96 protein-coding genes and 3 tRNA genes (1 of these 99 running past the window's edge) are annotated in these 115,343 nt (G+C 62.1%); 34 read left to right on the top strand and 65 right to left on the bottom strand.

Annotated features, from left to right (window positions below; all coding sequences use genetic code 11):
- Window positions 1–368, bottom strand: partial view of a restriction endonuclease gene (locus BLR25_RS12870; protein ID WP_091938329.1) — the 5' portion only. 208 nt of this gene lie to the left of the window's left edge; the window shows 368 of its 576 coding nt (coding positions 1–368); the start codon lies at window positions 366–368; its stop codon lies beyond the left edge, outside the window.
- A gap of 70 nt (window positions 369–438) precedes the next feature.
- Window positions 439–1,410 (bottom strand): Bug family tripartite tricarboxylate transporter substrate binding protein, encoded by a 972-nt coding sequence (locus BLR25_RS12865; RefSeq protein ID WP_176785876.1) that lies wholly within the window; start codon window positions 1,408–1,410, stop codon window positions 439–441.
- 245 nt (window positions 1,411–1,655) lie between these two features.
- Here BLR25_RS12865 and fdnG point away from each other — a divergent pair, with 245 nt between their 5' ends.
- From fdnG to selB, 6 genes are all read left to right on the top strand, one after another.
- The gene (gene fdnG, locus BLR25_RS12855; protein WP_143009847.1) at window positions 1,656–4,721 is read left to right on the top strand and encodes a formate dehydrogenase-N subunit alpha; all 3,066 of its coding nucleotides are present in this window, start codon (window positions 1,656–1,658) and stop codon (window positions 4,719–4,721) included.
- A gap of 12 nt (window positions 4,722–4,733) precedes the next feature.
- Window positions 4,734–5,621, top strand: coding sequence for a formate dehydrogenase subunit beta (gene fdxH, locus BLR25_RS12850; RefSeq protein WP_091938247.1), 888 nt, complete (start codon window positions 4,734–4,736; stop codon window positions 5,619–5,621).
- Window positions 5,618–6,238: a formate dehydrogenase subunit gamma gene (locus tag BLR25_RS12845; protein WP_091938245.1), complete on the top strand. Its 621-nt coding sequence runs from the start codon at window positions 5,618–5,620 to the stop codon at window positions 6,236–6,238. The genes fdxH and BLR25_RS12845 overlap by 4 nt, the downstream gene beginning before the upstream one ends.
- A 70-nt stretch (window positions 6,239–6,308) precedes the next feature.
- The gene (fdhE, locus tag BLR25_RS12840) at window positions 6,309–7,220 is read left to right on the top strand and encodes a formate dehydrogenase accessory protein FdhE (RefSeq protein ID WP_091938243.1); all 912 of its coding nucleotides are present in this window, start codon (window positions 6,309–6,311) and stop codon (window positions 7,218–7,220) included.
- A 47-nt stretch (window positions 7,221–7,267) separates the two neighbouring features.
- Entirely contained in the window at window positions 7,268–8,674 is a 1,407-nt protein-coding gene (gene selA / locus BLR25_RS12835) for an L-seryl-tRNA(Sec) selenium transferase (RefSeq protein ID WP_091938241.1), read from the top strand.
- On the top strand, window positions 8,671–10,593 hold the full coding sequence (selB, locus tag BLR25_RS12830; protein WP_091938239.1) for a selenocysteine-specific translation elongation factor: 1,923 nt from the start codon (window positions 8,671–8,673) through the stop codon (window positions 10,591–10,593). The genes selA and selB overlap by 4 nt, the downstream gene beginning before the upstream one ends.
- A gap of 155 nt (window positions 10,594–10,748) precedes the next feature.
- Here selB and BLR25_RS12825 read toward each other — a convergent pair whose 3' ends face one another.
- Window positions 10,749–11,606 carry an outer envelope protein gene (locus BLR25_RS12825; protein ID WP_091938237.1) on the bottom strand — a complete coding sequence of 286 codons (858 nt, stop codon included), beginning with the start codon at window positions 11,604–11,606 and terminating at the stop codon, window positions 10,749–10,751.
- Between the two features lie 420 nt (window positions 11,607–12,026).
- On the opposite strand from BLR25_RS12825, the gene BLR25_RS12820 reads away from it, so the two are divergent.
- Window positions 12,027–12,122: transfer RNA gene (locus BLR25_RS12820), tRNA-Sec, on the top strand.
- A 17-nt stretch (window positions 12,123–12,139) separates the two neighbouring features.
- On the opposite strand, the gene BLR25_RS12815 is transcribed toward BLR25_RS12820, so the two are convergent.
- Window positions 12,140–12,703 (bottom strand): transglutaminase-like domain-containing protein, encoded by a 564-nt coding sequence (locus BLR25_RS12815; RefSeq protein ID WP_091938235.1) that lies wholly within the window; start codon window positions 12,701–12,703, stop codon window positions 12,140–12,142.
- A gap of 472 nt (window positions 12,704–13,175) precedes the next feature.
- On the opposite strand from BLR25_RS12815, the gene BLR25_RS12810 reads away from it, so the two are divergent.
- Window positions 13,176–13,382, top strand: coding sequence for a hypothetical protein (locus BLR25_RS12810; RefSeq protein ID WP_091938233.1), 207 nt, complete (start codon window positions 13,176–13,178; stop codon window positions 13,380–13,382).
- An 85-nt stretch (window positions 13,383–13,467) separates the two neighbouring features.
- Here the strand turns inward: BLR25_RS12810 and BLR25_RS12805 are convergent, their stop codons facing one another.
- A complete protein-coding gene (locus tag BLR25_RS12805; RefSeq protein WP_091938231.1) occupies window positions 13,468–14,262 on the bottom strand; it encodes a sulfite exporter TauE/SafE family protein in 795 nt (264 codons plus the stop codon).
- A gap of 223 nt (window positions 14,263–14,485) precedes the next feature.
- Here BLR25_RS12805 and BLR25_RS12800 point away from each other — a divergent pair, with 223 nt between their 5' ends.
- On the top strand, window positions 14,486–15,022 hold the full coding sequence (locus BLR25_RS12800; RefSeq protein WP_091938229.1) for a ferredoxin domain-containing protein: 537 nt from the start codon (window positions 14,486–14,488) through the stop codon (window positions 15,020–15,022).
- An 87-nt stretch (window positions 15,023–15,109) separates the two neighbouring features.
- Here the strand turns inward: BLR25_RS12800 and BLR25_RS12795 are convergent, their stop codons facing one another.
- The 3 genes from BLR25_RS12795 to BLR25_RS12785 all read right to left on the bottom strand — a co-directional run bounded on the left by BLR25_RS12795 (window position 15,110) and on the right by BLR25_RS12785 (window position 17,989).
- Window positions 15,110–15,397 carry a hypothetical protein gene (locus tag BLR25_RS12795; RefSeq protein ID WP_091938227.1) on the bottom strand — a complete coding sequence of 96 codons (288 nt, stop codon included), beginning with the start codon at window positions 15,395–15,397 and terminating at the stop codon, window positions 15,110–15,112.
- Window positions 15,398–15,532: 135 nt separating this feature from the next.
- Window positions 15,533–17,446 carry an ATP-binding cassette domain-containing protein gene (locus tag BLR25_RS12790; protein ID WP_091938225.1) on the bottom strand — a complete coding sequence of 638 codons (1,914 nt, stop codon included), beginning with the start codon at window positions 17,444–17,446 and terminating at the stop codon, window positions 15,533–15,535.
- A gap of 9 nt (window positions 17,447–17,455) precedes the next feature.
- Window positions 17,456–17,989, bottom strand: coding sequence for a peroxiredoxin (locus BLR25_RS12785; protein ID WP_091938223.1), 534 nt, complete (start codon window positions 17,987–17,989; stop codon window positions 17,456–17,458).
- A gap of 61 nt (window positions 17,990–18,050) precedes the next feature.
- On the opposite strand from BLR25_RS12785, the gene BLR25_RS12780 reads away from it, so the two are divergent.
- The 3 genes from BLR25_RS12780 to BLR25_RS12770 all read left to right on the top strand — a co-directional run bounded on the left by BLR25_RS12780 (window position 18,051) and on the right by BLR25_RS12770 (window position 22,122).
- Window positions 18,051–18,125, top strand: a tRNA-Arg gene (locus tag BLR25_RS12780).
- Between the two features lie 99 nt (window positions 18,126–18,224).
- Window positions 18,225–19,625 (top strand): asparagine--tRNA ligase, encoded by a 1,401-nt coding sequence (gene asnS / locus BLR25_RS12775; RefSeq protein ID WP_091938221.1) that lies wholly within the window; start codon window positions 18,225–18,227, stop codon window positions 19,623–19,625.
- A 211-nt stretch (window positions 19,626–19,836) separates the two neighbouring features.
- Window positions 19,837–22,122, top strand: coding sequence for a CHAT domain-containing protein (locus tag BLR25_RS12770; RefSeq protein WP_176785875.1), 2,286 nt, complete (start codon window positions 19,837–19,839; stop codon window positions 22,120–22,122).
- Window positions 22,123–22,184: 62 nt separating this feature from the next.
- On the opposite strand, the gene BLR25_RS12765 is transcribed toward BLR25_RS12770, so the two are convergent.
- The 3 genes from BLR25_RS12765 to BLR25_RS12755 form a co-directional block, all read right to left on the bottom strand.
- Complete coding sequence (locus BLR25_RS12765) at window positions 22,185–22,439, bottom strand: hypothetical protein (protein ID WP_091938217.1); 255 nt, start codon at window positions 22,437–22,439, stop codon at window positions 22,185–22,187.
- Window positions 22,440–22,549: 110 nt separating this feature from the next.
- Window positions 22,550–24,055, bottom strand: coding sequence for an HlyD family type I secretion periplasmic adaptor subunit (locus tag BLR25_RS12760; RefSeq protein ID WP_245715552.1), 1,506 nt, complete (start codon window positions 24,053–24,055; stop codon window positions 22,550–22,552).
- The gene (locus BLR25_RS12755) at window positions 24,052–26,226 is read right to left on the bottom strand and encodes a type I secretion system permease/ATPase (RefSeq protein WP_091938215.1); all 2,175 of its coding nucleotides are present in this window, start codon (window positions 26,224–26,226) and stop codon (window positions 24,052–24,054) included. Before BLR25_RS12755 ends, BLR25_RS12760 begins: the two co-directional genes overlap by 4 nt.
- Window positions 26,227–26,512: 286 nt before the next feature.
- Between BLR25_RS12755 and BLR25_RS12750 the strand changes: the two genes are divergently transcribed.
- On the top strand, window positions 26,513–27,259 hold the full coding sequence (locus BLR25_RS12750) for a fused MFS/spermidine synthase (RefSeq protein WP_091938213.1): 747 nt from the start codon (window positions 26,513–26,515) through the stop codon (window positions 27,257–27,259).
- A gap of 57 nt (window positions 27,260–27,316) precedes the next feature.
- On the opposite strand, the gene BLR25_RS12745 is transcribed toward BLR25_RS12750, so the two are convergent.
- Complete coding sequence (locus BLR25_RS12745; protein ID WP_091938211.1) at window positions 27,317–27,688, bottom strand: sirohydrochlorin chelatase; 372 nt, start codon at window positions 27,686–27,688, stop codon at window positions 27,317–27,319.
- A 269-nt stretch (window positions 27,689–27,957) separates the two neighbouring features.
- On the opposite strand from BLR25_RS12745, the gene BLR25_RS12740 reads away from it, so the two are divergent.
- The 6 genes from BLR25_RS12740 to BLR25_RS12715 are packed head-to-tail and all read left to right on the top strand — an operon-like array spanning window position 27,958 to window position 35,098.
- Entirely contained in the window at window positions 27,958–29,118 is a 1,161-nt protein-coding gene (locus BLR25_RS12740; RefSeq protein ID WP_218122734.1) for an efflux RND transporter periplasmic adaptor subunit, read from the top strand.
- 30 nt (window positions 29,119–29,148) lie between these two features.
- Window positions 29,149–32,280, top strand: coding sequence for an efflux RND transporter permease subunit (locus BLR25_RS12735; protein WP_091938207.1), 3,132 nt, complete (start codon window positions 29,149–29,151; stop codon window positions 32,278–32,280).
- Entirely contained in the window at window positions 32,277–33,755 is a 1,479-nt protein-coding gene (locus BLR25_RS12730) for an efflux transporter outer membrane subunit (RefSeq protein WP_245715551.1), read from the top strand. Before BLR25_RS12735 ends, BLR25_RS12730 begins: the two co-directional genes overlap by 4 nt.
- A gap of 11 nt (window positions 33,756–33,766) precedes the next feature.
- Entirely contained in the window at window positions 33,767–34,267 is a 501-nt protein-coding gene (locus BLR25_RS12725; protein WP_091938203.1) for a YbaK/prolyl-tRNA synthetase associated domain-containing protein, read from the top strand.
- 25 nt (window positions 34,268–34,292) lie between these two features.
- Window positions 34,293–34,622, top strand: coding sequence for a DHCW motif cupin fold protein (locus BLR25_RS12720; protein ID WP_091938201.1), 330 nt, complete (start codon window positions 34,293–34,295; stop codon window positions 34,620–34,622).
- A gap of 17 nt (window positions 34,623–34,639) precedes the next feature.
- A complete protein-coding gene (locus BLR25_RS12715) occupies window positions 34,640–35,098 on the top strand; it encodes a methyltransferase family protein (RefSeq protein ID WP_218122733.1) in 459 nt (152 codons plus the stop codon).
- Here BLR25_RS12715 and BLR25_RS12710 read toward each other — a convergent pair.
- Both BLR25_RS12710 and cysB read right to left on the bottom strand, forming a co-directional pair.
- Complete coding sequence (locus tag BLR25_RS12710; protein ID WP_091938199.1) at window positions 35,095–35,421, bottom strand: hypothetical protein; 327 nt, start codon at window positions 35,419–35,421, stop codon at window positions 35,095–35,097. The two genes, BLR25_RS12715 and BLR25_RS12710, sit on opposite strands and share 4 nt — an antisense overlap.
- Window positions 35,405–36,352 carry an HTH-type transcriptional regulator CysB gene (gene cysB, locus BLR25_RS12705; protein WP_091938198.1) on the bottom strand — a complete coding sequence of 316 codons (948 nt, stop codon included), beginning with the start codon at window positions 36,350–36,352 and terminating at the stop codon, window positions 35,405–35,407. The genes BLR25_RS12710 and cysB overlap by 17 nt, the downstream gene beginning before the upstream one ends.
- Before the next feature lie 109 nt (window positions 36,353–36,461).
- Here cysB and BLR25_RS12700 point away from each other — a divergent pair, with 109 nt between their 5' ends.
- Genes BLR25_RS12700 through BLR25_RS12680 form a run of 5 tightly spaced genes read left to right on the top strand, consistent with a single transcriptional unit; the run spans window position 36,462 to window position 41,584 of the window.
- Window positions 36,462–38,141, top strand: coding sequence for a nitrite/sulfite reductase (locus BLR25_RS12700; RefSeq protein WP_091938196.1), 1,680 nt, complete (start codon window positions 36,462–36,464; stop codon window positions 38,139–38,141).
- Window positions 38,134–38,661, top strand: coding sequence for a DUF934 domain-containing protein (locus BLR25_RS12695; protein WP_091938194.1), 528 nt, complete (start codon window positions 38,134–38,136; stop codon window positions 38,659–38,661). Before BLR25_RS12700 ends, BLR25_RS12695 begins: the two co-directional genes overlap by 8 nt.
- Window positions 38,654–39,352, top strand: a complete 699-nt coding sequence (locus tag BLR25_RS12690; RefSeq protein ID WP_245715550.1) for a phosphoadenylyl-sulfate reductase — start codon at window positions 38,654–38,656, stop codon at window positions 39,350–39,352. The genes BLR25_RS12695 and BLR25_RS12690 overlap by 8 nt, the downstream gene beginning before the upstream one ends.
- A gap of 10 nt (window positions 39,353–39,362) precedes the next feature.
- Window positions 39,363–40,292: a sulfate adenylyltransferase subunit CysD gene (cysD, locus tag BLR25_RS12685; RefSeq protein WP_091938190.1), complete on the top strand. Its 930-nt coding sequence runs from the start codon at window positions 39,363–39,365 to the stop codon at window positions 40,290–40,292.
- Complete coding sequence (locus BLR25_RS12680) at window positions 40,292–41,584, top strand: sulfate adenylyltransferase subunit 1 (RefSeq protein WP_091938188.1); 1,293 nt, start codon at window positions 40,292–40,294, stop codon at window positions 41,582–41,584. The genes cysD and BLR25_RS12680 overlap by 1 nt, the downstream gene beginning before the upstream one ends.
- 201 nt (window positions 41,585–41,785) lie before the next feature.
- Here BLR25_RS12680 and cuyB read toward each other — a convergent pair whose 3' ends face one another.
- The gene (gene cuyB, locus BLR25_RS12675) at window positions 41,786–42,892 is read right to left on the bottom strand and encodes a cysteate racemase (protein ID WP_091938186.1); all 1,107 of its coding nucleotides are present in this window, start codon (window positions 42,890–42,892) and stop codon (window positions 41,786–41,788) included.
- Between the two features lie 30 nt (window positions 42,893–42,922).
- Window positions 42,923–44,341, bottom strand: coding sequence for an aspartate ammonia-lyase (locus tag BLR25_RS12670; RefSeq protein WP_091938325.1), 1,419 nt, complete (start codon window positions 44,339–44,341; stop codon window positions 42,923–42,925).
- A 127-nt stretch (window positions 44,342–44,468) separates the two neighbouring features.
- Between BLR25_RS12670 and BLR25_RS12665 the strand changes: the two genes are divergently transcribed.
- On the top strand, window positions 44,469–45,413 hold the full coding sequence (locus BLR25_RS12665; protein ID WP_091938184.1) for a LysR family transcriptional regulator: 945 nt from the start codon (window positions 44,469–44,471) through the stop codon (window positions 45,411–45,413).
- Window positions 45,414–45,465: 52 nt separating this feature from the next.
- On the opposite strand, the gene BLR25_RS12660 is transcribed toward BLR25_RS12665, so the two are convergent.
- From BLR25_RS12660 to nirC, 6 genes are all read right to left on the bottom strand, one after another.
- Window positions 45,466–47,343 (bottom strand): methyl-accepting chemotaxis protein, encoded by a 1,878-nt coding sequence (locus BLR25_RS12660; protein WP_176785874.1) that lies wholly within the window; start codon window positions 47,341–47,343, stop codon window positions 45,466–45,468.
- A gap of 169 nt (window positions 47,344–47,512) precedes the next feature.
- On the bottom strand, window positions 47,513–48,235 hold the full coding sequence (locus tag BLR25_RS12655; RefSeq protein ID WP_091938182.1) for a TerC family protein: 723 nt from the start codon (window positions 48,233–48,235) through the stop codon (window positions 47,513–47,515).
- 261 nt (window positions 48,236–48,496) lie between these two features.
- The gene (gene tyrS / locus BLR25_RS12650; protein WP_091938180.1) at window positions 48,497–49,771 is read right to left on the bottom strand and encodes a tyrosine--tRNA ligase; all 1,275 of its coding nucleotides are present in this window, start codon (window positions 49,769–49,771) and stop codon (window positions 48,497–48,499) included.
- Window positions 49,772–49,850: 79 nt separating this feature from the next.
- Window positions 49,851–50,612 carry a pyruvate formate-lyase-activating protein gene (pflA, locus tag BLR25_RS12645; protein ID WP_091938178.1) on the bottom strand — a complete coding sequence of 254 codons (762 nt, stop codon included), beginning with the start codon at window positions 50,610–50,612 and terminating at the stop codon, window positions 49,851–49,853.
- Between the two features lie 75 nt (window positions 50,613–50,687).
- Window positions 50,688–53,015 carry a formate C-acetyltransferase gene (pflB, locus tag BLR25_RS12640; protein ID WP_091938176.1) on the bottom strand — a complete coding sequence of 776 codons (2,328 nt, stop codon included), beginning with the start codon at window positions 53,013–53,015 and terminating at the stop codon, window positions 50,688–50,690.
- Between the two features lie 75 nt (window positions 53,016–53,090).
- On the bottom strand, window positions 53,091–53,945 hold the full coding sequence (nirC, locus tag BLR25_RS12635; RefSeq protein WP_091938174.1) for a nitrite transporter NirC: 855 nt from the start codon (window positions 53,943–53,945) through the stop codon (window positions 53,091–53,093).
- Between the two features lie 405 nt (window positions 53,946–54,350).
- On the opposite strand from nirC, the gene BLR25_RS12630 reads away from it, so the two are divergent.
- The 3 genes from BLR25_RS12630 to BLR25_RS12620 are packed head-to-tail and all read left to right on the top strand — an operon-like array spanning window position 54,351 to window position 58,815.
- The gene (locus BLR25_RS12630; protein ID WP_176785873.1) at window positions 54,351–56,336 is read left to right on the top strand and encodes a TonB-dependent receptor plug domain-containing protein; all 1,986 of its coding nucleotides are present in this window, start codon (window positions 54,351–54,353) and stop codon (window positions 56,334–56,336) included.
- A gap of 15 nt (window positions 56,337–56,351) precedes the next feature.
- Window positions 56,352–56,909: a YfiR family protein gene (locus BLR25_RS12625; protein ID WP_176785872.1), complete on the top strand. Its 558-nt coding sequence runs from the start codon at window positions 56,352–56,354 to the stop codon at window positions 56,907–56,909.
- A 1-nt stretch (window position 56,910) separates the two neighbouring features.
- Window positions 56,911–58,815, top strand: a complete 1,905-nt coding sequence (locus tag BLR25_RS12620) for a putative bifunctional diguanylate cyclase/phosphodiesterase (protein WP_091938168.1) — start codon at window positions 56,911–56,913, stop codon at window positions 58,813–58,815.
- On the opposite strand, the gene BLR25_RS12615 is transcribed toward BLR25_RS12620, so the two are convergent.
- The 19 genes from BLR25_RS12615 to glmM form a co-directional block, all read right to left on the bottom strand.
- Window positions 58,804–59,376, bottom strand: a complete 573-nt coding sequence (locus tag BLR25_RS12615) for an NUDIX domain-containing protein (protein ID WP_091938166.1) — start codon at window positions 59,374–59,376, stop codon at window positions 58,804–58,806. The genes BLR25_RS12620 and BLR25_RS12615 overlap by 12 nt on opposite strands.
- Before the next feature lie 67 nt (window positions 59,377–59,443).
- The gene (gene nuoN / locus BLR25_RS12610) at window positions 59,444–60,916 is read right to left on the bottom strand and encodes an NADH-quinone oxidoreductase subunit NuoN (protein WP_091938321.1); all 1,473 of its coding nucleotides are present in this window, start codon (window positions 60,914–60,916) and stop codon (window positions 59,444–59,446) included.
- 27 nt (window positions 60,917–60,943) lie between these two features.
- Window positions 60,944–62,428 carry an NADH-quinone oxidoreductase subunit M gene (locus BLR25_RS12605; protein ID WP_091938164.1) on the bottom strand — a complete coding sequence of 495 codons (1,485 nt, stop codon included), beginning with the start codon at window positions 62,426–62,428 and terminating at the stop codon, window positions 60,944–60,946.
- Between the two features lie 24 nt (window positions 62,429–62,452).
- On the bottom strand, window positions 62,453–64,525 hold the full coding sequence (gene nuoL, locus BLR25_RS12600) for an NADH-quinone oxidoreductase subunit L (protein WP_091938161.1): 2,073 nt from the start codon (window positions 64,523–64,525) through the stop codon (window positions 62,453–62,455).
- 2 nt (window positions 64,526–64,527) lie between these two features.
- The gene (nuoK, locus tag BLR25_RS12595; RefSeq protein WP_091938159.1) at window positions 64,528–64,833 is read right to left on the bottom strand and encodes an NADH-quinone oxidoreductase subunit NuoK; all 306 of its coding nucleotides are present in this window, start codon (window positions 64,831–64,833) and stop codon (window positions 64,528–64,530) included.
- Window positions 64,834–64,895: 62 nt separating this feature from the next.
- Window positions 64,896–65,522, bottom strand: a complete 627-nt coding sequence (locus BLR25_RS12590) for an NADH-quinone oxidoreductase subunit J (RefSeq protein WP_091938157.1) — start codon at window positions 65,520–65,522, stop codon at window positions 64,896–64,898.
- Window positions 65,523–65,536: 14 nt separating this feature from the next.
- On the bottom strand, window positions 65,537–66,025 hold the full coding sequence (gene nuoI / locus BLR25_RS12585) for an NADH-quinone oxidoreductase subunit NuoI (RefSeq protein WP_091938156.1): 489 nt from the start codon (window positions 66,023–66,025) through the stop codon (window positions 65,537–65,539).
- Between the two features lie 10 nt (window positions 66,026–66,035).
- The gene (gene nuoH, locus BLR25_RS12580) at window positions 66,036–67,145 is read right to left on the bottom strand and encodes an NADH-quinone oxidoreductase subunit NuoH (RefSeq protein ID WP_091938319.1); all 1,110 of its coding nucleotides are present in this window, start codon (window positions 67,143–67,145) and stop codon (window positions 66,036–66,038) included.
- The gene (nuoG, locus tag BLR25_RS12575; RefSeq protein ID WP_091938154.1) at window positions 67,145–69,478 is read right to left on the bottom strand and encodes an NADH-quinone oxidoreductase subunit NuoG; all 2,334 of its coding nucleotides are present in this window, start codon (window positions 69,476–69,478) and stop codon (window positions 67,145–67,147) included. The genes nuoH and nuoG overlap by 1 nt, the downstream gene beginning before the upstream one ends.
- Window positions 69,479–69,487: 9 nt before the next feature.
- Entirely contained in the window at window positions 69,488–70,795 is a 1,308-nt protein-coding gene (gene nuoF, locus BLR25_RS12570; RefSeq protein WP_091938317.1) for an NADH-quinone oxidoreductase subunit NuoF, read from the bottom strand.
- 26 nt (window positions 70,796–70,821) lie between these two features.
- Window positions 70,822–71,295 (bottom strand): NADH-quinone oxidoreductase subunit NuoE, encoded by a 474-nt coding sequence (gene nuoE, locus BLR25_RS12565; RefSeq protein ID WP_091938152.1) that lies wholly within the window; start codon window positions 71,293–71,295, stop codon window positions 70,822–70,824.
- Window positions 71,295–72,548: an NADH-quinone oxidoreductase subunit D gene (locus BLR25_RS12560; protein WP_091938150.1), complete on the bottom strand. Its 1,254-nt coding sequence runs from the start codon at window positions 72,546–72,548 to the stop codon at window positions 71,295–71,297. The genes nuoE and BLR25_RS12560 overlap by 1 nt, the downstream gene beginning before the upstream one ends.
- Complete coding sequence (locus BLR25_RS12555) at window positions 72,541–73,155, bottom strand: NADH-quinone oxidoreductase subunit C (protein WP_091938148.1); 615 nt, start codon at window positions 73,153–73,155, stop codon at window positions 72,541–72,543. Before BLR25_RS12555 ends, BLR25_RS12560 begins: the two co-directional genes overlap by 8 nt.
- 18 nt (window positions 73,156–73,173) lie before the next feature.
- Window positions 73,174–73,656 (bottom strand): NuoB/complex I 20 kDa subunit family protein, encoded by a 483-nt coding sequence (locus tag BLR25_RS12550; protein ID WP_091938146.1) that lies wholly within the window; start codon window positions 73,654–73,656, stop codon window positions 73,174–73,176.
- Between the two features lie 3 nt (window positions 73,657–73,659).
- Window positions 73,660–74,034, bottom strand: coding sequence for an NADH-quinone oxidoreductase subunit A (locus BLR25_RS12545; protein WP_091938144.1), 375 nt, complete (start codon window positions 74,032–74,034; stop codon window positions 73,660–73,662).
- 401 nt (window positions 74,035–74,435) lie between these two features.
- Window positions 74,436–74,520 (bottom strand) — tRNA-Leu (locus BLR25_RS12540).
- Window positions 74,521–74,581: 61 nt separating this feature from the next.
- Entirely contained in the window at window positions 74,582–74,950 is a 369-nt protein-coding gene (secG, locus tag BLR25_RS12535; RefSeq protein ID WP_091938142.1) for a preprotein translocase subunit SecG, read from the bottom strand.
- Window positions 74,951–74,963: 13 nt separating this feature from the next.
- Entirely contained in the window at window positions 74,964–75,719 is a 756-nt protein-coding gene (gene tpiA / locus BLR25_RS12530) for a triose-phosphate isomerase (RefSeq protein ID WP_091938140.1), read from the bottom strand.
- 87 nt (window positions 75,720–75,806) lie between these two features.
- A complete protein-coding gene (gene glmM / locus BLR25_RS12525) occupies window positions 75,807–77,177 on the bottom strand; it encodes a phosphoglucosamine mutase (RefSeq protein WP_091938138.1) in 1,371 nt (456 codons plus the stop codon).
- A 101-nt stretch (window positions 77,178–77,278) separates the two neighbouring features.
- Here glmM and BLR25_RS12520 point away from each other — a divergent pair, with 101 nt between their 5' ends.
- Window positions 77,279–79,138 carry a GGDEF domain-containing protein gene (locus BLR25_RS12520; protein ID WP_091938136.1) on the top strand — a complete coding sequence of 620 codons (1,860 nt, stop codon included), beginning with the start codon at window positions 77,279–77,281 and terminating at the stop codon, window positions 79,136–79,138.
- Here the strand turns inward: BLR25_RS12520 and BLR25_RS12515 are convergent.
- From BLR25_RS12515 to BLR25_RS12485, 7 genes are all read right to left on the bottom strand, one after another.
- Window positions 79,133–80,416: a TRAP transporter large permease gene (locus BLR25_RS12515; RefSeq protein WP_218122732.1), complete on the bottom strand. Its 1,284-nt coding sequence runs from the start codon at window positions 80,414–80,416 to the stop codon at window positions 79,133–79,135. The genes BLR25_RS12520 and BLR25_RS12515 overlap by 6 nt on opposite strands.
- Entirely contained in the window at window positions 80,413–80,904 is a 492-nt protein-coding gene (locus BLR25_RS12510) for a TRAP transporter small permease (RefSeq protein ID WP_091938132.1), read from the bottom strand. Before BLR25_RS12510 ends, BLR25_RS12515 begins: the two co-directional genes overlap by 4 nt.
- Window position 80,905: 1 nt before the next feature.
- Window positions 80,906–81,925 (bottom strand): DctP family TRAP transporter solute-binding subunit, encoded by a 1,020-nt coding sequence (locus BLR25_RS12505; protein ID WP_091938130.1) that lies wholly within the window; start codon window positions 81,923–81,925, stop codon window positions 80,906–80,908.
- Window positions 81,926–82,025: 100 nt separating this feature from the next.
- Window positions 82,026–83,552 (bottom strand): CYTH and CHAD domain-containing protein, encoded by a 1,527-nt coding sequence (locus BLR25_RS12500; RefSeq protein ID WP_091938128.1) that lies wholly within the window; start codon window positions 83,550–83,552, stop codon window positions 82,026–82,028.
- A 111-nt stretch (window positions 83,553–83,663) separates the two neighbouring features.
- Window positions 83,664–84,485 carry a dihydropteroate synthase gene (gene folP, locus BLR25_RS12495; RefSeq protein ID WP_091938126.1) on the bottom strand — a complete coding sequence of 274 codons (822 nt, stop codon included), beginning with the start codon at window positions 84,483–84,485 and terminating at the stop codon, window positions 83,664–83,666.
- Between the two features lie 81 nt (window positions 84,486–84,566).
- Window positions 84,567–86,450 carry an ATP-dependent zinc metalloprotease FtsH gene (gene ftsH / locus BLR25_RS12490; RefSeq protein ID WP_091938124.1) on the bottom strand — a complete coding sequence of 628 codons (1,884 nt, stop codon included), beginning with the start codon at window positions 86,448–86,450 and terminating at the stop codon, window positions 84,567–84,569.
- 184 nt (window positions 86,451–86,634) lie between these two features.
- Window positions 86,635–87,231 carry an RlmE family RNA methyltransferase gene (locus tag BLR25_RS12485; RefSeq protein WP_245715549.1) on the bottom strand — a complete coding sequence of 199 codons (597 nt, stop codon included), beginning with the start codon at window positions 87,229–87,231 and terminating at the stop codon, window positions 86,635–86,637.
- On the opposite strand from BLR25_RS12485, the gene BLR25_RS12480 reads away from it, so the two are divergent.
- Window positions 87,130–87,663: a YhbY family RNA-binding protein gene (locus tag BLR25_RS12480; protein ID WP_245715548.1), complete on the top strand. Its 534-nt coding sequence runs from the start codon at window positions 87,130–87,132 to the stop codon at window positions 87,661–87,663. The two genes, BLR25_RS12485 and BLR25_RS12480, sit on opposite strands and share 102 nt — an antisense overlap.
- Before the next feature lie 70 nt (window positions 87,664–87,733).
- Here BLR25_RS12480 and greA read toward each other — a convergent pair whose 3' ends face one another.
- The 6 genes from greA to BLR25_RS12450 all read right to left on the bottom strand — a co-directional run bounded on the left by greA (window position 87,734) and on the right by BLR25_RS12450 (window position 94,836).
- Window positions 87,734–88,210: a transcription elongation factor GreA gene (gene greA / locus BLR25_RS12475; RefSeq protein WP_091938117.1), complete on the bottom strand. Its 477-nt coding sequence runs from the start codon at window positions 88,208–88,210 to the stop codon at window positions 87,734–87,736.
- A 65-nt stretch (window positions 88,211–88,275) separates the two neighbouring features.
- Window positions 88,276–91,482, bottom strand: a complete 3,207-nt coding sequence (carB, locus tag BLR25_RS12470; protein WP_091938115.1) for a carbamoyl-phosphate synthase large subunit — start codon at window positions 91,480–91,482, stop codon at window positions 88,276–88,278.
- Window positions 91,483–91,485: 3 nt separating this feature from the next.
- Window positions 91,486–92,646, bottom strand: a complete 1,161-nt coding sequence (gene carA / locus BLR25_RS12465) for a glutamine-hydrolyzing carbamoyl-phosphate synthase small subunit (RefSeq protein WP_218122730.1) — start codon at window positions 92,644–92,646, stop codon at window positions 91,486–91,488.
- Window positions 92,647–92,813: 167 nt separating this feature from the next.
- Entirely contained in the window at window positions 92,814–93,620 is an 807-nt protein-coding gene (gene dapB, locus BLR25_RS12460) for a 4-hydroxy-tetrahydrodipicolinate reductase (protein ID WP_091938113.1), read from the bottom strand.
- 1 nt (window position 93,621) lies between these two features.
- Window positions 93,622–94,098, bottom strand: a complete 477-nt coding sequence (locus BLR25_RS12455) for an outer membrane protein assembly factor BamE (RefSeq protein ID WP_091938111.1) — start codon at window positions 94,096–94,098, stop codon at window positions 93,622–93,624.
- Window positions 94,099–94,194: 96 nt separating this feature from the next.
- Window positions 94,195–94,836 carry a putative metalloprotease CJM1_0395 family protein gene (locus tag BLR25_RS12450; RefSeq protein WP_091938109.1) on the bottom strand — a complete coding sequence of 214 codons (642 nt, stop codon included), beginning with the start codon at window positions 94,834–94,836 and terminating at the stop codon, window positions 94,195–94,197.
- A 293-nt stretch (window positions 94,837–95,129) separates the two neighbouring features.
- Here BLR25_RS12450 and BLR25_RS12445 point away from each other — a divergent pair, with 293 nt between their 5' ends.
- Both BLR25_RS12445 and BLR25_RS12440 read left to right on the top strand, forming a co-directional pair.
- Window positions 95,130–96,728, top strand: coding sequence for a transglycosylase SLT domain-containing protein (locus BLR25_RS12445; protein ID WP_091938107.1), 1,599 nt, complete (start codon window positions 95,130–95,132; stop codon window positions 96,726–96,728).
- A gap of 92 nt (window positions 96,729–96,820) precedes the next feature.
- Window positions 96,821–97,924 carry a S1C family serine protease gene (locus BLR25_RS12440; RefSeq protein ID WP_091938106.1) on the top strand — a complete coding sequence of 368 codons (1,104 nt, stop codon included), beginning with the start codon at window positions 96,821–96,823 and terminating at the stop codon, window positions 97,922–97,924.
- Window positions 97,925–97,969: 45 nt separating this feature from the next.
- Here the strand turns inward: BLR25_RS12440 and BLR25_RS12435 are convergent, their stop codons facing one another.
- The 7 genes from BLR25_RS12435 to BLR25_RS12410 all read right to left on the bottom strand — a co-directional run bounded on the left by BLR25_RS12435 (window position 97,970) and on the right by BLR25_RS12410 (window position 107,848).
- A complete protein-coding gene (locus BLR25_RS12435; RefSeq protein WP_143009846.1) occupies window positions 97,970–100,036 on the bottom strand; it encodes a bacteriohemerythrin in 2,067 nt (688 codons plus the stop codon).
- Window positions 100,037–100,118: 82 nt separating this feature from the next.
- Window positions 100,119–101,030: a malate dehydrogenase gene (locus BLR25_RS12430; protein WP_091938102.1), complete on the bottom strand. Its 912-nt coding sequence runs from the start codon at window positions 101,028–101,030 to the stop codon at window positions 100,119–100,121.
- A gap of 63 nt (window positions 101,031–101,093) precedes the next feature.
- Window positions 101,094–103,091 (bottom strand): ABC transporter ATP-binding protein, encoded by a 1,998-nt coding sequence (locus BLR25_RS12425; protein ID WP_176785871.1) that lies wholly within the window; start codon window positions 103,089–103,091, stop codon window positions 101,094–101,096.
- Between the two features lie 8 nt (window positions 103,092–103,099).
- On the bottom strand, window positions 103,100–104,524 hold the full coding sequence (locus BLR25_RS12420) for an ABC transporter permease (RefSeq protein ID WP_091938098.1): 1,425 nt from the start codon (window positions 104,522–104,524) through the stop codon (window positions 103,100–103,102).
- Entirely contained in the window at window positions 104,521–105,501 is a 981-nt protein-coding gene (locus BLR25_RS12415) for an ABC transporter permease (protein ID WP_091938096.1), read from the bottom strand. The genes BLR25_RS12420 and BLR25_RS12415 overlap by 4 nt, the downstream gene beginning before the upstream one ends.
- Window positions 105,502–105,510: 9 nt before the next feature.
- Window positions 105,511–105,681, bottom strand: a complete 171-nt coding sequence (locus BLR25_RS21285) for a hypothetical protein (RefSeq protein WP_176785870.1) — start codon at window positions 105,679–105,681, stop codon at window positions 105,511–105,513.
- Window positions 105,671–107,848, bottom strand: coding sequence for an ABC transporter substrate-binding protein (locus BLR25_RS12410; RefSeq protein ID WP_091938094.1), 2,178 nt, complete (start codon window positions 107,846–107,848; stop codon window positions 105,671–105,673). The genes BLR25_RS21285 and BLR25_RS12410 overlap by 11 nt, the downstream gene beginning before the upstream one ends.
- A 191-nt stretch (window positions 107,849–108,039) precedes the next feature.
- Between BLR25_RS12410 and fabI the strand changes: the two genes are divergently transcribed.
- Window positions 108,040–108,840, top strand: coding sequence for an enoyl-ACP reductase FabI (gene fabI / locus BLR25_RS12405; RefSeq protein ID WP_091938092.1), 801 nt, complete (start codon window positions 108,040–108,042; stop codon window positions 108,838–108,840).
- A 112-nt stretch (window positions 108,841–108,952) separates the two neighbouring features.
- Here fabI and BLR25_RS12400 read toward each other — a convergent pair whose 3' ends face one another.
- From BLR25_RS12400 to BLR25_RS12385, 4 genes are all read right to left on the bottom strand, one after another.
- Window positions 108,953–110,857: a SurA N-terminal domain-containing protein gene (locus BLR25_RS12400; RefSeq protein ID WP_091938090.1), complete on the bottom strand. Its 1,905-nt coding sequence runs from the start codon at window positions 110,855–110,857 to the stop codon at window positions 108,953–108,955.
- Between the two features lie 167 nt (window positions 110,858–111,024).
- Window positions 111,025–111,915 carry a sugar phosphate isomerase/epimerase family protein gene (locus BLR25_RS12395; protein WP_091938088.1) on the bottom strand — a complete coding sequence of 297 codons (891 nt, stop codon included), beginning with the start codon at window positions 111,913–111,915 and terminating at the stop codon, window positions 111,025–111,027.
- Window positions 111,912–112,811, bottom strand: a complete 900-nt coding sequence (locus BLR25_RS12390; protein ID WP_091938086.1) for a VOC family protein — start codon at window positions 112,809–112,811, stop codon at window positions 111,912–111,914. The genes BLR25_RS12395 and BLR25_RS12390 overlap by 4 nt, the downstream gene beginning before the upstream one ends.
- A 116-nt stretch (window positions 112,812–112,927) precedes the next feature.
- Window positions 112,928–113,698 (bottom strand): IclR family transcriptional regulator domain-containing protein, encoded by a 771-nt coding sequence (locus tag BLR25_RS12385; protein ID WP_091938084.1) that lies wholly within the window; start codon window positions 113,696–113,698, stop codon window positions 112,928–112,930.
- A 167-nt stretch (window positions 113,699–113,865) separates the two neighbouring features.
- On the opposite strand from BLR25_RS12385, the gene BLR25_RS12380 reads away from it, so the two are divergent.
- Window positions 113,866–115,343, top strand: a 1,478-nt coding sequence (locus BLR25_RS12380) for an aldehyde dehydrogenase family protein (RefSeq protein ID WP_218122729.1), incomplete at its 3' end; no start/stop codon positions are given.

The raw sequence follows: 115,343 nt of genomic DNA, 5'->3' as shown, positions 1-115,343 counted from the left end.
CAACGCTTGCAGCAGACCACCGACGTACGCCCCTGCTTTTCGAGCAGGAAGTCGGCGGCGCCATCGATACGCTTGACGGTAAAGCCATCGCGTTCGAAGGCTTTTTCCATCAGGCCGGAAAACTCACGCCATGACATCGCCGAAACCGCTTCGATCGTGTCTTCGACGCGTGCGGCACTCGGCTCGTTACGTTGCTTCCATGCGGAAATCGACCCGACAACGATGAACGGCAGCGTAAACGCGACGCCGTAGGAAAAGTACTCGCCGGACGCAATGATCTTGCCGAGCAGCGCAATGACGGCAGCAACGGCAAAACTGATCCACCACGGTGAGCGCATCAGGATGGCGAACAGCGAATTTTCAGACATTTTCAGTTGCACGACTTCTCTATCTCCATTGCGTAAAAAACAACCCGTCGATTCTCACGACACAAAAAAACTATTCGAGTTTGATGCCCGAGCGTTCGATCACCTTGGTCCAGGCGGCCGTTTCATGCTTGAGCAGTGCGCCGAACTGCTCGGGCGTTCCGCCATGCACGACTTCGGCGCCGGCCGTCGCCAGGCGCTGTTGCACATCCGGCATTTGCACGATCTGGACAATCAGTTTGTTGAGCCGCGCCACCGTCTCGGCCGGCATGCTCGCCGGGGCCAGGAAGCCATTCCAGGTCGTTGCATCGAAACCGGGGAAGCCCGATTCGGCGACCGTCGGCAAATCCGGCACCGCCGCCGAACGCTTCGCATTCGATACCGCCAGCAACTTGACCTTGCCTGCCTTGACGAGCGGCTGCACATTCGAGAGCGCGGCAAACATCACGTGCACGTCGCCGCGACTCAGCGCCAGGGCCGCCGGAGGACCGCCGTTGAACGGAATGTGCACAAGATAGGAACCGCTCTGCATCTTCAAGAGTTCCATCGACAGGTTCGACAAGGAACCGAGTCCGACGGAGGCGTAATCGAGCGTGCCCGGCTTGCTTTTCGCCAACGCGATCAACTCCTTGAGCGAATTGACCTTGAGATCGGCACGCACCGCCAGCACGTTCGGCTGCGTCACCACCAACGCGATCGGCGCCAGATCGCGCTGGACGTTGTACGGCGGCTTCGGCGTCAGCGACGGCGACACGGTGAGCGGGCCGTTGTAGCCGAGCAACAGCGTATGCCCATCGCGTGAATTGACGACGGCATCGACGCCGATGGTGCCGTTGGCCCCCGGCTTGTTCTCGACGATGACGGTCTGGCCGAGCATCGGGCCGAGCTTCTCGCCGACCAGGCGTGCAACGATATCGACCGAACTGCCCGGCGCCGTCGGCACGACGATGCGGATCATGCGGCTGGGCCAGGTTTCGGCCACGACGGTGGCGGAAGCGCAGAGCAGGGCCGCAGCAAGGAACGCGCGCCAGTTCTTTCGAATCATTTCAGGACACCTTTGCACACAAACAAGGGGACGGTTGGCCGAAGCGACCAGCGAAGACCTGAAAGTATCCCCGACGCGGCGCGCCCGGTCAATCCATCCAGGGGAACTCTCGATATGCTCGACGACTCGAATGCGCCGGAGCGAAAACTCGATTTTCATATAGAATGGTTCAGTGGGTTGGCATTCCCTCTGTAATACCTGTTTCAGGCGTGGTTCGAAGTCGTAACCGAAAAGGAGAAGACTCAATGAACGTGACACGGCGGCAGTTTTTCAGAATATGCACCGCAGGACTCGGGGGGTCGTCCATCGCGATGATGGGCTTCTCACCGAATGCCGCGCTGGCGGAGGTGAGAACCTTCAAGCTGACGCGAGCCACCGAAACGCGCAATACCTGTCCGTATTGCTCGGTTTCCTGCGGCGTACTCATCTACTCGAGCGGCGACAAATCGAAGAACGCGCACGCCGAAATCATCCACATCGAAGGCGACCCGGACAATCCGGTCAATCGCGGCACCCTCTGCCCGAAAGGCGCCGGACTGCGCGACATGGTGCAGAGCGCCAACCGCCTGAAGTGGCCGGAAGTGCGTGAGGCGGGTGCGAGCGAATGGAAGAAGATCTCGTGGAACGAGGCCTTCGACCGCATCGCCAAGCACATGAAGGCCGATCGTGATGCCAATTTCATGGTACAGAACAAGGACGGGCTGACGGTCAATCGCTGGACGTCGACCGCTTTCCTCGCTTCATCCGCGGCACCTAACGAGGCTGGCTACCTGACCGTGAAGACGATTCGCGCGTTGGGGATGACCTCGATCGACACCCAGGCACGTATTTGACACGCCCCCACGGTGGCCAGTCTGGCTCCGAGTTTTGGGCGTGGTTCGATGACCAACCACTGGGTCGACATCAAGAATGCCGATCTGATTCTCGTCATGGGCGGCAACCCCGCCGAAGCCCACCCCTGCGGCTTCAAGTGGGCGATTGAAGCCAAGAAGACGCGCAAGGCGAAGCTCGTCGTCGTCGACCCGCGTTTCAACCGCACGGCCTCCGTTGCCGATTTCTATGCCCCCTTGCGTTCCGGGTCCGACATCGCTTTCCTCGGCGGCGTCATCAACTACCTGATCGCCAACGACAAGATCCACAAGGATTACGTCAAGGCCTACACCAACGCCTCCTTCCTCGTCGATCCGGGCTTCAAGTTCAGCGACGGGCTCTTCAGCGGCTACAACGAAGAGAAGCGCAGCTACGACAAGGGCAGCTGGTCCTATCAGCTCGACAAGGACGGTTACGCCAAGATCGACGAAAGCTGGCAGGATCCGAACTGTGTCTGGCAACTGATGAAGGCGCACTACGCGCGCTACACGCCGGAAATGGTGGCGAAGGTCTGCGGCACGCCGAAGGAATCCTTCCTCAAGGTCTGCGAGTACATCGCCGAGACGGCGGCGCCGAACAAGACCATGACAAGCTTGTACGCGCTCGGCTGGACCGAGCACTCGGTCGGATCGCAAAATATCCGCTGCATGGCGATGATCCAGTTGCTGCTCGGCAACATGGGCATGGCTGGCGGCGGCATCAATGCGCTGCGCGGACACTCGAACGTCCAGGGCATCACCGACTTCGCGCTCTATGCCCAGCAACTGCCGGGCTATCTGGCCGCACCGACCGACGCCGACAAGGACATCAAGAGCTTCCTCGAGAAGAAGACCACCAAGGCGCTGCGTCCGGGACAGATGAACTTCTACCAGAACTTCCCGAAGTGGTACGTCAGCCTGCAGAAGGCCTGGTGGGGCGACGCGGCGACCAAGGACAACGGCTTCGCCTTCGACTACATGCCGAAGCTTGCCGGCGCCTCCGACGTCCTGTCGATCTTCGACCAGATGTACCAGGGCAAGATCAACGGCTTCCTCTGCCAGGGCTTCAACCCATTGGCATCGGTCGCCAACAAGAAGAAGGTCAGCGATGCGCTCGCCAAGCTGAAATACATGGTCGTTATGGACCCGCTGGCCACCGACACCTCGGAATTCTGGAAGCCCTACGGAGAATTCAACGAAGTCGACCCGGCCAAGATCCCGACCGAAGTCTTCCGGCTTCCGACCTCGCTGTTCGCCGAGACCGCCGGCAGCTTTACCAATTCCGGCCGCGTCATCCTGTGGCGCTGGAAGGCTGCAGAGCCTCCCGGGGACGCCAAGGACGACACCGAGATCATGGCGACCCTGTTCCTCAAGCTCAAGGAAATGTACGCCAAGGATGGCGGCGCCTTCGCCGAGCCGATCCAGAAGCTGACCTGGGCGTATCGCATCCCGAACAAGCCTTCGCCGGAAGAGCTGATGATGGAGTACAACGGCAAGGCGCTGGCCGACGTCGTCGACCCGAAGGACGCGACCAAGGTGCTGGTCAAGGCCGGCGATCAGTTGCCGAGTTTCGCGATGCTGCGTGACGACGGCACGACCACGTGCGGCAACTGGATCTACTGTGGCGTATGGTCGCAGGCCGGCAACAACTCGGCGCGCCGCGACAATAGCGATCCGTCCGGACTCGGCCAGACCCTCAACTGGGGATTTGCCTGGCCGGTCAACCGGCGCATCCTGTACAACCGCGCCTCGGCCGACCCGAGCGGTAAACCCTGGGATCCGAAACGCACGGTGTTGCGCTGGACCGGCAAGGTCTGGGGCGGCAACGACATTCCCGACATGCGCCCGGATGCTGCGCCGGAAGAGAATGTCATGCCGTTCATCATGAACCCGGAAGGCGTGGCCCGTCTGTTCGCCCGCGACCTGATGGCGGAAGGCCCGTTCCCCGAGCATTACGAGCCCTTCGAAACGCCGCTCGAAGCCAACCCGATGCACCCGCAGAACCCGAAGGCCAAGAGCAATCCGGCGGCACGCGTGTACAAGGGCGACATGGAAGCCTTCGGCAACGCCAAGGACTTCCCCTACGTCGCCACGACCTATCGCCTGACCGAGCACTTCCACTTCTGGACGAAGCAGTCGCTCGTCAACGCCATCATGCAACCGGAGCATTTCGTCGAAATCGGCGAGGAACTGGCGAAGGAGAAAGGCATCGCCGCCGGCGACCGCGTCAAGGTCCGCTCCAACCGGGGCTTCATCAAGGCGGTGGCAGTCGTCACCAAACGCATCAAGGCATTCGATATCGACGGCAAGAAAGTTCATACCGTCGGCATTCCGATCCACTTCGGTTTCAAGGGAGCGACGAAGCCTGGCTTCATCACCAACACCCTGACGCCGTTCGTCGGAGATGCCAACACGCAGACGCCTGAATACAAGGCGTTCCTCGTCAACATCGAGAAAGCCTAAAGGAGAGCTGATATGGCACTGCAATCGCTAGATATCAAACAGCGCTCCGCCACGACGACGCCGGCACCGCAGGCGCGTCAGACGATGGAAATCGCCAAGCTCATCGATGTTTCGGCCTGCATCGGCTGCAAGGCTTGTCAGGTGGCGTGCATGGAATGGAACGACGTCCGCGAGGAAGTCGGCCATAACGTCGGCGTCTACGACAATCCGACCGACCTGACCGAGAACGCCTGGACGGTGATGCGCTTTACCGAAGTGGAAGAAAACAACAAGCTGGAATGGCTGATCCGCAAGGACGGCTGCATGCACTGCAGCGACCCGGGCTGCCTGAAATCCTGCCCGGCGCCCGGCGCGATCATCCAGTACAGCAACGGTGTCGTCGACTTCCACCAGGAAAATTGCATCGGCTGCGGCTACTGCGTCACCGGTTGCCCGTTCAACGTTCCGCGCATCTCGAAGAAGGACAACAAGGCCTACAAGTGCACGCTGTGCTCGGACCGTCTAGCCGTCAACCAGGCGCCGGCCTGCGTCAAAGCCTGTCCGACCGGCGCCATCGAGTTCGGCAGCAAGGAGGACATGAAGGACTATGCCGGCAAGCGCATCGCCGACCTCAAGGAACGCGGCTACGACAAGGCGGGGCTGTACGACCCGCCCGGCGTCGGCGGCACGCACGTGATGTATGTGCTGCATCACGCCGACCGTCCGGGGCTGTACGCCGGCCTGCCGGAAAATCCGTCGATCAGTCCGCTCGTGTCGCTCTGGAAGGGCGCGACCAAGCCGCTGGCGACCTTCGCGCTCGGACTCGCCGCACTCGGCAGCCTGTTCCATTACGTCATCAAGGGCCCGAACGAAGTCGCCCGGGAAATTGAGGAAGAGATCGAGAAGGAGGACGCATCATGATCCGCGACCCCAAAGACCTCCCGCGCTACAACGCAGCCGAACGCGCCAATCACTGGGTAACCGGCATCTGCTTCATCCTGCTGGCGCTCTCGGGACTCGCGTTCTTCCACCCGGCTTTCTATCCGCTCGTGCAACTGTTCGGCGGCGGCGCCTGGGCGCGGATCATCCATCCGTATCTTGGCGTCATTCTCGGAATCGCCTTCGTCGTCATGTTCTTCCGCTTCTGGCAACTGAACCTGATCAACGATGCCGACCGCGAATGGCTGACCCGGGTTGGTGAAATGATCGAAGGCAACGACCACAACATGCCCGAACAAGGCAAGTACAACGCCGGCCAGAAAATGGTCTTCTGGAGCATGGCCGTATGCGTCAGTGCCCTCGTCATTTCGGGCCTCCTGATGTGGCGTGCCTACTTCAACTTCCCTGTCGGAATCGTCCGCCTTGCCGCGGTCGTCCATGCCGCGGCGGCAACGATCATGATCCTCGTTGCCATCGTGCATGTGTATGCGGCGATCTGGACGAAGGGGACGATCCGGGCCATGTGGTACGGCACGGTCACGCGCGCCTGGGCAAAACAGCACCACCGGGCGTGGTACCGCCAAATGACGGGGAAATAAACGGTTCTCTCTGGGAAACCCCGCAGTGAAGCCGGGCTGCGGGGTCTTTTTGGATTCACTCTGGAATTGCATGACACCCACGCAGACAATAGAAATCCATCCTTCGACCGAAGTGCCGCCGGTGATCCAACTGCCGCAACCGGGGCGGATCTTTGCCGACCGGCACGCACGCTTCGCTGCTCTCTCGCAGCAACACAGCCTGAGCGATTGGCTCGCCTACCTCGGTCGCCTCACCCAGGCGCAACACGACATTGCCCTGACACTCGATACGCTGGCACCACCGCCGCCCGACGCCGTCGAGCGTGCCCGCCAGCACGGCATGCCGCCGCTCGCCGCCCTCAGCTATCCGCGCCCGGCGAACTGGACCGACATCGCCAGACGCCTGGCGGAAAAGATGGCCAAGGGCGCGCCCGAAGCGATGCATGCGCCGCTGGCGGCGCTTGGCGCGATGACCGTGACGGAACTCGACGCCATCGCCGACGCACTGCTCGATGGGCGCATCGACCCTGACGCCCTGCCCGAGACGACGATCGTCGCGGCCGCGCTGCAGACGATCTGGACCGCCCTCGCCGCCCGCCTCGACGTAAAGACGCTCGCCATCCCCGATCCGTCGGAACTGTGCCCCTGTTGCGGCAGTTTGCCGGTTGCCAGCATTCTCAAGACCTCGGCACAAATCAACAACCTGCGCTACCTGCACTGCTCGCTCTGCAACACCGAATGGAATGTGCCGCGCGCCACCTGCACTGCCTGCAACACCGACCGCGACGTAAACTACCGACAGATCGACGGCGATGACGGTAGCGTACGCGCCGAATGCTGCGATCATTGCAAGAGCTACCTCAAGATCATGGCGCAGGAAAAGAACCCCGGCGTCGACCCGGTGGCCGACGATCTCGCCACGCTGGCGCTCGATCTCCTCGTGGACGAAGCCGGCTATTCGCGCAGTGGCCCCAACCTGCTCTTGCTCGGAGGTGCCGGCTAGGCACACAATGACATAAACATCACTTTCTGCCCGGTCCGGGTGAATGCATGAAACCAACGATATCGCTCCCCTCGGTTGATCGACTGTTGCAGCGCGTTGCGCCGTTGATCGAAGACCATGGCCACACGCTTGTCACCGCCTGCATCCGCGCCGAACTGGCCGCGGCTCGAGCCGGTATCCGCGGCGGTCTGCCGACGCCCGACGAGGCCGAACTGCTCGACGCCATCGCCGGCCGCATCGACCGCCTCGCCCGTCCGCGCCTGCGCCCCGTCTTCAATCTCAGCGGCACCGTCCTGCACACCAACCTCGGACGCGCCCAACTCGCCGAAAACGCCATCGCCAGCATGTGCGATGCCGCCCGCTCGCCCTGCGCGCTTGAGTACAACCTCGACGCCGGCACGCGCGGCGACCGCGACGACCTGATCACCCCGTTGCTCCAGGAAATTCTCGGCACCAAGTTCCCGGATCTCGCCGCCACCGTCGTCAACAACAACGCCGCTGCCGTACTCCTGGCGCTCAATGCCCTGGCCCAAGGCAAGGAAGCGATCGTTTCGCGCGGCGAACTCGTCGAGATCGGCGGCGCTTTCCGCATCCCGGATGTCATGCGTCGGGCGCAGGTACGATTGGTCGAGGTCGGCACCACCAATCGCACGCACGCCGGCGACTATGCCGATGCCATTGGCGCCAAGACGGCGCTGCTGATGAAAGTGCACACCAGCAATTACGCCATTACCGGCTTCACCCACTCAGTGCCCGACGCGGAGGTCGCTGACATCGCCCATGCCAACGGCCTGCCGCTGCTCGTGGACCTCGGCAGCGGCACACTCGCCGACTTCAGCGCCTACGGCCTGCCGGCGGAACCGACGCCGCAGCGTGCGCTGGCAGCGGGCGCCGATCTCGTCACTTTCTCCGGCGACAAACTGCTCGGCGGCCCGCAGGCCGGTATCATCGTCGGCCGCGCGGCACTCATCGCGAAGATCAAGAAAAATCCGCTCAAACGGGCTTTGCGCGTCGGCAAGACGACGCTGGCAGCGCTGGAAGCGACACTCAGGCTCTACCGCGACCCGGATCGACTGGCGCAACGCCTGCCGACCTTGCGACTGCTGACGCGTCCCACGAGCGACATCGAGGCGACCGCAAGACGCCTCGCACCACGCCTGCAAGACGTCGTCGGTACGCTCGCCCAGGTCGTGTGCGAGCCCTGCCGCAGCCAGATCGGCAGCGGCGCGCTGCCGGAAGAACGTCTGCCTTCGATGGCGATCGTCCTGCGCCCACCGGGAAAACATCCCGGCAAAACGCTGCAACGACTCGAAAGCACGCTGCGTGCGTTACCGACACCGGTCATCGGCCACCTGCGCGACGATGCGCTCTGGCTCGACATGCGCTGTCTCGAAGTCCCCGACGAAGCGCGCTTTGCGCAACAACTCGACGCCATGAAAAAGGCATTGGCATGATTATCGGCACGGCCGGCCACATCGACCACGGCAAGACAACGCTGGTCAAGGCGCTGACCGGTACCGACTGCGACCGCCTGCGTGAGGAAAAGGAACGCGGCATCACCCTCGACCTCGGCTACGCTTTCCGCCGTCTGCCCGCCCCCGGCGCCGCCGACCCGGTACTCGGTTTCATCGACGTCCCCGGACACGAAAAGCTCATCCACAACATGCTGGCGGGCGCTACCGGCATCGATTTCGCGCTGCTCGTCATCGCCGCCGACGACGGCCCGATGCCGCAAACGCGCGAACATCTCGACATCATCGAACTGCTGGGCATCCGCCAGGGGGCCGTCGCGCTGACCAAGATCGACCTCGCCGATGCTGGGCGTCAGGCGGATGTCATCATGGAAATCGAGGCACTGCTGGAAGGCACATCGCTCCGGAACGCGCCCATTTTTGCCGTCGATGCCCGCAACGACATCGGCATCGACGCCCTGAACCGGCACCTCGAAACCTGCGCTGCAAGTCTTGCGGCGCGTACGGCACAAGGCCGATTCCGTCTTGCCGTCGATCGCGTCTTCACGCTTGCCGGGACCGGCACCGTCGTCACCGGCACGGCATTTTCGGGCAGCGTCAAGGTCGGCGACACGCTCGTCCTCTCGCCTGGCGGGAGAAGCGTTCGCGTCCGCAGTCTGCGCGCACAGGGCGAAGCAACCGAGAGCGGCCATGCCGGACAGCGTATTGCGCTTGCGCTCGCCGGCATCGAAAAGAGCGATATCGAACGCGGCATGTGGGTCATCGACCCGACCCTTCTTCACCCACAGCGCTGTCTCGCCGTCGCACTGCGCGTCCTGCCTTCGCAGCCACCGCTGCAACATTGGACACATGTCCATGTTCACCTTGGCAGCGACGACATCCCCGCTCGCGTCGCTCTGTTGTCATCGGAATCCGTGCAAGCTGGCGACACGGGGCTCGCCGAACTTGTCCTCGAACGCGAGACCAACGCCCTTGCCGGCGACCGTCTCATCCTTCGCGACGCCGCCGCCCGGGTGACGCTGGCGGGTGGCAAAGTGCTCGACGTCTTCCCGCCGGCACGCAAGAAGCGCGCGCCCGAGCGTCTGGCCTTGTTGGCGGCCCTGGCTGCCGACGATAGCGCCGGCGCGTTGGCGATGATGGCTGACCGGCAAGCAGGCGGCGCCGACCTCGCCAGTTTCTCGCTCAACCATAATCTCGACGCGACGGGACTGGCGGCGCTGTGTTCATCGCTCGCGCTGCGGGTTGTCGGCAACGCCGCCTATTCGACACGGCAGTGGGCCACGCTTCAGGACCGCGTCACCGAAGCGCTGAGCACGGAGCACAGCCGCCACCCCGACATGGCCGGCATCGAAAACGACCGTCTGCGCCGGCTGACGCATCCATCATTGTCACGACGTGCCTTCGACGCGCTGATCGGCGAACTTCTCGATGCCGGACGCATTACCAGGACCGGCGCGTGGCTGCACCTGCCGGGACACCGCGTTCAACTTAGCGACCACGACCGACGTCGATGGGAAACGCTGCAACCGCTGCTCTTGGCCGAGCCTTACAACCCGCCGCGCGTGCGCGACATCGCGCGATCGACCGGCCATGGGGAAAACGACGTGCGCATGTTGCTCAAGCGCGTCGCCCGTCTCGGCGAAGTCTATCCGGTCGCGCTCGACCATTATTTCGCCGCCAGCAAAATCGCCGACCTGGCGGAAATGGTCGCGCAACTGTGCGACCAGAACGGCGCCGCCCGCGCCGCCGATCTGCGCGACAAAATCGGAGGGGGACGCAAGGTCGCCATTCAGATTCTCGAGTTCTTCGATCGCATCGGTTACACCCGGCGTGTCCGGGATACACATCTCTTGCGCGACACGCCCGGCGAAAACCGGATGAAATTGTTCACGCCCGACTAGGGTGCGTATCTCCGTTTCGCCCGACGCTATCTCGCATTACCCTTTCAACGCAGCGGCCGCCAGTACGAAAAAAATCCCCCTCTTTTTGCGAAGAGGGGGGATTTCAGTAATCTATCCCTGGCCTGCCGAGCGATCCAGAGACGATGACACTTGAATCAGAAATGGTACTCGGCGCGAATCATCGGGGTGCGTGCAAACGCACCGGTTCCGGCGGCTCCGTTGCGGTTGTTGCCAAACTTGTTCATCCAGTATTGGTATTCGGCACCGACCTTGAACGTATTCTTGCGAACGCCGACGATACCGCTGGCATCGTACATCAGCTTCGCGTCCACATTGGTCTCGCTTGCGGTATCGACGCCAAATTCGTCCTTACCCTTCGACGCGATGAACAACGCGTAGCCTTCGAAGCTCAGCGGCAGGGAACCGACCGTGAACGGGATGCCCCAAGTCGTTTCCAGCATCGGATGCGCCTTGTAGTGATAACGCGGCGTACTGGTTGCGCTGAAGCCATTGTAGGGAGCATTGCTTTCCCAAAGTTCGAGCACGCTGACATTGAGATAGCCGGGAACGTCGAACATTACCGTCGGACCGGCCACCAGCATGCGCTTTTTCGAGTTATAGCCTGCATCGCGCTTGGTATTCCAGTCGAAACCGCCTGACACACCGAAGCCGCGCACCGGGCCGACCTTGAAATCCTTGCCGTACACTTTGCCAAGATCGAGCGTGTGGCGATAGACCACATAAGCTTCCTGCGCTCCGTTGTTGGATCCGACATCAACCGGATCCTTCTTGTTCGAGAACAGGAAATCGGCGTTGAGGAAGTTCGAGCCGTACTTGTAACCGCTCACATGCGTGAAGTTCACGATGTTCTTGGCCACGATATCGTTGTTGAACGGTTCCGCAAAATGCGTTCCGTAACGATAACCGATCGAATTATCCTGCCAATCAAGCGCCTGAGCGGAACATGCCGCGCCAACGATGAAGGCTGCGAATGCGCAATGTTTCAATGCCATGACATCCTCTTAAGAAATAAAATACAGTCGCGCCATGGCACGCGCCAACCACCGGTTGCATTGGCCGCCTAACGCATGAAGTGCTTGAAAAATCAAGGCGCGCGATTCTATCACCAGTACTAACAACTGTAAAAAGCCGTAAAGGGACGCCCCTTGTATATCGCCCGGATGGAGTAATCCGTGGTCCAGTCGCTGTCCATGTATCTTCGCCAACTCGCATCTGACACACGAAAGTTCGCCCCATTTCCATGCACGCCTCAAGGTCGAAGACAATTTCGCGACAAGCGACGATTCATCCATCTGATAACGGTTGCCACCGTTCCGAATTGTTGCCATGATTGCCTCGAAGAAGGCGCAGGCAGAACAAGGGCTGCTTTTATGCTTGATGGATTCTGCCGTAGCCCTTGCACTTCAAGTTACGGAAGAGATCGTTCCCCGGTGGGGCGGCCGGACTTCAAAACCGGTAGGGCCCGTTAAACGGGCCCGGGTAGGTTCGACTCCTGCTCTCTTCCGCCAACTGGCTTTCGGCCAAGTCAGTCTTGTTGGCCGGGAAATACGCCGCGCCATTCAACCGACTCGGCGGCGAATCTCGCAATGCGAAGTGAATTGATGAAGTCCGCATATTGGTCGAGCGAATCATAGGGGCCGTGGACGCCGTTCATGCCGCCCCACTCGGCTGAAGCACCATAGTCAATGACCATGATCTTTCCGTCGACCATGAAGCCTGCAACCCAATGATGCGGCTGTCCAAATCGATTCTTGACGAAGATGTACTTGGCTGCGTACTCCGGCCTGAGTTGATTCAGGGATTGGATGGCAAAAGCGGCGGCATCGGTGCAATAACCCGATTTTTGTTTGAACGTCCCCTCCGCAGTGCGAGCAAGCAACCCGGAAGGACCGTTTTGCCGAGTACGTTGCAGTATGCTGTTCAACCTGCCGTGATCGAACTTGAAGTTGCTGCGCAACCAGTCGGCGACATCCGTGTATGAATTCCACTGCGCCACCGCGGAAGCATAGCTTGAGTCGTCAGCGGCTGTCGCCACGCCGGTTTGAAACATCCATGCAACAACCATCAGCAGTTTTACAAGCGTTCTCATGCGGTCTCCTCGCAAACGTCGTTGCACAACAACGGCATTCGACAGTAAATGACGCTTACTTGCCGATGCCTGTCGTTGACTATGGGATCGGTATTGAGTTCAAAGCCGGACGGAGCCGGACCGCAGTCACCCGAACAGGTGCTTCCGGGACATTCCTGCGCGTCAGCGCGCTGGCAAAGCCTGGGCCTTGCGTATCGGGAGAGCGAACCGAAATACGCCGCCCAAAGTCCGGGCAGCATCGACAAAACGGGGGCATAATTGGGCGCACGACGCAAAACAGACCTGACGGCTCCTTTGCCCCACAATACCTTGCAGCACGCAACTGGACACCAGCCCTCTGTCAAATGTATGCGGGCCGGGTATGTGAAGGAACTCTGTCACGCACTGATGGCAACATGAACGACGACACACTGGATTGACTTAACCGATACCTGACGGATTCAGGCTAACGCGGCAACGGAGGTGACGGCAAATGGTGATCAAGAACGCAAGTGCAGCAGCCAAGGAGCTTAAAGCCAAGAACAAGCGATGCAGGGAACTGATGCGCATCATCAAGGCGAAGAAAGCCACCGACGCCGACGTCAAGGAATTCCTGGCATTCCCGCGCGATATCGGTCCCTCGAGAGGACGAGTCTTTGACATCCTGCTGGCGGCAAGAAAGGCCGCCAACAACAGCTGACGAACTCCCGCAGATCAGGCTGGCGAAGCGCACCGACGCGACGCCAGCCCCAGGAATCAAAAGGCCTTCAGGCCGGGCGCGACGATCAGGCGCCGAAAGTCTTGGCGAAATAGATCACCGTCAGCACGCTGCCGACGGTAATGATCAGCCGCTTCAGCCAGAGCGACGGCAGTCGCCGCGCCAGCATCGCACCAGCATATCCACCGACCAGCGCCGTCACCAGCATCACAAGCGTATGCGGCCAACTCACCGCACCGGCCACGATGAACGTTACCGCCGCCGTCGAATAGTTGATCGCCGACGCAAGGTTTTTGAGCGCGTTCAGTTCCTGCGTATCGTCGATCCCCTGAATCGCCAGCGCCGCCAGCGTCAGAATGCCAAGTCCGGCGCCAAAGAAACCGCCATACACGGCGACCGTCAATTGCAAGACCGTTCCGCCGATGCTGCCAGGATGGTCGTGATCACTGCCGAGGCCAAAGCGGGATTTCACGGCACTCACCAGTCGCGAAATCTGCGCCGAGAAGGCAAACAGCGTCGTCGCCAGCAGCAGCAACCAGGGAATCAGGACCGAGAAGGTTTCGTTCGAGGTCGCAAGCAAGATCAGCCCCCCACCCAGTCCCCCCAGCAGGGAAACAACGGCCAGTAGCATCGAGAAGCGTCCATGCCTTCTGATTTCACGCCGATACGCCCAAGCGCTGGAAAAACTGGCCGGCCAGAGAGCGACGGTATTACTGGCATTGGCGATGATCGGCGGCACGCCCGCGGCGAGCAAGGCAGGAAACGAGAAGAAGGTTCCGCCGCCGGCCATGGCGTTCATGCCACCCGCAATAAAAGCCCCGGCGGCGATGATCAGATAGGGAGAAAGTGCGTTGAAATCCATAGGGTGCGGGTTCTGCCGAAAACAAAGAGAAAGCCGGGCGCAAAGACCAAACCCCGGACATAAACGGATCGATCAGACGCGCATTCTATCGTCAACACCGCCTTTGCCCGCGTCGAGCGCAAAGCACAAGCATCGCGCCACCCTTGCCCCCACTTCCCAATTTTCGCCGGCAAGCGGCGTAAGATAGGCGCTTGTCCTGAAACGCAACGCCGGAGCGCATGCCATGCCGATTTATCGTGAAGAACAGGAACGCAAGAGACTCGTCAGGGAAATCTGCGAAAAAATGATGATTGCCGCACGGACGGCGCCCAAGGCCAAAGGCATCGACAATCTCTCGATCCTGACGATCGACGGCATTGAACTGCAAACGATCGCCGAAAAAATGAAGGAGATGGCCGTCGCCAACCGTGCCCCCGCCGGATTCAGCCGCGACGCCGACAACCTGCTCAATGCCGACTGTCTGTTCCTGATCGCCACCCGGATCGTCGCCTGCCGGATCCAGCACTGCGGCCAATGCGGCTTCGACAATTGCCAGGAAAAGGACAAACACCCGAAGGTGCCCTGCCACTACAACTCTTGCGACCTCGGTATCGCGATGGGTTCGGCGGCCAGCGTCGCCGCCGACAATCGAGTGGACAACCGGATCATGCGCTCGATCGGCAAAGCCGCCATCGAACTCGGCCTATTCGGCAAGGGAGAGTTTCTGGCCTACGGCATCCCGCTGGCCGCGAGCGGGAAGAACCCGTTCTTCGATCGCTGAGCCGCCTTGCGCCGCTGTCGTCCGGCCATCTGAAATGGCCGTACTGAAGGAACCGCGCCACTCAAACGAAAGATGACAAGCGCCTCCTCAGGCCACATGCGCCTGGAGTGCGCCAACGAGGAAATCGACGGAAACGGGATCGACACCGCCTAACCAGTTGCCCGACAACAGCAATCCGCTTGTCAGCGAATCGAGCACAGCGGCGATTTGCGTGCTGAGTCCCATGCCAGCGCACAGGGCCAGCACGGCCGCGATCCGCCGCCGCTGCCGCCACAGTGCGGCGACGCCGCGTTCGCTGGCGACCAGGCTGGAGCGAACGATCGCATAAGCGGCCGGAGCAGTGGCACTACCAAAACGGATTGTCGAAAGGCGCATGTCGGTTCTCGCTGAAAGGGCTTTTTGATGAGCGCATTCTCCGGCATGAATGTTTCATGCAGATGTCGGCGCCGCGCCAATTCATTGCAAGATGTTTCCCGCCCGCGCCCAACGCCGGGCAACGATCGTCCAAGCTCAGGATTCGAGGGCTTCCCAGCGCTCGAGCAAGGCCATCAATTCGTCATCAATCTCGCCAAGCCGCGTTGACAGTTGCTGCGCCTCCTGCGGCTGCGACTGGTACAGTGCCGGGTCTTCGAGCCGCTGTGTGATCGTCGCCTGCTCGGCCTCGAGCGCGGCGATCTGCCCCGGCAAGGCTTCGAGCTCGCGCGTTTCCTTGTAGCTCAGTTTGCGTTTTCCGTCGGCGCGGACTTTCGGCTCTGCCGGCACGTCCTGTCGCGGTGTCTGCACGCGTTTGTCGGTCTCCTGCGCCGCCTTTTCGTTGCGCCGGAACGCCTGGTAGTCGGCCCAATCCTGATAGCCGCCGGCATATTCATGCCACCGCCCCTCGCCCTCTGGTGCGATCGTCTGGGTGACGACATTGTCAAGGAAGGCCCGGTCATGACTCACCAGGAAGAGCGTGCCCGAATAGTCCTGCAACAGCTGTTCGAGCAGTTCGAGTGTATCGATGTCAAGATCGTTGGTCGGTTCGTCGAGCACCAGCACGTTGGCTGGCCGCGCAAACAAACGGGCCAGCAAGAGACGGTTGCGCTCGCCGCCCGAGAGCGACTTGACCGGAGAACGCGCCCTTTCCGGAGCAAAGAGGAAATCGCCGAGATAACTGATCACATGCTTGCGTTCATTACCGATCTCGACGAAATCGGATCCCGGCGAGATGACATCCACGAGCGCCGCCTCATCGTCGAGTTGTGTCCGGAACTGATCGAAATAGGCGACCTGCAGCTTGGTACCGAGTCGCACCGAACCGCTATCCGGCGCCAGCTCGCCAAGAATCAGCCGTAACAGCGTCGTCTTGCCAGCACCGTTGGACCCAATCACGCCGATACGGTCGCCGCGCTGCAGCCGACAGGAAAAATCGCGCACGACGGTTTTGTCGCCGAACGCCTTCGACACGCCAAGCAACTCGGCCACCAGCTTGCCGCTCTTGTCGCCGGCATCGATCGCCAACTCGACTTTGCCCTGACGATCGCGCCGTGCGGCACGGTCCCGGCGCAATTGCTCGAGGCGGCGGACACGACCTTCGTTGCGGGTGCGCCGTGCTTCGATGCCCTTGCGGATCCAGACCTCTTCCTGCGCCAGGAACTTGTCGAACTTGGCGTTCTGCACCGATTCGTCGTGCAGCATCTGCTCCTTGCGCGCCACGTAGTCGGTAAAGTTTCCTGGAAACGACTGCAAACAACCGCGATCGAGTTCGACGATGCGCGTGGCAACACGATCGAGAAAGCGCCGGTCGTGGGTGACGAAGACCATGGCCACACCTGACGCCAGCAGCATGTCCTCGAGCCACTCGATGGCGCCGATATCGAGATGATTGGTCGGCTCGTCGAGCAGCAGGATATCGGGCGTCACCGCCAATGCCTGCGCCAACGCAAGGCGCTTTTTCTGGCCGCCCGAAAGCGTGCCGATGCGTGCATCGGGATCGAGCGAAAAACGTTGGATAACCCGCTCCGCCTGAGCCTCGAACGACCAGGCATTGTGCGTTTCGAGTTCTGCCTGCAGGTGATGCAACCGGTCGAGCAGCGCCTCGTGGTTGTCGTTCGAGATCGCCATGGCATGAGACACCTCGTGATACTCGGCCAGCAGCGCCGAAACTTCGCCCATCCCGGCAACGACGGCTTCGAAAACGCTACGCTCGGGATCGAACGGCGGCTCCTGCGGCACATAAGCGAGGCGCAATCCCGGCTGACGCCAGACGCTCCCGTCATCGAGCGCCCCCTGGCCCGCCAGCGCGCGCAAGAGGGAGGATTTTCCGCAACCGTTACGGCCGATCAGCGCGACACGTTCGCCCGCTTCGAGTTGAAATTCGGCATGATCGAGCAAGGGGACATGGCCGAAGGCCAGCGAGGCATCGGCGAGAATCAGGTGCGGCATGAGATCGTATTAGGGTTTTCTGACAGGATTGAGGGTCTTCAGGTCGGCGATGATCTCGGCGGAGTGCTTGGAGGTATCGACCTTCAGATAGGTTTTCGCAATTTTACCCTGCGGATCGATCAGAAAGGTATAACGCTTGGCAAAACCGACGACCATCCAGTCGGCATAGGCGCCGTAACGCTTGGCCACGGCACCGTCGCGATCCGCCAACAAAGAAAACGGTAAATGGTACTTGGCCGCGAATTGTGCATTGGACGCGGTCTCGGCAATGCTGACGCCCAGGACCGTAGCCCCCTGCGCCATTAACTGCGCGATGTCGTCGCGGAAATTGCAGGCCTCCTCGGTGCACCCCGGCGTGTCGTTCTTGGGATAGAAATACAGCACCACCCACTGCCCGCGCAGCCCCTCCAAGGTTATTTCGCGCCCGTTCTGGTCGAACAGCGCGAATGCCGGCGCGATACTACCCGGCTCGGGAATCGGCTCGGCAATCGCCGCGGACGTTGAACACAGCAACAAGAGGGAAACCCAAAGACGCTTGAACATCGCAATTCTCCTCGAAAACTGGCAGTCGAGGCGCCGGTCGCGCTAGAATACGCGCCCTGACCTCCTCGTAGCATAATGGATAGTGCACACGCCTCCTAAGCGTGCGATACAGGTTCGATTCCTGTCGAGGAGGCCACCCGCCGATATTCCGGCCCAATGGTCCCCGACCCAACGCCAGCGTTAGATGCCGTATTGCGCGCGAGGTTTCCGCGCCTCTCCGAAAGGTCTCGATTTCATGTCCACGTTCAGCGTCAAGCAAATCCTCGCGGGCCAGGCGCCCGCGGATCAACCGGTCACCGTCAAGGGTTGGGTCCGCACCCGGCGCGACTCCAAGGCCGGCATTTCTTTCGTCAATCTCTCCGACGGCTCCTGCTTCAACCCGGTGCAGATCGTCGCGCCGGCCACGCTCGGCAATTATGCCGATGAAGTTGTCCGTTTGACGGCAGGCTGCTCGGTCGAAGCCACTGGACTGATCGTACCCTCGCCAGCCAAGGGACAGCCCTTTGAACTTCAGGCGAGCGAACTCAAGGTCGTCGGGTGGGTAGACGACCCCGACACCTACCCGATCCAACCCAAGCCGCATACGATGGAATACCTGCGCGAAGTCGCCCACTTGCGCGCCCGCACCAACGTCATCGGCGCGGCGACACGCGTCCGCCACACCATCGCCCAGGCTATTCATCGATTCTTCGACGAACAGGGATTCTTCTGGGTCAATACGCCGATCATCACAGCCTCCGACGCCGAAGGCGCTGGCGAACTGTTCCGCGTGTCGACGCTCGACATGATGAATCTGCCGCGCACACCGGACGGCAAGATCGATTTCTCCAAGGATTTCTTCGGCCGCGAAGCCTTTCTCACCGTTTCCGGTCAGCTCAACGTCGAAACCTATTGCATGGCGATGTCCAAGGTCTATACCTTTGGACCGACCTTCCGCGCCGAAAACTCGAACACCAGTCGCCACCTTGCCGAATTCTGGATGATCGAACCGGAAATCGCCTTCGCCAATCTCGCTGACGACGCGACCCTCGCCGAAGCAATGCTGAAGTACGTCTTCCAGGCCGTACTCAACGAACGCGCCGATGACATGGAATTTTTCGAGGAGCGTATCGAGAAAGGCGTCATCGCCAGGCTTCGGCAAATGATCGACACGCCTTTCGTGCGCATGGATTACAGCGAAGCGATCGGCATATTGCAGGCGGCCAAGGAAAAATTCGACTATCCGGTCCAGTGGGGAACCGACCTGCAGAGCGAGCACGAACGCTATCTCGCCGAACGCCACGTCAAGGGTCCGCTGGTACTGATGAATTATCCGAAAGAGATCAAGGCCTTCTACATGCGGCTCAACGACGACGGCAAGACCGTCGCCGCCATGGACGTCCTGGCCCCCGGCATCGGCGAGATCATCGGCGGCTCGCAGCGTGAAGAGCGACTCGACGTGCTGGATGCGCGCATGGCCGAGGTCGGCCTCGATCCTGCGCATTACGGCTGGTACCGCGACCTCCGCCGCTACGGCACCGTCCCCCACGCCGGTTTCGGCCTCGGCTTCGAACGCACGATTTCCTATATCACCGGACTCGCCAACGTCCGCGACGTCATCCCCTTCCCGCGCACGCCGGGAACCGCACGCTACTGAACCCAGCCACCGAGAAAAGCCCGTTCCGCCCACGTGCGCAACGGGCTTTTTGTTTTTCGGGCATCCTTGCCTATAACATAACAATAAGCCGATCACATCAGGGATGGATGCCATGTCAATCTACATGCGCTGGATAGCCGGAGTACTTACCGTGTTACTTGTGGCCGGATGCGCAACAGAAAATCTTCTGGGACGAAAAACAGAGGCGTTGATGGCGGCACGCTACGGTGATCTCGAGAAACACGCGAGCCAGGATGTGCAGGATCTTTCCAACGCCCGAACGTACAAGCTTGCTCCTCTCTGTATCGCTTACGCCAAACAAAAGAAATATGACAAGGCGTTTCCCTGCTTCGATCAACTGGAGAAAAATCTGAAGCGCGGCGATACCAATTACACCGATATCGAACAGCAGGAAAAAGACAGTCCGCTCATCATGAGCCTGGCCAGGATGGGCTCGAGAATGAGTAACACCAGTCTCGAAATGGATTTCACACCTTATTTTTATGTCATGCGTGCGGAAACCTACATGGACATCGGCGAGTTCGACAAGGCAATCGCCGATGCTCGGAGTGCAATCGCGGCAAAGCCACGCGAACCTCGTCGCCTGCGCTCACACGAGATCACGACGCTAGGCGTGCTTGCGCTCGCCGAAGCCTTGAGTGGCAAACGCGACGCGGCACTTGCCGACGCGCGCAAACTCGAAGCAATCGGCACTGAATCGCCATATCATTTATTTGCAATCGACAAACACTTCTGGCTGGCCAAGACGTACATGGCGCTTGGCGACTACCCACGCGCGTTGCACTTTATGGAAATCAAGGAAACAGCCGATGCCCGGCGCTCCCGCGAGAGTGCCAATCAACTCCTTGGCGGGAATGCCCGCGGCGAAAGCATCTGGGAATTCCAGATGCTGCCGACTGCCTTCATGCGCCACAAGAGCCAGCTCGAGGTCGGCCGCACGGCCGAGGCGAAACAAGGCTATGACGAACTGCTGGCCAAACCGAAAATCCGGGAAAACGGCGAGATCTACTGGCGTATCCTGTTCGACAGGGGCCGCATCGCCGCAGGCGAAGGCGACCTCCCGTCGGCGATCGACTTCTATCGGCGGGCCGTCGACATCATCGAGCAGCAGCGCTCAACCATCAACACGGAAACCAGCAAGATCGGCTTCGTTGGCGACAAACAGGACGTCTATCGCCAGTTGGTATCCGCCTTGATTGACGCCGGAGACATCGCCGGGGCGTTCGAATACGTCGAGCGTTCCAAATCGCGAGCGCTCGTCGACCTGCTCGCCGGCAAGCAGGACTTCGTCATTCATGGCAACAGTCCGGAAAAAGTCGAGGCGCTGCTGGCCAAGGTTGAGCTTGCCGATACGGCCCAGTTGATTCAGGAAGGCGGCGAGAGCAAGCAGAAAACACGCAGCTCGGCGCTCGAAGCGCGGGAGCGACTGCGCCAGGAATCGCCACAACTCGCCTCGCTCGTCAGCGTATCGTCATTGAAGGCCCCGGAAATTCAGTCGCTGCTGGCGCCCGACGAAATGCTGATCGAGTACTACGCAAACGGCCCCGACCTGATCGCCTTTGTGGCAACGAAGGCGACGCTGAATGCCGTCAAACTCGACGGCAAGGCACTGACGGAAAACGTCCGTCGCTTCCGCAAAGCAGCTGAGACGCCCGACAGCCCAGAAGCAGCGCCGCTATCGCGGCAGCTGTACCAACAACTCGTCGCGCCGCTGTCGCCACAACTGACGAAAGCCAAACTGACGCTGATCGCCCACGGCCCCTTGCATTACATGCCGTTCGCAGCCCTCCACGACGGCCAGGCCTATCTCGTCGAGCGCTTCGCCCTGCGTCTGCTGCCGAGCGCCAGCATCCTTCCCTTCCTGCGCCAGTCACCGCCCTCGACACCGGGCGATTTGCTGGCCTTCGGCAACCCCGACCTTGGCAACCCACACTATGATCTTGAATTCGCACAGAAAGAAGCGATCACGATTACCCAAGGACGTCCCCAATCGCGCACGCTGTTGCGCAAGGACGCCAACGAAACGGCTTTCCGTCGGTATGCCGGCAACTTCCGCTATCTCCATTTCGCCACCCACGGCCAATTCAACGCTGACGCGCCATTGCAATCGGCACTGATGCTGACGGGTGACTCCCAATCGGACGGCCGTCTAACCGTCGACAAGCTCTACTCGATGCGGCTCAACGCCGATCTCGTGACACTCAGCGCCTGCGAAACTGGCCTTGGAAAAGTTGCCAGCGGTGACGATGTTGTCGGACTGACCCGCGGCTTTCTCTATGCCGGCGCGTCGACGATCGTCGCCAGTCTGTGGCAGGTGGATGATCAGTCGACAGCCTTCCTGATGATGCGCTTCTACGAGAACCTGAAACACACCGACAAACGCGAGGCACTACGCCTCGCGCAACTGGAAACCCGCCGAAAATATGCACATCCCTTTTACTGGGCCGCATTCCAGCTGACTGGCGCCGCGCGCTGAATCACCCGCCAGCGCTCCTGCACGCAGGCCTCACGCGTGATCCGGGCCGTATCCGCTTGATGTCAGCCCAGAGCCCATACTGCGCCGAATTCATCGACCCCAACCAATCCAAAACCAGGATTAGGCCGAAGAACTTTTCCGGATTTCACGTCGAAGAAGCCGGAGGACGAGGTCAGCCGAACCAGGGCCGCGATCGACCGCAGCCCAAGACGCTCGATGTTGCTGATCCGGCATATCTCGCCATTCTCCATGGCTTCACCGATGATCGGCAACACTGTCTCGATGCAATCATCATCGTGAAGTACGACATCCTTCATACAGGCTCCCAACACCTCTTACTAGGCCATGACGCCCCCGGGCGCATTCACCAGCCAGCGGCGCACAAGGTCAGGCCCCTTCCCGCGAGCCTGCGCTTACGCTTATTGATTTATCGCTCCCGCAGGCTTTCTCGTTTGTATTGAAGCAACGGACTCAAGAAATACTCGATGACACGGCGCATGCCGGTCTTGATCTCGACAACCACCGACATCCCCGGCGTAAACCCGACCTGAACCCCATCGACATCGATGAAGGAACGATCCAGGCGGATACGCGACGAAAACAGCAAGCCTTTCTTCTCATCGGCAATCGCGTCACGCGACACCGACACCACATGCGCAGGAACCGTGCCGTACTTGGTGTACAAGAAGGTATCGAACTTGACCTCGGCCAATTGATCGACACGGACAAAACCGATATCCCGATTCTCGACCATTGCCTCGACCTCTATTTCCCGATCGGGCGGCACGATATTCATCAGAACCTGAGCGGGGGTAACGACGCCGCCGACCGTATGCACGGCCAGTTGTTGGACTTGACCATCGACCGGCGCTACCAGGCGCATCAGATGATTCTTGTTATCCGCCTTCAGGTACTCCTGTTCCAGCGCTGCGATCTTCTGTATTTGTTCGGTCGCGCTATCCAGGACAGTACGCCGGAATTCGGCGATGATATTGGCCCGCTGCCATCGCGTCTCGCTCAAGGATGCTTGCGTTTCCCGAAGGCGGCTGCGCTGGCTTTCAAGATCCCCCTCAAGCTCTATCCTCGACTGCTCTTTCTCCAGAAAGGAATGCTGCGATACGAAACCTTGCTGGACAAGCTGCCCAAAATCCGATGCACGTTTGTTGACCAAGGGCGAGGTCTGCTCAAGCTTATTGATGATTGCCGCTGTCGTGATCAACTCCGCCTCACGGCGCGCGATCTCAGACTCCGAGCGCGTTAACTTGGCCTTGAACTCCGCAAACTGTCCTTCGGTCTGCAGCGTCACTTCATTCAATCGCTCATGCGGAACCGCGCCTTTGATCGACAAAGGCGGCAGCACACCTTTGGCAATCGCCTTTTGCAAGGCTTCAGCTTTAGCCAGTTGCAATCGGGCACTGAGCAAATCGCTGGCAGTACGGGCCAGATCCGCACCGGTTGACGTAGTATCGAGTTCAACCAGGACTTGCCCGCGCTGGACCTTTGCGCCCTCGAGCACATGGATGGCACGAACCACCGACGTCTCGATGGGCTGAATCGCCTTGGTCCCCTCCCTGAGTAAGATCTTTCCCTGCGCCGTCGCGACGATCTCAAGCTTGCCAACTACGGACCAAACGATCGCCAGCAACCCGAACGCAATGATGAGGCGCATCGCAATCCGGGGCGCCGGGGATGGCGGCGTCTCCTGCAAGGACAGCGCGGCAGGCAAGAACTGGGCCTCGAACGGAGTGAACCTTTCGCCGCCAAGCGAGTCCCGGACGCGCCATGTCTCCTTGAAAATCGCGGAATATCGCGCGAGCAAATCGCCGAAGGCAGACAGGAATACGCGCACTCGACCGCCGTGGAGGAAAGGCGAAACACCTCGCTTCAACAAACCCGTAATCATGCTTAATGCATTGGCTGTCAGCTCGCTCATGTGCTGTCTCCATGCTGCAATCCGTACAGATAGGCATACAGGCCATCGGGCGTCGACATGAGATCACGATGAGAGCCTTGCTCGACGATCGCGCCTTGATCCATGACGAGAATCCGATGCGCATCTCGAATCGCCGAGAGTCGGTGGGCAATGACGATGACGGTTCGACCTTGGCACATGAGCCGCATGTTTTGCTGCACGATGCGTTCGGACTCATAATCGAGCGCACTCGTCGCTTCGTCGAAAATCAGAATTTTCGGATCGCGCATCAGCGCCCGTGCAATCGCTATGCGCTGACGCTGCCCTCCGGACAGCCCAGTACCATGCTCACCAACAATCGTGTCATACCCGTCGGGAAACTCCGAGACAAACTCATGCGCCCCGGCAAGCTTGGCCGCCCGAATCACCTCATCAATAGGCGCACCGGGACTGACAAGCGCAATGTTTTCGCGGATCGAACCGTTAAACAGCACGTTCTCCTGAAGCACGACACCCACCTGCCGGCGCAACGATGACGGATCTGTCACGGAAAGATCGACATCATCGATAAATACGCGCCCGCGATCGGGGATGTACATCCGCTGAACGAGGCGTGTCAGAGTGCTCTTCCCCGATCCGGATCGCCCGACAATGCCGATGATCTCGCCGGGATGAATGACAATCGAGATATTGCGCAAGACATCCTGTCCGTCGGGGCGATAGCGAAAATAGACTTCGGAAAACTCAATTTTCCCGTCGAGTTCGGGCAAGGTCGCTTTTTGCCCGACAATTTCGCCGCGCGTATTGAGGATATCGCCAAGACGCTGCATCGACACCCCAACCTGCTGGAAATCCGTCCACATTTGAGCCAGACGCATGATCGGTCCGGACACTTGTCCGGACAACATATTGAACGCGACCAACTGGCCGACCGAAAGCTCACCGCCGATGACAAGGCGCGCACCGAACCACATCGTCGCCACGGTCACCAGCTTGCCGATCAGAGAAACGCCGCTGTTGGCGAAAATACCCAGCGACGCAGTACGAAATCCCGCAGCGACATAGGCCGCCAGTTGCTTGTCCCACTTCCGTGTCCAGTGTGGCTCCACCGCCATCGACTTGACCGTATCAACCCCGCTGACCGTCTCAACCAGAAAGGCTTGATTTTCTGCGCCTCGCGCAAACTTTTCGTCGAGCCGTCTCCGCAGGATCGGCGTCACAACCACGGAAATAATGACATAGCATGGAATCGACAAGACGACGATCAACGTCAGAACGCCGCTATAAAAAAGCATGACGGCAATAAAGATGATCGAGAACGCGATATCCAGCACCAGCGTGATGGCATTGCCGGTCAGGAACGAACGAATGTTTTCGAGTTCGCGGACGCGGGCCACCGAATCGCCGACGCGTCGCGCCTGGAAATAGGCAATGGGCAAACCAAGCAGATGGCGAAAGAGACGGGCGCCAAGCTCAACGTCAATGCGACTGCTGGTGTGGGCGAACACATAGCTGCGCAGTCCGGTCAAACTGACTTCGAATATCACGACGACGAGAAACGCTATAGCAATGACATCGAGCGTCGCAAATCCACGGTGCACGAGCACCTTGTCCATGACCACCTGAAAGAACAAGGGCGTGACCAGCGCGAACAATTGAATCGCCAGCGAAACGAGCAGAACTTCGCCAAGCAGGCGACGGTACTTGACGATGGCCGGAATAAACCAGCTGAAATCAAACCGGGCGAACTCGCCCGCCAACGAAGCGCGCGAGGTAAACAAGAATGCATCGCCAAACCAGATTTCGCGCAGAGCCTCAGCACTGAGAAATTCCGGTCTCGGCATCGCCGGATGTTGTATCAGTACACGCATCTGGCTACCGACCGTCTCGACACGCGCCAAAATGAAATAGCGGCCATCGTTGGCCAACCCGATGGCGGGCATCGGCGTCGATTGGAGACGCGTCATATCGACCTGCGTACGTTTGGCGATCAGACCGAGCTTTTTTGCTGCGAGCAGCAACTGCTCTGGACCCAGGTCAACGCCACTGGCCGAAAATTCGTGCCGGATCTGTTCGATATCGGCGGCGATGCCGTGCAGCCTTGCCATGATCACCAAGCATTGCAGGCACGACTGGTCTTCCTCTTCCAGGACTTCCGCCACCCCCTCTATCGCAGCGTCGTTGATTGCCATCGCTCCCCCGTTCGCGGAACAGACCTTTTTGCCCCAGCGGCAACAATGCACCAGCTGTTATCGTTTTTATTTCATGAACAACATGACACCGTATGACAATGCCCTTATACGCCGCAAACGGAAAAAGGGCTGTGACATAAATCACGGTTCTACACGTTCATTCTCTCTGCGACAGGATTCGGCCGTCTTCAGCGACGATGATGCAGACGACAAGAGCCGTCGGACTCCCCGTTTGCGGATCGATGCGTTATCATGCCGGCCCATCGGCAATCCATCTGCAAGCCCCATGTCCATCGAGGTCAGTGAAAAATCCGGCGTTCGTTACCTGCACTTCAGTGCCGACTGGATACAGGGGGCGATGCGCATCCGAAAGCCGAACGCGCTGGAGCTTTCCTACAGCCGCGACATGATGGCCTGCCTGCTGCTGCGTGACGCGCCCTGGCCGCGCAATGCCCTGCTGGTGGGACTCGGCGCTGGCTCGCTCGTCAAGTTCATTTACCACCAACTACCGGACACGCACATCACGGTGGTCGAGATCGACCCGCAGGTCGAGATCGTCGCGCGCCTGCATTTCAATCTTCCCGACGATCCGGAACGCATCCATATCGTCATCGGCGACGGCGCCGACTTCATGCGCCAGTCCGGGAAAAAATTCGACGCCATTTTTGTCGACGGTTTCGACAAGAACGGGCGTGCCGGAATCCTCGACACGCTGCCGTTTTACCAAGCCTGTCGCGCGCGGCTCAGTAGTTCAGGCCTGATGTCGGTCAACCTGCTGGGACGCAGTCGCGGGTTTGCCGCCAGTGCCGAGCGGATCGCGACGGCATTCGAACAGCGTGCGTTGATTTTCCCTTCGTGCGACAGCGGCAACACGATCGCCTTCGGCGCCGGCGACGACCTCGTCGAGGTCCCCGCCGCCGAACTCGCCGAACGTGCAGAACACATCAAGAGCACGATGGGCCTCGATCTGCTTCAGGTTGTTCCGCGCCTCAAGGCCGCCGGAAAGCTCTCTGGCGACCGACTGGTCTTTTAGGCGCAGGCCCGACCTTTAAACTGCCGCATCCGGCGGCGTCAGTCGATCGTCAAGAATTCAATCAGCCAGCGTCACCACATGCGCAGCCATCGCCTGGACGACGGCTTCGGCCTCGCCGATCGGACCGGTCAATTCGAAACCAACCTGCGGATGCGCCTCACGCAGAGCGGCCAGGATTTTTGGCAAGTCTTCCTTGAGGTGCCCCCCTTGGGCCAGGAACATCGGAATCACGACGATGCGCCGAAAGCCCTCGGCAATCAACCCGGCGGCACAGTCTTCCAGGCTCGGTGCCATAAATTCGAGATAGGCCGGTTCGACGCGCGCATCGGACAAACGCGCGCGCACCGCCCGACAGAGCCGATTCAGCGTTTCAGCCCATTCGGGGTGACGGGCGCCGTGAGCAAACAGGATCAGAGCAGTCGTGGTCATGGGATTCGAAAGTACCTTGGCAATGGGTCAGAAGAAGCCGGATGATACGCCAGTTAGGCTTTCTGGGCGGAACCTGGCGCCCTCTTTGTCAGTCTGTACGACTTGACTGCCTGATCCTAAGTTCCGCCCCGGTGCAATTGCGACGGACACCCATCCCGTAACAATTTGCAATATTTACATACATCAATGTATGTATAATAGCGCCATTCACGTTCGGAGAACTCCCAATGCCGCGCTCACTCTCTTCCGGCCCTGCCCGTCAGCGCCTCATGCTTGCTACCCTTGCCATCGTTTCGGTGCTGACGGCCGCCTGTTCGCGCGACAACGCACCGAAGCAAGCGGCCGCGATGCCGCCCTTGCCGGTCACCGTCCAGGAGGTGCAACCGACGAGCCTGCCGACCACGATCGAGCTGATGGCCCAAACCGAAGGTGCCAAGGAGACTGAAGTGCGTGCCCGTGTCGGCGGCATTCTGGTCAAGCGTCTCTATGAAGAAGGTACCGTCGTCAAAGCCGGGCAACCCCTGTTCCAGATCGACCGCGCGCCCTACGAGAATTCGCTCGCCGAAGCCAAGGCGCGTGCCGACCAGACCGCGCGTGAAGAGGCGCGTCTCAAGGGGCTGTGGACCAAGCAGGCGATCAGCCAAAAAGAATACGACGACGCCGTCTCGGCCAACGCGATCGCCCAGGCGACGCTGCAACAGGCACAACTCAACCTGTCCTGGACAACCGTCACCGCCCCGGTCTCGGGCGTTTCCGGGCGCGCCAACAAATCCGACGGCAACCTGATCTCGACGGCTGACGCGGTGGCATTGACCTCGGTGTACCAGACGAATCCGATGTGGGTACGTTTCGGCCTCTCCGACTCAGATACTGCCGACATTCCCGGCGGACAACTCAAACCCGGCATGGTCAAGAGCGTCGAGCTCGTGCTCCCGAACGAAAAGGTGTATGAGAAGCCCGGCAAGATCAACTTCCTCGCCTCGACGATCGATACGACACTTGGCACGCAGCAACTGCGCGCTGAATTCGACAACAAGGATGGCCAGTTGCTGCCCGGCCAATTCGTGCGTGTCCGCCTCAATATCGGTGAACGCAACTCGGTCTATCTGGTGCCGCAGGCAGCGGTACTGCAAACCGAACAGGCGCGGCTGGTAATGGTCGCCGGCCCCGACAACAAGGTCATGCCAAAACCCGTGCAGACGGCCGAATGGCGCGGCAAGGACTGGGTGGTCACGCAGGGCTTGCAGCCGGGCGACAAGATCATTGTCGATAACCTGATGAAGCTGCGCCCCGGCGCCACCGTCGCTCCGCACGGTCCGCAAGAGGGCCAGGGCCCCGGCGCGGCAGGCCAGCCGCCGGCTGCCGGCGGAGACGGCAAGTCGCAAGCGCCGGAAGCCGCCAAGCAAGCCGCCGCTCCGGCCAAGCCCTAAGACGCACCAGACAAGGGAAACGATCCGATCATGTCTCGTTTTTTCATCAATCGGCCGATCTTTGCATCGGTTATCTCCATTGTCATCGTCATCGCCGGGATCATGGCGTCGCTGGGCTTGCCGGTCGCCCAGTACCCTGAGATCACGCCGCCGACGGTGGTCATTTCCGCAACCTATCCGGGCGCCTCGGCCGAAACGCTGGCAAAGACCGTTGCCGGTCCGATCGAAGAGCAACTCTCGGGCATCGAGAACCTGCTCTACTTCAACTCTTCGGCGCAGTCCAACGGCACGCTGACGATTACCGCGTCGTTCGAGGTCGGCACCAACATCGACATGGCGACGGTCAACGTCAACAACCGAGTCAAGATCGCCGAACCGCGCCTGCCTGACGTCGTCCGCCAGTACGGCGTGGCAGTCGCCAAGCGCTCGAACAACATCCTGATGGTGACGGCGATCCGCTCGCCCGACGACAGCCTGTCGACGCTCTATCTCTCGAACTACGCGCTGGTTAACATCCTCGACGACATCAAGCGTATCCCCGGTGTCGGCGACGCGCAGATCTTCGGCGCACGCGACTATTCGATGCGCGTCTGGCTCAAACCTGACCGCATGGCCCAGCTTGGCGTAACGACCACCGAGGTCGCCACCGCCATCGCCGCGCAGAACAAGCAGAACGCCGCCGGCAAGATCGGCCAGGACCCAGCCCCGCAGGGACAGCAGCTCGTCTATACGGTCACCGCCAAGGGTCGTCTGGTGACACCTGAAGAATTCGGCAATATCGTTGTCCGCGCCGGAGGCCCGAAGGGCATCCTTTACCTCAAGGACGTCGCCCGCATCGAACTCGGCGCCCAGAACTACGACGCCAGCACGCAACTTCTCGGCAAGCCGGTCATCGGTATCGGCATCTTCCTGCAGTCGGGCGCCAACGCGCTCGAGGTCGCCAAGCGTGTCCGCACCCGCATGGACGAGCTTCAGGAGAAGTTCCCGGCGGGCATGGACCACGTTTTCCCGTTCGACACCACCAAGTTCGTCCAGGCGTCGATCACCGAAGTCGTGCATACGCTGGTCGAAGCGCTGATCATGGTGGCACTGGTCGTCTTCGTCTTCCTGCAAAACTGGCGGGCAACGCTGATTCCGCTGGTCGCCGTACCGGTCTCGCTCATCGGCACCTTCGCCGGGCTATGGATTTTCGGCTTTTCGATCAACACCCTGACCTTATTCGCGATGGTGTTGGCCATCGGTATCGTCGTCGATGACGCCATCGTCGTACTGGAGAACGTCGAACGCCTGATGTGGGAGCAGAAAATGGCGCCCAAGGCGGCGGCGATCGAAGCCATGCGTGAGGTGTCGAGCGCGGTCGTGGCGATCGTCCTCGTACTCTGCGCGGTCTTCATCCCGGTCGCCTTCCTCGGCGGCATCGCCGGCAAGCTGTATCAGCAGTTCGCGGTGACGGTGGCCATCTCCGTGACGCTCTCGGGCATCGTCGCGCTGACGCTGACGCCGGCCTTGTGCGCGCTGCTCCTCCAGAGCAAGCACGAAGAACCGGCCTTCTTCAAGCCGTTCAACCGGTTTTTCGAAGCGCTGACCAAGGGCTATACGAATACCGTCAACAAGACGCTGCACCACCGCATCATCGGTACGGTCGCTTGCGTCATCATCCTCGGCGGCAGTGTTTTCCTGTTCCGCACGGTCCCCGGCGGCTTCGTTCCGCCGGAAGATCAGGGCTATCTGATCAGCGCACTGATGCTGCCCGATGGCGCCAGTTTGCAGCGCACCCAGGCCTCGGGCGATCGTTTCCAGAAGATGATCAAGCAGGATCCGGGCGTCGACCGCGTCTTCCTGATCGCCGGTAACGACATCATCGGTGGCGGTATCAAGTCCAACGCCGGCACCGTCTTCATCCCGCTCGTCGACTGGGCCGAGCGCAAGAGCAGCGCCGACATGCTGCAGAAGAAATTCTCCGGCATGGGCATGATGCTGCCGGACGGTCTCGGACTCGTCTTCAACCCGCCCGCCATTCAGGGCCTGGGCTCCGCCGGCGGTTTCGAGGCTTACATCCAGTCGCGCGGCGACGCCAGCCCGCAAAAGCTGGCGGGGGTCATCACACAATTCACCGAAGCCCTCAAGAAGCGCCCCGAACTCGTCGGCATCAACACCTTCTTCCGCCCCTCATCACCGCAGCTACTCGTCGAGGTCAACGAAGCCAAGGCGATTTCGATGGGCATTTCGGTCGCCGACGTCTACACAACGCTGCAGGCCACGATGGGGACCTATTACGTCAACGACTTCAACCTGAACGGCCGCACCTACCGCGTGCAGTTACAGGCCGATGCCCAGTATCGCTCGAAGCCCGAGGACATGGGCCGTGTCTATGTCCGCTCCGATAAAGGCACGATGGTACCGGTCTCGGCGCTGGTCAAGGTCAAGCGCGTTTTCGGCGCCGAACAGCTCGAACGCTTCAACGGTTTCCTCGCCGCCAAGGTGATGGGCAGCTCGATCCCGAACGTCAGTACCGGCGATGCCATCAAGATTGTCGAACAGGTGGCCAAGGAAACCCTGCCGGCCGGTTACGAGTTGAGCTGGACCGGCCAGGCCTTCCAGGAAAAGCGTGCCGGCACGACGTCGGCGATCGCCTTCGGCTTCGGCATCCTGATGGTTTTCCTGATCCTCGCCGCGCAATACGAGAAATGGTCGCTGCCGCTCGCCGTCATCATGGCCGTTCCGTTCGCGCTGTTCGGCGCGCTCAGCGCCGTCATGATCCGCGGCATGCCCAACGACATCTACTTCCAGATCGGCCTCGTCGTGCTGATTGGTCTGGCGGCGAAGAATGCGATTCTGATCGTCGAGTTCGCGGCGCAGAAACGCGCCGAGGGCATGCGCGTCCGTGAGGCCGCGCTTGAAGGCGCACGCCTGCGCTTCCGTCCGATCGTCATGACCTCGATGGCCTTCATTCTGGGCGTCTTCCCGCTCGTCAAGGCGAGCGGGGCCGGCGCCGCCGCCCGCCAGTCGATGGGAACCGGCGTGTTCGGCGGCATGGTCGCTGCGACTTTCATCGCGACGATCTTCATCCCGATGTTCTTCAGCTGGCTGTCCGGCCGCAACAAGAACACGCCGACCACACCGCACCATCCTCAGGATGGCAGCCATGAGGAGCATGCATGATGAACCGCCTCAATACCGCCCTGCCGCCGAGTATCCTCACCGCAGTCTCGGCAGCGCTCCTGTTGCTGACGGGATGCGCCGTCGGCCCCGACTACCAGCGTCCTGAAGCCGCGCTGCCCGCCGCTTACGGCAGCACGCCGTCGACCGCCGCGGCGCAAGCGGCACCAGCCGTTGAGAAAGCCTGGTGGCGACGCTTCCAGGACGATACGCTGAACGCGCTCGTCGACCGTGCGCTCGCCCACAACTACGATCTGCTCGCCGCCGTCGCCCGCGTCGAGGAAGCCGAAGGCCTGGCCCGCCAGGCCGGCGCGACCTTCTTCCCGCAGATCAACCTCAACGCCAGCGGCGCCCGCAGCGAAGTCAGCACAATGAACGCCTCGCCGATTCCGTCGACAGTGCCGCGCATGCAGGACAGTCGAAAAACCGGCGTCAGCACCGCGTTCGAACTCGATCTCTGGGGCAAGCTCCGTCGCGCCAACGAGTCGGCGCGCGCCAGCCTGCTGGCCAACCGGTATGCCCGCGACGCGATGGAACTGTCGGTTGCGGGACTCGTCACCAGCGGCTACCTGTCGCTGCGCGCCGCCGACGCGAACCTCGTCACCACGCAGGCCACGCTCGATAGCCGGAAAAAAACGCTGGACATCGTGCGCGCCAAGCTGCAGGCCGGCACGGCCTCGCCGCTCGACCTTAATCTCGCCGAAGGTAACCTGGCGGCCGCTGAAGCCCAGGTCGCCGACCTGCGCCGCCAACGCACGCTGGCGCAGAACCAGCTCGCACTGCTGACCGGCCAACCGAACCTGCAAGTGACGCCGGGCGACCTGCGTCAGTTGCCGCTACCGCCTGTGCCGCCGGTCGGTCTGCCCTCCTCGCTGCTCGAAGCCCGGCCCGACATACGTCAGGCGGAAGAAACGCTGGTATCGATGAATGCGCAGATCGGCGTCGCCAAGGCGGCGTTATTCCCCAGCCTCTCGCTGACCGGTAACTACGGCGGCGAGAGCGCGGCGCTCGCCAATCTGTTCAAGACGGGTGCCAACGTCTGGTCGCTCGGACTCGCGTCGACGATGCCGCTGCTCGATTTCGGCCGCAATGCCGCCTTGATCGACCAGGCCAAGGCCAAACAGCAGCAGGCGCTGATTGCCTACCAGAAGGCGGTCGAATCGGCCTTCAAGGACGTCAACGATGCGCTCGTCAATCTTGGCGAATACGCCGAAGCCGAGCGCGCGCAGGAAAAGCGCCGGCAGATCGCCGAAAAATCGCTGAGCCTCGCCCAGACCCGTTACGACGCCGGCTACGTCGGTTTCCTCGACGTGCTCGATGCACAACGGACAGCGAACGACGCGCAACTGTCCTATGTCAGCACGCGACAGGCACGGCTTAATGCCACGGTCGATTTCTTCAAGGCGCTGGGCGGTGGCTGGAAGGACGAGTACCTCGGCGAATCGCAAGCGAGCGCCGGCACGCCGACGCGGAACTGAGGGTCGCGACAATGAGCGAAAGCGCCACGCCATTCGACCGGCTCGTTGAGGTGCTCGACCGCGGCGGCGCGCGCTACCGCGTCATCCGCCATCCGGCCGAAGGCGGTTCCGAAGCCGTCGCCCGGATTCGCGGCACGCATCCGGGTCAGGGCGCCAAGGCCATGCTGTGCCAGATCAAGGGCCAACCCGCCGTGCTCGTGCTGGCGATTTTGCCGGGCAACCGCAAGATCGACTTCCGCAAGGTCGCCGAAACCGTCGGCGGCGCCAAGGCTTCGCTCGTCTCGCCGGAAGTCGCGCGCGCGCGCACCGGCTGCGAGATTGGCGCCATTCCCCCCTTTGTCCTCGACGACGACAGCATCCGCCTCGTCGCCGAGCCGGCCCTGTTCGAGCAGTTTTCCGAGATTGCCTTCAACGCCGGGCGGCTCGACACCTCGATCGTGCTCGATGCGCAGGATTATCTGCGCATCGCCACGCCCCTGCTGGCGACGATCGCCGCCCCAGCATCGCCCTGACGCCCCCTTTCTGTCGGAGAACGCCATGAAACTGACAGACATCCCCTTCGGCACCACCGACTGGTCCGCCATCGACGCCGTCGAACACCCCGGCGAACGCGGCAGCGCGTTCTGGCGTACCCAGCAATTCGGCGTCATCCGGGTCCGCCTCGTCGACTACAGTGCCGGCTATCTCGCCGATCACTGGTGTTCGAAGGGCCACATCCTGTTCTGCCTGTCGGGCGAACTGCATACCGAGCTTGCCGACGGTCGTCGCTTCCTGCTGACGCCGGGCATGAGTTATCAGGTCGCCGATGGCGCCGAGCCGCATCGTTCATCGACCGAGACAGGCGCCCGCCTGTTCATCGTCGACTAAGCCGCACACTCGTCATCATGACCCTGGAACTCAAGCTCCCGCCGCCCGCCGTCAGCCTGATCTGTGGTGCCGGAATGTGGCTCGGTGCCCGCGCTGTGCCCACACTGAACATCGACTGGCCGGGCTTGGGCGCACTCGCCGTTCTCCTGGCGCTCGCCGGTTTCGGCATCGATCTCGCCGGGCTGCTCGCCTTCCGGCGTCAGCGGACGACGGTCAACCCGCTGTCGCCGCACGCAGCGAGTGCACTGGTCTGCACGGGGATCTATCGCATCTCGCGCAACCCGATGTACCTCGGGCAAGTGGTTTTTCTCGCCGCCTGGGCCGCCTGGCTGGGCAATCCCATCGCCCTGATCGGCCTGCCCGCCTGCGCCGCCTATCTGACGCGCTTCCAGATCCTGCCCGAAGAGCGCATCCTCGCCGAAAAATTCGGCGAGACGTATGCCGATTACCGGCGCCGCGTCCGGCGCTGGATCTAGGCGTCAGGGCGCTCCGACGTCAGGCGCCGCGACTCTTCGGCGACCCGCACCGATTCCCCTTCGATAATCTCGCCTTCGGTACTGACGCCGTTTTCCGCTGCCTGGCTGAAGGGGGTCGCCCCGGCTTGATCGCGCAACAGCCGGCGCAATGCCCGTGTCTTCCACCAGAAATAGCCCCAGGCGATGAGTCCGGCGACAACGATCACGGCAACAAAGACCAGCGAGAACATAAACGCCGCCGCCAGCGTCAGCACACCGACGATCGCCGCGAGGAATTTGCCAAGCGGACTCTTCGGCTGGCCGGCGTTAAAGTTGATACGCATCGTGAGCCCCCGTGCCGGCCATCGCCATATCGACTGCTTTCTGGGTCAGGTGTGACGCGAACAGCGTAATGAAATCGTATTCGAAGCGGCGCAGGTAAGTACCGCGCCGCAGACCGATCCGTGTGGTGTTCGAGCCAAACAGGTGCTCGACATTGACCGCCTTCAGCCCGGCATCGCGCGCCGGATCGTAGGCCATCTGCGCGATGATGCCGAGGCCCAGGCCCAGATTCACGTAGGTCTTGATGACGTCGGCGTCGATCGCCGCAAGCACGATGTTCGGCGTCATTTCGGCACGCTCGAAGGCCTTGTTGATGCGCGAACGTCCGGCAAAGGCGGGATCGTAGGTAATCAAGGGCCAGCGGGTTAGCGTCGCCAGGGAAATCGTCCGCTCCTCCAGGATCGGATGCCCCTCGGGTGCAACCAGACAATGCCCCCACTGGAAGCACGGCAGGATGACGAGTTGCTCGTACTGATCGAGCGTCTCGGTGGCGATGGCGATGTCGGCCTCACCCTTGAGTGTCCATTCGGCGATCTGCGTCGGACTGCCCTGATGCATCGACAGGCGAACGTTCGGATACTTGTCCATGAACTGCTTGACGATGCCCGGCAGCGAATAGCGCGCCTGAGTGTGCGTCGCCGCGATCACCAGACTGCCCGAATTGCCGCCGGCGTACTCGTCGCCGACGCGCTTGATGTTCTGCACTTCGCGCAGGATGCGCTCGGCAATCTCGAGCACCCGCTTGCCCGGCTCGGTGACGGCCGTCAGGCGCTTGCCGCTGCGCTCGAAAACGACCACACCGAGTTCGTCCTCAAGCAGCTTGATCTGCTTGGAAACGCCCGGCTGCGAGGTATAGAGCACCTCGGCCGCCTCGGAAACGTTGAGGTTGGACCGCGCCACCTCGACGAGATATCGGAGTTGTTGAAGTTTCATCGCACCTACAAATAACATTCAGTTCTAACAATCTAACTCATTATTCTTTTTCATTCAACAACCCCGCGGTTAACATGGCCACACTGATTTCACCCACCGGTAAAACGCCATGTACCGATACGACAGCATCGACCGACAACTGCTTCAGGAACGCGTTGCGCAATATCGCGGACAGATCGAACGCAACCTCGCCGGCACACTCTCCGACGACGAGTTGCGCCCGCTCCGTCTGCAAAACGGCCTGTACATCCAACGCCACGGCCCGATGCTGCGCATCGCCATCCCCTACGGCATCCTCGCTGCCGACCAACTGCGCAAGCTGGCCGAACTCTCGCGTCGCTACGACCGCGCCGTCGGCCACTTCACGACGCGCCACAACATGCAGTTCAACTGGCCGAAGTTCGAGGAAACCCCGAACATCCTCGCCGAACTGTCAGAGGTCGACATGCACGCGATCCAGACCTCGGGCAACTGCATCCGCAACATCACCACCGACAAATTCGCCGGCACCGCGCCGGATGAAAGCAGCGATCCGCGTCCGATCGCCGAGATCCTGCGCCAGTGGTCGACCTTCCACCCCGAGTTCTCCTTCCTGCCGCGCAAATTCAAAATCGCCGTCAGCGGCTCGACCGAAGACCGCAGCGTCCTTCGCGTCCATGATGTCGGCATCGAACTCATCGACGCCGCCGATGGCACCCCCGGCGCCCGCATCTTTGTCGGCGGCGGTCTCGGCCGCACGCCGCTGATCGGCCAGGTCGTGCGCGAGTTCCTGCCGCGCCAGCATTTGCTGACCTACCTCGAAGCGATCCTGCGCGTTTATAACCGCTACGGACGCCGTGACAACCTGTTCAAGGCCCGCATCAAGATCCTCGTCAATGCGCTCGGCATTGAGGATTTCAGCAAACAGGTCGAAGCCGAGTGGGCGCACCTCAAGGACGGCCCGGCAACGCTGACCGACGCCGAGTTCGACCGCATCGCCGCCCACTTCGCGCCTCCAGCCTACGCCACGCTCGGTGACGACCCGGCCGAATACGCCAGCGCACGCGCCAGCACCCCGGCCTTCGCCGCCTGGGCCAAGCGTAGCGTTTACCCGCACCGCGTTCCCGGCTATGCCGCCGTCACTCTCTCGCTGAAGGCGCCGGGCAAGGCGCCGGGCGACATCACCGACGTGCAGATGGACGCTGCCGCCGACCTCGCCGACCGTTTCAGCTTCGGCGAATTGCGCGTCGCGCACGAACAGAACCTGGTGCTCCCCAACGTGCGCCAGGCCGACCTGCCCGCGCTTTGGGCGGAGGCCCGCGCCCACGGTCTGGCGACTGCCAACATCGGCCTGCTGACCGACATGATCTGCTGCCCCGGCGGCGATCTGTGCTCGCTTGCCAACGCCCGCTCGGTGCCGATCGCGCTCGCCGTGCATGAGGTTTTCGATGACCTCGACTACCTGCACGACCTCGGCGAACTATCGCTCAACATCTCGGGCTGCATGAATTCCTGCGGCCACCACCACGTCGCCAACATCGGCGTGCTTGGCATCGACAAGAACGATGAGGAGTGGTACCAGATTTCGATCGGCGGCCGCCAGGGCAATGCCACGCGCATCGGCAAGATCCTCGGCCCCTCGTTCCGCGCCGACGAAGTCACCGCCGTCGTGCAGGCGCTCGTCGCCGTCTATGTCGAACAACGGACGCCGACCGAACGTTTCATCGACACCTTCGACCGACTCGGCATCGAACCATTCAAGGCCCGCGCCTACCAAGGCCGCGACAGGAGGAAAACCGCCCATGACTGAGATCATCAAAGACGCCCGGGTCGTCGACGACGCCTGGCAAACGCTCAAACTCGCCGAGGGCGACGCCGCCGAAACGGTCGCACTGCCAGCAGCACCGACGCTGGTACCGTTGGCCGTCTGGCGTGCGCGCCGCGACGAACTGTTGGCACGGCAAACGCCCTTCGGACTCTGGCTCGACAGCCATGAAGGGCCGGAAGAGATCGCCGACGACCTGAAGCACTTCGCGCTCGTCGCCGTCAATTTCCCGAAATTCGCCGACGGCCGCGGTTACTCGACCGCCCGCTTGCTGCGCGAACGATATGGCTACCGGGGCGAATTGCGCGCCATCGGCGACGTGTTGCGCGACCAATTGTTCCTGCTTCGTCGCTGTGGCTTCGACGCCTTCGCCGTGCGCGCCGACAAGGACATCCGCGACGCGCTGGCCGGCTTCGAGGTCTTCAGCGAACGCTATCAGAGCGCCGTCGATGAACCGCTGCCGCTGTTCCGCCGCCGCGCCGCCGGGGAGCCGTCCCATGGCTGAACTTAGCAATGAAGCGCTCGACGCAAAAATCGCCGCGACCCGGTCGGTACTTCGCGCCGCTGCGGCCGAAACGCCGGCCGTTTTCGCCAACAGCCTCGGCGCCGAAGACATGGTGCTGACCGACCTGATCGTCCAGGACGCACTCCCCATCGAGATTTTTTCGCTCGATACCGGCCGCCTGCCGAAGGAAACCTACGACCTGATCGAACTTATCGCCACGCATTACGGACTGAAGCTCACGCTCTATTTTCCGCGCCACGAGAACGTCGAAAGCTACGTCCGCCAGCACGGGATAAACGCCTTCTATACCTCGGTCGAGCTGCGCCGCGCCTGTTGCCATGCCCGCAAGGTCGAGCCGCTGCAGCGCGCGCTGACCGGCAAGAAAGCCTGGATCACCGGCTTGCGTGCCGCCCAGTCCACGACGCGCGACGGCCTGCCGGTACGCGAATTCGATAGCGCCAACGGACTCGAGAAATTCAACCCGCTGGCCGACTGGTCGGAGGCCGAGGTCTGGGCCTACTTGCGCCGCTTCAAGGTGCCGTATAACGCGCTGCACGACAAGTTCTACCCAAGCATCGGCTGCGCCCCCTGTACGCGCGCCATCGCCGTCGGCGAAGACCTGCGCGCCGGCCGCTGGTGGTGGGAAGACCCCGCCAGCAAGGAATGCGGACTGCATCTGAAGAAAGCCTGAGCCCAACGCCATGACGATACTGACCGAAAAAACACTGACCCGAAGCGCGCTGTCGCACCTTGACTGGCTCGAATCGGAAGCCATTCATATCCTGCGCGAGGTCGCCGGCCAATGCGCCAACCCGGTGCTGCTCTTTTCTGGCGGCAAGGACTCGATCTGCCTCCTGCGCCTCGCCGAAAAGGCGTTCCGCCCCGGCCGCTTTCCGTTTCCGCTGATGCACATCGACACCGGCCATAACTACCCCGAGGTCATCGACTTTCGCGATCGCCGCGCCGCCGAACTGGGCGAGCGCCTGATCGTCCGCTCGGTCGAGGACTCGATGGCGCGCGGCACCGTCGTGCTCAAGTCTGCCGACGAGTCGCGCAACAAGCATCAGTCGGTGACGCTGCTCGAAGCGATCGAGGAATTCGGCTTCGACGCCTGTATCGGCGGCGCACGCCGTGACGAGGAAAAGGCCCGTGCCAAGGAACGCATCTTCTCGTTCCGCGACGGCTTCGGCCAGTGGGACCCGAAGAACCAACGACCGGAACTATGGGATCTCTACAACGCCCGCAGTTTCAAAGGCGAAAACATCCGCGTCTTCCCGATCTCGAACTGGACCGAATTCGACGTCTGGCGCTACATCGAACGCGAAGGGCTCGAATTGCCGTCGATCTACTTCGCCCACCGCCGTCCGGTCGTGCGCAAGAGCGGCGGCCTGCTGCCGGTGACACCGGTGACGCCGGCTGGCAAAGACGATGTCATCGAGAACCTGATGGTGCGCTTCCGCACGGTCGGCGACATCAGCTGCACGGCGCCGGTCGAATCGGACGCCGATACGCTGGCCAAAATCATCGCCGAGACGGCGGCGACGACCATCACCGAACGCGGCGCGACGCGGCTGGACGACCAGACCTCCGACGCCTCCATGGAACAACGCAAGAAAGAAGGATATTTCTGATGTCCGCCATCGAACGCCTCCCGACCATCGACCACGGCCTGCTGCGTTTCCTCACCTGCGGCAGCGTCGACGACGGCAAGAGCACGCTGATCGGCCGCCTGCTCTACGACACCAAGGCGATCCTCGTCGATACGCTCTCGGCCATCGAACGCACGTCGAAAAAGCGCGGTCTCGACGCCATCGATCTGTCGCTATTGACCGACGGCCTGCAAGCCGAGCGCGAACAAGGCATCACCATCGACGTCGCCTACCGCTACTTCAACACCGGCACGCGCAAGTACATCATCGCCGACGCGCCGGGACACGAGCAGTACACGCGCAACATGGTGACCGCCGCCTCGACCGCCGATCTCGCCGTCATCCTGATCGATGCGCGCAAGGGTGTGCTGACGCAGACACGCCGCCACTCCTACCTGGCGCAACTCGTCAACATCCCGCACCTCGTCGTCGCCATCAACAAGATGGACCTCGTCGACTATGCGCAAGACCGCTTCGACGCGATCGTCGCCGACTATCTCGATTTCGCCGTCCAACTCGTCGGTGCCGAAAAGGCGAAGAGCGTGCGCTTCATTCCGATCTCGGCGCTCAACGGCGACATGGTCGTCGAACGCGGCGAGCGTCTCGACTGGTACGACGGCCCGACGCTGCTCGATCTGCTTGAAGCCGCGCCGCCGGCCCATATCGATCACAACGAGGCATTCCGTTTCCCCGTGCAATACGTCTGCCGTCCGCAGGATTCGGCCAACCCGGCATTGCACGACTATCGCGGCTTCATGGGTCGCGTCGAGTCGGGGCACATCGCCGTCGGCGACGCCGTCACCGTCTTGCCATCGGGACGCCAAAGCCGCATCCGCGCCATCGAAGTCTTCGGCTCGCCGCTCGACACGGCCGATGCGGAACAATCCGTCACGCTCCTGCTCGACGACGAGATCGACATCTCGCGCGGCGACATGATCGTCAAGACGGGCGAACAGCCGCCCGTCGTCCGCCAGATCGAAGCGATGCTCTGCTGGCTGTCCGAATCGCCGCTCGACCCGCGCCGGAAATATCTCATCCGGCATACGACGCGCGACACCAAGGCAATGTTGGAAGGCATCGACGAACGCGTCGACGTGAATACGCTCGAACGCCTGCCGGCCGAACGCCTGGAGATGAACGACATCGCCCGCGTCCGCTTCAAGCTGGCGCAGCCGCTTTTTCCCGATCCTTACGTGAAGAACCGCAGCACCGGCGCCTTCATCGTCATCGACGAAGCCAGCAACAACACCGTCGGCGCCGGCATGATCCTGTAATAGCCCGGAGCGCGAGCGCCGGCTAAGAGCCTATTTCGGTAGGGCTCGCGAGCCACGTTGTCGATACGGGCGGATGGATGCAAGGCGCGAGGTGCAGCGCAGGGTTGTTCCATGCGCAAGCGGAGCAACGCCGCAGACACCGTCCGTATCGGCAACCCGGAGGGCCACCGGCGCGGCCCACGATCCCTACCGAAATAGGCTCTAAACTGCCACGTGCTCGCGCGCCAGACGGATACAGGTACGGGCCAGGATCGCCGTCGGATCGACAACCGCCACGCGCTGCCCGGCAATCAAGGCATCCGGACACTCCTGCACCAGCAGCGGCAATTCGGTGCAGCCGAGGATCAGCACCTCGGCACCGCGCTTGACGAGCGCGGTCATCGCAACATTCAGGTCGTCGGCGCACACGCCGGCGACATAACCGGCCTTGACGCCATACTGACCATAAATCGCGGCCATGACACGCGTCTGGTCGTCTGCGTCCGGCACCATCAGCGTGATGCCGAGCGCTTCGGCAACGGCATGATAGGCGCGCGTGCGGATCGTGCCGTTCGTCGCCAGCAGGCCGACCTGCCGCCCCGGATAGGTTTCGCGAATGTGACCGAGCGTCGCCTCCAGCATATTGACGATCGGGATCGACAATCCGGGTTGAATTCTCGGCACGAACACATGTGCCGTATTGCACGGGATGGCGATCACGCTCGCGCCGGCCGCTTCGAGCCGCTTGGCCGTTGCATACAGCGCTATCGTCGGATCGGCGCCGCCTTCGAGCAGATGCGCCGTTCTATCGGGAATCTGCGGATTCTGCTCGACAATGACTTTTACATGATCCTGATCGCAGCGGGCATCGGTATTGACGACGATCTTGTCGAGGAGATCGACGGTTGCTGCCGGCCCGACGCCACCGATAACGCCGATCTTGAACGGCCGCTTCGCCGGTTCGGGCGCACTCCCCTCGGCAACGAAGCGCAAGGCTTCGGCCAGTTGCAGCACCGTCACCGTCACCTCCGGCCGCAACTCCGCGAGCAACTCGGCAGCCAGCGCATCCGGCACGATGACGGCATCGACGCCGACTTGCTCGAGGCGGCAGACGCCATCGTACAAAAACCGCTTGAGTGCTGCCTGGTCTCCCATCACACAAGCGACGGGCAATGACACCGGGTCGATAATCACCACCGGCCGATTGGCATCATGCCGGGACATACCAACGGCGTTAAGCTGTGCCGCCACACCGGCACCGACGACATCCAGCCCCGCCAAGACACCGAAGCGCGGCGCGCGCTTCGGTTGCTCCAATGAAAGATTCATCGCATCACGCGCGCCGCGGCAACGGCACGCTTATTTCTCGAATTTCGGGTTGATCAGGTTATCGAACGAGAACACCTCGTCCCAGTGCGCTTGCGTCAGCAACTGGCGCTCCTTGACGACCACGTCGTGCAGGGACTTGCCGGTCTTGTGGCACTCGCGGGCGATCTCGGCGCACTGCTTGTAGCCGAGCGACGGCTTGAGCACCGTAATGATACCCAAGGAATTGAGCACCATGTTGCGCGCATGCTCCTCGTTCGCGGTAATTCCATCGACACAGTTGACGCGCAGGCTGTTGACCGCGTTCTCCATCGTGAAGATCGACTTGAACAAGGCGTAGGTGATCACCGGCTCCATGACGTTGAGCTGAAGCTGGCCGGCCGAAGCGGCCAAGGTCACGGTCAGGTCGAGACCGATGACGAGGAAGCTCGCCTGATTGACGACTTCCGGGATGACCGGATTGACCTTGCCCGGCATGATCGAACTGCCCGGCTGCATCTGCGGCAGGTTGATCTCGTTGAAGCCGCAGCGCGGACCCGACGAGAGCAGGCGAATGTCATTGCAGATCTTGGTCAGCTTGGTCGAGGTGCGCTTGAGCACGCCGGAGAGCAGCACATACGCGCCGGTGTCCGAAGTCGCTTCGACGAGGTCGCCGCCGAGGATGAACTTGTTGTCGGTGAGTTCCGACAGATACTTGGTCGCGAGTTCCGGATAGCCGGGCGCCGCCGTCACCGTCGTACCGATGGCGGTCGCGCCAAGGTTGATCTCGCGCAGCAATTGACGCACTTCGGTAATCCGCTCGACTTCCTCGCCGATCGTCGTACCCCAGCCGTGGAACTCCTGGCCAAGCGACATCGGTACGGCGTCCTGCAGGTGCGTGCGGCCCATTTTGAGGACGCGTTCGAATTCCTTGCCCTTGGAATAGAACGCGCCTTGCAGCTTGCGCAGCGCTTCCATGTAACTCGAGAGGCGCAGGATCAGTGCCAGCCGGAACGCGGTCGGATAGACGTCGTTCGTCGACTGTCCGAAATTGACGTGATCGTTCGGGTTTATGATGTGGTAATCACCCTTCTGGTGGCCGAGCGCCTCAAGCGCCACGTTGGCAATCACCTCGTTGGCATTCATGTTCACCGACGTGCCGGCACCGCCCTGGATGAAGTCGGTCACGAACTGTTCGCGAAGGTCACCGGCGATCAGGCGGTCACAGGCGCCAATGATGGCGTTGGCGATCTTGCCGTCGAGACAGCCGAGATCGCGGTTGGCCATGGCCGCCGCCTTCTTGACGTAACCGAGCGCCTTGACGAAATACGGCTCGGCCGACATCGGCGTTCCGGTGATGTAAAAGTTGTCCTTGCCGCGCTGCGTCTGCACGCCATAGTAGGCGTCCACAGGAATCTGCCGCTCACCCAGGAAATCCTTCTCGATGCGATAGTTCGTAGTCGTATCCGTCATGTCGCGCTCCGCGTTAAGATAATGCATTCATACTACGGCGCAACAAAGCACACGGCGGCCTGTTATGCATTAATCGCATAACGATCAATACAAGCCGAATGACGACCATGCGCGCCCCGGGGACATCATGCAAATCAAATGGATCGAGGATTTCCTCACGCTCACCGACACCCACGCCTTCTCTCGTGCCGCTGAGCGCCGCAACGTTTCGCAGCCGACCTTCAGCCGCCACATCCAGGCACTCGAGCACTGGCTCGGCGTCGAACTGATCGACCGCAGCATGCAAGGCGTCCATCTGACCGCCGCCGGCCGGATCTTCCGCGGTTTCGCTGCCGACCTGCTACGCCGCACCTATGACATGCGCACCGTGCTGCGCGGTCAGGCGCCGGGCAGCGCCGAAACCGTCCATTTCTCGGTCGCCCATACGCTCTCGCTGTTCTTCTTCCCGCCCTGGCTCAGCCGCCTCAAGGCGGAAATGCGCAACGTCATCGCCCGCGTCAGTTCGGTCAATATTTCCGAAGGCGCCAGCGCGCTGGCCGAAGGCGGCACCGAGCTGCTGATCATCTACCACCATCCGCAACTGCCGGTACTGCTGAGTCCCGAACGCTTCGAGCATCAGGTCCTGGCCAAGGACATCATGCGACCGTTCTCGGCCCCGCTCAAGGACGGCACTCCCCGCTTCACCCTACCCGGATCGATCGACCGCCCGTTGCCGTTCCTGGCCTATTCACCGAGCACCTACCTCGCCCACACGGTCGAGATGATCCTGTTCAACGCCAACCAGCGCTGCCACCTCGAACGCGCTTTCGATACGCACATGTCCGAAGCGCTCAAGGCCATGGTCATCGAGGGGCACGGCATTGCCTGGCTGCCGGAGAGCTGCGTCAGCAAGGAGCTGGCCCAGAAGGCGCTGGTCAGCGCCGGATCGACGGCCTGGAGTTGTACGCTTGAAGTCCGGCTCTACCGCTCGCGCGAAAACACCAATCCGCTCGTCGATCGCATCTGGTCGTTCTTCAGGAAGCGCATCGCCGCCGAAAACGCATCGGCCGACACCCGCGACGAGCATCCATAAAAAAGCCGCCCGATCATCCGGGCGGCTTTGCCGTCAGGCAGAGGCCGACGCTTCAGACGCGGAAACGCCCCACCAGCGCATGCAGGGAGGCCGACAAATCACTCAACTCGGTCACCGTCTGCCGCGCCGATTGCACGGTCCGATCGGTTTCCATCGTCATGCGATTGACCTCTTCGGCCGAATGCGCCATTTCGTTGGTCGCCACCGACTGCTCACGCGTCGATTCCGCAATATCGCGAATCGACGCCACCACGCCCTCGATCTCGCTCTGGATTCCGGATATCTCTGAAGCTACCGCCTGCGAGGCATTGAGCCCGTCGGCCACGGACACCCGTGTCTCGCCCATGTCGGAGAGCGCCGACCGGATGTCGGCATGCGTCGAGTCGATCAACTGCCCGATCTCGACGGTCGCCTTGGCCGTCCGCTCGGCGAGTTTCCGCACTTCGTCAGCGACCACGGCAAAGCCGCGCCCGGACTCGCCGGCACGCGCTGCCTCGATCGCCGCATTCAGCGCCAACAGATTGGTCTGGTCGGCAATTTCGCGAATCGACCCGATGATCGCATTCATCGCACCGGAACGCTCGCCCAGCGATCCGAGCGTTGCCGCCAGTTTGCCGACCTCGTTGGAGATCTTCTCCATGCCGGCGGCGAGATCATGCACGGCGCCGACCGAATGACTCGACACCTCGCCCGTCTTGCCGGCTGCCTGTTCAGCCTGCTTGGCGTTCTCGGCGATATGGTTGATGCTGACGGTGATCTCTTCGATCGTCGCCGCCGTCGAGCTCAGTGTCTCCGCTTGCCGCTCCGATTCTTCTGCCATCGACTGCGTCGCGCCGTTGAGCGATTCGATGCCGGAATTCAGCGAATCGGCATTTTCGCGGACCTCGACGACCATCGCACGCAGGCGCTCGATAAAGCGGTTGAAGGCCCCCGCCGTCTGACCGATTTCGTCGTTCGTCCCAACCGGCAATTGGCGCGTCAGGTCGCCCTGCCCGCTGGAAATCTCGGTCAAGGCGTCGCGCAGGCCAAAGAGTCCCTGCAGCAGACGACTCAGCGCAATATTGGCGAGCAGGACGCCCAACAACGCGATCGAAACGCCGGCCAGCACCTGCCACCACAAGAGGGAACGCACCGGCGCAAGCACCGCTGCCTGGTCGACCACCGCACAGAGCACCCAGTCTGCGCCCGCGACTGAGGAGGCAACGACGTAACTCCGCCGTCCGCCGATGTCGACCTCATGCAACTTGATACTTTGATCGGCCGACTGGATCAACGCGAGATCCATACCCGGCACGATTTCGCCAACCGGCTTCAGAGCCGACTCGGGCTTGGCGTGCGCAACGATCTTGCCATCGCGGGTGGCAAGGAAGGCGAAGCCGTGGCCGCGCAAATCGATCCCTTTGACGAGGCCGATGATCTCCTCGAGTGAAATGTCTCCGCCGACAGCACCCGCGACTCCGCTGGCCTCGAACTGCTTGGCGACGGTAATACCCAACTGCTTCGTGCTGGCAAAGACATAGGGCGCACTGACGATGACCTCGCGCGTCGTCGACGCCTGCTTGTACCACGGCCGCGCCGTCGGATCGTAGCCCTCCGGCGGCTTCTTGTCGGCCAGATGATAGACCATGCGCTTGTCGGCATAGCCGGCAAAGGTCTGATCGTATTTTCCGGATTCCTTGCCGAGCACCAGGGCCGGGATCGGGTTCGACGCATGCGCGAGAGCATTCGCCGTTGCAGAGATCGCATCGGACCGCTGCGCGACCCAGCGCGACAAGGCCGCACGATTACCCTGAATCGCCGCATCGATTTCCTGCGTAACGCCGACGACGATCTCGCCACGCATCTGCCAATAAGAGACGCCGGACAACAGCGCGACGGCAACGATCAAGAGCGCCGCTACAAATACCAGTAACCGCTGCTTTAGCGACATACCCCCTCCGATATGAAAATTACTGTAGCAATCCTCAGCCCCCGTCACCGATTCATCATAGGCGAGTTTCATAGCCGACGACAATCCGTTTGGCTTATCCCGAAACACCGCAATAAAAAACGGGAGCCGCCGAAGCGCTCCCGTCTGGTTATTGCTGAAGCGTTCTGTTTCAGCCGCGCTCGATGACGTGTTCCTCATCGTCGTCAAGCATCTGGACCATATCCGGGGATGCCGGCGATTTCGCCGCGCGATTGCGCCACCAGCCATAGCCGATCACGCCAACCGTCAGGAGCAGCGCCAGGTACGGCGTATCGTGGAAGATGCCAGGCAGATACGGCTGCACCGCTTGATCACCCTCGATCATCTCACCCGCCGTGTAGGCAATCAGGCCTGCACCGATGTAGACGATCACCGGATAACGCGCGATCAACTTCATGATGATCGTGCTGCCGAAAACGATCAGCGGGATCGACAGCACCAGGCCCGTGATCAGCAACGCCCAGTCGCCCTTGGCGATACCGGCGATGGCCAGCGTATTGTCGAGGCTCATGACGACGTCGGCGACCAGGATGGTCTTGACCGCCGCCAGCAGGTTGTCCTGCGCCTTATGGCCTTCACCCTCGCCGTGTTCGTCCTCGATCAGCAGCTTGATGGCGATCCAGATCAGCAGGAGCGCACCGAAAAACTGCAGGAAGGGAATCTTCAGCAAGGCAACGGCGATGATGGTCAGGATCACGCGCAGCACGATGGCGCCGCCGCTCCCCCAAAGAACCGCCTGTTTCTGTTGATGCACCGGAAGATTTCGCGCTGCCAGCGCGATTACGACGGCATTGTCACCGGAGAGCACGATGTTAACCATCATGATCTGCATCAGGGCAATCAAAAAATCCATGTCCAGTTGTCTCCTTGATTCTGCAAGCGCAATTTATAAAAACGCCAGGCTTCATTCAATTCCACAAAGCGAAAACATCATTCGCCTTGTGGCAAAATGAATCCGACGGAAACGAATCGTAGAGGGCGACTGCTATTCCAGCAAGTCGTTTTTTTTCCGAAACACATCGTTTTTTTCGATGTATTGCGGATCGCATGAAGACAAAAGAACAGGGGCGCCGAACGCGGTCGCCCCTGCCCCGATACCAAACGCCCCGGCGTATTACGCCCAGCGCAACATCGCGTAGTTCTTCTTGCCGCGCCGCAGCAAGGTGAAGCGCCCGAAGCGCCGGTCGGCATCGCCGAACGGGTGATCGATCGCATCGACCTTGGCGCCGTTGACGAGCACGCTGCCCCCCTGGACGAAGCTGCGCGCCTCGCTCTTCGACTTCGCCAGACCCGACGCTACCAAGGCGTCGAGCAGGCCGGTCGCCGCCGCATCGAGCGTGACGCCGGGGACGCCATCCTGGGCCAATTGTTCGAAATCGTTTTCGTTCAGCGCCTCGAGGCTCCCCGAGAAGAGGCTCTGCGAAATGCGCTGCGCCGCTTCGAGCGCGGCCCGACCATGCACGAGTTCGGTCGCCTGCTCGGCAAGAATGCGCTGCCCTTCCGGCTTCTGTCCGCTGGCCTTGTCGGCCGCTTCGATCGCGTCGATGTCGGCCACCGAGAGGAAGGTGAAGAAACGCATGAAGCGATAGACGTCGGCATCCGCCGTATTCAACCAGAACTGGTAGAAAGCATAGGGCGAGGTCTTTTTCGGATCGAGCCAGATGGCGCCCGACTCGGTCTTGCCGAACTTGGTGCCGTCCGACTTGGTGATCAGCGGCACGGTCAGCCCATAGGCCTGTTGTTGATGCAGGCGACGCGTCAGGTCGGTACCGGCGACGATATTGCCCCATTGGTCGGAGCCGCCGACTTGCAGGATGCAGCCATGCCGCTTGTAGAGTTCGGCAAAATCGTAGCCCTGCAACAGGCTGTAGGAAAACTCGGTATAGGAAATGCCCTGATCCTCGCGCACCAGACGCTGCTGGACCGACTCCTTCTTGATCATCGCATTGACGGAGAAGTGCTTGCCGATGTCGCGCAGGAATTCGAGGCAGTTCATGCCGCCGAACCAGTCATAGTTATTGGCCATGATCGCCGCGTTCGGACCGTCGAAATCCAGGAAGGGCGCGACCTGATCGCGAATCTTGCCGACCCAGCTGGCGATCACCTCGGGCGTATTGAGCTTGCGTTCGGTCGCCTTGAAGCTGGGATCGCCGATCATGCCAGTGGCGCCGCCGACCAGGGCGATCGGCTTGTGCCCCGCCTGCTGGAAGCGCTTGAGTACCAGCACCGGCACGAGGTGTCCGAGATGCAGGCTGTCGGCCGTCGGATCGAAGCCGCAATACAGCGTCACCGGCGCCTTCACCAACAATTCGTCAAGCGCCTTGGCATCGGTCGTCTGGGCGATCAGGCCACGCGCGTGCAAATCCTGCATCAGGGCTGACTGGTACATCGAAACATCTCCGCAGTAGGTCTAGGGTTAAACGGGGGATTCTAGCATGCTCCGGCGACCCGCCGCCGGCATCGGCGACTCAAGCGACCGTCAGACCGCGAGAGGTAAAGTGCTGGCGCACGCGTGCCATCGTCGCCGCGTCGGGCGGCTCGGTCGCTGTCAACTGATACGGTTTGCGCAATTCCTGCCACTTGAATTCGCCCATCTTGTGAAACGGCAGGATCTCGACGCGCTCGACCGTTTTCACCGACGCGACGAAGTCGGCCAGGCCGGCCACGTGCTCATCCACATCGGTGAGCCCTGGCACGACGACGTAGCGAATCCAGATCGAGCGTCCAAGACGTTCGAGGCGCCGCGCGAAATCGAGCGTCGGCTGCAGATCGACGCCACACAGACGACGATAGGTGTCAGGATCGTAAGACTTGATGTCGAGCATCACGAGATCGATATCGGCGAGCATCGCATCGCTCGCCTTGTCGCCCAGATAGCCGGTGGTATCGAGGGCGGTATGCAATTTCATTTCCTTGCAGCCGCGCAGGATCGAACCGACGAAGGCCGGCTGCACCAGCGGCTCGCCGCCGCTGATCGTCACGCCACCCTTGGCGCGTTGCAGGAAGGTCGAGGTGTTTTCGATCTGATCGAGAATTTCGGCCGACGCGACGCGTTTGCCATGCTTCAGGCGCCAGCTGTCGGGATTATGACAATAGAGACAGCGGTGCGGACAGCCCTGCGTGAAGACGACGAAACGAACGCCAGGGCCATCGACAGTGCCCAGCGTTTCGAGTGAATGGATGTAACCATCGACGGATTGCGTTTTGCGCGGACCGGTACGGATTCTCATGAAACCACCTTCTGTATCGAAAAAGGCCGGCTGAACCCACGGGGTCCAACCGGCCTCATTTTCCTACTTCATCGCTCAGGCGTGCGTAGACAGCTTCTCATGGAAGGTCCGGTTGATGACGTCAAGCTGCTGCTCGCGCGTCAGCTTGATGAAGTTGACCGCATAGCCCGACACGCGGACCGTCAGCTGCGGATACTTCTCCGGATGATCCATCGCGTCCTGCAGCGTTTCGCGCGTAAAGACGTTGACGTTGATATGCTGACCGCCTTCGCCGAAATACCCGTCGAGCAGACCGACCAGGTTGCCGATGCGTTCGGACCCCGTCTTGCCGAGCGCCTTCGGCACCACCGAGAAGGTGTAGGAAACACCGTCCTGTGCGTGCTCGTAGTCGATCTTGGCGACCGAGCGCATCGAAGCCAGCGCGCCCTTCTTGTCACGGCCGTGCATCGGGTTGGCACCCGGCGCGAACGGTTCGCCCGCCTTGCGGCCGCACGGCGTATTGCCGGTCTTCTTGCCGTACACGACGTTCGAGGTGATGGTCAGGACCGACTGCGTGTGCATCGCGTCGCGATAGGTCGGATGCTGGCGCAGCTTCTCCATGAAGCTCTTGACCACCTTGGTCGCGATCTCGTCGACACGGTCGTCGTCGTTGCCGAAGGCCGGGTACTCGCCGTCGATCTGGTAGTCGACGGCCAGACCGCTCTCGTCACGAATGACATGAACCTTGGCGTACTGGATCGCCGACAGCGAGTCCGCCACCACCGACAGGCCGGCGATGCCGCAGGCCATCGTGCGCAGGATGTGCATGTCATGGAGCGCCATTTCGATGCGCTCGTAGGCATAACGATCGTGCATATAGTGGATGACGTTCAGCGCATTGACATAGGTGCCGGCGAGCCAGTCCATCATGTGATCGAAGCGCGACATCACTTCGTCGAAGTTGAGGACGTTGGCCGTGATCGGCGCGAACGGCGTCGTCACTTGCTTGCCAGTCACTTCGTCACGACCGCCGTTGATCGCGTAGAGCAAGGCCTTGGCGAGGTTGACGCGAGCGCCGAAGAACTGCATCTGCTTGCCGGTGCGCATCGCCGAGACGCAGCAGGCGATCGAATAATCGTCACCCCAGTACTGACGCATCAAGTCGTCGTTTTCGTACTGGATCGAGCTGGTGTCGATCGATTGCTGGGCGCAGTAATCCTTGAAGCCTTGCGGCAACAGGTGCGACCAGAGCACAGTCAGGTTCGGCTCCGGTGCCGGGCCGAGCGTCGTCAGCGTGTGCAGGAAGCGGAAGCTGTTCTTCGTCACGAGCGGACGGCCGTCGATGCCGACGCCGCCGATCGCCTCGGTCACCCAGGTCGGGTCGCCCGAGAACAGCGCGTTGTAGTCGTGCGTGCGCAGGAAGCGGACCATGCGCAGCTTGATGATCAGGTCATCGACGAGTTCCTGCGCTTCGACTTCGGTCAGCAGGCCTTCCTGGATGTCGCGCTCGACGTAGATATCGAGGAAAGTGCTGACACGGCCGAGCGACATCGCGGCGCCGTTCTGCTCCTTGATCGCCGCCAGGTAACCGAAATAGGTCCACTGGATCGCTTCCTGGGCGTTGCGGGCCGGCTTGGCGATGTCGAAGCCATAGCTTTGCGCCATCTGGCCGAGCTCTTCGAGCGCCATGATCTGACGCGAGAGTTCTTCGCGCAGACGGATCGTCTCTTCCTTGATCACGTCCAGACGCAGTTCATGCTTCTGCGATTTCTTGTCCTCGACCAGACGATCAAGACCGTAGAGCGCGACACGGCGATAGTCGCCAATGATGCGTCCACGTCCGTAGGCGTCCGGGAGACCGGTGATGATCGCCGAATTGCGCGCGCGCATCATGTCTTCGGTATAGGCATCGAAAACGCCCTGGTTATGCGTGCGGCGATATTCGCTGAAGACGCGCTCGATCTCGGGATCGATCTTGTAGCCGTATTCCTTCAGCGCCTGGGCCGCCATGCGGATGCCGCCGAACGGCATCATCGCCCGCTTCAGGGGCTTGTCGGTCTGCAGACCGACGATCTTCTCGAGCTTGGCGTCGATGTAACCGGCGGCGTGCGTCGCGATATTGCCGACGACATGCGTATCGGCATCGATCACGCCGCCCTTGTCGAGTTCTTCCTTATAGAGCGCCAGGACCTGGGTCCACAGCTTTTGCGTGCGCTCGGTGGCCGGTGCCAGGAAGGTGTTGTCGCCGTGGTACGGGGTGTAGTTGCGGTGAATGAAATCGCGGACGTTGATTTCCTTCGCCCAGATCCCGGCTTCGAATCCCTCCCAGGCATTCTCGCGAACCGGCCGTGCTGCCACCGTCGTCTCGTTTTCGCTGACGCCGACCGCTTTCGCCTTGTCAGCCGTTTTCTTGCCTTTGGCCATTACTGCTTCCTCCAGTTGATTACATCGATCACTTCGTAATTTCTTCCACGCTTTTGGCATCAACGCCGGTCCGCATCAGCGGGCGTCGGCGTTGGCCCGAACAATCTTTCTGCCGCTCATGCGCAGCGCCGTCGCCGGTTCTTCGACGTCGTCGGCCGCCACGGCTTCGGCAATCGAGGACCGCGACGCGAACCAATAGGCAACGCCCATGAACAGCACACCGCTCGTTGCGTTGCCGAGCGTCGCCCACAACAGGTTATGGCCCCAACCAGCGAGATTCACCGCCGGATCGCCGCCCCCCATCACGCCGATCGACAGACCGGTCATGTTGGCAACGCTGTGTTCGTATCCGCTGGCGATGAAGCCGAGCAGACACCAGAAGATCAGAATGCATTTCGCCGCATCGCTGGTCGTGCGGGCCGTCATCCAGACAGCGAGGCAGACGAGCCAGTTGCAGAGCACCCCCTTGGCGAAAATTTGCAGTGCCGGCGGATGCATCTTGTACGCGACGATTTCGTACAGGACCGTCCCATGCACCAGGTTGCCGCCACCGGAAAGCATGAAGAGCGACGAAACGAGCAAGGCGCCGGCCAGATTGCCGACCCAGGTCAGCACACAGAGCTTGACCGACTCGCTCGGCGAGGTGCGTCCGCGCAACCAGCCCAAGGCCATGTACATCGTGTAGCCGGTAAACAACTCCGACCCGGCGAAGATCACCAGCGTCAGCGAAATGCCGAAGCACGCTCCCATGACCAGGCGACGTACCGACGGCGGCACATCGTTGCCGAGTGTGAAAATCAGGATGATCGCGAGTCCCACATAGGCCCCGGCCATCATCGCGCCAACAAAGAATCCGGCAGGCGATTTCTTCTGATAAGCCACTTTCTTGGCGGCCAAATCGGCAAACTTATCGACGGTTTCAAGGTACATGGGCGACCCACTCCAAAAACTCTCGCATAGAGAAACGTTTTTTCACGATGCGGAATGCGCTCGTAAAAATCCGCGTATTGTAATGATTTAAATGCGAAAAATCAAGAAATTCCGTTCAAATCGCCTAATTGCGACACTTCACCTGTCGCAATTAGGCAAATCGCATAGCGTCGCCGCTGGCAACTTCAGGCCTTAACCTATAATTACAGCAAGACGATCAACGCATTCTCACCCCTGCACCGAATGATTTTCCGCGTTGCGACGACGGTCGCCCAAGCACTGATCCCCGGCACACCGGAACCGTGTCCGGGCATGATCACGCCTGCACGGATCTGCGCTCATCGCCACCGACGGACATTTCCTTGCGCCGCCCTCAGACCAACCCCACGCCAAACGGAGTCCGCCATGCGCAAGCGCCCCGTCTCGCACGTTGACGCGCCTCTTCTGCCGACGGTCATCAGCGTCGCCTTGGCGGCACTGACGCCGCTCTACGCCAACGCTGCAGACACCCTGGCCGACCTGGCGCTCGAAGACCTCTTGCGCGTCACCATCTCAAGCGCCAGCCGCTTCGAACAACCGACGACCGAAGCGCCGGCCAGCGTCACCGTCATCAACGAGGAAGAACTCCGGCAACACGGTTACCGCACCCTGGCCCAGGCACTCAGCACGGCGCCCGGCGTGTATACCAGCAGCGATCGCAGCTACACCTATCTCGGCGTGCGCGGCTTCAACCGACCAGGCGATTACGGCACGCGCATTCTCCTGCTCACCGACGGCGCCCGCCGTAACGACCCGCTCTACGACCAGGTGCTGTTCGGCAACGAATCGCCGATCGAACTCGACTGGGTCAAACGCCTTGAATTCGTGTCAGGCCCGGCCTCCGCGCTCTATGGCGCCAACGCCCTGTTCGGCACGGCCAACGCGGTGATGCTCAACGGTGGCGACATCAACGGCGCGCGGATCAGCGTCGACGCGGCTTCGTTCAATACGCGCCGCCTCGGCGTTGTCGCCGGACAGCGCCTCGAAGGCGATCGGGACTGGTTCATGGGGCTGGCCAGTTACCGTTCGGGCGGCGAGAACCTCTATATCAACGCCTACGACAACGGAACAAGCAACGGACAAGCTCGCGGTCTCGACGGCGAAAAGTACAACAAGCTCTACGGCAAATACCGCTGGGGCAACTGGCGACTCTCCGGCAACTACAGCTGGCGCGAGAAAGGCGACCCGACGGCGAATTTCGGCACCACTTTCGGCTCCCCGGGGACAAACCAGGCCGACGAAAACCGGCTGTTCGAGTTGCGCTATGACGGCGACACCGACCGCAGCTGGCAGCCCTCGTTCCGGCTCTATCACGGCAATTACCGATACAGCGGCCACTACGCCTATGCCGGCTCGCCCAACTCGCGCGACGTCGCACAGGCCGACTGGACGGGGACCGAGTTCCGCCTCGCTTACACCGGATTCAATCGCCACAACCTTCTCCTCGGCGTCGAATCGCAGTGGAACCAGCAGTTGCTGCAGCGCTATTTCGAACTCGCGCCCTACAACTCGATCCTCGACACCAACAACCCCTCGCGTACCTACTCCTTCTATCTTCAGGACGAATGGCGCTTTCATCCGGACTGGCTGCTCAACGTCGGCGTCCGCCACGACAAGCACAACCAGTTCTCCGGCGTCACATCGCCGCGCCTGGCCCTCATCTGGCAGACCACCAACCGCCTGACGCTGCGCGCGGTTACGGGCAGCGCCTATCGCTTCCCCAACGTCTTCGAGCGCTTCTACAGTGATAACGGCGCCAGCCAGGCAGCCAATCCGGCGCTGCAGTCGGAATATATACAGACGCATGAAGTATCGGCCGCCTACCGCTTCGGCCAGGCCGGTCGTGTCGGCATGAGCTTGTACGACAACCAGATTCACCGTCTGATCGATCAGACGACTACCACGGGCGACATCACGACCTACCTCAACCAACGCCGCGTCGAAGCCCGCGGCATCGAACTCGACGGCGAGAACCGCTGGAGCAACGGCCTTCGCCTGCGCGGCAGCGTCGCCTGGCAGCACAGCCAGTCCGAAGACGGCAGCTCGCTCGTCGATTCGCCACGCCGTATGGGCAAACTGATCGCCAGCCTGCCGGTCGCCGGAAACTGGACGAGTTCGGGCGAGGTGCTGACACTCTCAGGCCGACAGGGCATCAACGGGCCGGTTCCCGGTTATGGGCTCGTCAATCTTTCCCTGCTGTCGCCGCCCGACAAGCGCTACGGGCAAGTCATGCTTTCCGTGTACAACCTGGGCAACCGGCACTATGCCGACCCAGCCCCCAGCAGCATGACGCAGACCTGGGTCGAGCAACCGGGACGGCAGATCCGGTTGCGCTGGACGCTGGCCCTGTAACGGCACCCGATGGCCATGCCCACACGCATCCGGACCTTCATTCTCGGCCTGTTGGGAATGGTGTCTCTCGCCTGTCCCGCGACGGCAGGCGCTCAGGCATTGCAAGCGCCGGCGCCCGAACTCAAGGCGGCGATCATCGCCAACATGCTGCTGTTCGTCGAATGGCCCTCCCGGAAATCGATCACGCTGGCCGACGGTTCTGACCAACTCACCCTCTGCACCCTCGACGACAGCCCCGTTGCCGAAGCCCTGAGCCGGCTCAACGACCGTCCGTTCAAGGGCAAGACCATCAAGGTCAACCGTATCTCCATCGACCATCTGGGCGATTGCCACGCCCTGTACATCGCCCCGGCCGATCGATCGACACTCGCCAGGATCGCGCCGAACAACATCGGCGCGACACCGACGCTACTGATCGGCGACACCCCGGGCTTCCTGCTCCGCGGTATCATGATCAACCTGGAGCAGGAAGGCAGCCGCGTCGCGTTCGATGTCGACCTGCGCGCCCTGCAGGCAGCCGGCCTGAAAATCAGTTCAAAGGCGCTGCGCCTTGCACGCACGATCATCGAATGACATGGAATACCGAACCCACGAGCGACTGACACACCGGCAGAACCTGATGAGCACTGGCCTCGCCCTGTTCATCGCTTTCGCACTGCTGCTCGGCTACCAATATGTTTCCGGGCGCCGCCAACTCAGCGCTGAACTCAACACCGAAGCCGCCATCATCGGCGCTAATTGCGCCGCCGCGCTGGTCTTCAACGACCGCCAGGCGGCTCAGGAAATTCTCGAGGCGACCCGCCTGAGCCCCTGGATCCTGAGTGGCGCACTCTACCGGGCCGACGGAAAGCTACTCGCCTCGGTCAATGATTTCCGACGTCTGTTCCCCCAACAAATCGGCGACGCCGACCCTTCCGCCAGCGTCGATGCGGCCGAGGCATCGCTCCCCATTTTCAACCACCTGATCGCGCAGCAGGTGTTTCAGGACCGTGCCCCCGTCGGCACGCTGATGGTGGTTGTCACCTACGAATCGCTCTATGTGAAGATGCTCGAATATCTCGTCGGCATGGTCGCGATCGGAACGCTGGCCTTTCTGCTGACGCAACGTTTTACCGCCGGGTTGCGGCGAAAGATGGCGCTGACCGAAGAACAGCTCGAACAGATGGCCTTGTACGACCGGATCACCGGCCTCCCCAACCGGCGATTTTTCGAGCGGGAACTGCAACGCTCGACCGAACGTATTCAGCGCGAAGGCAAGCCCGGCGCCCTGTTGCTCATGGACGTCGACGACTTCAAGAAGGTCAATGACCTCTGCGGTCACGTCGCCGGCGATCATCTGCTCTTCATGATCACCGAACGGCTCAAGAAAACCCTGCGCCCGCAGGACATCATCGCTCGCGTCGGCGGCGACGAATTCGCCGTCATCCTTTACGACGTCGGCTCGCCGGAAAAGACGGCGATGGTCGCCGAAAGCATGATCACGGCGATGGCCGCCCCCTTCGCCACCACGCCGGTTGCCAGCCATGTCGGCCTCAGTATCGGCATCACCATGATCCCCGGCGACAGCGACGACCCCGCCACCCTGATGCGCTGGTCGGAAATGGCCATGTATGTCGCAAAATCCGAGGGCAAGAACGGCTACCAGTTCTTCTCCGAAGAGATCAACGACAAGGTGCACGGCGAACTGCACATCGAGGCCGACTTGCGCAAGGCGCTAAGGCAACAAGGACGCGGCTTGTGGGTCGCCTATCAGCCGCAGGTGGACACCCATACGCGCAGACTCGTCGGCGTCGAAGCGCTGATGCGCTGGAACAACGAGAATGGGCAGGCGGTGTCGCCGGGAGAGTTCATCCCGATCGCGGAAAAAACCGGCCTGATCACCGAACTCGGCGGCTGGCTGCTCAACCGGATCTGCGAAGACCTCGCCGCGCTGCGCGCCGACGGCATCGAACTGCCCAAAATCTCGGTCAACCTTTCGCCGCGGGAACTGCGTGAGGGCAAGACCATTGTCGACGTCGTCCTGCAGGCACTCAAACGCTTCGGAGAGAAAGTCGATCACTTTCAGTTCGAAGTCACCGAAAACGCGCTGCTCGCCGACAACGGCCCCGAGGCGCTCAATGCCCTGCGGCAGGCCGGTTTCGCCCTGGCCATCGACGATTTCGGATCCGGCTATTCCTCGCTCGGTTACCTCAAGCGCTTCCAGGTCAGCGCCCTGAAAATCGACCGGCAATTCATCGAACGCCTGCCCGATGACGAAGAAGACGCCGTCATTGTCACCGCCGTCATCCAGATGTCGATCGCGCTCGGCGTCAAGGTCGTCGCCGAAGGCGTCGAAACCGAGGCTCAGGCGGAATTTCTCAGTCGTCATGGCTGCGACGTGCTTCAGGGCTACCTGACCGGACGTCCGATGCCACCCAACGAACTCGCTTCTTTCCTGCGCGCTGCCGAGCGTACCGGCCGCGCTGTCTCACCACCCTGAGCGGATCACCTTCTCGGCCCAGAACAGCGCGGTAATCGTTTTGCCGTCGGTGATCTCGCCGCTACGCACGCCGGCGATTGCCTCGTCGAGACTCAGCGTCAGGAGATCGAGAAACTCGCCGTGGTCGAGCGACTGATCCGCCTGACGAACGAGTCCGCGAGCGACGAATATCTCGATCCGCTCGTTCGAATAGCCGATACACGGATGCATGACGCCCAAATAGCGCCAGTCGCTCGCCGTGTACCCGGTTTCCTCGAGCAGTTCGCGCTGCCCGGTGTTCAGGATATCCTCGCCCGGATCGATCTTGCCGGCGGGAAATTCGAGGAAGGCGCGGCGCGGCGGGTAGCGGAACTGGCGTTCGAAGATCAGGCGACCGTCATCGAGAATCGGAATGATCACCACCGCGCCCTGATGCCGGATGTACTCGCGCGTCGTCTCATGACCGTCGGGTTGGCGCACGCGATCGAGACGCACTTCTAGCAGACGCCCGCGATAGACCTCGGTGCTGTCGATTTCGGTTTCCGTCAGATGGGGATGCTCGTCCTCGGGTAACTGGCTCATGATAACCTCGCATGAAAACGCCCCGTCAAGCGGGGCGTTCGTGATTCAGAACAGCTGCAGGATTCGGTCAGAGCGAACGCAGCAGCACAAACGCGCAAATCGACATCAGCATCTGCGGGAACAGGCCGAGGGCCGCCACGGCCAGGCCGTTGAACGACATCAACACCTTGACATCGAGCGTAGCGACGATCGGCGCGTCATCCACCGGCACATCGAAATACATGACCTTGACGACGCGCAGGTAGTAATAGGCGCCGACCAGTGAGAAGAACACGGCGGCGATCGCCAGCCAGAGATAGCCGGCGGCAACGACCGCCTGCAGCACCGAGAACTTGGCGAAGAAACCGACGAAGAACGGGATGCCGGCCATCGAGAACATCATCATCATCATGACGGCAGCAAACCACGGGCTGCGCTTGTTGAGGCCGGCGAGATCGCTGATTTCCTCCGATTCGAAGCCGGCGCGCGACAGCAGCAGGATCATGCCAAAGGTACCGGCGCTGGTAATGACATAGGTCATCACGTAGAACATCGACGAGCTGTAGGCATTGATCGCGAAGCGCGCATCGCCGCCGACCACACCGACGACGAGGCCAAGCAGCATGAAGCCCATGTGCGAGATGGCCGAATAGGCGAGCATGCGCTTGAGATTGGTCTGCGCGATCGCGGCGAAGTTACCGACGGCCATCGACAGCACCGACAGGATCAGCAGCATGTTCTGCCAATCGTTCGACGCGACGAGCAGGCCGCCGACCAGCATGCGCATGACGATGGCGAAAGCGGCCAGCTTCGGCGCGCTGGCGATGATCAGCGTCACCGCCGTCGGGGCACCGTGATAGACGTCCGGAATCCACATGTGGAACGGCACGACGCCAAGCTTGAAGGCAATACCGGCAACCAGGAAGACGACGCCGAAGAGCAGCACGATCATGTCGGCCTGGCCCGAGAACAGGCGTTCAGCCACCGTCGTGATTTCGAGCGACCCGGTCGCACCGTAGATCATCGACATGCCGTAGAGCAGCAGACCCGACGCAAGCGCGCCGAGAACGAAATACTTCATCGCCGCCTCGGTCGCCTGGACCGAGTCGCGATTGAGCGCCACCATGCCGTAGAGCGACAGTGAAAGAAGTTCGATACCGATGTAGATCGTCAGGAAATGGTTGGCCGAGATCATCACCATCATGCCGAGCGTCGCGAACAGCGTCAGCGTGTAGAACTCGCCCTTGGCGAGCTGCGGGCGGTCGAGCACGTAAGCGCGCGAGTAGAACAACACGACGATCATCACGACATCGAGCATCAGCTTGAGCAGATCGCCCATCAGATCGCCGACGTACATATTGCTGAAGGTGTAGGCGACCTGCCCGCTACTCACCATCACCGTCACGACGGCGGACACTGCCAGCGTCAGTTGCGTGAGCGCGAACGTCAGCGTGCGGTTTTTATCCCGGACGAAGAGATCGACGATCATGATCAAACAGGCCATGGCCAGCAGGAAGATCTCCGCGCTGGCAAGGCGCAGATCGGGCAGAGCAAATTGCATTTCGGCGAGCGTCATAACGGATACCAGTTAGAGGATCTTGCTTGCGGCAACGTGACGGAGCAGCTCTTCGACCGAGCTGTGCATGATGTCGGTAAAGGGCGCCGGGTACAGGCCCATGCCCAACGCACCGGCGGCGAGCAGGGACAGCACCAGGAATTCACGCGGCGTGATGTCGGTCAGTTCGGCGACATGGTGATTGCCGACATCGCCGAAAACGACGCGCTTGTACATCCAGAGCGTATAGGCGGCGCCGACGATCATCGTCGTCGCGGCAATCGCGGCCACCCAGAAATTGAACTTGACCGCGCCCATGATCACCATGAACTCGCCGACGAAGCCCGAGGTCGCGGGCAAGCCGGCATTGGCCATCGAGAAGAGCATGAAGAAGGCGGCGAACTTCGGCATCGTGTTGACGACACCGCCGTAGTCGGCAATCTTGCGCGAATGCACGCGGTCATACATGACGCCGATGCTGAAGAACATCGCGCCCGAGACGAAGCCGTGCGAGATCATCTGCACCAGCGCGCCTTCGATACCGAGCGCGCTGAACATGAAGAAACCGAGGGTAACGAAACCCATGTGCGCGATCGACGAATAAGCCACGAGCTTCTTCATGTCGTCCTGAACGAGCGCGACGAAACCGATATAGACCACCGCAATCAAGGACAGCGTGATGATCAGGCCGGCCAATTCATGCGAGGCATCCGGCGCGATCGGCAGCGAAAACCGCAGGAAACCGTAGGCACCGAGCTTCAGCGCAATCGCCGCCAGCACGATCGAGCCGCCAGTCGGGGCTTCGACGTGAGCGTCGGGCAACCACGTATGCACCGGCCACATCGGCACCTTGACCGCAAAGGCGACCAGGAAAGCCAGGAAGATCCAGCGCTGCTGCCCTGCCGCCAGCGGCAGCTGATGCCAGTCGAGAATCGAGAAGCTGCCCCCCGACTGCACGAACAGGTAAATCAGCGACACCAGAAAGAGCAGCGAGCCCATCAAGGTGAAGAGGAAGAACTTGAAGGCCGCATAGACGCGGTTCGGGCCACCCCAAACACCGATGATCAGGTAAAGCGGGATCAGCGAAGCTTCGAAGAAGACATAGAACAGCATCGCGTCGAGCGAGACGAAAATACCGTTAAGCAGGCCCGACATGATCAGGAAGCCGGCATTGTATTGCGCGACCTTGTTTTCGATCACTTTCCAGCCGCCGAGTACGACGATCACCGTGATGAAGCTGTTGAGGATCACGAACAGCATCGAGATGCCGTCGACACCGAGGTGATAGTTGATGTTGAAACGCGGAATCCACGACACCAACTCGACGAACTGCATCTGCGGCGTCGTCAGGTCGAAACCGGTGTAAAGCGGCAGCGTCACCAGCAAACCGGCGACGGCGCCGGCCAGTGCGAGCATGCGCGCCAAGGGCGCGTTGCGATCCGCTCCGGTCAGCAGCACGGCAACGCCGGCGAAGATCGGAACCCAGATGGCTAAGGAGAGAAGCGGCATACCAGACATATCGTTCCCAGTCTTATTGTTCGTTTAGGCGCGCAGCAGCCAGAAAGACAGCAAGGCGCAAACCCCGAAGATCATCGTGAATGCATAGTGATAGATGTGCCCCGACTGGAAGAAACGCGCCATGGTCGCGATCCAGCCGACAAGCCGCACGGCACCGCCGACGATCATGCCGTCGATGACACCGACATCGCCGCCCTTCCACAGGCCCTTGCCGAGCAGGCGGGCGCCGCCGGCGAGGAAGATCTCGTTGAACTTGTCGAAGTAGTACTTGTTCTCGAGGACCGTGTAGATCGGCGCGATCGCATGCTTGATCTTGGCCGGAATATCGGGCCGCTTGAGGTAGAAGAACCAGGACAGCACGACACCGGCAAGCGCCAGCCAGAACACCGGCGTCTGCACCGCATGCAGCGCCATCGCCGTCGCACCGTGGAAATGGTGCGCCAGCTCTTCCATGACCGGATGCGCTTCGCCGTTGATGAAGATGGCATCGCCGAAGTAAGAACCGAAGAGCATCGGCTCGATACCGAGATAACCGATCACCACCGACGGAATGGCCAGCAACACGAGCGGCAGCGTCACGACCCAGGGCGTTTCGTGCGGCTTCTGTCCCGGCGCCAGGCCGTGATGATGATCCGCCGACACTTCCTCGTCGTCATGATCGCCTTCGTGGTCATCGGCATGATGCGCGTCGTGCGAATCGTGAGCGACGTGGCCGTGGTCGTCATGTGCCTTGCCGAAGCGTTCCTCCCCGTGGAAGACGAGGAAGTACATGCGGAAGGAATAGAACGCGGTGATGAAGACACCGGCCATCACGGCGAAGTAGGCAAAACCGGAGCCCGGAATATGCGAGAGCTTGACCGCCTCGATGATCGAATCCTTCGAATAGAAACCCGCGAAGAACGGCGTGCCAATCAAGGCCAGCGAACCGACCAGCGAGGTCAGCCAGGTAATCGGCATGTACTTGCGCAGGCCGCCCATGTTGCGGATGTCCTGATCGTGGTGCATACCGATGATCACCGAGCCGGCGCCGAGGAACAGCAGCGCCTTGAAGAACGCGTGTGTCATCAGGTGGAAGATCGCCACCGAGTACGCCGACGCGCCCAGCGCGACGGTCATGTAGCCGAGCTGCGAGAGCGTCGAATACGCCACGACGCGCTTGATGTCGTTCTGGATGATGCCGAGGAAGCCCATGAACAAGGCGGTAATCGAACCGATGATGATGACGAACGAGAGTGCCGTGTCAGTCAGTTCGAAGAGCGGCGACATGCGTGCGACCATGAAGATACCGGCCGTCACCATCGTTGCCGCGTGGATCAGCGCCGAGATCGGGGTCGGGCCTTCCATCGAATCGGGCAGCCAAACGTGCAAGGGAACCTGCGCCGACTTGCCCATGGCGCCGACGAACAGCAGGATGCAGGTCACCGAGAGCAGCGACCATTCCGAAGTGCCCCAGATATTGATCGTCACGTTGGCGAACTGGTCGGCCTTGTCAAACACCGTGGCGTAGTCGAGCGAGCCGAAATGCGCGAGCACGAGACCGATACCGAGAATGAAGCCGAAGTCGCCGACGCGGTTGACCAGGAAGGCCTTCATGTTGGCGAAGATTGCCGTCGGCCGCGTATACCAGAAGCCGATCAGCAGGTAGGAGACCAGGCCCACGGCTTCCCAGCCGAAGAACAACTGCATGAAGTTGTTGCTCATCACGAGCATCAGCATCGAGAAGGTAAACAGCGCGATATAGCTGAAGAAGCGGTTGTAGCCGGGGTCGTCGTGCATGTAACCGACAGTGTAGATGTGCACCATCAGCGAGACGAAGGTCACGACCAGCATCATCGTCACCGTCAGCGGATCGATCAGGAAGCCGACTTCGAAGCTGACGTCACCGGAGGTCAGCCACTGATAGACGGTCCCGTTGAACGTATGGCCGGCCATGACATCGCGGAAGATGACGACCGAGGCGATGAAGGCGATGGCCACGCCGGCGATCGCCGCCGTGTGCGCAACCCAGCGCGGCACCACACGGCACAGCAGACCGGCAATCATGGCGCCGAACAAAGGCGCCAGCGGAACGAGCAGATAGAGTTTTTGCATTTCCATGTTCAACCCTTCAGGCTATCCAGATCATCCACGTGGATGGTCTTCAGGTTGCGGAACAGGACGACCAGGATCGCCAGACCGATCGCCGACTCGGCAGCGGCCACCGTCAGGATGAAGAAGACGAAGACCTGGCCGGCCAGATCATCGAGGTAATGCGAGAAGGCGATGAAGTTGGTATTGACCGCGAGCAGGATGAGTTCGATCGACATGAGCAGCACGATCAGGTTTTTCCGGTTCAGAAAAATCCCGACGACGCCGATCGCAAACAGGATCGCGCTCAATATCAAATAATGGGACAGTGTCAGCATGTGTCTTCCCTGATTTTTTCCTCAAATGACGGCGTTCTCGGCCATCACGTTGAACAACATTCTTAAACCGCCGGCCCGGCCGGTTCATCCTGCGACGACTCGGCCGCCATCTTGACGATACGCACGCGATCGGCGGCCTTGACGAAGACCTGCTCGGACGGGCTCACCGCCTTGCTCTTGCGCTTGCCCCGCAGGGTCAGCGCCACCGCAGCGACGACGCCGACCAGCAACACGACCGACGCCAGTTCGAACGGATAAACGTAATCGGTAAAGAGCAGACGTCCGACCGCCTTGGCATTGCTGAACGAGGCATCGGCCTGTCCGGCAACGCTCTCCTGCACAGAGGAGAAGCGCGCGTAAAGCACCAGGCTCATTTCGGCGACAATCAGCAGCGCGACGATCGCACCCAGCGGCAGATAGCTCCAGAAGCCCTCGCGCAGCCGGTCGAGGTTGATGTCGAGCAGCATGACGACGAACAGGAACAGCACCATCACCGCACCGACATAGACCAAAATCAGCGCGATCGCGAGAAACTCGGCCTGGAGCAGCACCCAGAGGCCGCTCGCGCTGAAGAACGCGAGCACCAGGTTCAGCGCCGCATGCACCGGATTGCGCAAGGTAACGACACGCAAGCTGGCGAAAACCAGGATCGCGGCCAGAAAGAAAAAAACGAGTGTCTTGAATTCCATCGTATCAGCGCCCGTTAGCGATATTTGGCGTCACACTCGCGGTCTTCAGCGATCTGCGCTTCGTAGCGATCGCCGACAGCCAGCAGCATGTCTTTGGTGTAGTACAACTCGTCGCGGCTCTCGCCGTGATACTCGAAAACGCGCGTCTCGACGATGGCATCGACCGGACAGGCTTCCTCGCAGAAACCGCAGTAGATGCACTTGTTGAAATCGATGTCATAACGCGTCGTCCGCCGCGAGCCATCGTCGCGTTCGGCCGACTCGATCGTGATCGCCATCGCCGGGCAAACCGCCTCGCACAGTTTGCAGGCGATGCAACGCTCTTCCCCGTTCGGGTAACGCCGCAAGGCGTGCAGACCGCGGAAACGCGGGCTTTGCGGCGTCCGCTCTTCCGGGTACTGAACGGTGATCTTGCGCGCGAAAATGTGGCGCCCGGTCACCGCCATGCCCTTGAACAATTCCTTGAGCAGGAGGCTGTTGAAAATTTCCTTCATCGAACCCATGTCTTGCCTCTCACTTCCAGATGTTCCACGGCGACATCATCCAGACCCCGACAACCGTCAGCCAGGTCAGGCAGACGGGAATGAACACCTTCCAGCCCAGGCGCATGACCTGGTCATAGCGATAGCGCGGGAAGGTCGAACGGGCCCAGAAGAAGACGACCAGCAATGCAAAGATCTTGCCGAACAGCCAGAGGATGCTGTCGGGCAGGAAACCAACCGGCGACAGCCAGCCGCCCAGGAAAAGCAACGCAACCAGCGTCGAACCGAGCAGCATCGCCGAATATTCGGCCAACTGGAACACGGCGAACGCCATGCCGGAATACTCGACGTGGTAACCGACGATTTCCGACTCGCCTTCCGCCAGGTCGAACGGTGCCCGGTTGCATTCGGCGAAGATCGACACCAGATACACCACGAACATCGGCCACAAGGACAGCCAGTTCCATGACAGGAACTTGAGCCCCATGCCGGCGAACAGTCCCTGATCCTGACTCTTGACGATATCGACCAGATTGAGGCTGCTCGAGATCATCATGACGACAACAAGCGACAGTCCCATCGCGACTTCGTAGGAGATCATCTGCGCTGCCGACCGCATTGCGCCGAGGAAGGCGTATTTCGAGTTGGATGCCCAACCGGCCAGGATGATGCCGTAGACGCTGATCGACGTGACCGCCATGACGAAGAGCAAGCCGGCATTGACGTTGGCAACGATAAGGAATTCGTTGAACGGGATGACCGCCCAGGCGACCAGCGCCGGCGCGAAAGCGAAGACCGGCGCGAGCAGGAAGACGGCACGATCGGCTTTGGCCGGGATGACGACTTCCTTGAGCATCACCTTGAGACCGTCGGCCAGCGGCTGGATCAGACCGAGCGGACCGACGCGGTTCGGACCGATACGCACCTGAATGGCGCCGATCACCTTGCGCTCGGCATACGTCGTGTAAGCGACGACGAGCAGCAAAGGCGCGATCACCAGCATCACCTTGATCACGGCCCAGACGCCGGTGAGCAGGTTTTGCCAGACGACCGGACCGAAATAGCCGGCGCCCAACTGCAACGCCTGGTCAAGATAGGGGAGAAGAAACCCCGGCAGCAATTGCTGTAGCGTTTCCACCATCATGCACGCTCCACGTTGATCATTCCGAACATATCGCCGAGTGCCGCCGTCGTGTCATGGCCGGCGGCCACGCGCACACAACCGGCCGGCACCGTTTCATCGACAGCCAGCACCAGGACGGCGTCGCCCTGCCCTTGTTTCACCCGCACCGACGCGCCGGCCGAAAGACCCAGACTTGCCGCCGTTGCGCCATTCATGCGCGCGGCAGGCAGACCCGCATCGTGCGTCTTCTGCAGCGCCGTGGCGCGACGCACAAGCGAATCGGCGAAATAAATCGGCACCTCGGCAACGCGTTGCAAACCTTCGAACCGGCCATCGACCGCCAGCGCAGGCGCACCCGTCAGGGCATTATCGAGGCCCGTCACAAAATTCGTTCCGGCCGGCAACACCACGTCGCGCACCTCTTCGCTCGATTCGTAGTCGAAGCCGGGAAGGTCGAGCAGATTGCCGAGTACGCGAAGAATTTTCCAGCCCGGCCGCGTTTCGCCGAGCGGACGGCAAACGCCGTTGAAGCTCTGGGCGCGGCCTTCGGTGCTGACGAAGGTTCCCGACGTTTCGCTGAAGGGCGCCGTCGGCAGCAATACATCGGCGTAATCGAGCGCCGCCGCATGCTTGAACGGCGTCAGCATGACGACGAGATCGGCCTGCTTGAGCGCCGCAATCGCCTGCGCCGGATGATGACAATCGAGTTCCGGCTCGAGGCCGAGGAGCACATAGGCGCGACGCGGTTGCGCGAACATCTCGTAGGCGTTGAGGCCGGACGGCAGCGCCTGCGCGACGTATCCGCCGACGCTGTTGGCCGCTTCGCCGATGAAGCCGACACGGGCACCGGTCAGGCGTCCGAGTTCGGCCGCCAGCGCTTGCAGCTGCGTTGCATTGTCGACTTGCTCGGCGACATTGCCGAGGAAGACCGCCGATTTCTTGCCATCGACGAAGCTTTGCGCGATCTTGCGCGCCGCCTCATCGGGCTCGATCGATTCGAGCCCTGCCGGCACCGGCTGCGCCTTGATCTGCGCAGCCGCCTTGACGACCCCGGCCAACGCTGCCGCCAGTTGTGCCGGCGCCACCGTCACCTGCGCAAACAGACGCAGGAGCGGATCGTCCTTCGTCACCGACAGGAGGCTGACCTTGCCACGCCGACGCGCAAGTTGGCGCAGGCGCTGGGCGAAGAGCGGATGATCCTTGCGCAGGAAGCTGCCGACGACCAGTACGGTGTCAAGTGCCCCGATTTCGGCGACTTTCATGCCGAGCCAGGGAATGCCGGCGCGTTGCGCATCGGCGGAAAAATCGCGGCGACGCGGACGGAAGTCGACGTTCCCCGAACCGATGCCGCGCGTCAGTTTCTGCAGCAGGAAGAGTTCTTCAAGCGTCGCATTCGGCGCCGCCAATGCGGCGACCGATGCCGCGCCATGCGTCTTGACGATGTCCTTGAGGCCATGGGCAACGTAATCGAGCGCAACGTTCCACTCGACTTCGCGCAGCGCGCCATCGACGCGCACCATCGGCTTCTGCAGGCGCTCGTCCGAGTTCAGGCCCTCATACGAGAAACGGTCGCGGTCGGAGATCCAGCACTCGTTGATCGCCTCGTTCTCACGTGGCACGACGCGCATGACACGATTGCTCTTGACCTGCACATTGAGGTTGGAGCCGAGGCTGTCATGCGGGCTCACCGACTTGCGCTGCGCCAGTTCCCAGTTACGGGCGGTATAGCGGAACGGCTTCGACGTCAGTGCGCCGACCGGACACAGGTCGATCATGTTGCCCGACAATTCCGAATCGACGCTGCGACCGACGAAGGTCTGCACCTCGGAATGGAAGTTGCGGTTGGCCATGCCGAGTTCCATGACGCCGGCAATTTCCTCGCCGAAGCGGATGCAACGCGTGCAGTGGATGCAACGCGACATTTCCTGCATCGAGATGAGCGGACCGACATCCTTCTGGAAGACGACGCGCTTTTCCTCCGAGAAGCGCGAGGAGGAACTGCCGTAACCAACCGCCAGATCCTGCAACTGGCACTCGCCGCCCTTGTCGCAGATCGGACAATCGAGCGGGTGGTTGATCAGCAGGAACTCGAGCACGCCCTTCTGCGCGTCGAGCGTCGTTTCCGAATGCGTAAAGACCTTCATGCCGTCGAGGATCGGCGTGGCGCAGGCCGGCACGGCCTTCTTCGCCTTCGACACTTCGACCAGGCACATCCGGCAGTTCGCCGCCAGCGACAGCTTCTTGTGGTAGCAGAAATGCGGAATATGGACCCCGGCAAGCGCGGCGGCCTCGATGATCATCGACCCCTCGGGCGCCTGGACCTTCTTGCCGTCGATTTCAAGTTCAAGCATGTCGTTACCCTAAACCGTAGCTTTGAAGAAGCCGCTGCCGGCACGCTGTACATCCAGCGGAACCAGGCACTGCTTGTGTTCGATGTGATAGACGAATTCGTCACGGAACTGCTTGATGAAGCTCTCGACCGGCGCCGCCGCGGCGTCGCCGAGCGCGCAAATCGTGTTGCCCGAGATGCGCGAAGCAATGCTGTCGAGCACTTCGATATCCTCCATCCGCCCCTGACCGTGCTCGATGCGGTGGATGATCTGATACATCCAGTGCGTCCCTTCGCGGCACGGCGTGCATTGGCCGCAGGATTCCTCGAAGAAGAAATACGCGATCCGTTCGAGCGCCTTCACCATGCAGGTCGTCTCGTCCATGATGATGACGGCGCCGGAACCGAAGGACGACCCGGCCTTGCTGATGCCGTCGAAGTCCATCGTCGTTTCCATCATGCGCGCGCCGGGGATCACCGGACACGAGACGCCGCCGGGAATGCAGGCCTTGAGCTGACGTCCGCCGCGCATGCCGCCGGCCAGTTCGAGCAGCTTCGGGAACGGCGTGCCGAGCGGCACTTCGTAGTTGCCAGGCCGATTGACATGACCCGACACCGAGAAGATCTTGGTCCCGCCGTTATTGACGGTCCCCATGTCGAGATACGCCTCGGCGCCCATCTTGAGGATGAACGGAATCGACGCATACGACTCGGTGTTGTTGACGTTCGTCGGCGCGCCGTAGAGACCGTTGCTGGCCGTATAGGGCGGTTTGTAGCGGGGACGCCCGGCCTTGCCCTCGATCGACTCGATCAGCGCCGTTTCCTCGCCGCAGACGTAGGCGCCGAAACCGTGGTGCGCCTGGATCTCCATGCAGAAATTCGAGCCGGCGATGTTGTCGCCGAGCAGCCCGGCAGCACGCGCTTCACCGAGCGCTTCTTCGAAACGCTTGTAGATCTCGTAGATTTCGCCGTGGATGTAGTTGTAGCCGCGGGTCGCGCCCATCAGGTAGCCGCCGATCAGCATGCCTTCGATGACAGCGTGCGGATTGAAGCGCAGGATGTCGCGATCCTTGAACGTACCCGGCTCGCCCTCGTCCGAATTACAGACGATGTATTTCTGACCGCCGCGGAACGCCGGCATGAAGCCCCACTTGAGGCCGGTCGGAAAACCGGCGCCGCCACGTCCGCGCAGGCCCGAGCGCTTGATGACACTGATGTATTTCTCGCGCCCCGTCTCGCTCTTGAGGATCTCCTTGAGCACGGCATAGCCGCCGCGCGCCAGATAGCCTTCGAGCCGCCACGAGGTGTCGCTGTCGAAATCGATGCCGGCCATCAGCATCGGATTGATGGTGCCGAGGATTGCCATTATTCGAGCTCCGCCAGCAATTTGTCGATTTCTTCCGGCAGCATCGAACCGCACATGCGCCGCGCGTTCACGAGCATCACCGGCGCATCGCCGCAGGCACCCATGCACTCGCCCTGCTTGAGCGTGAATTTGCCGTCCGGCGTCGTTTCGTCGAAGCCGATGCCGAGTTTCTGCTTGAGATACTCGGCCGCATCGACGCCGCCGGAAAGCATGCACGGCAGGTTCGTACACACCGTCAGCTTGTACTTTCCAACCGGCTTGAGGTTGTACATGTTGTAGAAACTGGCGACCTCGTAGGCGGCCATCGGCGTCATGCCAAGATAATTGGCGACGAACTCGATCGTTTCATTCGACAACCAGCCCTTTTCATCCTGGGCAATCGCCAGCGCCGCAACGGCGGCCGACTGCTTGCGCTCGGGCGGGTACTTGGTGATCTCGCGATCGATTTTCTGTAAGGATTCTTGAGTCAGCATCAGCGGTCAATCTCGCCAAAAACGATGTCAATCGTACCAACCATGGTGACCACGTCGGCAATCATGTGCCCACGCACCAGTTCATCCATCGCCGACAGGTGCACGTAGCCCGGCGAACGGATCTTCAAACGATACGGCTTGTTGGCGCCATCCGAAATCACATAGATACCGAACTCGCCCTTCGGATGCTCGATGGGCGAATAGACCTGCCCTTCCGGCACGTGGATCCCTTCGGAGCACAGCTTGAAGTGATGGATCAGCTCTTCCATGCTGCTCTTCATCAAGGCCCGCGATGGCGGCGCAACCTTGTGGTTGTCGCAGATCACCGGACCCGGATTGACGCGCAGCCAGTCGATGCACTGGCGGATGATCCGCGCCGACTGGCGCATTTCATTGACGCGCACCAGGTAGCGGTCGTAGCAGTCGCCGGTGACGCCGACCGGGATGTCGAAATCGAGCTTGTCATAGACCGCGTAGGGCTGCTTCTTGCGCACGTCCCAAGCGATGCCGGAACCGCGCAGCATGGCGCCGGTACAACCCAGCTGCAACGCGCGTTCGGGCGACAGGACGCCGACATTGACGAGCCGCTGTTTCCAGATACGGTTGTCGGTCAGCAGCGTCTCGTAGTCGTCGACGATCTTGGGGAAACGCGTGATGAAGTCGTCAAGGAAATCGAGCAGCGAACCGCTGCGAACCTCATTGAGTTGCTTGACCTTGGCCGCGCTCTTCCACTTCGATTCCTTGTACTGCGGCATCGTGTCCGGCAGGTCGCGATAGACGCCACCCGGCCGGTAATACGCCGCATGCCAGCGGGTTCCCGAAACCGCTTCGTAGCAGTCGACCAGATCCTCGCGCTCGCGCATGGCATAGAGCATCATCGTCATCGCGCCGACGTCGAGACCGTGCGAACCGATCCAGAGCAGGTGGTTGAGGATGCGGGTGATTTCGTCGAACATGACGCGGATGTACTGGGCGCGAACCGGCACATCAATGCCCAGCATCTTCTCGATCGCCAGGCAGTAAGCATGCTCGCTGCACATCATCGACATGTAGTCGAGACGGTCCATGAACGGCAGGTTCTGGATCCAGGTCTTGTTCTCGGCGAGCTTCTCGGTCGCGCGATGCAGGAAACCGATATGCGGATCGGCGCGCTGAACGACTTCGCCGTCAAGCTCGAGCACCATCCGCAACACACCGTGCGCGGCCGGATGCTGCGGTCCGAAGTTGATCGTGTAATTCTGGATATCAGGCATTTTCGACATTCCCGTAATTCGCGGGGCGGACGATGCGCGGCGTGATTTCGCGCATCTCGATCGACACCGGCTCGTAAATCACGCGCTTCTGCGCGTCGTCGTAACGCATCTCGACATATCCCGTCGTCGGAAAATCCTTGCGGAACGGATGACCGACGAAACCGTAATCGGTCAGGATGCGGCGCAGGTCCGGATGGCCCGGGAAGACGATGCCATACAGATCGAAGGCCTCGCGCTCGAACCAGTTCACCGAATTCCAGATCGACACCACCGAGGGGATCGACGGAAATTCGTCATCGACGGCGAAACAGCGCACGCGAACGCGCCAGTTGTGCGTCACCGACAGCAGATGACTGACCGCAGCGAAGCGCTTGCCGACAGCCGCGCCTTCAGGCGCATCGCCATAGGTTGAATAGTCGACGCCACACAGATCGATCAGCTGCGCGAAACCCAGCTCGGGGATATCGCGCAACAGTTGCATGGTTTCCGGGTAATTCACCACTTCGACATCGATGGTGATCTCGTCCAATGCAATTTGCATTGCCGCGATCCGATGACCGAGATGCTGCGTCAGGTTCTGGCGAAGCGTTTCCAGCTTGGCGGACATGGGTAGAACTCCGGACTATCAGGGTTTGCGGGCGATGGTGCTGGTGCGGTTGATCTTGCCTTGCAACTGGAGCAGGCCATAGATCAGCGCTTCCGAGGTCGGCGGACAACCCGGCACGTAGATATCGACGGGCACGATACGATCGCAGCCACGCACCACCGAATACGAGTAGTGGTAATAGCCACCACCATTGGCGCAGGACCCCATCGAAATCACCCAGCGCGGCTCGGCCATCTGGTCGTACACCTTGCGCAGCGCCGGCGCCATCTTGTTGGTCAGCGTGCCGGCCACGATCATGACATCCGACTGACGCGGACTCGGACGGAAAACGATGCCGAAGCGGTCGAGGTCGTAACGCGAGCAGCCGGTATGAATCATCTCGATCGCGCAGCAAGCAAGGCCGAATGTCATCGGCCACATCGACCCGGTGCGCATGTAATTGATCAGCTTGTCAGCCGTCGTGGTGACGAAGCCTTCCTGCAGAATCCCTTCAATACCCATTGCTTACTCCCAGTCCAGCGCACCCTTGATCCAGGCATAGGCATAGCCGACAACCAGGATGGCAAGGAAAACCAGCATTTCGATGAAGCCGAACCAGCGAACCGATTCGGTTCCGACGATCTCCTTGAAAATCGTCGCCCAGGGGACCAGGAAGGCCACTTCGAGATCGAAAAGGATGAAGAGGATCGCGATCAGGTAATAGCGCACGTCGAACTTCACGCGTGCATCCTCGAATGCGTCGAAACCGCACTCGTAGGGCGACAGCTTTTCATCGTCCGGCCGGTGTGGTGCCACGACCATCCCGGTGATGACCGGCGCTATACCAAAAACAAGTCCAATCAGGACAAAGACGAGTACCGGGAAATAATTTTCCAGCATGATCCGCCGCGCAGTTGATGGTTCAAGGAAGGAAGCCGCCGGTCAAAAGCAAGGACCCACCGCTCCCACTTGGTGCCGAAGATGAACAAGGAATTCCCGCTCCATTCATGGATTCCCGCACTTACTCGGGGAAGGTTGCGAGAATCAACACGCACACTAGCCGGCACCACCAAATCAGGTGCGGCATTCTACCATGTGGTTTACCGAAACAGGAACTACTCTAAAGGGGAAATTGCCACGAAACCCAAGCAATCCCGCGTTCCGGGAAGGGTTGCCTGAATATTCAAACGGCACTCAGACGAACCGACGCAACGTTCGAAAACGAGCGTTGAACAAACAGAATTTGGAATGTTGAATTGCGCGCTGTTATCTGTTTTTTTGCGCAACCGTAATACTCTGGATGGTGCCGACGATGAGACTCGAACTCATACGACCGAAGTCACTACCCCCTCAAGATAGCGTGTCTACCAATTTCACCACGTCGGCACTGCTTACAACTCGGTCGGACGGCTGATCACTGAGGGGACCGCCCAACCTGTAAAACAAACTACTTGGGAATTTCCTTCGTCTTCGAACCGGCATCCGCGGGAGCGTTGTTCTGCTCAGCGCCACCTGCAGGCATCGAAGAAGGCCGCGATTGTACAGCATCCTGCATCACACTACCAGTACTTTTTGGCTTATTTGAAGCAATAAATGCCAAGGACAGGCTGGTGATGAAAAACACCACGGCCAATGCCGCCGTCGTACGGCTCAGGAAGTTCGCCGAACCGGCCGAACCGAACAGACTACCCGAGGCACCGCTACCAAAAGCGGCGCCCATATCGGCACCCTTGCCATGCTGAACGAGTACCAAGCCGACAATCCCGACAGCTGCCAGGACATGCACGACCAAAATCACTGAAAAGAAATATTCCATAAACCCCGACTCTTTACTTCGCCGCTGCGCGGCAAATGGCGAGAAAATCCGCCGCTACCAAGGAGGCACCGCCGATCAGGCCGCCATCGATATCCGACATGCCAAAAAGCTCTGCCGCATTCGACGGCTTGACGCTGCCGCCATACAAAATCTGCAGGTTTGCCGCCACGGCTGCATCGCCGCGCGCCACCTGCGCCCGAATCGCGGCATGCACTTCCTGCGCCTGCTCGCTCGTCGCCGTGCGCCCGGTACCGATCGCCCAGACCGGTTCGTAGGCAACGACGGCCTTGGCGAACGCCGCCACGCCGGCACGGTCGATCACCGCCGCCATCTGCGCTGCCACGACTTCCGCCGTTTTGCCGGCTTCACGCTCGGCCAGCGTCTCACCGACGCACAGCACCGGCGTCAAACCGGCCGCCAGCGCCACCGCGAATTTTTCGGCGACCAGCGCATCGCTTTCGCCGTAAATAGAACGGCGCTCGGAATGCCCGACCAGCACGTAACGGCAGGCGAAATCATTCAGCATCGAAGCACTGACTTCGCCGGTGTAGGCACCGCTCGTCTTTTCGCTGAGGTTTTGCGCACCCCAGGCCACCGTCGTTCCGGTCAGGGCCGACTGCGCCTGCGCGAGATACGGAAACGGAACGCAGACAGCGACGCCAACATCACGCAGCCCAGCAACTCCGGAAACCACCTCTTGAAGAAGTTGCGAATTGACGCTCAGTCCGCCGTTCATCTTCCAGTTACCAGCAACCAGCTTCTGACGCATGGATCACCTGCCGAAAAAAAAACGCATTATACCGATGCCCCCCGAATACGGTCAATCGCAGCCGTTCCGATCAGGACATCACCCCCATCAGCCTTCGCCGACCGCATCGCGCACCGCGCCGGCCAGCGCTTCGGCAGCGGCACGAACCTTCGCCGCATCGCGACCTTCGACCATGACGCGCAGCAAAGGCTCGGTGCCGGACGCGCGCAAGAGCACGCGCCCTTCGCCGGCGAGACTTTCCTCGACCGACGCGCGCGCCGCGGCAATCGCCGCGTTGTCCTTCCAGACGAAGCCCTTGGCCAAGGGCACGTTGATCAGCACCTGCGGATACAGCGACAGCCGCCCGACCAATGCATCGAGCGTGCCGCCCTCCTCGCGCAAGGCAGCCAGCACCTGCAGCGCCGAGACGATGCCGTCGCCGGTGGTATGCCGATCGAGACACAGGATGTGACCGGAATTCTCGCCGCCGAACAGCCAGCCTTTTTCCTTGAGGACTTCCATGACATAGCGATCGCCGACGTTGGCACGCACGAACGGGATCTTCATCTCGGCCAGCGCATGCTCGAACGCCAGATTAGTCATCAGCGTACCGACCACCCCGGCGACCGGCCCCTTGCGCGCCCGGCCGCGCACGACGGCGAGCAGGAGCTGATCGCCGTCGTAGGTCGAACCATCCGGGCCGACCATCATCAAGCGGTCGGCATCGCCGTCGAGCGCCACGCCGAAATCCGCCTGCCGCGCAAGCACCGCATCGCTCAGCGCTCGCAACGAGGTCGCGCCGACATCCTGGTTGATATTGAGGCCGTTCGGCTCGGCGCCAATGGTGCTCACTTCGGCGCCAAGCTCGTGGAAGACGTGCGGCGCGATGTGATAGGCGGCGCCATGCGCGCAATCGACGACAATCTTCAGGCCGCGCAGATCGAATTCGTTGGGAAAGGTGCTCTTGCAGAATTCGATATAGCGCCCCGCCGCATCGGCGATCCGTCGCGCCCGCCCGAGCTCGCCCGAGGGAACGCATCCCATCGGTGCGTCGATTCCGGCCTCGATCTGCGCTTCCAGCGCATCGTCCAGCTTCGTTCCCTGCGCCGAAAAGAACTTGATCCCGTTGTCGTAATACGGATTATGCGAGGCGGAAATCACGATGCCGGCCTGCAGCCGCAGCGCGCGCGTCAGATAAGCGACCGCCGGCGTCGGCATCGGACCGACCAGGCAGACATCGACGCCGGCAGCCGACAGCCCCGACTCCAGCGCCGCCTCGAGCATGTAGCCCGAAATCCGCGTGTCCTTGCCAATCAGCACTGCCGGACGTTCGCCGGCCTTGAGATGACCGCGCGACGAAGCCTCGGCCAGCAGGACCTTGCCAGCGGAATAACCGAGACGCATGACGAAATCAGGGGTGATCGGTGCCTGTCCGACCCGGCCACGCACGCCATCCGTACCGAAATATTTTCTACCCATCGCTGACTCCCCTGCCCGAAACGGCCATCCGAAAAGCCTGTCATTGTACTGAAACCTGAGCCCCCTAGAGTACCCCTTCGAACAACAGGGGAGATTCCGCCATGCCAGCCACGCAGATCCGTAGCGATCGCGCACCGCTCTTTCTCGTCAGCACGATTCGCCCGGACAACCATGACAGCAGCAAAAACCTGTTTGAGGAAATCCTCGAACGCCGTCGCCTGACCGCCGTATTCCAGCCAATCATCGACTTCGGCAACCATGCCTATATCGCCTTTGAAGGGCTGATCCGCGGACCGGCCGATACGCCGCTGCAAATGCCGAAGGCATTATTCGAAACGGCTGAACGGATCGGCTGCCGACGCCAGCTCGAACAAGCCTGCCGCGAGACGATTTTCCGCGCCTTCGCGCAACTGCAATTACCCGGACTGCTCTTCATCAATTCAAGCCCCGACTGTCTCGACGACGATCTCCTGCTCGACGGCGGCAGCAGCGACCTGCTCCACCAGATCGGCATCCGCCCCGACCGCGTCGTCATTGAACTGACCGAAAACCAGCGCATCACCGACTATCCCGACATTCAGCAGACCTTGGCCCACTACCGCCGCCAAGGCTTCCGCATCGCCATCGACGATCTCGGCGAGGGCTTCGCCAACCTGCGCATGTGGTCCGAAATCCGCCCGGACTTCGTCAAGATCGACCGCCATTTCATCAACGGCATCGCCGAGGACACGCTCAAGCACCGCTTCGTCCAGGCCATGCAGAGTCTGGCCGAAAGTTGTTCGGCACAAATCATTGCCGAGGGCATCGAACGGGAGGCGGACTGCCTGACAGTCCGCGACCTCGGCATCTCGCTCGGCCAGGGCTACCTGATCGCCGTGCCGACGAGCATGCCACGCGCCTTGCCGAGCGAGAAGATCATCGGCATCGTCAAGCAGAGGCGCATCGCCGTCTTTCCGCCGGCGCTCGCACCGAGCAGCCACGTCGCGGTGCGCAGCCTGATCCGGCCGGTCACACCGATCACACCCGACACCGGCAATGACGATGTCTTCCGTCGCTTCGATGCCGACCCGGAACTCGTGTCGATGCCTGTGGTAGCGGACGGCACGCCGCTCGGCCTGATCAACCGGCACGAACTGATCGACCGCCTGTCGCGTCCCTACCGCCGCGAGCTCTTCGGCCGCAAATCCTGCGCCCAGTTCATGGACCCGCTGCCGCTGTGTATCGACGAAGACGCGCCGATCCAGGACGCTGCGATGACGGTCAGCCGCTCGGCGCGCCGTCACATCTATGATGGATTCATCATCACGCGCAACGGGCGCTACGCCGGTATCGGCAGCGCGCACGATCTCATGGGAATGATCACGCAGATGCAGATCCAGGCGGCGCGCTATGCCAATCCGCTAACGCAACTGCCCGGCAACGTGCCGATCAACGAACACATCGACCGGCTGCTGGCCCGCAAGATTCCGTTCTGCGCCTGCTACGTCGATATCGACCACTTCAAGCCATTCAACGACGTCTATGGCTATCGGCGCGGCGACGACGTCATTGGGTTGCTCGCCCAGACGCTGACCGGCATCGCCCACCCGCTCGCCGACTTCTGCGGCCACATCGGCGGCGACGACTTCATGGTGCTCTTTCAAAGCGAGGACTGGGAGGTGCGCTGCCGCCAGGCGCTGACACGCTTCGACCAGCAACTGGCAGCGCAGGTGGAAGCCGACTCACTGACGCTCGTCGACGGCTGGCGCGGTTACTACGCCGAGAACCGGCGCGGCGAGCACGTTTTCTACCCGCTCCCCAGTGTGTCGATCGGCGCCGTACCGGTCCTCGCCGAGCGTTTCGAATCGCACCACGAACTCTCCGCCGCCGCCTCGGAGGCCAAGAAACACGCCAAGAAGACGGCGGGTAGCAGCCTGTTCATCGAACGGCGACACCCCGCCGGCAACGCCCTCAAATCATAGATAGCCGAGGTGCCGCGGCAACCACAGCGCGAGATCGGGCACGAAGGTCACCAGCAACATCATGCCGGCCATCGCCGCGACCATCCACAACACCCAGGGCACGGTCGACTCCATCGACACGCCGGCCATCCGGCAGGTGACCATCAGATTGACGCCGAGCGGCGGATGGAACTGTCCGAGCGCCATGTTCATCGTGATGATGACGCCGAACCAGACCAGATCCCAGTTGAAATGCAGTGCGATCGGCACCAGCAGCGGCAGGAAGATGAAGTAGATCGAGATCGCGTCGAGGAACATGCCGGCGATCAGCAGCAGCAACTGGATGCTGAGCAGCATCGGGATTTCCGACAGGCCGGTACCGAGCAACGCGGCGGCCAGATGGTCGAAGGTGCCGAGCGTATTGCTCGCCCAGGCGAAAACGCTGGCCAGCGCGACAACGGCGAGAATGACCGACGAGATTTCCGCCGACTCGATGAGCACGAGATAGATGTCCTTCCAGCTCAGGCTGCGATAGATCACCATGCCGACAAGCACACCGTAGAAGACGGCGACGACAGCCGCCTCGGTCGGCGTAAATAGTCCGCTGCGCATGCCGCCGAGGATGATCACCGGCGCCAGCAGCCCCCAGCCGGCTTCCTTGAGACTCTGCCAGAACGGCGGACGGGTTTCGCCCGGCGTCGCCTCGAAGTTGTTCCTGACCGACAACCACCAGGCCACCAGGATCAGCGTCAGGCCGGACAGGATGCCGGGAATCATGCCGGCGGCAAACAAGGCCGGCACCGACGCCTGCGGTACCAGCAGGCTGTAGATGACGAATGCAATCGAGGGCGGGATCAGGATGTCGGTCGACCCCGCTGCCGCGATGACGCCGGCAGTGAAGGAACGCGGATACCCGGCCTTGAGCATCGACGGCAGCATGACAGCGCCGACGGCGGCCGAATCGGCCGGCCCCGATCCGGAAATGCCACCGAGAATCATCGCCACCATGATCGCAACGATGGCGAGGCTGCCGCGCCGCTGACCGACCAGCGCCGAGGCGAAGCGGACGATGGTCGCGGCAACGCCGGCGCGCTCGAAGATCAGGCCGGCAATGACGAAGACCGGAATCGCCATCAACGGATACTTGGCGATGCCGGTATAGACATTGGTCGGCAAGGACATCATGCCGAGGCCGGTCAGGGCGACGACAGCGGTGCCTGCCAGCCCCATGGCGACCGCCAGCGGCACGCCGGCGAACATCAGAAAGCCGAACAAACCGAACAACAACCAATCCATCATGACGCGCGCCTCCGCAGGGAAGCGAGCAGACGGACGACGATCAGCGCCGAGAGCACCGGCAACCAGACCGTATAGAGCCACTGCGGTACGCCGAGCGAGGGCGAGGTCACCTCGAAGTCATAGTCGTCCCAGGCCATCAGGACACCATAAGCGCAGAGCACGGCGAACATCACCAGCGAGCAGAGCGTCGCGAAACGCTGCGACCAAGTGCGCAGACGGGTGCTGCCGCTGACGAAGAAGGTGATGGCGATGTGGTGATTCGTGGCGAAGGCGTGCGAGGCGCCAACCAGGGTCATCACCACCAGCAGCGCCACCGAAATTTCCTCGGTGAAGGCGAACGATATGTCCGTGAAATAACGCACCAGCACGTTCGCCATCGTCAGCACACACAACAGCCCCATCGATCCGGCCATCAACACGCGCTCGACGCGCCCGAGCGGCGAACGGGCGCCTGGCGCGCCCGCCGCTTCCTTGCTTGCCTCGTCCATATCAGCGCTTGGCGATGGCCGCTTCGGCCTTCTTCACCAGATCGGCGCCGATGGTTTTCGCCCACTTGTCATAGACCGGCCGCGTCGCCTTGACGAAGGCCTCGCGCTGCGCCGCCGTCGGTTCGGTGACGGTCACGCCCGCCGCCTCGATTTGCTTGAGGATGGCGTTATCCTTGCCGGCGATGCCTTTGCGCGCCTTTTCGACATTCTCGCGCCCGGCCTGTAGCGCCGCCTGGCGAACCGCGTCACGATCGGCCGGCGTCCAGCTTTCCCAGACCTGCTTGTTGACGACGAAAATCAGCGGATCGGCGACGTAATGCCAGAGTGTCAGGTGTTTCTGCCCCACCGTCGGCAACTTGGCGGCGACGAAGACCGACAGCGGATTTTCCTGGCCATCGACCGCGCCTGAGGCCAATGCCGGCTGCGCGTCGGCCCAGCTCATCTGGGTCGGGTTGGCCCCCAATGCGGTAAAGGTTTCGTTGTACAGCGGCGAACCGACAACGCGGAATTTGAGGCCCTTCATGTCGGCCGGCGAGGCAATCGGACGCTTCGAGTTCGACATCTCGCGGAAACCGTTCTCACCCCAGGCGAGCGGCACGACTTCACGCTTCTCAAGCACGGTAAACAGATCCTTGCCGACATCGCCTTGCGTCAAGGCGTCGATCGCCTTGTAGTCGGGCATCAGGAAGGGCAGCGAAAAGAGATTGAGTTCCTTGATCTGCGGTGACCAGTTGATCGTCGAGCCAACGGCCAGATCGATCACGCCCTGGCGGATCGCCGTAAATTCGCGGGTCTGGTCGCCGCCGACCAGCGACGCACCCGGATAAAGCTTGATGTTGATGCGTCCCTGCGTCTTTTCCTTGACGAGCTCGGCCCAGCGCTCGCCGGCCTGCCCCCAGGTAAAGGCCGTGTTCAGCACGGTCGACAGCCGATATTCGGCACGATAAGTCTGGGCCATGACGGCACCGCACAGCAGCGAACCGGCCAGCACGGCGGCGGCCCCGAGATATTTACGCATCATAGACCCTCCTTGGTTGCAGAACGAGGGCCGATTATGCAGGCGTGACGCCACCGGCGCAAGAAAAGCGCGGTAAAGATGCCGGGTCAAGACACCGAAAAAATCAGCGCCAGGGCGGCGCCGCGTTGAGGAAGCGCTTGATCTCGGCGTCGAGCAACCCGGCCAGCAGTTGCATCCGCCCGGCCAGCCAACCCGACACCAGCGAATCGGCGGTACCGTCCGGCCGCAGTTCGGCAACCAAGCGCCTTGCCATCACCTGGTCGTGATAGGCCCCCGCAGTCTCCTGCAAACGCGAAAGCAGCGACTGATAACGCGACAACTCGGCCCGCGGCAACAGCGGCAGGAAGAAATCGAGCGCATAGCGCAGCTTCTTCAGTTCGATCCGCAAGCGATGCCGACGCTCGGCGCTCGCATGCTCACGCTGACGCGCCAGGGCGACGGCCTTTTTCCATTGCCGCTGCAACCGATCAGCGGCAAAGCGTCGCGGCTTCGCTACTGTCTCCGATGCCGGCGACACTCCGATGGTCGGTCCCGACTGGCGCAGCAGCGCCGCTGAAAAGGCCAACAGCAAACGACTGTACTCGACGCGCTTCAAGGCACCGGCGGCCGAACTATCGGCGGCGACGCGCCGCGCCTGCGCCGCCTCGCGCAGGAAGGCGACCTCGGTGTGGCCGGGGAACGCGGCTTCAAGCGGCGCCAGCGTTTCGGCCAACAGGACATCCCAGTCGCGCGCCCGACCCAGTTGCTCGCCGAGCCGCTTCCAGCGCGGCAAGTAGGTGGCGACGAAATCCGGCGACAGGACGGGTTCGAAGATACGAAACGCCGAGCGCAGGCGACGGATCGCCACACGGGCCTGATGCACGTACTCGGGATCCTGCCCGGCAATCGCACCGGCCTCGTTACGCTGCAGATGAACCAGGCAGGCAGCGGCGACGGCACGGAAAGCATCGACAGGCGCCATTTCGCGCCCGATTCCGACGGCCGCGGCGCGCATCGGCGGCGCCACCGCGCCGGCGGCCAGCGCATAACCGCGTTCCGCCTTGCTGACGATCTCGGGATGCAGCTGAAATTCGGCGGCCAGGTCGATGGCGAGATCGAACAGCGCATCGCTCGACTGGCCCTGCAGCAGTTCGATTTCGACTTCGCAGATCGTTTCGCGCACGTCGCGGCGCTCGCCGGAAACCGTGGTGGCCTGGACCCAACCGCGATCCAGCGCCAACTCGACCGTCGCTTCGGGCGAGGTCAGGCGCCAGGCCGTCCGCGAAAAATCGGTCGTAAATACGGGCAGCAGATCGGCGCGCCGCACTTCCAGGAAAGCGCGCAATTCCGGATCGCCAACGATGCCGAAGTCGAAACATCCCGGCGCGGTCGGCGCCTCCCACTCGCGCCGTTGCGCCAGGCCGCCCGCCCCCGCATCGCCGCCCTTGACGGTCATGCGCCAGTCATTGGCGCCCTGCCGGCGCAGGCGCAAGGCGATGCCACGGGCACGCAGATCGAGACCGGGCGTATCGTAATAGGTGTTGAACAGCTGCTTTTTTTCCGCCACAAGGCCGGCCAGGCGTGGGCTGAGCGACAGTCTTCTGCCCTGCGCCGGCGACAAGCGGAGCTTCAACTCGATTTCACGGGACATGTGCTGCCCTGAAGGGAATGACGGAGGAGACCCGATCAGCCTAGCAGAAAGAAAAAGCGCTGTCTGTTGCGGTCAGCCGCAGCGGCCAGCCTCGCACATCATCGCAACGCTTCAACCGGCCGTCAGCGCCTGCCAGACCGCCAAGGCGTCACGTGTCTCGGCGACATCGTGGACGCGCAGGATGCGCGCGCCCCGCTCCGCTGCCAGCAAGGCCGCGGCGACGCTGGCGCCAAGCCGGTCGCCGACGGCGCGACCGGTGATTGCACCAAGCATCGACTTGCGCGACATGCCGGCCAGCACCGGCAGACCGGTCGCCGAAAAGCGCTCGAGCGCGCGCAGGAGATCGAGGTTGTGGGTCAGCGACTTGCCGAAGCCAAAGCCGGGATCGAGGACAATCCGTTCGCGGGCGATGCCGGCCGCCTGCGCCGCGGCGACGCGCTCGTCGAGAAAGGACAGCACCTCGGCGACGACATCGGCATAGTCCGGCGTCTGCTGCATGGTCAGCGGCTCGCCCTGCATGTGCATCAGGCAGACGGCGCAATCGCTCGCTGCCACCGCCTCCAGCGCACCGGGCATGCGCAACGCATAGATGTCGTTGATCATCGCCGCCCCGGCCGCCAGCGCCGCGCGCATCACCTCGGGCTTGTAGGTATCGATCGAAATCGGCACGCCACAAGCGGCAAGCCGGTCGAGCACCGGCAGCAGGCGATCGAGTTCCTCGGCCAGCGAGGTCGGTTGCGCCCCCGGACGCGACGATTCGGCACCGATGTCGAGCAGATCGGCGCCCGCTTCGATCTGGTGCCAGGCGTGCGCGACGGCGCGATCGACGTCCTGCACGAGGCCGTCGCCGGAAAACGAATCCGGCGTCAGATTGACGATGCCCATCACCAGCGGGCGATCCTCGGGCAAGGCGAATGCAGCGCAATGACGCATGCTTGAGTCCTCTACAAAGAAAAACGGGGGAGTTGCCTCCCCCGTCGTATGCAACCGGATGTGTCGTGTCTCAGACCGGAATCAGGCCGTCGCCTCGGTCGTCGGCGCCGCGCTCGGCGGCGGCACGTCCTGCACACCAGGCGACTTGCCCTGCGGCGGCTTCGGCGGACGCGGCGGTTTTCCGGCCATGATGTCGTCGATCTGTTCGGCGTCGATCGTTTCCCATTCGAGCAAGGCCGCCGTCATCGCTTCGACCTTGTCGCGGTTTTCCTCAAGCAGACGCCGGGCCAAACCATACTGCTCGTCGATGATGCGACGAATCTCGGCATCGACCTTCTGCATCGTCGCTTCGGAGACATTCTTGTGCGTCGTCACCGAGCGGCCGAGGAAGACTTCACCTTCGTTCTCACCATAAACCATCGGGCCGAGCGCGTCCGACATGCCGTAGCGCGTCACCATGTCGCGCGCCATCTGCGTCGCCCGTTCGAAATCGTTCGAGGCGCCGGTCGTCATCTGGTTCATGAACAACTCTTCGGCGATACGGCCACCGAACAGCACCGCGATGCGCGACATCAGATAGGTGCGGTCATAGGCGTAACGATCCTCTTCCGGCAACTGCATGGTGAGACCCAGGGCGCGGCCGCGCGGAATGATCGTCACTTTGTGCACCGGATCGGACTTCGGCACCAGCTTGGCAACGACCGCGTGTCCCGACTCGTGGTAAGCCGTGTTGCGCTTTTCTTCCTCGTTCATGACCATGCTGCGGCGCTCGGCGCCCATCATGATCTTGTCCTTGGCCTTCTCGAAATCTTCCATGTCGACGAGGCGCTTGTTCGAGCGCGCGGCAAACAGCGCCGCTTCGTTGACGAGGTTGGCGAGGTCGGCGCCCGAGAATCCCGGCGTGCCGCGCGCGATGATGTCGGCCTTGACGTCCGGCGACAACGGCACCTTGCGCATATGTACGATAAGCACCTGCTCGCGGCCGCGGATGTCGGGCAGCGGCACCACGACCTGGCGGTCGAAACGGCCCGGCCGCATCAGCGCCGGATCGAGCACGTCAGGCCGGTTGGTCGCGGCGATGACGATGATGCTGGTATTGCCTTCGAAGCCGTCCATCTCGACGAGCATCTGGTTCAGCGTCTGCTCGCGCTCGTCGTTGCCGCCGCCGAGACCGGCGCCACGCTGGCGGCCGACCGCGTCGAGTTCGTCGATGAAGATGATGCAGGGCGCATGTTTCTTGGCGTTTTCGAACATGTCGCGGACACGCGCCGCGCCGACACCGACGAACATTTCGACGAAGTCGGAACCGGAAATCGAGAAGAACGGCACCTTCGCCTCACCGGCGATGGCCTTGGCCAGCAGGGTTTTACCCGTCCCCGGATTGCCGACGAGCAGCACGCCCTTCGGGATGCGGCCGCCGAGTTTCTGGAATTTGCTCGGATCGCGCAGGAAATCGACGAGTTCGGAGACTTCCTCCTTGGCCTCGTCGCAACCGGCGACGTCGGCGAAAGTGATGCTGTTGGTCGATTCATCGAGCAGCCGCGCCTTGCTCTTGCCGAACGAGAACGCCCCGCCCTTGCCGCCGCCCTGCATCTGGCGCATGAAGAAGACCCAGACGCCGATCAGCAGCAGCATCGGGAACCAACTGACGAAGAGATTCATCAGGAAGGATTGTTCTTCCTCGGGCTTGGCCTCGACCTTGACGCCGTACTTGAGCAGATCCGACACCATCCAGAGATCCGGCGGCGCGTAGGAGGTGATCTTGCGACCGTCGCTGGTCGTCGCCTTCAGCATGCGACCTTCGATCACGACCTTGGTGATGTTGCCGTGCGTGACTTCCTCCATGAACTGCGAATACTCCATGGAGGCCTGCGGCGTCTGGCGCGTGTTGAACTGGTTGAAGACGGTCATCAATACCAGGCCGATCACCAGCCAGACCGCCATATTCTTGAACATGTTATTCAAAGCACATCCTTCTGCGTACCGCTTCCGTCCTCAATGACGGCAGCCCGATCATGCGAAAGTACTGATTGTATATCGTTCGCGCGCATTTCGTCAGGAACCCCGCATACTTCCGCAAAGCGCCCACCCGCACCAACGCCTTCATACCTGCTCTTGCCCAACCACTTCAACCGCTTTCAAACCGGCTTCAAGCCGACTGTTTCAATCCTTTTCCCAACAAATACACCTCTGCGCTACGACCGCGCGAGGCATCCGGCTTGCGCGTCGCCACGCTGGCAAAGGTCCGGCGCATCTCGCCGACAAAATCCTCATAGCCATAGCCCTGAAAAACTTTGACCAGAAACGCCCCGTCAGGTTTCAGCCAGCGTTGCGAAAACTCCAAACCAAGCTCGGCAAGGTGCATGATGCGGGCCTGATCCGACAGCGGCACGCCAGAGATATTGGGGGCCATATCCGAAAGCACAAGCCCCACCCGCTCGCCTTGCAGCAGATTTTCCAGCGCCGTCAGCACGCTTTCTTCGCGAAAATCGCCCTGAATGACCGTCACCCCAGGCAAACCGGCCATCTCGAGCAGGTCAAGCGCGACGACCCGCCCCTTGCCTTTCATCCGCTGTGCCGCCACCTGCGACCAACCCCCCGGCGCCGCGCCGAGGTCGACAACCACGTCGCCGGAGCGGATCAGGTGATCGCGATCATCGATCTCCATGAGCTTGAAAGACGCCCGCGAACGGTAGCCTTCGGCCTTGGCGCGCTGGACGAAAGGGTCGCTCACATGCTCATGCATCCAGGCTTTGCTGGTTCTGGTTCGTTTCATTGCTCCAAACCCGGTAAAATACGCGTTTTGCTAAGGTCTTCACGCATGCTCGACATCACTTCAGAACAACGCCGCGCCCTGCGCGCCCGTGCCCATGGTCTCAACCCGGTCGTCTCGATCGCCCAGAACGGTCTCAGCGAGTCCGTCATGCGCGAGATCGCGCGCAGTCTCGACAGCCACGAGTTGATCAAGATCCGCGTTTATAACGATCTTCGCGAAGAGCGCGAGGCCTATCTGAAGGCCATTTGCGATCAACTCGACGCCGCGCCGGTGCAGCATATCGGCAAGCTGCTGGTCGTCTGGCGCCCGGCCACGGAAGAAACTGCGCCGACCAAGGCTCGCCCGGCGGCCCGCCGTGCCCGCGCCGAACCGCGACGCAGCAAGCGGAGTTTCCAGAACTGAGGCGCCGGTCGCGGGCGACTGCACTTGCCGCGCCCGCGCCATCGGCTGCATCAACGGCCGCATCAACCGTCTACTCGTAGCGAACCTCAAGAATTTCATATTCGCGCAATCCGCCCGGTGCCTGCACCTGGGCGATGTCACCCGCATACTTGCCGATCAGCGCACGGGCGATCGGCGAATTCACCGAAATCTTGCATTCCTTGATGTCGGCTTCGTCTTCACCGACGATCTGGTAGGTCACCAGCTCGCCGGAATCCTGATCCTCGATGTCCACGGTCGAACCGAAGACGCAGCGGCCGTCGGCGTCAAGCAAGGCCGGATCGATGATCTGGGCGTTCGACAACTTGCCTTCGACTTCCTTGATGCGCCCTTCGACAAAAGCCTGACGCTCTTTCGCCGCGTCGTATTCGGCATTTTCCGACAGGTCGCCGTAAGAACGCGCCTCGGCGATCGCGGCGATGACGTTGGGACGATCGACAGCCTTCAGATGCTGGAGTTCGGCACGCAGTTTTTCGGCACCAGCGATGGTCAATGGGACCTTGTTCATATTTTCACCACCAAAGCAAAACCGCCGGCCCGTACGCAACGGGGTTTCCGGCGGCCAAAAGGTTATTAGACGAGTTGAGCGTGCAGCGTCTGTAGTGGATAAACCACCAACTCGCTGCGATTCTTGATGCCGACGGCAGCGGCCTCCCCACCCCAGATCGTGGTGTAGAGCGTGACACGCTGCGCCTGCGCCGTCACCCGGATCGCTCGCGAATCGTTGATGGCCTTGCGTTTCTCTTCCACCGTGTTGATGATCAAGGCGACTTCGTTGTTCTTGATCATATCGACGATGTGCGGCCGACCTTCGGTCACCTTGTTCACCTGCGTCACGGCAACGCCCGCCGCCGAAATCGCCGCAGCGGTCCCACGCGTCGCCAGGATCTGGAAACCGACTTCGTGCAGGTCACGGGCGATCGCCACCGCCTGCGCCTTGTCCGAATCCTTGACGCTGATGAAGACCTTGCCCGACGTCGGCAGCTTGACGTTGGTCGCCATCTGGCTCTTGACGAAGGCTTCCTCGAAGCTCACGCCAACGCCCATCACTTCGCCCGTCGACTTCATTTCCGGGCCGAGGATGGTATCGACGCCAGGGAACTTGTTGAACGGGAAGACGGCTTCCTTGACCGAGAAATACGGCGGAATGACCTCGTGCGTCACCCCTTGATCGGCCAGCGAACGACCAGCCATGCAGCGCGCCGCGACCTTGGCAAGCGGCAGCCCGGTCGCCTTCGAGACGAAGGGAACCGTACGCGAAGCGCGCGGATTGACCTCGAGCACGTAGACGACGTCGTGCTGGATCGCGAACTGCACGTTCATCAGGCCGCAGACGTTGAGCCCCTTGGCCATCAGCTTGGTCTGGCGGCGCAGTTCGTCCTGGATTTCCTTCGACAGCGAGTACGGCGGCAGCGAACAGGCCGAATCACCCGAATGCACGCCCGCCTGCTCGATGTGCTCCATGACGCCGCCGATGATCACCTGATCGCCGTCAGACAGTGCATCGACGTCGACTTCGCAGGCGTCGTTGAGGAAGCGGTCGAGCAGCACCGGCGAATCGTTCGAGACCTTGACCGCTTCGCGCATGTAGCGCTCGAGGTCGCGCGGCTCATGCACGATTTCCATGGCACGGCCGCCAAGCACGTACGACGGGCGAACGACGAGCGGATAGCCGATTTCATCGGCGAGGCGCAGCGCGTCCGCTTCGGTGCGGGCCGTGCGGTTGGGCGGCTGCTTGAGCCCGAGCTCGTTCAGCAGTTGCTGGAAGCGCTCGCGGTCTTCGGCCGCATCGATCATGTCCGGGGAGGTGCCGATGATCGGCACGCCGTTGGCTTCAAGGTCGCGCGCCAGCTTGAGCGGCGTCTGGCCGCCGAACTGGACGATGACGCCGACCGGATTTTCGATGGCGACGATTTCGAGCACATCCTCGAGCGTCAGCGGCTCGAAATAGAGACGATCGGAGGTGTCATAGTCGGTCGACACGGTCTCCGGGTTGCAGTTGACCATGATCGTTTCATAGCCGTCCTCGCGCATCGCGAGCGCGGCATGCACGCAGCAGTAGTCGAACTCGATGCCCTGGCCGATGCGGTTCGGACCGCCGCCGAGCACCATGATCTTCTTCTTGTCGCTCGGCCGCGACTCGCATTCCTCTTCGTAGGTCGAGTACATGTAGGCCGTGCTCGTCGAGAACTCGGCCGCGCAGGTATCGACGCGCTTGTACACCGGACGGATGCCGAGCAGATGACGACGCGCCCGCACCTGCGCTTCGGTGGTGCGGAACAGGCGGGCCAGCCGACGGTCCGAAAAGCCCTTGCGCTTGAGCACGCGCAGGGTTGGCGCGTTGATGTCGTTGAGCTTCATGTCGTCGAGCTGCATCTCGATCTTGACGATGTCCTCGATCTGGGCGAGGAACCAGGGATCGATATGCGTCAGCGCATGCACTTCGTCGAGCGTAAAACCGTTCTCGAAGGCGTCGCCGACGTACCAGATGCGCTCCGGCCCCGGTTCGCCGAGTTCCTTCTCCAGCTCTTCGCGGTCGGTCGTGCGCTGGTTCATGCCATCGACACCGACTTCCAGACCACGCAGAGCTTTCTGGAACGATTCCTGGAAAGTCCGGCCGATCGCCATGACTTCGCCGACCGACTTCATCTGCGTCGTCAGACGCGCATCGGCAGTCGGGAATTTCTCGAAGGCGAAACGCGGCACCTTGGTGACGACGTAGTCGATCGACGGCTCGAACGAGGCCGGCGTCTTGCCGCCGGTGATTTCGTTGGCCAGTTCATCGAGCGTGTAGCCGACCGCCAGCTTGGCCGCCACCTTGGCGATCGGGAAGCCGGTCGCCTTCGACGCCAGCGCCGACGAACGCGAAACGCGCGGGTTCATCTCGATGACGATCATGCGACCGTCCTTGGGATTGATCGAGAACTGCACGTTCGAGCCACCGGTATCGACGCCGATCTCGCGCAACACCGCGATCGATGCGTTACGCATGATCTGGTATTCCTTGTCGGTCAGCGTCTGCGCCGGCGCGACGGTGATCGAGTCACCCGTGTGGACGCCCATCGGGTCGAGGTTTTCGATCGAGCAGACGATGATGCAGTTGTCCTTGCGATCGCGGACCACCTCCATCTCGAACTCTTTCCAGCCGATCAGCGATTCCTCGATCAGGAGTTCATGCGTCGGCGAAGCTTCGAGGCCGCGCTTGCAGATGTCGACAAATTCTTCCTGATTGTAGGCAATACCGCCGCCCGAACCGCCCATCGTGAACGACGGCCGGATGATCGCCGGGAAGCCGAGCACCGCTTGGACCTGCTGCGCCTCTTCCATGCTGTGGGCGATCGCCGAACGGGCCGAGCCGAGACCGATCTTGGTCATCGCCTCCTTGAACTTCTGCCGGTCTTCCGCCTTGTCGATGGCTTCTTCGCTCGCGCCGATCATCTCGACGCCGTACTTTTCCAGCACGCCGTGATGGGCAAGATCGAGCGCGCAGTTGAGCGCCGTCTGGCCGCCCATCGTCGGCAGCAGCGCATCGGGGCGCTCCTTCTCGATGATCTTCTCGACGACCTTCCAGTTGATCGGCTCGATATAGGTGACGTCGGCCATCTCCGGGTCGGTCATGATCGTCGCCGGGTTGGAGTTGACGAGAATGACGCGGAAACCCTCCTCGCGCAGCGCCTTGCAGGCTTGCGCGCCGGAGTAGTCGAATTCGCAGGCCTGGCCGATGATGATCGGACCGGCACCAATGATCAAAATGCTATGGATGTCTGTACGCTTGGGCATGAGTTACTTTCCCTCGGCCTTTTTGTCTTGCATGAGCTTAATGAAACGGTCAAAGAGATAGGCGACGTCGTGCGGTCCCGGACTCGCTTCCGGGTGTCCCTGGAACGAGAAGGCCGGCACATCGGTGCGCGCGATGCCCTGCAGCGAGCCGTCGAACAGCGACACGTGCGTCGGCCGGACATTCTCCGGCAGCGTCTCGGCATCGACCGCGAAGCCGTGATTCTGGCTGGTGATCATCACCTGCTGCGTGTCGAGGTCCTTGACCGGATGGTTGGCGCCGTGGTGGCCGAATTTCATCTTCACCGTCTTGGCGCCGGACGCCAGCGCCAGCAACTGGTGACCGAGGCAGATACCGTAAGTCGGAATGCCCTTGGCCAGCAACTCGCGGATCGCCGCGATCGCGTAATCGCAAGGCTCGGGATCGCCCGGGCCATTCGACAGGAAAATCCCGTCCGGATTGTATTTGAGCACCTCGGCGGCCGGCGTCTGCGCCGGCACCACAGTCACCTTGCAGCCGCGCTCGGCCAGCATGCGCAGGATGTTGCGCTTGACGCCGTAGTCGAAGGCGACGACATGATAGCTCGGCGCCGCGCCATCGACGTAGCCCTTGAGCGTCCAGGTCCCGGCACTCCATTCGTAGGGCGAATCGACCGAGACCACTTTCGCCAGATCCATGCCGGCCAGCCCCGGGAAGGCGCGGGCTTCCGCCAGCGCGCGCGCTTCGTCGAGCACTTCCGACGGCGTACCGGCGAGGATACAACCGGCTTGCGCCCCCTTCTCGCGCAGGATTCGCGTCAGCTTGCGCGTGTCGATACCGGCGATGGCGACGATGCCGTGTTTCTTCAGATACTCCGGCAGCGTCTGCTGCAGACGCCAGCTCTCGGCGCGCAGCGGCAGATCGCGGATGACGAGACCGGCGGCGTAGTTGGCGCGCGATTCGAAATCCTCATCGTTACAACCGACATTGCCGATATGCGGGTAGGTCAGCGTGACGATCTGGCGGCAGTAGGACGGATCGGTCAGGATTTCCTGATAACCGGTCATGGCCGTATTGAACACGACTTCGCCGCTGGTCGAACCGGCGGCACCGATCGCGTAGCCGCGGAACACGGTTCCGTCGGCCAGCACGAGAATCGCGGGCGGAAGAGAGGGTAACAACGACACGTAGGACTCCTGTTCCGTGGCTTAGATATGCAAAAGCGGGAGGGCGTTCAGCCCTCCCGCTAACTTTCTGAAAACCTTGAGATTATAGCTCAAGGGCCGCCTCCCGGCAATCGCCGGACGGCGAGAAGGACGCTCCGGGCGCCCGAAAACTGCCGAATTTCCGGTTATTAGCGCAGGCCGAGCACGTCCTGCATGTCGAAGAGACCGTTCTCCTTGCTGGCCAGGAAACGCGCCGCACGCAGGGCGCCGAGCGCATAGGGCATGCGGCTGCCGGCCTTGTGGCTGATCTCGACGCGTTCGCCGATACCGCAATACATCACGGTGTGATCGCCGACGATGTCGCCGCCGCGCACGGTGGCGAAACCGATCGTCGACGCGTCACGCTCGCCGGTCACGCCCTCGCGCCCGTAGATCGCACATTCCTTGAGATCGCGGCCGAGCGCGTTGGCGACGACCTCGCCCATGCGCAGCGCCGTACCCGACGGCGCATCGACCTTGAGCCGATGGTGCGCCTCGACAATCTCGATGTCGTAACCCTGCGAAAGAATGCGCGAGGCGATGTCGAGCACTTTGAATACCGTATTGGCGCCGACGCTCATGTTCGACGAGAACACCACCGGGATGTCCTTGGCCGCTTCGGCGATCTGGCGCTTGCCGTCATCCTCGATGCCGGTCGTGCCGATCACCATCGCCGTCTTGTGCTTGCGGCAGAGCGCCAGATGCGCGAGTGTCCCCTGCGGACGCGTGAAATCGATCAGGCAGTCGGCGGCGGCAATCGCAGCCTCGACATCGGCCGAGACGACCACGTCGCAGGACAGGCCGACGAGTTCGCCGGCATTCTTGCCGATCGACGGCGTACCGGCTTGATCGACCGCGGCGACCAGCACCGCCTCGCCATCCTTAAGCGTCGACTCGATCAGCATTCGCCCCATGCGCCCACCGGCTCCGACCACTGCAATCTTGACTCCGCTCATATTAAAACCCCACTTTTTCCAGAATTCGTCCAAAAAAGCCGCGCTCTTCCTGCTGCGGCGGTGCCTTGACATCCGCCCCGACCGAACCGAGATCGAGCTCCTGCATGGCGTTCCCCGCGCGGACCGCCTCGCCCGTCGACGCCGCCGCCACATCGCCGGCCACTCGGATCAGCTTGCCATCGGCGTCGAAAAAGACCGTAAACTTGCGCCGCTCGGTATCGCCCGAATTACCCTTCCTCAGGCTGTAAAAATACTCCCAACGACTGGCATGGAACATGTCCGTCAAGACCGGGGTGCCAAGGATGTAGCGGACCTGGTCCTTGGTCAGACCTGGGCGCAACTGCGACACCATGTCCTGAGACAGGACGTTGCCCTGCTGGATGTCAATTTTGTATTCGTTGACGAAACGCGGTACGGAACTACAAGCGGCAATCGCACTGAACAGCAAGGCCGTCGTGGCAAGTCGGAGAAAATTCATGCGCGGGGAGTCTTCGCTGGTTTCGGGGATGCAGGCTCAGGCGACAAGGCCCGGCACTGCGCCGGAGGCCGTATCATACCCGAAAACCCGTCGGCATCAGGCGAAGAGATCGAGCGACGATCCCAGAGCGGCTTGTACCCCCGATTGCTGCACGGCACGATAGAACACGACCGAGGCCGCCGCTGATACTGATGCCGCTGCCGAAGCCGCCGATGCCGCCTCCGAGCCTGACTGCGCTGACGCGCCCTGCTCGGACTGCTGGGCGAACACTTCGCTGCGCGCCTTGTTTTCCATCTGCGCCGCAATACTGGCCACGCCGCGATCCTGCGGCGACGGGTCGGCCGGTGCCAGCGCAGTCTGCTGAATGTGCTGCGCTTTTGGAATCGTCGCCTCGGGCGTATCGGCCGGCGACGTATCGATCGAGACCTCGCCCGCAACGGCGTAGCGCTTCTGGTCGGGACCGACCGTGTAGGAATACGTGGCACCACCGCGGATCAGGTTGCCGCCAACGGCGATATGGGCTTGTTCGTGCCGATGCACCCGGGCATCGGTCTGCTTCAGTGCTTCTATCTGGCGCTGCTGCTCCGGTGTCAGCTCTTCTTTCGGACGCGCCTTCGCCCGACTCGACGCAACAGTCGTGGAGACTTCTTGCGCTGAACGCTGCGCATCGGTACGCGCAAGCAGACCGTACTGGAAGTTTGTCGAAGCAGAGTTCGTTGAAACGCCGCCGATCATCATTCGAAAGGCCCCGAAACGTCACCGGAATACTCCCATAGGATAGCCGATAAGCCGATGATTTTCCAGTGCAAAGACAGCCACCCCAAACAGCGCCCGTGCCAATCGCCGCAAGGCCTTCCCCCTGGCTGTCGCCGAAGGTGAATGAGCGCTGGCCGCTTGCGCTATAATGCGCCGTTCCGCTTTCCCGACAGGCGCCGGACATCCTCTGCCAACGCGGCTGCGCCGCTGGCAATCGCCTGTCTTCCACCCCAACCGTTACGCCAAGCTTCGCCGCGCGCTTTGACGAAAACCGGATGACGCCACGCTCTCCCCTCCTGAAGGCACTGACGACCCTGATCCTGTGCATCGCACTGGGCGTGGTCTCGGGCTGCGCCAGCGTCGCGCCGGGCGGCCCACTTCCGGAAGGTGCCGTCGCCCCGTCGGCCGACGCGACGACGCGTAGCGAGGCAAAGCCGCGGATCAAGCCGTCTTCGCCGTCCGCCGGCGCGACGATGCCCTTGCAGACCTACGAGATATCGACCGCGCCGGTCGCCGTACCGACGATCGACCTCACCGCCGAAACCGAAGACATCCTGCAGAGAATCCGCAACGGTTTCGCCATGCCGGACATCAACAACGATCTCGTGCTCGCGCACCAGCAGTGGTATCTGAACCGGCCCGACTATCTGCGCCGCATGGTCGAGCGCAGCAGCCCCTTCCTGCATCACATCGTCGAGGAAATCGAGAAGCGCGGCATGCCGATGGAACTGGCGCTGCTGCCAATGGTGGAGAGCGCCTACAACCCATCCGCCTACTCGCGCGCCAAGGCCTCGGGCCTGTGGCAGTTCATCCCGGCCACCGGCAAACGCTACAAGCTCGACCAGAACTGGTGGAAGGACGAGCGGCGCGACATCGTCGCCTCGACGGCGGCGGCGCTCGAATACCTGCAGTCGATCTACGAGATGCACGGCGACTGGCATCTGGCGCTGGCTTCCTACAACTGGGGCGAAGGCGCCGTCGCAAAGGCTGTCAACAAGAACCGCGCACTCGACCTGCCGACCGACTATCTCAGCCTGACGATGCCGCGCGAGACGCAAAACTACGTCCCCAAGCTGCAGGCGCTCAAGAACATCTTCAGCAACCCGACGCTGCTCAGCGAACTCGGCATCCCGCAGATTCCCAACCGCCCCTATTTCGCGACGATCAGCAAATCGGCCAACATCGACGTCAAGGTCGCCGCCCAGCTGGCCGGCATGCCGGTCCAGGAATTTGTCGCGCTGAATCCGGCCCACAACCGCGCCGTCATCGTCTCGGACAGCCCGATGGTCATCCCGGCAGAAAAGGTCGACAACTTCGTCAGCAATCTCGAGGCGCACGAGGAAAACAACAAACCCTTGTCGGCCTGGCAGTCCTACACGCTGCGCCCCGGCGACCGGCTGGAATCGGTGGCGCCGCGCTTCGGCATGTCGGTCGCCAACCTCAAGGCCGCCAACGGCATCAAGGGACGCATCCGGGTGACGCCGGGCCTTACGCTGCTGGTCGCTCGCCACGGCGGCGCCGACATGGCGCCGTTGCCGGGACAACCGCGCCTGCCTGAAGCCGACCCGGAACCGGCAGCACGTCGGCATACGGTCGCCAAGGGCGAGACGCTGCCCGGCATCGCCCGGCGTTACGACATCTCGCTCGCCGAACTGCGCCGCCTCAACAACCTGAAGAGCGACACGGTCAGCGTCGGCACCCGTCTGCTGCTCGCGTCGGCCGCGAAACCGGCGACGCGAACCGACAAACCGGTGAGCAAATCCCCGATCAAGCTGGCGCCCCGCCCTGTCGCCGCCAAGCCCGGCACGACCGCGAGCAAGATCGCGCCGAAACCGGCGCCTGCCCCGGCCAAAAAGCCCGCTGCCAAGAAATAGGCTGTCTCCCGGCTGCGCCCCCGTCAACGCGGATTGAATCCTGCGGACACACACCCGTCTAAGCGATAGTTTCAGACGATGGAGACCGCTTCATGATGTCACTTCAATGGTTCCGGCAGCGTGCCCTGCTCGCGGCAACCGCGCTGTGCCTGATAGCTGCTGGCGCCGCCGCACAAGGCAATGTCGCGGCCCCCCGTCCCGTCAGCCCACGCGGCGAACTGACCAGCGACGAACGATCGACGATCGACCTGTTCGAGCGCTCGCGCGACTCGGTCGTTTTCATTACCACCCGCGCCCAGGTCCGCGATTTCTGGACGCGCAACGTCTACTCGGTACCGCGCGGCACCGGCTCGGGCTTCATCTGGGACGAGGCCGGTCACGTCATCACCAATTTTCACGTCATCGAAGACGCCAGCGAGGCGATCGTCAAGCTGGCCGATGGCCGCGAGTTCAAGGCCTCGCTCGTCGGCGCCTCGCGTGCGCACGATCTCGCCGTGCTGCGCATCGGCATCGCCGCACGCCGGCCGGCACCGGTCCCGATCGGCACCAGCCACGACCTGCGCGTCGGCCAGAAGGTGCTGGCGATCGGCAACCCCTTCGGCCTCGACTGGACGCTGACAACCGGCATCGTCTCCGCCCTCGACCGCTCGCTGAGCGGCGACGACGGCTACACCATCAACCACCTGATCCAGACCGACGCGGCGATCAACCCCGGCAATTCGGGCGGCCCGCTGCTCGACTCGGCCGGCCGCCTGATCGGCGTCAACACGGCGATCTACAGCCCCAGCGGCAGCAGCGCCGGCATCGGCTTTGCGGTGCCGGTCGACACCGTCAATCGCGTCGTGCCGCAACTCATCCGCTCGGGAAAATACATCCGTCCCAGCCTCGGCGTCGAACTCGACGAAGACCTCAACCGCCGCCTGTCGCGGCTGCTCGACGTGGCCGGTGTCGTCGTCCTGCGCGTCGGTGCGGGCACGCCTGCCGCCAACGCCGGGCTGAAAGGACTGACGATCCTGCGCAACGGCGAGGTCACCGCCGGCGACATCATCACCGCCGTCGAGGGCAAACCGGTCGATAGCGTCGGCAAACTGCTCGCCCGCCTCGATGATTTCCGCGTCGGCGATACGGTCAGGATCAGCGTGCTGCGTAACGGCAAGACGATCGAACTGCGCCTCGCGCTGCAGGCCGGCATCTGAGTGCCGGCGCTTATTTCAGCACTTGCCTCGAGGCGAGACCGGCGCTCAGCCGCCGGCGCGCTTTGACAGATAAGCGGCGAGTTCCTTGTCGACCTTGAGGATGTGGTTGAGCAGCCAGTCGCGGATGAAGGCCATCAGTTCGATGCTGATCGCCGCCTTGCCGCTATCGAACTTCTCCTTGAAGGCGCTGACTTCCTCGACCAGCTTGCGATGCGCTTCCTTGTGCGCATCGCTCTGCGGATAGCGATGCTTGCGCATTTCGCCTTCCTCGTAGCCGAAGTGCCGGACGGTATAGTCGACGAGTTCGTTGAGCACACGCCCCGACACCTCCGCCCCGGCGCCGTTGTGCATCGCCGAATTGAGCGCGTTGGCGATCTCGACGAGCCGCTGGTGCTGCGTATCGATTTCGGCATACCCCACTGCCAGCGCCGGCGACCACTCGATCAGCGGCTTCACCGACGCGCCCTGGCGCCGCGTCGCGCCGGTCGCATGCTCGCCGAGCTTGAAACGCCGCGTCATCTGGAACAGTTCGTTGGCATCGCGCTCGAGCACGCGCGAGGTTTCGTGCGACTGGCGGATCGCTTCGTCGGCCTGGCTCGTCGATTGCGAGACATGGTCCATCTGCTCGACGATTTCCGAGATGCGACGCGCCTGCATGTCGGTGGACGCCACCAGTTGCTGCATCTTGTCGAGCGAAGCCATGGCGTAGGCTTCGATATCCTGAAGCGTGCGGGCGGCGACATCCGACTGCTCGACGCCCGAGGCGATCACCGGCGCCGCATCGTTCATTCCCTTGACCGCAACGGCGGTCTCGGTTTCGATCGTCTGCATCACCTGGCTGATTTCCACCGTGCTCGCCGTCGTCCGTTCGGCCAGCTTGCGCACCTCGTCGGCGACGACCGCGAAGCCGCGTCCCTGCTCGCCGGCCCGCGCCGCCTCGATCGCGGCATTGAGCGCGAGCAGGTTGGTCTGGTCGGCAATCTCCTTGATGACGATCGACATCTTGCCGATTTCATGCATGCGCTCGACCAGATGCAGCACCTGCTCCGACGAGCGGCGCACCATCGCGGCGATGCTCTGCATCTCCGACGAGACCTTGCCGGCCAGCGCCGCGCCCGCCTTCGAGCGTCGCGCCACTTCCTGCGAGCCGACCTCGGTTTCGTTGGCGAGGCTGGTGACGGTCGTCACGCTCGCCGACAGTTCGAGCACGCCCTCGCGCGTTCCCTTGACCACCGAGGACTGCAACTGCGTCGCCATGTTGATCTGATTGGCCTCGGACGACAGCGTTTCCAGACTGCCGCGCACTTCCAGCGTATTTTTCTCGATCGCCAACAACAGGTCGCGCAGATTGGACTGCATCTGCGAGAGCACGAACAGCAGGCTTGAACGGTCGCCCGCCTGCAGGGCGAATTCGCCGGTCAGGTCGCCCTGCGCCATCTGGCGCGCGATGCGCATCGCATCACGCGGCTCGCCGCCGAATTCATCGACGATGCTGCGCCGAACCAGGCGCCCGACGACGATCAGGATCAGCGTCGTGACGAGTACGACGACGCCGAGCCGGATCGCCTCGCTCTTGAAATCGGCGTTCATGTCGTCGACATAGACGCCGGTGCCGACCACCCAACCCCAAGGCTCGTAGAGCTTGACGTAGGAAATCTTCGCCTCGGGCAACTTGCTTTCCGGCTTGATGCCGACGTAATCGACGAAGCCGGCGCCGGCCTTGGCCGCCTTGACGAATTCGAGATAGATCGGTTTTCCGGCCGGATCCTTGTTGTCGCTCTGGTCCTTGCCTTCGAGTTGCGGGCGGATCGGATGCATGAGGTTGCGCGGCTGCAGATCGTTCAGCCAGAAATACTCGGCCTTGTCGTAACGCGCCTTGCGCAGGCTTTCCTTGGCCTGCGTCTGGGCTTGTTCGAGTGTCAGCGCGCCGGATTTCGCCAGCCCGTCGTAATACTCAAGTTGCGTATGCGCGTATTCGACGAGATTCTTGATCTTGTCCTTCTGTCCCTCGACGATGCAATGCCTGAGCGCCATCAGCGCAAAGACGTAAATCAGGATCAAGCCCGCCGCTCCCAGCAATGCCGGCAGATACATGCGGGTGGACAGCTTCATTTTGGCAAACACCGAACGACTCCCTCATTTTGCAATACAGAAAACCTCCCGCGCGCGGGAGGAACGCGTCATGACACCAGCTTCAGGCGCCGCGGCAGAGCGCCAGCGTCGTCCGGATCGACTCGGCGCTCGATCTCAACTGCTCGCGCTCGTCGTCGCTGAGCGCCGGATGCAGGATGCGCTGCACGCCGCTACGGCCAATGACACAGGGCAGCGACAGGCAGACGCCGTCGATGCCGGCGTAGCCGTCCGACCACACCGACACCGGCATCGTCTGGCGACTGTCATGGACGATGGCGCCGACGATCATCGCCGCCGCGCGCGCGATGGCGTGGTTGGTATAGCCACGGATCCGGAAGACCTCGACGCCCTCCTCCATCGCCCGCCGCGCCAGTTCGCGCTGGTAGCCGACGTCGTCGGCGAGTTCGCCGGCAAGATTCACCGAGGAGACGAGCGGCACCATGTGCGGCCCGTGTTCGCCGAGGATGTAGGCACGGATGTCATTGCTGTGCACACCGGTATAGCCCGAAATCGCCGCGCGCCAGCGCGCCGTGTCGAGCAGCGTGCCGCTGCCGATGACGCGCTCCCACGGGAAACCCGTCACTTCGAGCGCATAGCTCGTCAGCACATCCATCGGATTCGAGAGCATCAGCAGGATCGCCGACGGGCTGCGCCGGGCGATCTCCGGCAAGAGCTTGCGCATCAGCGCGCCATTGCCGGTCGCATAGTGGTTACGGTCGGTGACGCCCGGCGGCAGGCTCACCGACGCGGTCACGATGACGATGTCGGAATCGGCGCTGTCAGTGACGTCACCGCCGAGAATCCGCATCGGCGAACCGCCGACACAGGCGGCGTGGTGCAGGTCCATCGCCTCCGCGCGCGCCAGGTCGCGATTGAGATCGACGAGCACCAGCGTCTTGCACAGTTGTTCGGAAACCAGCGCAGCGGCGATCGACGAACCGACGCGGCCCATGCCGAAAATCGATATTTTCATTGCATCCTCATGTCAAAAAAGTGCGACCGGATTGCGCCTTCGTCATAGAGAAGGCGCGTCGGTTCATGCATGGTGGCAGTTTACCCGATGCGACACGGAAAACGACCGTTCGTCGGGATACGAAGTCCGGCACAGTTCGCTTGCGCGCGGGCAACGCGGATGAAAATGGCATCCCGACGGCGGCTTCGCCGGCGACGGCGTCTCGCCCGCCAGGCGTATGACAGGACGATCGTCGAGACCGGGGCTCGGGACCGCCGACAGCAACGCCTGCGTATAGGGATGGCGCGGCGCGCGCAGCACCTCGTCGACGCGGCCGCGTTCGACGATACGTCCGAGATACATGACGGCGACGTCGTGGGCGAGGTAATCGACGACGGCGAAGTTGTGGGTGATGAACAGGAAGGCAAGGCCGAGCGATTCCTGCAGCGATTTCAGCAGGTTGAGGATCTGCGCCTGGACCGAGACGTCGAGCGCCGACGTCGGCTCGTCGCAGACGATCAGGTCGGGCTGCACGGCGAGCACGCGGGCGATGGCGATGCGCTGTCGCTGCCCGCCGGAAAACTCGTGCGGATAGCGCCCGGCGGCATCGACCGGCAGGCCGACCTGCCCGAGCAGACGCGCGATCGCCGCGGCGCGCTCCGGCCCGGCGTCGCCGATGGCCAGCGCCTGCATGCCTTCGGCCAGGATATCGCCGACGGTCAGACGCGGATTGAGCGAGGCGAACGGGTCCTGGAAAACCATCTGCATCTGCCGTCGCAGGGGCCGCAGCGCCGCGCGCGGCAAACCGGTCAGTTCGCGCCCATCGAGGTGCACGCTGCCACCCGTGGGTTCGATCAGACGCAGGATCGCCTTGCCGGCGGTCGTTTTGCCACAACCCGATTCGCCGACCAGCGCCAGCGTGCGGCCGCGACCGAGTTCGAGCGAAACGCCATCGACGGCTTTGACGTGGCCGACCGTCTGCCGCAGCAAACCACGCCGGATCGGAAAATGCACCTTGAGCGCATCGACCGTGAGCAGCGACGGCGTCGGCATCGCCGGCGGCATCACGGCAACACCCGGATCGCCGCGATGGGCCGGCGCGATCTCCGCGAACCGGTGACAACGCACGCGATGTCCGCCGCCGAGATCGGTCCAGCCCGGCGACCGTTCGCGACAGCGCACCTCGACATGCGGACAGCGGTCGGCAAAGCGGCAACCGGCCGGCATCGCCGACAGCGGCGGCACCTGGCCGGGAATCGTTTCCAGCGCGCGGCCGCGCGCCGCCACGTCGGGCAAGGCGGCGAACAGCTTGTGCGTGTAGGGATGGCGCGGCGCGGTGAAGAAAATCTCGCGCGGCGCTTCCTCGACGATCTCGCCGGCATACATGACGCCGACCCGCTGCGCCATGCGCGCGACGACGCCAAGATCGTGCGTGATCAGCAGCATACCCATGCGCCGCTCGTCCTGCAGGCCGCGCAGCAGATCGAGGATCTGCGCCTGAATCGTCACGTCGAGGGCGGTGGTCGGCTCGTCGGCGATCAGCAGCCGCGGCTCGCCGGCCAGCGCCATGGCGATCATCACGCGCTGCTTCATGCCGCCGGAGAGCTGGAAGGGATATTCGCCGAGACGCCGTTCGGCGTCGGACAGGCCGACCGCCTGGAGCAACTCAAGCGCGCGCGCCGCGACCGCCGTGCCGGACAGCCCGCGATGGCGTTCAAGCACCTCGCCGATCTGGCGACCGACCGTCAGCACCGGATTGAGACTCGTCGCCGGTTCCTGGAAGATCATCGCCATGCCGCCGCCGCGCACGCTGCGCATCTCGGCTTCCGACAGGCGCAGGAGATCGCTGCCGGCGAAATCGACCTCGCCGCCGAGCACGCGCCCGGCGGGCGGCAACAGTCGCAGGAGCGACAAGGCTGTCGCCGACTTGCCGCAACCCGACTCGCCGAGCAGCGCCAGCGTCTCGCCGGCGCGCAGGTCGAAGCTGACGCCATCGACGGCGGTCAGCACCTGGCCGCCGCGACCGGCGGCAAAGCCCATGCGCAGGTCGCGCACGCGCAGCAGCAGGTCATCGTTCTTCATTGGCGCGTTCATGCGACGGCCGCCCGTGGATCGAAGGCGTCGCGCACGGCGTCGGCCAGCACATTGGCGGCCAGCACCAGCGCGAACATGAAGGAGAAGGCCGCCGCCAGCGACCACCACACCATCGGTTCGCGCGCCAGTTCCATGCGCGCGTTATTGATCATCGTGCCGAAGCTGATCGTCGTCGGATCGACGCCGATACCGACATAGGACAGCACCGCTTCGGACAGGACGAGGCCGGAGAAATCCATGACCAGCGCGATGATGACGAGGTGCATCAGATTGGGCAGGATATGGCGCGCCAGGATGCGCAGGTCGGCGACGCCGAAGGCCTGCGCCGCCTGGATGTATTCGAGCTCGCGCAACTTCAGCGTCTCGCCGCGCAGCAGGCGGCAGAGTCCGGTCCAGCTGGTCATGCCGAGGATCAGGCAGAGCGCCAGCAGGCGCAGGTCGGCACGTTCGGCGGCGGTGGCGAACCACTGCGGATGCGTGTCGATCACCACCTGCATCATCAGTACCGCTGCCGCGATCAGCAGCACGCCGGGAATCGAGGACAGCGTCGTGTAGAGGTACTGGATCAGGTCATCGACCCAGCCGCGCCAGTAGCCGGCGAGAATGCCGAGAGCAACAGCGATCGGCAGCGTCACCAGCGTCGTCACGAGGCCGATGACGAGCGCCGTGCGCACGCTTTTCAGCACCTGGTAGAAGACGTCCTGCCCGACCTTGTCGGTGCCGAAAACATGGTAATCGACGCACAGCGCCAGCAGCGGCGCCGCCGTCAGCGCGAGCGCGCCAAGGCTGAACAGCACCGCGTTCCAGGCGATATCGGTGTCACCGCGCCAGAGTCGGCGGACGGCCTGCGGCCAGGGGATCGCCTGCCGACGCGCCAGCAGCACAGCGCCGACGCCGGAAACCACCAGGATCAGGGCCAGCGCGACCACTTCGGCGGCCAAGACGCGGCCGAGCACATCGGCATCGCGCTGCGCTTCGTCCTCGCCGAGATGCGCGCCGCCAAAGGCCAGGCGCGGAAAATCACGGACGGCGTGCACGGCACCGCCGGCGTCGCGGACCTCGATCGACTCCTTGGCATAGGCGCGCGTCGCCAGCGGCGCCGAGTAAGTTTTCTCCATGCGCGTGCGCAGCGGCGCGGCCAGCGCATCGAGCGCCGACAACACCTCGATCGAATACGCGGCCGGTTGGTCCGGCGTCCGGTTCGCCAGCGGCGGACGGTAATGCAGCGAATCGAGCAGGCCAATGAGAACGAAGACGAGGAGCACCGTCGCCGCCGCCATGCCCGGCCGGTTGCGACCGACACGCCGCCAGGCGGCGCGCAACGGCGGCGTGCGCGACGAGGCCCAGCCGAAGGCGACGACGCCCAGCACCAGCAGCCAGATCAGCGCGTCGGACCAGAGCAGGACGGGCTGGATGCTCATGATTCGAAGCGGATCCGCGGATCCACCCAGCTATACGAGAGGTCGGTCAGGATCAGGCCGACGATGTAGAGCACCGAACCGATGAAGACCATCGCCCGGACGACGGCGAAATCCTGCGCCTGGATGGCGTCGATCGTGTAGCTGCCGAGACCGGGAATGCCGAAGAAGGATTCGGTCAGCAGCGAGCCCATGAAGAGCAACGGAATGACGACGACGACGCCGGTCAGGATCGGGATCAGCGCATTGCGCAGCACATGCCGGAACAGCACGGCGAGTTCGGAGAGTCCCTTGGCACGTGCCGTCCGCACGTAATCCTTGCCGATCTCCTCAAGGAAGATCGTGCGATACCAGCGCGTCGACGAACCGATGCCCGAGACGACGCCGATCAACACCGGCAGGATCAGGAATTTCCAGGCATCGAGCCCGGCGCTGAAGCCCGAGATCGGCACCAGCCGCCACAGTTTGCTGATCAGGTATTGCCCGCCGATGATGTAGAACAGCCCGGAAATCGACATCATCGCCACGCACAGCACGACGCCCCAGAAATCGAGCGGCGTCGCGCGGAAGAACGCCAGCATCAGCGCCAGGCAGACGGTGACGAACAAGCCGAGCACGAAGGTCGGCAACGCAATCGCCAGCGACGGCCCCATGCGTGTCCGGATCTCGCGGGCGATGTCGCGGCCGTCCTCGGCACGGCCGAAATCGCCGACGAAAAGCCGTGCCGACTTGGTGAAGAAGATCGTCTCGGTGACGACGCCGACGCCCGAGGCCTGCGCATTGACGAAGAGCGGCTTGTCGTAGCCGCGCTCGGCCTTCCACTTTTCGATCGCCTCGGCCGTCACGCGCTTGACGCCGAGTTGCATGCGCGCCATGTCGTCGGGCGTATTGACGATGAAGAACAGCGCGAAGGTGATCAGATTCACCCCGATCAGGATCGGAATCGCATAGAGCAAGCGGCGGACGAGGTAGGCGAACATGACGACGGATTATGCCTCAAGCGGCGCGGCGATGCCGAGGCGTTGGCGCAGTCGCCCGCACTCGGGATCCAGCGACGCATCGTCGAGAAACACCTGAAACCCGCGGCGGACGGAAGAACGCCGGGCGCAGATCGTGCGGCGATTGTCGTCGGCAAGCACGAAACCGGGACTATCGGCCATCGTTCCCCCGCGCATTGCGCCGTTCGCGCCGGCGATAGGCGACGACGGCCGGCACCAGGATGGCGAGACCGACGGCCAGCAAGGCTGCCAGCGGCCACAGCACCGGCGCGTTCCAGGCATGACGCGCGGCGGCGCGGGCGGCGACGTCGATGCGCTGGTACTTGAGGATATTGTTGGCGACATCGTTCGGCTTGCGGTTGAGCAGCCAGGCGTGACCAAGCGTATAGCTCTTCGGATGGAAGCCGAACACCCAGGGGGCGTCTTCCTGCAGCAGGCGGTTCATGCGCCGGACGATATCGAGGCGCTGCGGCGTGTTGTCCATATCTTTCATTTCGGCGAACAAACGATCGAAGGCCGGACTGGCATAGTTCGAAGCGTTCTCGCCGCCCTGCGCCACCTTGCTTTCGGCCCCCGCCAACAGGAAGAAGAAATTCTCCGGATCGGGATAGTCGGCGTTCCAGCCGAGGTAATAGAGCTGCACGGCACCCTTGCGCAGCTTCTCCTGGAAGCGGTTGAAATCGGTCGAGCGCACGACGAGCTGGATGTCGATCTTGGCGAACTGCCGCGTCAGCCAGTCGAGCCGGGACTTGTCGCCCATGCCGCCGCCGGTGGTATCGAGATTGAGGACGAGCGGTTCGCCGGTTTTCGCATCGCGCCCGTTCGGCCAACCGGCCTCGGCGAGCAGCGTGCGCGCCGCCTCGACCGATTTGCGCCGGGCACGGCCGTCGATCCAGTCGTAAACCACCGGGTTGATGCCGCCCTCGCCCTCGACAAAGCCGAAGATGCCGGGCGGCAAGGGACTCATCGCCGGAATCCCGCGCCCGTTCATGAAGATCGAGATGAACTCCTCCTGATCGACGGCGATCGACACCGCCTGGCGCAGCTTGCGCGCCCGCGCCTCGCCGACGCCGTCCTTGCCGCCAACGACCGGGTCGAGCAGGTTGAAGCCCATGTAGAAGGTCGAGGTGCGCACACTCGTCAGCAGCCGGATGCCCTTGGCCTGCATCTCGTCGGTCAGCGCCACGTCGCCACCGACGGCGAGGCGCACGGCCTGGTCGAAGCTGTCCGAGGCAATGCCGGACGCATCGTAGTAGCCCTGCAGGAACTTGTTCCAGTACGGGATGCTTTCCTTCTCGCGCGAGAACACGGCACGGTCGATCAAGGGCAGCGGCTTGCCGCAATCGGCGAGCAGCCCGGCCTCGCGGTCGCCGGCCTCGCCTTCGCAGGGGTAGGTCTCGCCGTGGAAATTCGGATTGCGGTCGAGCACCATGCGCCGGTTCGGATTGTTCTCGGTCAGCATGAACGGCCCAGTACCGACCGGGTACCAGTCGAGCGACAGATTTTTCGCCGCCATGCCCGGCTGGCTGTAGAAACGATCGACCTCGCGCGGCACCGGCGCGAAGAACGGCATCGCCAGCCAGTAGAGGAATTGCGGATACTTGCCCTTGAGCGTGACGCGGTAGGTGCTTCGATCGATACGCTCGACGCCGGGCAGCGGGAAGCGGTCGAGGTCGAGCCAGGCGTCGGGATTCGCCTTGGCCGCCTGCTGCAGCGCGTCGCCGAGTTCGCGCAAGCCGACGATGTGCGCCGCCATCATGCCGAAGATCGGCGAATGCAGATGCGGATGGGCGAGGCGCTTGATCTGGTAGATATAGTCGTCGGCGGTCAATTCACGCGTACCGGTGCGCGGAAAATCGGCGATCCGCTCGACCTTCGCCAGCATCGCCGCATCGATCGTCTCGTAAACCGGGCGGCCGTCGTCGCCGACGGCGAAGGCCGGATGCGGCTGGTAGCGGATGCCCGGACGCAGGCGGATTTCATAAACGCTGCGCGCGATCGACGCGGCCGGCGCATCGGCCGGCAGGCGCTTGCCGGCAGCATCGTAGTAAACCGGCGTCGGCACCTGCTCGGCAGCGCCGGGAATCAGCGTGTAGGGCCGCTTGAGATAGTGATACTGCAGCGGCGGTTCGTAGATCTGGGCGATGAAGGTGTTTTCGTCCTCGGTGTAGGACTGCGCCGGATCGAGGTGTTTGGGCCGTTCGGTGAAGGCCGAATAGAGGATCGCCTGCCCGCGCTCGGCGGCTGGATACGGATCGTTCTGCTCGCTGTCGCAGGCGGCCAGCAGGGCCGCGCCTGCCAGCAATACAATCAGACGCAAAAGGGACATGGACGGAGTTTAACCCGAGGCGCCCGCGCATGGCCAACCGGCGGACGATAAAAAGGCACTGTAGCAAGCCCCTGACGCCCATCCGGGCATTGCCGCCAAAATCCCCTATAATGCGCACCTGACGAATCCCGGCCGGACACGGCCGGACGGATTCATCCGTTAGAACGTTAGCACTCGCCATTGGAGAACACATGGGATTTCTTGCAGACAAGCGCATTCTGATCACGGGCCTTCTGTCCAAGCATTCGATTGCCTACGGCATCGCCAAGGCCTGCCACCGCGAGGGCGCCAAGCTCGCCTTCACCTATCAGAACGAGCGCTTCGAGGAGCGCGTCGCCAAGTTCGCGGCCGAATTCGACAGTACGCTGATTTTCCCCTGCGACGTCTCCGACGACGCACAGATCGACCAACTCTTCGTCGAGATCGGCAAGCACTGGGAAGGCCTCGACGGCATGGTGCACTCGATCGCCTACGCGCCGACCGAAGCCATCGAAGGCGACTTCCTCGACGGCATCACGCGCGACGCCTTCCGCATCGCCCACGACGTCTCGTCGTACAGCTTCCCGGCGCTGGCCAAGGCCGCCCGTCCGCTGCTGCTCAAGGGCAACAATCCGGCCCTGCTGGCGCTGACCTACCTCGGCGGCGTGCGCACGATGCCGAACTACAACACGATGGGCCTCGCCAAGGCCAGCCTTGAAGCCGCCACCCGTTACCTCGCCTTCTGCCTCGGCCCGCAGGGCATCCGCGCCAACGCCATCTCGGCCGGCCCGATCAAGACGCTGGCCGCCTCGGGCATCGGCAACTTCGGCAAGCTGCTCGCCTACAACGCACACCACGCGCCGCTGCGCCGCAACGTGACGATCGAGGAAGTCGGCAACGTCGCTGCCTTCATGCTGTCGGATCTCGCCAGCGCCATCACCGGCGAAATCACCTACGTCGACGGCGGCCTCAACACCACCGCGCTCGGCAATACCGATCCGCTACCGGCCTGATCCGCGCCGCGCAAGCGCGCAAAGCAAAACGCCGATGGCAAGCCATCGGCGTTTTTTTATCCTCTCGCGCCGGGGAACGCTGTCATTCCCCGAGCGCTTATAACCGACAGGATCAGCGCGACTCGCGCGATTCCAGCACGGCCGTGTTGATGTCGATCTTGGTCCGGGCGCGCAGCGCATTGACATACGCCGACAACTCTTCCTGCGCCAGAATCCGCGTGTATTCGTTGCGCAGCGCCTGACGACGCGCCTCGTCGAGTTTCTCCGGCATGCCCACCTTGACGATCTTGTAGATCGCGTAGCCGTTGCCCGCACTGGCGCCGACATAGGCCGGCAGCTTCTGGGTATCGGCCTTGAAGAGCGCCCGGACGGCGACCGGCGACAAATCGCGCGGCGCCATGCGCGAGGCCTGCTTGCTTGCCGACCACGCCAGCTTGTCATCGCCCCCCTTGCGGAGTTCCTCGAGACGCGCTTCACCGGCGGCCTGCGCGAGGCTCGCCGCTTCACGCAGCTTGAGCAGTTTTTCGATATCGGTGCGAACCGACTCGAAGGGCTTCGTCGAGGCCGGCACATGCTCGAGCACCCGCGCCGCCAGGAGCGTGTTCTGGGCGATCTCGTAGGCTTCGGTATTGCGCTTGCCCTTGATCGAATCTTCCGAGAACAGCGCGCCGAGAATCTTCTCGTTGGCGAACGGCCCGAGCGCCGCCGCTTCGCGCGGGTCGGGATTCTTCTTCAGCCAGCCGCTCTGCTGGATCTTGAGCTTGAATTTCTCCGCCGCCGGCTGGAGGCTGTCGGACTGCTCATACACCATGTTGTTGAAGGCTTCCGCCGCCTCGGCGAACTTGCGCGTCGCCGTCTGCCGCTTGAGGTCGCTTTCGATGTCGGCACGCACCTCGTCAAGCGAACGCACCTTGCCAGGCTTGATGCCGGTCAGCTTGATGATGTGGTAACCGAATTCCGATTCGAGCACGTCCGAAATCTCGCCTTCCTTTTGCTTGAAGACGGTGTCTTCGAAGGCCTTGACCATCGAACCGCGGCCGAAATAGCCGAGATCGCCGCCGGACTTGGCCGAACCGGGATCCTGCGAATACTGCTTGGCGAACTCGGCGAACTTCGCCGGCGCCTTGCGCACTTCCTTGAGCACGTCCTCGGCCTTCGCCTTGGCCGCCGCCTTCTCGCCCTCGCTCTTGGCCATGATCAGGATATGGCTGGCACGGCGCTCTTCCGCCTGCTGGTATTTGTCCTTGTGGCTCTCGTACCAGGATTTCACCTCGGCGTCGCTGACCGTCGCCTGCGACTGGATCGCGTCCTGCGACAGGATCAGGAACTCGGCCTTGACCTGCTCGGCGATTTCGAACTGTGCCTTGTTCTCGTCATAGTATTTCTGCGCCGCGTCGGCCGCGAGCTTGACCTTGTCGAGGAACTGCTCGGCCGGGAAGCGGAACTCGTTGAACTGCCGTTCCTCAAGCTGCAGGTTCGTGACGGTGTCGGCCTGCGCCCGGGCGACGAAGGCCGAATCGCCGACCGTGCCCATCAGCTGCCGCATCGTCAGATCCTGGCGCAGCTTGGCTTCGAACTGCGGCTGCGACATGCCCTGGGCGCGCAGCACGCGTTCGTATTTTTCCATCGAGAACTTGCCGTCGTCCTGCAAGGCCGGGATCTTGGCGATGACGTCGCGCAGCGCCTCGTCGGTGGTAACGAGCCGGTTCTTGCTCGACTCGATCAGCAGCAGGCGCTGGTCGATCATGCCGTTGAGCACGCTCAGACGGGCGTCCGGCGTATTCAGCATCTCCGGCCGGAAATTCTGGCCAAGCGCCTGACGCATCTGGTCCTGGCGCTCGCGCAGCGCAGCATCGAATTGCGGCACGGTGATCTTGGTGTCGCCGACACTGGCGACATCGCTGCCGGCACCCGAATTCCGGACATAGGAGTCGACGCCCCAGAAGGCGAACGGCAAGGTGATCAGCCCCAGGAAAATCTGAACGATTCTTTGATTGTTGCGTACGGCGTCAAACATGATGATGGCCTGATGTCAGTAATAAAAAAGGCGAACTGGCGTTCGCCTTCTGCAATGGCGGCTAAAAACGGCATTTGCCCCGCCGGGGCCGCCGTTTCGGCGTCGGAAGGATACCAGAAACGCCGCCGATACGTAAGGACAGTGGCAAGAACAGCCTCCGGCACACGTCAATGCCGGCCGGCTAGCCGCAGGCGCTCCATATTGGGAACCGGCAGCGTCCGCCGCAGCACCGTCTCGCCGAGCCAGTCGGCGGCACGACGGGCGCGCAACGCGATTTCCTCGGGCGGCATCTGCAGATAGTCGCTGTTGTAAACGTCGAAGCTGTAATCGCCGAAATAGCCGTTATCCTCCAGCTTGACGACGAACTTCGAGAGAATGTCGCTGTGCGCGCCCTCGCCCGGGAACACCCGGAAGCGCGCTGCGGTCATGATCTCTTCTTCGGGAGAGCGCACTTCCTGCAGCATGAAATCGGAGAGCTGGACGAGGAAAACGCGCGGCGTGAAGATCGCGTCGAGGTCTTCGACCGGCACGCCGGCGGCGATGATGTCGAAGACGTCGATGGCGAGGCCGAGATTCGGACAATCGGCCAGGCCGACGATATCGGCGGCAGCGATGAAATCCTTGGCCGTGCGGCTCCAGGACAAGCCCTTGTAAGCAATGCGGATGCCTTTCGGCAAGGCGAGGAAGGCCAGCTTGCGCAGATCCTTGGCGATCTTCTCGGGATCGGTATCGGCATGGGTCGAGGATGAGGCTTCGGTCATCAGCAGACGGCTCTGGATACGATCGCACAGGGTCAGCATCGACTTGGCGACATCGACCTTGTACTCGTGCATGCGGCCGCCCAGCCCCTCGAAATCGCGCAGCGCCTCCAGCCCGGTGACGCGCAGACCGCTGTTGCGGATGGCCTGCACCGCGGTTTCGGTGTCCTGCGGATGGCCGACGATATCGGCCGCCGAAATCATGATCTGGGTAAATCCGGCCCGCTTGGCCGCCGCCAGACGCGTCTCGAGCGAGCCGGCGAGCGAGGCGCTATCGATGCCAAAATCGTTGAAATTCATGATTTCGTGGCTTGCGTATCGGGAGACGTATGGACCAGTTCGAACATCACGCCGCCGAGCAAGGCGGTCGTCAGCGCGCCGCGCTCGGTGGTGCGGACGCGCTCGGTCGACAGGAATTCGATGCCGCGCTTTTCGAGTTCGGCGGCGGTGCCGAACACATCGGGCGTGCCGAGGCCGATCCGCTGCAGGTTCTCTTCCATCGCCGCGAACTGCGCCGCGCCCTCAGGCTCGATCAACTGCAGGAAGAAACTGCGGCACGGGCTTTGCAGCAGCACGCCGCGCGGCATGATGCCGTAGCGGACGTTATCCGGGATGCGGGTAAAGCCGAAAATCTGGCGGTAAAACTCGACCCAGTCCTCGGCGCGCTCGACGCCGACATACTGCACGACGCCGAAGAAACTCAGGTTGTTGATCGCCGGCGGATGGCGCTCGACGCCGGGAATGGTGCGAAAATCAATGTCGAAGATCGAGAATTCGTCATAACGGTCGACAAAATAAATCAAGCTTTCGCCGACGCCGTGAATGCCGGGAATATTGAGTTCCAGCGCCTGCGCCCGCGGCGGCACGTCCCAGCAGCCAAGGTCCTTCGCACGCTGGAACGCCGCCTCGGCGTCGCGCACGCGGAAGGCCATGGCGCTGATGATCGGATGTTCGACCGGCGACACCGTGCGCGGCAGATCGGCCGGCTGCGAATTGATCACGATGTTCATCGATCCCTGGCGGTACAGCTCGACCTCGCGCGAGCGGTGCCGCGCCACCGGTCGAAAGCCCATGCGTTCAAGTACCTCGCCGAGGGCTTGCGGACGCGATGTCGTGAATTCGATGAATTCGATCCCGTCCATGCCGATCGGATTGATCAGCTCGGGAATCGATTCGTGGTCAGCGTGATGTTCCATTCCACCTCCTGCGTGTCTCGTCCTGCGATTTATCGCGCCGGACCGGCCGGCGCCTGCGTTATTGACGACAGTATATCCTCTGCCGCCGCAATCGCAGCGACTGGATCACCGCTTTCTCAAAATGCCGACATCAGCGCGTATTCGGCCTCGCGCAGCAGCGGCAAGGCCCGCGCCACGGCACGCTCCGAGGTCTCGCCTTCCATCGGCAGGCTGACGCTGACGGCGCCGACGATCTCGCCGCTGCGCTTGCGGATCGGCACGGCGATGCCGCGCACCGACAGCGTCAATTGCTGTTCGAGCAGCGCGTAACCGCGATTGCGCGCATTATTGATGTTCTCGCGCACCGCCGCCTCGGTCGTCGCCGTGTGCGGCGTATAGGCGACGAACTTGCGCCCCGACAGCCAATGGTCGATCTCGGCCGGCGACTGGCAGGACAGCATGGCGACACCGGCGGCGACGAGATTCGCCGACAGCCGCGCACCGAGCACGAAGCCGACATTCTGGATCTGGCTGAAGCCGTCGCGCGCGACGAAGACGACGTCATCCTCGTCGAGGACGGCGAAGAAGGCGGCCCCGCCAAGGGCGACGCTGATGCGTTGCAGGTGCGGTTGCGCGGCACGCGGGACCTTGGCCGAATCGAAATACGACCAGCCGAGACGCAGCACCTTGGGCGTCAGCCAGAAATGCTGACCGTCGCTGTCGACGTAGCCGAGATGCTGCAAGGTCAGCAGATAGCGGCGCGCGGCCGAGCGCGTGATGCCGGTACGCCGCGCCGCGGTCGAGGCGGTCAGGCGCGGATGCGCGTCGTTGAAGGCCTCGATGACCCTCAGCCCCTTTTCCAGACCGGCGATCCAGTCGCGCTTGTCGAGATCAATTTTCTCAATCATCGCTATTTCCTAACGTAATTTGCGCGATTAACGAACACTATTGCGCGATTGTCGCGCAATAGTCAACTTTCAGCAATGCAACGCGCGCAGCTTGCTCCTACCATGGGCAAAAAAGAGTGTCGATCCAGGACCGGAACGAACGTAATCATCAAAACACAGGAGCGGACATGAGCAGACAAAATGACATGGCGGAGCGCTACGCGGAGCTGAAGTGCACGCCGGAGCAGATTCAGGAGCTGGACGAGGCGTTTGCACGGGCTGACAAGGCGCAGCGCGAGTTCGAGAAGTGGGACCAGGCGTCGATCGACCGGACGATCCAGTCGATTGCGCAGATCGTGGCCAATTCCAAGACTTTCCATGAACTGGTGCTCCTCGGCATTTCCGAGAGCGATTTTGGCGATCCGATCAGCCGCGAGGCCAAGCGTTTCAAGATTCGCGGCATCCTGCGCGACTGTCTGCGCGAGAAGTCCGTCGGCATCATCGAGGAGATTCCCGAGAAGCGCATCGTCAAGTATGCCAAGCCGGTCGGCGTCATCGGCTGCGTCATTCCTGCCACCAACCCCGACCTGACCCCGGCCGGCAATGCCATTTACGCGATCAAGGCGCGTAATGCCATCATCTTCTGTCCGCATCCGCGCACGCTCAAGACCAGCCGCAAGACGATCGAGTTGATGCGCGAAGGCCTGCGCCGCGTCGGCGCCCCGGAGGATCTCGTCCAGATCCTCGGCTACAAGGGCAAGATCAACAAGGGTTTCTCCGAAGCGATGATGACCAAGGTCGACCTGATCATCGCCACCGGCGGCCAGGGCGTCGTCCGTCGCGCCTACATGTCCGGCACCCCGGCCTATGCCGTCGGCGCCGGCAATGCCACGATGATCTGGGACGAAACGGCCAAGCAGGATCTCAACAAGGCCGCTTTCAACACCATGCGCTCGAAGACCTCCGACTTCGGCTCCGGCTGTTCCGCTGACGGCAACATCGTCATTCACGAGAGCATCTGGGCAGACGCGCTCAAGGAACTCGTCGCCGTCGGCGGTTACATGATGAGCCCGGCCGAGCAGGACGCCATGCGCAAGTCGATGTGGGACGACGAATGCCATCGTCACTCCGACACCGTCGCCTTGTCCGCCGTCGATATGGCCAAGCACGCCGGCTTCGCCATTCCTGAAGACCGCAAGTTCCTCATCGCCTCGCACGGCACCGGCATCTTCAACGAGTCGCTCGAAGGCGTCTGGTGTCGCGAGAAGCTCTCGACCGTTCTCGCCGTCCATCAGTACCGCGGCGAATTCCAGAACGCCATCGACACCATCATGGCCATCCATGAAGTCGGCGGCATCGGTCACTCGGTCGGCATCTTCTCCTTCGATGACGATCACATTCACCGTCTCGCTTCCGTCGCTCGCGTCGGCCGCATCATGGTCCGTCAGCCCCAGTCCAAGGCCAACTCCGGCAGCATGAACAACGGCATGCCGATGACCTCCTCGATCGGCTGCGGCACCTGGGCCGGCAACGCCACCAGCGAAAACATCCACCTCCATCACTACATGAACGTCACCTGGGTCTCCAGAGAGTTCGACAAGCCCGATCCCATGATCGATGCCGAACTCTTCGGCGAGTTCTACGACCCCGAACTCGAAAAAATCCA

This window comes from Propionivibrio dicarboxylicus, assembly GCF_900099695.1.
Classification (GTDB): Bacteria; Pseudomonadota; Gammaproteobacteria; order Burkholderiales; family Rhodocyclaceae; genus Propionivibrio; species Propionivibrio dicarboxylicus.
This window is presented reverse-complemented; position numbering and strand designations above follow the sequence as displayed.

Excerpts from the sequence above, each read along its gene's own strand:
- BLR25_RS12430 (WP_091938102.1), bottom strand. The coding sequence starts at position 101,030 with ATGAAAATATCGATTTTCGGCATGGGCCGCGTCGGTTCGTCGATCGCC.
- BLR25_RS12385 (WP_091938084.1), bottom strand. The coding sequence starts at position 113,698 with ATGATTGAGAAAATTGATCTCGACAAGCGCGACTGGATCGCCGGTCTG.
- BLR25_RS12795 (WP_091938227.1), bottom strand. The coding sequence starts at position 15,397 with ATGCGCCTTTCGACAATCCGTTTTGGTAGTGCCACTGCTCCGGCCGCT.
- BLR25_RS21285 (WP_176785870.1), bottom strand. The coding sequence starts at position 105,681 with ATGGCCGATAGTCCCGGTTTCGTGCTTGCCGACGACAATCGCCGCACG.
- BLR25_RS12555 (WP_091938148.1), bottom strand. The coding sequence starts at position 73,155 with ATGTCCGCCAAGCTGGAAACGCTTCGCCAGAACCTGACGCAGCATCTC.
- BLR25_RS12450 (WP_091938109.1), bottom strand. The coding sequence starts at position 94,836 with ATGATGATCGGCGGCGTTTCAACGAACTCTGCTTCGACAAACTTCCAG.
- BLR25_RS12695 (WP_091938194.1), top strand. The coding sequence starts at position 38,134 with ATGACTGAGATCATCAAAGACGCCCGGGTCGTCGACGACGCCTGGCAA.
- BLR25_RS12815 (WP_091938235.1), bottom strand. The coding sequence starts at position 12,703 with ATGAGAACGCTTGTAAAACTGCTGATGGTTGTTGCATGGATGTTTCAA.
- BLR25_RS12660 (WP_176785874.1), bottom strand. The coding sequence starts at position 47,343 with ATGTCGCTAAAGCAGCGGTTACTGGTATTTGTAGCGGCGCTCTTGATC.
- BLR25_RS12865 (WP_176785876.1), bottom strand. The coding sequence starts at position 1,410 with ATGATTCGAAAGAACTGGCGCGCGTTCCTTGCTGCGGCCCTGCTCTGC.
- BLR25_RS12730 (WP_245715551.1), top strand. The coding sequence starts at position 32,277 with ATGATGAACCGCCTCAATACCGCCCTGCCGCCGAGTATCCTCACCGCA.
- pflB (WP_091938176.1), bottom strand. The coding sequence starts at position 53,015 with ATGGCCAAAGGCAAGAAAACGGCTGACAAGGCGAAAGCGGTCGGCGTC.
- selA (WP_091938241.1), top strand. The coding sequence starts at position 7,268 with ATGAAACCAACGATATCGCTCCCCTCGGTTGATCGACTGTTGCAGCGC.
- BLR25_RS12390 (WP_091938086.1), bottom strand. The coding sequence starts at position 112,811 with ATGGAACATCACGCTGACCACGAATCGATTCCCGAGCTGATCAATCCG.
- BLR25_RS12510 (WP_091938132.1), bottom strand. The coding sequence starts at position 80,904 with ATGGACGAGGCAAGCAAGGAAGCGGCGGGCGCGCCAGGCGCCCGTTCG.
- BLR25_RS12785 (WP_091938223.1), bottom strand. The coding sequence starts at position 17,989 with ATGTTCAAGCGTCTTTGGGTTTCCCTCTTGTTGCTGTGTTCAACGTCC.
- BLR25_RS12710 (WP_091938199.1), bottom strand. The coding sequence starts at position 35,421 with ATGCGTATCAACTTTAACGCCGGCCAGCCGAAGAGTCCGCTTGGCAAA.
- cysD (WP_091938190.1), top strand. The coding sequence starts at position 39,363 with ATGACGATACTGACCGAAAAAACACTGACCCGAAGCGCGCTGTCGCAC.
- dapB (WP_091938113.1), bottom strand. The coding sequence starts at position 93,620 with ATGAGCGGAGTCAAGATTGCAGTGGTCGGAGCCGGTGGGCGCATGGGG.
- nuoN (WP_091938321.1), bottom strand. The coding sequence starts at position 60,916 with ATGCAATTTGCTCTGCCCGATCTGCGCCTTGCCAGCGCGGAGATCTTC.
- BLR25_RS12805 (WP_091938231.1), bottom strand. The coding sequence starts at position 14,262 with ATGGATTTCAACGCACTTTCTCCCTATCTGATCATCGCCGCCGGGGCT.
- BLR25_RS12435 (WP_143009846.1), bottom strand. The coding sequence starts at position 100,036 with ATGAAGCTGTCCACCCGCATGTATCTGCCGGCATTGCTGGGAGCGGCG.
- greA (WP_091938117.1), bottom strand. The coding sequence starts at position 88,210 with ATGAACAAGGTCCCATTGACCATCGCTGGTGCCGAAAAACTGCGTGCC.
- BLR25_RS12810 (WP_091938233.1), top strand. The coding sequence starts at position 13,176 with ATGGTGATCAAGAACGCAAGTGCAGCAGCCAAGGAGCTTAAAGCCAAG.
- BLR25_RS12425 (WP_176785871.1), bottom strand. The coding sequence starts at position 103,091 with ATGAAGAACGATGACCTGCTGCTGCGCGTGCGCGACCTGCGCATGGGC.
- BLR25_RS12760 (WP_245715552.1), bottom strand. The coding sequence starts at position 24,055 with ATGAGCGAGCTGACAGCCAATGCATTAAGCATGATTACGGGTTTGTTG.
- BLR25_RS12560 (WP_091938150.1), bottom strand. The coding sequence starts at position 72,548 with ATGCCTGATATCCAGAATTACACGATCAACTTCGGACCGCAGCATCCG.
- BLR25_RS12765 (WP_091938217.1), bottom strand. The coding sequence starts at position 22,439 with ATGAAGGATGTCGTACTTCACGATGATGATTGCATCGAGACAGTGTTG.
- BLR25_RS12550 (WP_091938146.1), bottom strand. The coding sequence starts at position 73,656 with ATGGGTATTGAAGGGATTCTGCAGGAAGGCTTCGTCACCACGACGGCT.
- nuoH (WP_091938319.1), bottom strand. The coding sequence starts at position 67,145 with ATGGTGGAAACGCTACAGCAATTGCTGCCGGGGTTTCTTCTCCCCTAT.
- BLR25_RS12845 (WP_091938245.1), top strand. The coding sequence starts at position 5,618 with ATGATCCGCGACCCCAAAGACCTCCCGCGCTACAACGCAGCCGAACGC.
- BLR25_RS12625 (WP_176785872.1), top strand. The coding sequence starts at position 56,352 with ATGCCCACACGCATCCGGACCTTCATTCTCGGCCTGTTGGGAATGGTG.
- BLR25_RS12750 (WP_091938213.1), top strand. The coding sequence starts at position 26,513 with ATGTCCATCGAGGTCAGTGAAAAATCCGGCGTTCGTTACCTGCACTTC.
- BLR25_RS12630 (WP_176785873.1), top strand. The coding sequence starts at position 54,351 with ATGCGCAAGCGCCCCGTCTCGCACGTTGACGCGCCTCTTCTGCCGACG.
- BLR25_RS12680 (WP_091938188.1), top strand. The coding sequence starts at position 40,292 with ATGTCCGCCATCGAACGCCTCCCGACCATCGACCACGGCCTGCTGCGT.
- BLR25_RS12505 (WP_091938130.1), bottom strand. The coding sequence starts at position 81,925 with ATGATGCGTAAATATCTCGGGGCCGCCGCCGTGCTGGCCGGTTCGCTG.
- BLR25_RS12655 (WP_091938182.1), bottom strand. The coding sequence starts at position 48,235 with ATGGATTTTTTGATTGCCCTGATGCAGATCATGATGGTTAACATCGTG.
- BLR25_RS12605 (WP_091938164.1), bottom strand. The coding sequence starts at position 62,428 with ATGTCTGGTATGCCGCTTCTCTCCTTAGCCATCTGGGTTCCGATCTTC.
- BLR25_RS12415 (WP_091938096.1), bottom strand. The coding sequence starts at position 105,501 with ATGTTCGCCTACCTCGTCCGCCGCTTGCTCTATGCGATTCCGATCCTG.
- BLR25_RS12790 (WP_091938225.1), bottom strand. The coding sequence starts at position 17,446 with ATGCCGCACCTGATTCTCGCCGATGCCTCGCTGGCCTTCGGCCATGTC.
- secG (WP_091938142.1), bottom strand. The coding sequence starts at position 74,950 with ATGGAATATTTCTTTTCAGTGATTTTGGTCGTGCATGTCCTGGCAGCT.
- nuoK (WP_091938159.1), bottom strand. The coding sequence starts at position 64,833 with ATGCTGACACTGTCCCATTATTTGATATTGAGCGCGATCCTGTTTGCG.
- BLR25_RS12395 (WP_091938088.1), bottom strand. The coding sequence starts at position 111,915 with ATGAATTTCAACGATTTTGGCATCGATAGCGCCTCGCTCGCCGGCTCG.
- cysB (WP_091938198.1), bottom strand. The coding sequence starts at position 36,352 with ATGAAACTTCAACAACTCCGATATCTCGTCGAGGTGGCGCGGTCCAAC.
- BLR25_RS12515 (WP_218122732.1), bottom strand. The coding sequence starts at position 80,416 with ATGATGGATTGGTTGTTGTTCGGTTTGTTCGGCTTTCTGATGTTCGCC.
- BLR25_RS12520 (WP_091938136.1), top strand. The coding sequence starts at position 77,279 with ATGCCAGCCACGCAGATCCGTAGCGATCGCGCACCGCTCTTTCTCGTC.
- carB (WP_091938115.1), bottom strand. The coding sequence starts at position 91,482 with ATGCCCAAGCGTACAGACATCCATAGCATTTTGATCATTGGTGCCGGT.
- nuoI (WP_091938156.1), bottom strand. The coding sequence starts at position 66,025 with ATGGGTTCGATGAAGGAAATTTTCAACAGCCTCCTGCTCAAGGAATTG.
- BLR25_RS12715 (WP_218122733.1), top strand. The coding sequence starts at position 34,640 with ATGACCCTGGAACTCAAGCTCCCGCCGCCCGCCGTCAGCCTGATCTGT.
- BLR25_RS12500 (WP_091938128.1), bottom strand. The coding sequence starts at position 83,552 with ATGTCCCGTGAAATCGAGTTGAAGCTCCGCTTGTCGCCGGCGCAGGGC.
- nirC (WP_091938174.1), bottom strand. The coding sequence starts at position 53,945 with ATGTACCTTGAAACCGTCGATAAGTTTGCCGATTTGGCCGCCAAGAAA.
- BLR25_RS12485 (WP_245715549.1), bottom strand. The coding sequence starts at position 87,231 with ATGCATGAGCATGTGAGCGACCCTTTCGTCCAGCGCGCCAAGGCCGAA.
- fdxH (WP_091938247.1), top strand. The coding sequence starts at position 4,734 with ATGGCACTGCAATCGCTAGATATCAAACAGCGCTCCGCCACGACGACG.
- cuyB (WP_091938186.1), bottom strand. The coding sequence starts at position 42,892 with ATGAATCTTTCATTGGAGCAACCGAAGCGCGCGCCGCGCTTCGGTGTC.
- BLR25_RS12455 (WP_091938111.1), bottom strand. The coding sequence starts at position 94,098 with ATGAATTTTCTCCGACTTGCCACGACGGCCTTGCTGTTCAGTGCGATT.
- BLR25_RS12770 (WP_176785875.1), top strand. The coding sequence starts at position 19,837 with ATGGCGGCACGCTACGGTGATCTCGAGAAACACGCGAGCCAGGATGTG.
- BLR25_RS12735 (WP_091938207.1), top strand. The coding sequence starts at position 29,149 with ATGTCTCGTTTTTTCATCAATCGGCCGATCTTTGCATCGGTTATCTCC.
- BLR25_RS12825 (WP_091938237.1), bottom strand. The coding sequence starts at position 11,606 with ATGGCATTGAAACATTGCGCATTCGCAGCCTTCATCGTTGGCGCGGCA.
- BLR25_RS12690 (WP_245715550.1), top strand. The coding sequence starts at position 38,654 with ATGGCTGAACTTAGCAATGAAGCGCTCGACGCAAAAATCGCCGCGACC.
- BLR25_RS12615 (WP_091938166.1), bottom strand. The coding sequence starts at position 59,376 with ATGAGCCAGTTACCCGAGGACGAGCATCCCCATCTGACGGAAACCGAA.
- BLR25_RS12665 (WP_091938184.1), top strand. The coding sequence starts at position 44,469 with ATGCAAATCAAATGGATCGAGGATTTCCTCACGCTCACCGACACCCAC.
- tyrS (WP_091938180.1), bottom strand. The coding sequence starts at position 49,771 with ATGTACCAGTCAGCCCTGATGCAGGATTTGCACGCGCGTGGCCTGATC.
- pflA (WP_091938178.1), bottom strand. The coding sequence starts at position 50,612 with ATGAGAATCCGTACCGGTCCGCGCAAAACGCAATCCGTCGATGGTTAC.
- nuoG (WP_091938154.1), bottom strand. The coding sequence starts at position 69,478 with ATGCTTGAACTTGAAATCGACGGCAAGAAGGTCCAGGCGCCCGAGGGG.
- BLR25_RS12670 (WP_091938325.1), bottom strand. The coding sequence starts at position 44,341 with ATGACGGATACGACTACGAACTATCGCATCGAGAAGGATTTCCTGGGT.
- BLR25_RS12740 (WP_218122734.1), top strand. The coding sequence starts at position 27,958 with ATGCTTGCTACCCTTGCCATCGTTTCGGTGCTGACGGCCGCCTGTTCG.
- fdhE (WP_091938243.1), top strand. The coding sequence starts at position 6,309 with ATGACACCCACGCAGACAATAGAAATCCATCCTTCGACCGAAGTGCCG.
- BLR25_RS12590 (WP_091938157.1), bottom strand. The coding sequence starts at position 65,522 with ATGGAATTCAAGACACTCGTTTTTTTCTTTCTGGCCGCGATCCTGGTT.
- selB (WP_091938239.1), top strand. The coding sequence starts at position 8,671 with ATGATTATCGGCACGGCCGGCCACATCGACCACGGCAAGACAACGCTG.
- BLR25_RS12800 (WP_091938229.1), top strand. The coding sequence starts at position 14,486 with ATGCCGATTTATCGTGAAGAACAGGAACGCAAGAGACTCGTCAGGGAA.
- glmM (WP_091938138.1), bottom strand. The coding sequence starts at position 77,177 with ATGGGTAGAAAATATTTCGGTACGGATGGCGTGCGTGGCCGGGTCGGA.
- BLR25_RS12755 (WP_091938215.1), bottom strand. The coding sequence starts at position 26,226 with ATGGCAATCAACGACGCTGCGATAGAGGGGGTGGCGGAAGTCCTGGAA.
- BLR25_RS12445 (WP_091938107.1), top strand. The coding sequence starts at position 95,130 with ATGACGCCACGCTCTCCCCTCCTGAAGGCACTGACGACCCTGATCCTG.
- folP (WP_091938126.1), bottom strand. The coding sequence starts at position 84,485 with ATGCGTCATTGCGCTGCATTCGCCTTGCCCGAGGATCGCCCGCTGGTG.
- BLR25_RS12720 (WP_091938201.1), top strand. The coding sequence starts at position 34,293 with ATGAAACTGACAGACATCCCCTTCGGCACCACCGACTGGTCCGCCATC.
- BLR25_RS12620 (WP_091938168.1), top strand. The coding sequence starts at position 56,911 with ATGGAATACCGAACCCACGAGCGACTGACACACCGGCAGAACCTGATG.
- BLR25_RS12410 (WP_091938094.1), bottom strand. The coding sequence starts at position 107,848 with ATGTCCCTTTTGCGTCTGATTGTATTGCTGGCAGGCGCGGCCCTGCTG.
- fabI (WP_091938092.1), top strand. The coding sequence starts at position 108,040 with ATGGGATTTCTTGCAGACAAGCGCATTCTGATCACGGGCCTTCTGTCC.
- BLR25_RS12725 (WP_091938203.1), top strand. The coding sequence starts at position 33,767 with ATGAGCGAAAGCGCCACGCCATTCGACCGGCTCGTTGAGGTGCTCGAC.
- BLR25_RS12420 (WP_091938098.1), bottom strand. The coding sequence starts at position 104,524 with ATGAGCATCCAGCCCGTCCTGCTCTGGTCCGACGCGCTGATCTGGCTG.
- BLR25_RS12545 (WP_091938144.1), bottom strand. The coding sequence starts at position 74,034 with ATGCTGGAAAATTATTTCCCGGTACTCGTCTTTGTCCTGATTGGACTT.
- BLR25_RS12745 (WP_091938211.1), bottom strand. The coding sequence starts at position 27,688 with ATGACCACGACTGCTCTGATCCTGTTTGCTCACGGCGCCCGTCACCCC.
- nuoE (WP_091938152.1), bottom strand. The coding sequence starts at position 71,295 with ATGCTGACTCAAGAATCCTTACAGAAAATCGATCGCGAGATCACCAAG.
- BLR25_RS12700 (WP_091938196.1), top strand. The coding sequence starts at position 36,462 with ATGTACCGATACGACAGCATCGACCGACAACTGCTTCAGGAACGCGTT.
- BLR25_RS12400 (WP_091938090.1), bottom strand. The coding sequence starts at position 110,857 with ATGTTTGACGCCGTACGCAACAATCAAAGAATCGTTCAGATTTTCCTG.
- asnS (WP_091938221.1), top strand. The coding sequence starts at position 18,225 with ATGTCCACGTTCAGCGTCAAGCAAATCCTCGCGGGCCAGGCGCCCGCG.
- BLR25_RS12440 (WP_091938106.1), top strand. The coding sequence starts at position 96,821 with ATGATGTCACTTCAATGGTTCCGGCAGCGTGCCCTGCTCGCGGCAACC.
- nuoL (WP_091938161.1), bottom strand. The coding sequence starts at position 64,525 with ATGGAAATGCAAAAACTCTATCTGCTCGTTCCGCTGGCGCCTTTGTTC.
- nuoF (WP_091938317.1), bottom strand. The coding sequence starts at position 70,795 with ATGCTGATGGCCGGCATCGATTTCGACAGCGACACCTCGTGGCGGCTC.
- tpiA (WP_091938140.1), bottom strand. The coding sequence starts at position 75,719 with ATGCGTCAGAAGCTGGTTGCTGGTAACTGGAAGATGAACGGCGGACTG.